Below are 115,343 nucleotides of genomic sequence, written 5' to 3' on the forward strand. Positions count from 1 at the left end.
CTCGTTTTTTCAACAACGACGTAATGTCTTTTTTGACCTCATCCGAGAGGCGTTCGAACTGCTCTGGTGCAACCAAATTTTCTTCACACATTAGCATGAGCTGAATAAATGCCTTATTGCGAGAATGACCATCAAAGATAAGCTTCATCTGCTTTTCTGACGTTTTGGAATACTGACACATAAAATGAAACCTTTCTCCTGCCAGTTCTGACTCGTCAGTAATAGTATCAATGACTTCGTTCAGTTGTCTCGTGCAATACAGCTGAATTGCTTCATTTTTGATTTCGCAAAAGACTTTCCAATCAGACTCTTTGATACTCATGCCAACCTCCATACAGTTCCATTTTTCAGCATAGAGCTGACGCCCGCTTAAGGGTGAGCAACGCTACCACTACACCAAATTATTACACCGTAAACACAAAAGCCAAAAAAAACCAAAATCGCCAAGCGTGCGAATCCGTCTTAAAGCGTTTGTTAGCTTTAAGCTGATAGCCCCACCAGAATTAACACATAACTATTATGAAAGGCGTGAGTTAAGAAAGCGACTTTTGCACCCTCAGATGTAGATACCTTTTGCCACACCTGAAAACCGAGACAAAAAACAACAAACGGGGCAAGCGTGAACAATCCCCACAATGGATGGCTTAAAGAGTGAAGAACTGAAATAGACAAGGCAACCAAACAAGCGACCAATAGTATATTTTGCATGAACTTCTGAGCTAACCATATGAGTAGGACTATTAGTATCGTTTCTACAAATGGAGCGAATAGAATCAAACCAAGCGCATCATAAAGGGAGAACGATAAGTTCTCATTAGGCGCTTCTTCAGGCAAGCCAACGAAAAAATGATACAAACACGCTAAAACAAAGGCAATACTGGCACTTAATACCGATGCTTTAAAGCTATATGACATTTTTGAATCATTAATTTTAAATAGGAACATACGTACCCTTTTTAAAGCTAACGCCCTGTTAGGTAGTGAGGCACGCTATGCAAATGCTTCTGCACTACTCCGTAGTCACAAAACTAACCGCAAACCCAAAAATGCCACGCGTGCCGAATCTGCTTGAACAGTTTGTTAGCAATTTAACTAAACGAAGCCCCAAAGCCATCAAATATACATTGAAACTCCCAACCTTTTGCCACCATAAAGTCTAACCATTGAACAAGGATGTCTTTGGTTACCGTTGTCGGGTGAGAATATCCTTCAACAAACCATGAGAGGTTAATAAACCCCTCACTTCTGATCAGTGACTCATAGTTTCCAAGAGCATCGTTTAGTTGAATGGCTGACGCTTTATTTGGACATAAGTAGCTAAATTCTAGAACTAACTCTGTTTCGTTGGTGACTCCATTACTTATTAATTAAGCCCAAGTCTCATCAAGCATGTTCAGCCGATTTTCTAAATTCAATTGATAACCACTCAACTTCAATTTCTCCTTGATTGCTAACGCCGCGTTAATAAGTAGTGAGCAACGCTACCACCTAACATAAAACATTGTGCCGTAAACACTAAAGCGGATTCAAACCAAAACTGCCAAGCGTTGCGAATCTGCCTTAAACGCTTTGTTATACGTTTGTTTCCACCATATCCACAGCTAGACATTTACCTTATATGTTAGGTCTTTAACGTCATCTCCGGTCATGCCACGAAAACCCCAGCAGTGTGGTGGTTGCTCCTTGATCGTGATTTCGATGTCTACAGGAGAAATACCCAAGCTAGATTCGATATTGGCAAAAAGTGTCTTTATAAGAGCTTTTTTAGTTTCAGCTTTACGCCCTTCCATCATATTGATTTCGATGACTGTATAAGCATCCGTACGACCTTCTGGATAATAGAAGTCAGACTGATCGAGTGGAACAATTCTGTGAGCGCGCTTGCTTTCGGGCAGACTCAACACTTGTGTCATAGTGGCTTGAATTACATCAGATAATTGAGCCTTGATCGGGTTCAAATACTCTTTGATTCCATATATTACTACCACCGTTCCTCCTTAGAACATATAGACATAATGACCCCCACGAGGTGCTAGCCTCCAATATCGCGGGTTAGCTGAAAGCCAGAGCCATAATTAGTGTGTCAAACAACTAAATTTGGAGGCTAGCATGAATAACGATAGCATAATTTTCATTGGCTTAGATACACACAAATCGTTTATCCAAGTCGCTGTTTTACAAGATCACCGGGGAGCCAATATACAGCACTTAGGGCGGATCAAGTCCAATAAGTCCGCCGTGATAAAACTGGCTCAACAGCTGCAATCTAAGTACCCGAAAGCAACGCTGCATTTTGCCTATGAAGCTGGACCATGTGGGTACTGGACGTACCGCTTACTAACCAGCCTTAGACATTGTTGCTATGTCATCGCCCCATCACTTATTCCCAAGAAAGCTGGCGACCGCGTCAAAAATGACAAGCGAGACGCCGCAAAACTTGCCAAGTTGTTAAAGGCTGAAGAGCTCACGCCAATATATGTTCCAGAAGCTGAAGATGAAGCCATTCGATATCTCTCTCGAGCCAGGGAAACCGCCATGAAAGATCTCAAAGATGCCGAGTTTCAACTCAAAGGTTTTCTTCTTCGCAACAATATTCAAGCCACGGTGAACGATAATTGGTCCAAAAAGCATCTACGATGGTTGACCGACCTCATTCTTCCTCACCATAGTCAGAAAATCGTTCTACAAGAGATGATCATCACCATCAGTGAACGAATCCAAAGGCTTCAAAGGCTCGATAATGAACTGCTCCATCAAGTAAAGAACTGGCGCTATTATCCTGTTGTCAAAGCCATCCAAGCCATGCGTGGTGTGAGACTACTTGTTGCACTAGGTACGATAGCCGAACTGGGCGATTTACGACGATTCGACCACCCGAGAAAACTCATGGCTTATCTTGGACTCGTCCCCACAGAAAACTCCAGCGGAGGCAAAACTCGGCGCGGAAGCTCAACCAAATGCGGCAATAGTCGAGCAAGACGATTGCTGGTTGAAGGTGCACACACCTACAAGCACAAAGCTAACCTCTCCGCAGAGCTGCAACTCAGGCAGGAAGGCCTGCCCAAAGAGATCGTTGACATCGCTTGGCAGGCTCAACAACGGTTATGTCGTCGTTATCAACGCTTGCTACAAAAAGGTAAACACAGAAGTATCGTGGTGGTCGCCATCGCCAGAGAGATGATCGCTTACATCTGGGCAATTGCTCGGGAGGTGGTGATCAGCAACGTTGATCCCAAAACACGAATTGCCAGATTACCAGCATGAATAAAGAACAAGTGTTATCGCATTGGATGAAACATCGGGAGCGGCACAACCACCGACGGCGTTAGGACGGCAATAGAGCGCAAGCTGTATTGAACCACGAGCATAGACTGAAGACAGGTGCCACGACGGAACAAGTAAGGTAGGCTCTGCTCACCAATAAGTGAGTAATCCACGTATATCAGCATGAGAACCGACGACATTACTTGCTTCATCTGTGCGATAACACTCTCTATTGAACAACAAAGGCTCTGGAAATACAGGAGCAGAAACTTCTACGTTTTAATTGACAGTGAGGGTCATATCAACGCCCAATTAAGGTGTGAGGCGCGCAATACGGTGCTTCCGCATACCACCTTAACCACTAAAACCAACGCATAGTAAAATGCCACGCGTGCCGAATCACTCTTAAATTGTTTGATACTCATTGAGCCTTCTCCTCCAACTTAGCCTCTCGACTAAGCTGGAAGGCGACGAAACCAAAACGGAGAAGACTCTATGAGATTCTATAACAAGCAGCATAACTATTACTGTTATGTGCGTGCTTCACCATTAACTGAACTAAGGTATTCTGCTAATGCTTTGGCTCTAGACTTTGCTATATACAATCCTATTGGCTGGCATAACACAATAGCCAAAATGAAAAAGCTCAGAGCTACATTTTCGTAGACAAAACCTATTACCACATTAATAGAAAGACCTATCATCACTACGATATATCGCCAGTATTCCATTTTTAGTTCGTAAGTATTTAGCTCAGCGTTGTGAGTTATTGATACTGGAAAAGAGAATAGAGAAAGATTAACAAAAATGTTCTTGTTACGTATTTTTGCTTTAAAACCACGTTTTAGTAACTCTTCTAATAACTTACTCATTCGAAATCCTTTTAGAACCTTTTAGCACATAACGCTTTCTATACCGCTTTTAGTCGTCTTTCAGCCAAACGTTGAATTAAACTAGTTTCACATACTACCACCTATGTATATGAAACTCATGTAGATATAGTGTGAACCTCTGTGCTCATACACGCATTTATATGGCTAAAAGCAGGTTAATTCCTGAGTGAGTGCTCATTTAAAAACACTGTACAAAAAAACAGATTCATTACACCTTATGAAATCCCAATTTCTACTTAGCTTGAAAGAACATAAGTTAATTCGTCATTACTCGAACAAACTATCGAAAGCTACCTATTTTGGATTAAGCGTTATATTGTTTTTCTTTACAGGGATTTTTCCAAACACCGCTGTCTCTTGATATGAAATTTCAAAGCCCACTATCAAGCCTTTAAAAAAACAAAAGCCACCGATTAGGTGGCTTAATAACATTTAAATAGTAGAACTAATGGCGTTCACCGAGTTTGACGTTACCCTTTGAATCAAACCATAGGGCTTGGGAACGGCGGCGACCGATTAAAATTGGTCCGTCATCGTAGAATAGAAAGTTTTTCCAATGCTTTTTGAATATTGCCCATTTAGTTTCGACAATGTTGTACTTCTCGTAACAGAAATAAACCGTCACATCATCTTGCCAATCGATGTGTGCTTCTACATCTTCTGGTAATTCAGGCTCATCGGATTCCCACTCGGCCATCCAACTGGCTTGAGATGTCCAGTTTGAGTCTTTCATCGGCCAATCTTGAGCACTTAGTCTGTCCATGTCTGGACTTTGAGCACTGATGTTCTCTTTCCAAAATTGAGCTGCTCGAGCCTGAGTCATTGGCTTAATCTGAGCTAAGTCTTCTTCCGGTACCGGCATCGACTGGTGGGTAAAAATCCATTTTCTTTGGTATTGGTCCAAAGGCAAATAAGACATTCAGTCTCCTTTATTACGACTTCAGCCATCCTTTGTCGGTGGCTTCTTCAATCATTTCTTTGGCTTTGTCCCAAAGTGAAACAGAGCCAAGTTCAATTCTTTTATTTACGGTAAGCACTTGCTCTTTTGTTACACCGTGCTCTTGCCAACTTTGGCCATTGTTATGAAAGTTCAAAAGCATGGGTATCAGACGGTCTAGCGCTTTGGCATATTTTGCATCGTCTGTTTCTGCGGCTTCAAATTCATACCACAGTGTCAGTAATTCTTCACTTTGATCGCTCGGCAGTATACCAAACAAACGCTGCGCTGCTTTGCTTTCTTTTTCCGCTTGCTTTTCTGCTGCAGCAACATCGTAGACAAACGTATCCCCAGCATCGATTTCAACAACATCATGGATTAAGAGCATTTTCATGACTCGTGAGATATCGACAGGCGCGTTTGCATGCTCTTGCATTAAAACCGCCATCAAAGCAACATGCCAACTATGCTCCGCGCTGTTTTCTAAACGTCCATCAGCACTTTTGATCCTTGTACGTCGCAGTACCGTTTTTAACTGGTCTAACTCTATGAGAAGCGTTAACTGCTTTTCTAATCTATCCATGTTTACGTGCCTCGGGCTGCCAATTTGGATTAATCAATGCAGTTAAGATATGGTCTTCCCAACGTTCGTTGATCAACAGGTAATCTTTTGCATACCCTTCTCTGTTAAATCCTACGTGCTCTAGCACCGCTTCACTACGTTTGTTACGTGGCATATAACCCGCTTGAATTCGATGCATTTTTTGAACATCAAACATGTAATCACACGCCATTTTCAAACCTCGACGCATGTAGCCATGCCCTTGCGCGGTTTGAGAAAGTGAATAACCAACATTGCATGAGTAAAACGGAAATCTCGTCAGGCCACTGAAGGAGATCGTACCCAGCATGCTTTGAGTCTCGTGATCAATGAGCAAGCAATAGTAACCGAGTCCCAAGCGATGTAGTTCGTTGAGTTTAATCAGCTTTTGCAACCAACCGTTGACAGTAAAGAACGCCTCCTCTCGCTTAGGCTCAAAGGGCTTTAAGTACGTTCGATTGGTGTTAAAGTACTCGGCGATCATATCAGCATCGCCAATTTCGGCAGTTCTGAGCAGTAAGTCGCCGTCCAACTTATGTACGGCGACGGATGAGCTTTTATCTTCCATTATAGATGTCGACTTCCATAGACTCATGAGCTTGTCTTAGTTCTTGCGAATCCCATAGTCACGCAACTTATTTGCAATAGAGGTGTGAGATACATTGAGGCGTTTTGCTAATTTACGACTTGATGGGAATGATTGGTACAAACGCTCGAGAATCTGCGATTCGTAATCTCGCATGATCTCATCCAGTGAGCCATCCAAATTGAGGGTCGCACTACTTCCCCCAACTGACTGAGGTTGCGGTAGGTTGAAATGCTCAGCTTTCAAAATCGGCCCGTCCATTTCTGTGAGCGCACGCAGCACCATGTTGTCTAACTGACGCATATTCCCCGGCCATTGATAATTAACCAACGCATCCACCAGCCCTTGATCAAACTCTGGCTTATCGAGCCCCAACTGTTGAGCATGCTTAGTGACAAACAATTCCAACAACGGTGCAACATCGTTAGACCGCTTACGTAATGGCGGAATCGTTAATGTGAGTACGTTAAGCCGATAATAAAGATCTTCTCTAAAACGCCCCGCTTCGGACAACTCGGCCAGATTGTGTTTGGTAGAAGCAATAATTCGGACGTCGACGTGCATTTCGTCTTCTGCTCCAACACGGCGGAAATTACCATCCTGAAGAAATCGCAGAAGCTTTATTTGCAGGTGTGAACTCATTTCACCGATTTCATCAAGGAAAACCGTACCGCCGTTTGCCTGCTCGAAAATACCTTTGTGCCCTTGCTCGTGGTTAAATGAGCCAGGAGCATGACCAAACAGCTCGGTTTCTGCAACATCATCGGGCATGGAAGCACAGCTCAGGACCAAAAAGGGTTTGCTAGCTCGGCCAGAACGACTATGACAAGCTTTCGCAAGCATCTCTTTGCCGGTGCCGGTTTCTCCTTCGATCAACAGAGGTTGGTCCAAAACAGATAGCTTCTTAGCTTGGGTCATTAAAGCTTTATGGCGATTAGATAAGCCAACAAAGTGCTCAAAACCTAACGGGTTGTGCAGTGGTAGAGTTTCATCCACTTTTGCCACCTGCTGACTAGAGCGTATTGTCATCAGAGTACTGGCTAATGTCGAGTTTTTCGCTTCATCTCGAATATACACCGGCATCAGTTCCAGCACGTAATCTAATCCGTCGAGGACAAGGTTTTCACGGGTACGTGTATTCACACCCTCTGACCAACGTGAAAAATGAACACTCGGTAGCAAAGCTCCGATTTGCGTTCCTATCACCTCTTGCTTGTCCAACCCGAGTAGTGATAACGCCGCCATATTCGCCATGTCAACAGCCCCTTTAAGATCAATGGCAAACACTGGATCGGGTAAATTATCGACCAACGAGAGCAACTCAGTATTGTGTCGCTCCATGGGCATAAATTGAATTTTACGTACGTCTTTTACCCCAGAAATACGGCGTATTTCTGCCATCAACTCACTAAAGGTATCAAAGTCGATATCTGGGCAGTTCAAGTAGATGATGCCACTGATATCAATTTCGATACCTCGTAAGTCGATACTTTTAGACGCTAAAATATCGAGCAGTTCTCGGGTAAGACCGAGTCTATCTTCACATAAGACTTCAAGACGCACTGAAAATATCCCAATTCACAACTGTCAGGAAAAGTTGACAGTAGTTTCTATCAACCAAAGTATGGCGTCAAGCAGTGCTATCGTTCAAAAGTGATATTGGTTAAGGTTTCATCGTGATTGATGCAACTTTCGCCACAATGGCTTTTCGAATCGTACCAAGCTTGACTTGACGATCAGGGTGCCATGGTAGTGGACGTAACAGCGCCATGGCTTTTAGACCTAAACGTGCGGTGAGAATACCAACGCCTAACCCCTGCCCTGCGCGCGCCGAAACTTTCCCTGCAAGATCCATCGACATGAGATCCATACCTGCATCTATTGCCAGTTCGCTGGCTCCCGCCGCCGCCATGTTCACGAATACTGCTTTGAACAATTTGATGCGCGACGCGTAGCCTAACTCGACACCATAGACTTTTGATAGGTTGTCGATCATTTTAAAGTTGCGCCACGCCACCAGCAACATGTCTGCCGCGGCAAGTGGACTGACCGCCACTAAGGCCGCAGATTCGGTAGCGTGCTGAGAAACGATTTTCGTCGCGAGTTTATCTTGTTGAGTCACGACCATTGAGTCATACATATCAAGAATTTCAGCGTCACTGTGTGCCGGATTAACACTGTTTGCCCATCGATCAAAGCCAGGATTTTCAGCCAGTACGCCACTTTCCTCAGCGACTTTTTCACAAAATGCTTTGCCTTTTCCCACGCTGTCGCTACGAAGAAGCGCTTCACTTTCCTCTTGGACACTAAAGTGATTTCTCAGTTTACGCAACTTCCACAGCTCTTTACCAATCGCGCCAACGCCAAGGCCCGCGAGCGCTGTGATTAATCCAGTCCAACCTAGTGCCAGCCAATCGGACGTTTGAACCGCGGTAATCACTGAGTCGACGGCCTGCCACCCGACCAAGCCAGAAAAGGTCGTCAGCACGCCAGTTGCTAACCACTTGCGACCGGGTTTAGGGCGAATCACATGTTCGAGTTGCAGTTCAGGATTACTTTCTGTTTGCTCTTCTTGAACCGCGACGGGCACAAACGTTTCACGATCGGTGAAGGCTTTTTGTGCGGTCAACTCCTCGAACTCATTACGGCGTTCATCTTTTAGTTCTTTTTCAGAGAAGACTTGCTTCTTTTTAAACTCATTCATTTCAGCTTGTCTCCAATCAGATACTCTAACGCTTTATCTAAACGTATATGCTTCATTGGTTCATCCATTGACGAAGGCATTGGACGAAAGGAGGTGAAGTCAAAGCCACTGTTTTGCCAATACGCAGCGTTCGGTAATTTTTTAGGTACTTCACCAGGGAACATTGTTATCGACTCACCATCAAGCGTAGTGCCTTGCAAAGCCGGAATATTTTTATCTCCAGAGTTGATAAAGCCAGGGGTCGTAGCCTGAATAGACGCTATACTCATGCAGCTCATCTCTATATTTTCGTAGGCGGCAGTCTGCCACGCTGGATGCACCATTTGCTGAAGTAAAGAGACTAAGTTTGGGTGCTGCTCTGGAGTTACGTGGTCAGCTTTGGTTGCAGCAAAAAGTACTTTGTCGATCTTGGGTGAAAACAACCGGCTCAAAAAGCTGCTGCGTCCATATCGAAAACTGTGCATGATTTGCTCTAGCGCTTGACGCATATCGTAAAACGCTTCATCTCCAGCATTTAACGGCTGCAAGCAGTCAACTAACACGATTTGACGATCGAAGGTCGCAAAGTGATGCTTATAAAACGCCTTCACAACTTTGTTTTGATACTCATGAAAGCGAGCTTCAAGCATGGCTAAATTACTGCCTTTGATAGGTTTTTTTTCCGCGTCAAATTTGCATGGAAAGAACTGAAGAACGGGGGCGCCTGATAATTCGCCAGGCAACACAAAGCGACCAGGCTGTACCCAATGCAGCCCAGCGCTTTTGCAGCAATGCAAATAGTCAGTGTAAGCGTGGGACACTTTTTCCAGCTGCTTTTCATTCACGGTGTCATTGAGATCCACGCGGTCTAGCTCAGCAAGCCATGTTTGGGCTAATTCACCTCGTTGGCCTTTAAGCGCATTAAATTGCGTCTCCGACCATGTTGCAAAGTCCATGTCCAACAGAGGCAAATCCAATAACCACTCCCCCGGGTAGTCGATGATATCAACGTTGAGTACGGCGGTCTTGCTCAAGAGTTTTTTGGTGGTTTTGTTCGGCTTATATTTGAGCGATAAACGAATTTCACTCACGTCGCGAGTTGGGACTGGCCATTGAGGTGGCATTGCATGAACTTGACTGATCGCATCATCATAAGCAAAGCGAGGTACCATCATATTGCTTTGAGGTTCGCGCTTTGCACCGATCAGACGTTTATCTCTCGCCGCAACAAGCAACGGTAAGTTATCGTGAGTCGCCGTATGAAGAAGTTGATTCACGAGAGAGGTAATGAATGCCGTTTTACCGGCACGGGATAACCCTGTAACGGCAATTCGAACATTAGAATCCATGCCACGGCTGATAAAGTCATTCACTTCTTTTGTTATTCTTTTCATGCTTTTTTATTTATCTCACTCGTTTTGTCATGTCATACCAGTATGAGTCTAATTTTACATACATTAATCACAGATGAACAAACTGCACACCACAAGTTGCAACAGCCTAAAACAAAAAAGCCCCTGATGAGTTTCAGAGGCTTTGGTGTTCTGACTTTTGGCTCATTATTCAAGCCTGAGCGGAATACCCTAATCGTCTTCAATCAGCTTAAAGATAACGAATAGCGCAATTTCCAAGATAATCGCCAGTACACAGGTAATCGTGACGTATTTTTCATCAAAGATACTGATTCCGTGAAGAATCAAGTCATAGCCAACAAAGCCACCCACCACAACAGCAAGAATTATTTGTAAGATTTGTATAAAACGAGGCATGCCGTCTCCTAATTATTGTCTGCATAACGCCACACCATTATGCATGAAAAGCTTTATTTAAAGTATATAGACAAAAAGTGCAGATTTCGCTGCACTTTTGTCAAGTGTTTGCTAAGTAAATCAGCACCTTGTCACATTCTCAAACTTGAGAACAACAAAAAGCTCACATGGCGTTGCCATCCCGACGTAAACGCTAACCTAATTATGCTTCCATTTCTTGGATTTTCACTTTCCAAGTATCTGGACCAATCTGGTGCGCATTGACGCCATTTGAATCTACCGCAACGGTGACTGGCATGTCTTCGACTTCAAATTCGTAGATGGCTTCCATACCCAGGTCTTCAAATGCGACCACACGTGCTTTCTTGATCGCTTTTGCCACAAGGTATGCTGCACCACCGACGGCCATTAAGTACACCGCTTTGTGATTCTTAATCGATTCAACGGTCGCAGGACCACGCTCCGCTTTACCAATCATCCCCATAATGCCAGTCTGATCAAGCATCATGTCAGTAAATTTGTCCATACGAGTTGATGTCGTTGGACCTGCGGGACCAACAACTTCATCGCCTACTGCATCAACTGGACCCACGTAGTAGATAAACTTACCGTTAAGATCGACGCCTTCTGGTAGGCCTTCACCACTTTCGAGCATGCCCTGAATGCGCTTATGCGCGGCATCACGACCGGTAAGAATTTTACCGGAAAGAAGTACCGTCTCACCCGTTTTCCATTGTTGGACGTCTTCTTTAGTGACAGTATCCAAGTTTACACGACGCGTATTTTCACCCGCTTCCCACGTGATGTCTGGCCAATCTTCCAGTTTAGGTGGCGTAAGCTCTGCTGGACCGTTGCCATCGAGAGTAAAGTGAACATGGCGTGTCGCGGCGCAGTTCGGGATCAGACACACTGGTTTAGAAGCGGCATGCGTTGGCGCTGTTTTGATTTTGACGTCGACAACTGTCGTCAATCCGCCAAGACCTTGTGCACCAATGCCAAGTTTGTTGACACGATTGAAGATATCCAAACGAAGTTCTTCTTCCGCATTTTGCGGACCACGGTCGATCAGTTCTTGAATATCGATGTGTTCCATCAGAGATTCTTTTGCCAGTACTGCAGCTTTTTCTGCCGTACCGCCAATACCAATACCAAGCATACCCGGTGGACACCAGCCTGCCCCCATCGTTGGTAATGTTTTTTCTACCCATTCGGCGATATCGTCAGATGGATTGAGCATCACCATCTTAGTTTTGTTTTCACTACCGCCGCCCTTAGCAGCGATCTGGATTTCAACTTTATCACCCGGCACCATATTAATGTGAACAACTGCGGGTGTGTTGTCTTTAGTATTAATACGTTTTCCTGCTGGGTCCATCAGAACCGATGCACGTAACGGGTTATCCGGATTCGTATAAGCTTGGCGAACACCTTCATCTACCATTTGTTGAACCGTCATATCGGTTGAGTCCCACTGAACCCCCATACCGATATTGACAAAACACGTTACGATCCCTGTGTCCTGACAGATTGGACGGTGGCCTTCTGCTGACATACGGGAGTTAATTAGAATCTGCGCAATCGCATCTTTCGCGGCTTGGCTTTCTTCGCATGGTAGGCTTTTTCAAGGGCTTGAACAAAGTCTAGGGGGTGGTAGTAAGAAATATACTGTAGCGCATCAGCGACACTGCTGATGACATCCTGCTTACGAATTACCGTCATTACATGCCTCGTTATCGTTTTGCTTCCATTATCGGCTGAGCTTCGTCGTGTTTGTTATTCTGGTTACTCTATGAGCTTCATTTTTATAAACATTCGTTTTTAATGACTGATTGTCGAATGAGTAAGAGCGAAACACGAGTGACTGAAGTTGCCTTCTTTATAGTAAAACCTTCTCTGAACCCTTTGTATAGAGGAGGTTTGGCTACACGGAGGAATATGATACTCTTGCTGCCCATGACATGCCATGCAGTGAACGATCTCTTTGTCACAAATTACAAAAATGAATAACTCGGACAATCAATTCATTGATTTTAAAGCGTTGGATTACGCACCAGATTTCTCTCTCGAACTGTTTTCTCGCATCCAACACCAGCCATGGGCGATGTTGCTTCGCTCCGCTTCCGAGACCCACATCGATAGCCGATTTGATATTCTCGTTGCGAACCCGATCGCTACATTAGAAACGGTTGGTGAGAGCACCCAAATCAAGACACCGTCAGAAGACCGTGTATCGAGTGACGATCCATTTACGCTACTCAACCAAATTCAGCAACAATGGTTACCTCATGTCACGCTTAGCCCTGAATGGGATATACCCTTTGCAGGCGGCGCTTTGGGTTACTTCAGCTATGATTTAGGGCGTCGTGTTGAGACCATGCCTGAGATTGCCAGCAAGGATCTTGACACACCAGACATGGCCGTTGGCTTGTATGAATGGGCACTCATCGTCGATCACAAACTGAGAACCGCGTGTTTAGTTGGACAAAACATCACACAAGCATGGGATTGGCTCAACAAGCAAACAGCCCAACCTCAAAGCGAGTTTAGTTTGGCTGGAACATGGCAATCCAACATGACTGAATCGTCGTACGCAACGCGTTTTGATCGTGTACAAGAGTATTTGTTGAGTGGAGATTGCTATCAAATTAACTTAGCGCAACGTTTTCATGCAGCGTATACGGGTAGCGAATGGCAAGCCTACCTCAAACTTGAGTCGGCCAACCAAGCCCCTTTTTCAGCGTTTATTCGCATGCCTGAATCTTCAATTCTAAGTATTTCACCCGAGCGTTTTCTGGAACTGAAAAATCAAGTCATCGAAACCAAACCGATCAAAGGCACTCGTCCTCGTAGCTTGATGAAGAACAAGATAAAGCAAACGCTCACGAGCTAAAAACGGCTGAAAAAGATCAAGCAGAAAACCTGATGATTGTGGATCTTCTTCGAAATGATATTGGCCGAGTGGCCTCGCCAGGCAGTGTTCATGTACCAAAGCTATTTGATATCGAGAGTTTCCCTGCGGTGCACCATTTGGTGAGCACCATTCGCGCCAATTTAGACATCCAATACTCGCCAGCGGATCTGCTTCGTGCGTGCTTCCCCGGAGGTTCTATCACCGGAGCACCGAAAGTACGTGCCATGCAGATCATCGAGGAACTGGAACCACACCGTCGCAGTGCGTATTGCGGCAGTATTGGCTATATTTCTCGACATGGCCGTATGGATACGAGTATCACTATCCGGACGTTGGTGGCAGAACATCACCATCTTTATGCTTGGGCTGGCGGTGGTGTTGTGGCAGATAGTGATTGTGCATCCGAGTATCAGGAAACGCTGGATAAACTGTCGAAGATTCTTCCCGCATTGCAGTCATGATAACGGCTCTACTGCGATTATTGCTTGATGACCAATAACACGCCTCCGTCTTGGGGGCGTTTTTGTACTCTAAATGTGGTTATCCCAATGTCTGATTTACTCCTGTGCGCCATCGTTATAATCTTGATAACAAGTTGAGAGCGGACATTGCTCCTCTATAATTATTAATGGATGGGAAACATAAGGACGCGGTGTGGTTATCAATAAAACAAAGTTACTACAAAACTTTCAGTTGCAGTTGCCGACTGGTTATCACAAAGAATCTCTCGCCCGCTTAAACTTTTTGAAAGGAAAACCGCTCCGTGACGCCGCAGTCTTGATCGGGTTCGTCGATCGTCCTGATGGTTTACAGGTTATTCTGACAAAACGTGCAGAACATTTGCGTCACCATCCTGGCCAAATTAGTTTTCCGGGAGGAAAGTTCGAGGCTCAGGATGTAAGCCTAGTGAATACCGCCCTACGGGAAACACAAGAAGAGATAGGGGTAGAAAATGAGCATATCCGCATTTTTGGCCAACTACCTAAGTTACCCACCATTAGCTATTTTAATGTGACACCATTTTTAGCTTTTGTCTCTCCAGACTATAAGCTGCGTATCGATCCGAACGAGGTTGAATACGTATTTGAAGTACCTGCGAATCACCTTTTAAACCCAAACAAACTCTACAGCTCAAAATTCAGGTTAAGAAACGGACAACATCGCGTTTTTGCAATCCCTTTCCATCAGCACTTTATCTGGGGAATGACGGCACAAATCATCGAATCTATGCAGAAACACATCATCACACAATAGTTTGGGGCTATAGACTTGTTTACCACTGTTCGTGTAGATAAAAACCAAAAACGGTCGCCAGATCAGCCTTCCCTAATATAACTCTCCTACACTTCCTATCGTGCTGACCACACAGCATAGACATTAGTTTTATTTATCAACAACGCCTTAAATAATCACAGCGCTCTAACTTTATACATGAAAACACTAAAATTAGATTTTCTAATAGATAGCATTAGCAATAATCACCAGTGGCACATCGTTTTCGTGATTAAAAACCCGTTTTTGATATATCATTCAATAAGCACGAACGTTATATGATTTAGATCTATTTTTTATAATGATAATTCATTCAGTATGCACCCGACTTATTTCCTGTTCCCAAAATGAGTAATTAAAAAATGAATGCACATACTTCCGCGGTTTCTACCGCACAATCATCTAGTAAGTTTACTTACAAAGATTTCACCTGGTGTCTATCCCTATTCGGTACTGCTGTAGGTGCGGGTGTTTTATTCCTCCCTATTAAAGCTGGTGCGGGCGGTTTTTGGCCATTAGTAATCTTAGCCCTAATTGCAGCACCAATGACTTGGTTCGCACACAAATCTCTCGCACGTTTCGTTCTTTCTTCTAAGAATCCTGAAGCCGACATTACCGACACAGTAGAAGAACACTTCGGCAAAACTGGCGCAAACCTTATTACTTTTGCTTACTTCTTCGCCATCTACCCGATTGTACTTATCTACGGTGTTGGTATCACCAATACTGTTGACTCTTTCCTTGTCAACCAAATTGGTATGGAATCTATCCCTCGTTGGCTACTGTCCGGCGCGCTTATTGCCGCGATGACTGCAGGTGTTGTATTTGGCAAAGAATTGATGCTAAAAGCAACGTCAGCAATGGTTTACCCGTTAGTCTTCATTTTGCTTGCGTTGTCGTTCTACCTTATCCCTGACTGGAATGGTTCAATGATGGAAACCTCACCAAACTGGGGTGACATGCCTTCTATCATCTGGTTAGCGATTCCAATCATCGTTTTTTCATTCAACCACAGTCCAATCATTTCTCAGTTTTCTAAAGAGCAACGCCGAGTGTATGGTGAAGACGCTGTACAGAAAACAGACGCTATCACTGGCGGTGCAGCAATGATGCTAATGGGCTTTGTTATGTTCTTCGTGTTCTCTGTCGTGCTTTCTCTATCGCCAGAGCAACTTGCGACTGCACAAGCACAAAACATCTCGGTACTTTCTTACCTTGCAAACGTTCACGAATCTCCACTGATCTCTTACTTAGGTCCACTGGTTGCATTTGCTGCAATCACTTCTAGCTACTTTGGACACTTCTTAGGAGCACACGAAGGCTTAGTTGGTCTAATCAAGTCTCGTTCAAGCAAGTCAGTAAATAAAATCGAGAAAACTTCACTTATCTTCATCGTCGTCACAACTTGGATTGTCGCGATTGTTAACCCAAGCATCTTGGGTATGATCGAAACCATGGGTGCACCGATGATTGCGGCAATCCTATTCTTGATGCCAGTTTTCGCAATGCAGAAAGTTCCAGCAATGGCAAAGTACAAAACTTCAGCACCTGTGCAAATTTTCACAGCTATCTGTGGTCTTGCAGCCATTACTTCTGTAATCTACGGCGCTCTTTAATCACAGCGATAAATCGCGGTGTGATTAATCCAAAAATATAACGATAAAAATTAAGCCTCCCTACTCCTTTTAGGGAGGCTTTCCTCTGAGGTAATCGATATGATTAGTGTTTTTGATATCTATAAAATCGGTGTTGGACCTTCAAGCTCACACACTGTAGGCCCGATGAAAGCGGGTAAAGAATTTATTGATGATCTCCGTGCTATGGGAAAATTGCGCGACATCACTAAAATCACCGTTGACGTTTATGGATCACTATCACTGACAGGGAAAGGTCACCACACTGATATTGCAATCATCATGGGTCTTGCTGGCAATACCCCTGAAAAAGTCGATATTGACTCCATTCCGGGTTTTATTGCTCGTGTAGAAGAAACAGAACGCCTTCCTGTTGGCATGCACTGTCATACCGTTTCATTCCCACGTGACGGAGGTATGAACTTCCATAAGAGTAACCTGTCACTGCACGAAAACGGCATGCAGATCCATGCATGGATCGATGACGACATCGCCTACTCAAAAACGTATTACTCGATTGGCGGTGGTTTTATCGTTGATGAGGAAAACTTCGGCAAAGAAGCAGAAAACCCAATTAAAGTACCGTTCCCTTTTACTACTGCAGAAGAGTTGGTCAAGCAATGTCGTGAAAGTGGGTACTCTATCAGCGCTCTAACCATGAAAAACGAGCACGCACTGCATTCCGACGAAGAAACACGCACTTACTTCGCTAATATCTGGCGCACCATGCGTGAGTGTATGGATCGTGGCATGAATGAAGAAGGTATCCTACCCGGGCCACTACGTGTACCTCGCCGCGCAGCAGCACTGCGTCAACAACTGCTGACGTCAGAGAAAACGACCAACGATCCTATGTCTGTGGTTGACTGGGTAAACATGTTTGCTTTCGCGGTCAACGAAGAAAACGCAGCAGGTGGTCGCGTCGTTACCGCCCCAACAAACGGAGCGTGTGGCATTATTCCTGCTGTATTGGCTTATTACGATAAGTTCATTCAAACCGTAACAGAGAAAGATTACATCCGTTACTTTGCGGCGTCCGGTGCCATTGGCGGCCTTTACAAACGCAATGCCTCTATCTCTGGTGCTGAAGTAGGTTGTCAGGGCGAAGTGGGAGTAGCATGTTCAATGGCCGCGGCTGGCCTCGCTGAACTGATGGGCGGAAGCCCAGAGCAAGTATGTATGGCAGCAGAGATTGCCATGGAACATAACCTTGGTTTGACGTGCGACCCGGTTGCAGGTCAAGTACAAGTCCCATGTATCGAGCGTAACGGCATTGCAGCAGTAAAATCAATCAACTCGACTCGCATGGCTCTACGTCGCTCTTCTGCTCCGACGGTATCGCTCGATAAAGTGATCGAAACCATGCTAGAGACAGGGAAAGACATGAACGCAAAATACCGCGAAACATCGCAAGGTGGACTCGCAGTAAAAGTGATCTGTTAATCCTTATGTAACCAATACAGGCTTAAGCAGTTTGAGCTCAAGCTGCTGAGTATATAAGCTGTATGGGTATATCAAAGCCTATTAAGCCTGAGTTATGCGCTCAGGCTTTTTCATATCTGTACCTGCCCGTGCTGAAATGTGTTGATTCATTGGCGATGGGTTGTGACAACGTCAGACAAAACAAAGGCAAGCTCAATGCTTGCTTGATGAAATAACACTTGTTGCTATTGTGATGATCGCACTCTACTCACCTTTATAGATGCAACCTGCAGTGCAAGTTTCTTTGATCTCTACTTTGCTTAGTAGCGGTAGGTTTGGTTTTAGTTGCTGCCAAATCCATTTCGCTAGCACTTCACTGGTTGGGTTCTCGAGACCTTCAATATCGTTCAAATAGTAATGGTCTAATCGATCATAAATGGGGTTAAACGCAGCTTTAATTTCAGCAAAATCCACAACCCAACCCGTATGTGGGTCAACCTCACCTTCTACATAAAGACGAACCAAAAAAGAGTGTCCGTGCAAACGACCACATTTGTGACCTTCAGGCACATGTGGTAAGTGGTGCGCTGCTTCGAACATAAACTCTTTGTATAATTCTGTTTTCATCTTGACTCTCAGGCTCTAAAAAAGACACGCAATACTAAGGAATTCATTACCAAGAGACAAGTTTAAACCTGTTTTCCACTGCCTAAGGCGAAGCTGAATAAGCGCACTCTGATTTACGAATAAGCCAGACTGAGCGCTATCTGTCTGCGTAGCAATGTCATTCTTTTGGTACACGATGGGTTGTTTTGGGTACGAATCATCTAATTCTTACCTGCAAATTGAATATAAAGGTTGAAGCTGGCGAATTGACAGGTAATATGTCTCGTTATATCTGTAAAATTCTACCCAACTCAGCACTTAGTTTGTTTTTTAAACAAAATATTAGAAAGCAAAGGTTTTTATCCGTGTTGAGTTGTATTTTTACCTCTATGGAGAATATTAAAAACATGACTTACGCGCCTGTATCAGACGTTTTGAAAGGTCAGCTTGCAGTAGACAGTGAAGTCACTGTTCGCGGCTGGATCCGTTCACGTCGTGATTCCAAAGCTGGAATCTCTTTCCTTGCCATTTACGACGGCTCTTGTTTCGACCCGATTCAGGCCGTGGTCCCTAATAATCTTAATAATTATGACGATGAAGTATTAAAGCTGACTACTGGCTGCTCTGTCGAAGTAACAGGTAAGGTTGTTGAATCTCCAGCAAAAGGTCAAGACTTCGAACTTGCAGCAACTGACGTAAAAGTTGTCGGCTGGGTTGAAGACGCTGAGACTTACCCAATGGCAAAGACTCGTCACTCAATTGAGTACTTGCGTGAAGTGGCGCATCTTCGTCCGCGCACTAACGTGATAGGGGCTGTCGCTCGTGTACGTAACTGCTTGTCTCAAGCCATTCACCGTTTCTACCATGAGCAAGGGTACTTCTGGGTATCTGCGCCGCTAATCACTGCATCTGACGCAGAAGGTGCAGGTGAAATGTTCCGCGTTTCTACGCTGGACATGGAAAACCTACCACGTACTGATGCTGGTAAAGTCGATTACAACGAAGACTTCTTCGGTAAAGAGACATTCCTGACGGTATCTGGCCAGTTAAACGCTGAAGCTTACGCTTGTGCGCTAAGCAAGGTTTACACGTTTGGTCCTACTTTCCGTGCTGAAAACTCAAACACAAGCCGCCACCTGGCGGAATTCTGGATGGTTGAGCCTGAAGTTGCGTTCGCAGAACTGGACGACGTAGCAAAATTAGCAGAAGACATGCTTAAGTTTGTGTTCAACGCTGTACTTGCAGAATGCCGTGATGACCTTGAGTTTTTTGCTCAACGTATCGACAAAGAAGCCATCACCCGTCTAGAACAGTTTGTCTCTTCTGACTTCGCACAAGTTGACTACACTGACGCAATCCAAATTCTGCAAGATTCTGGTCGTGAGTTCGAGTTCCCAGTTGAATGGGGCATCGACATGTCTTCTGAGCACGAGCGTTTCCTAGCAGAAGAGCACTTTAAAGCTCCTGTTATCGTGAAGAACTACCCGAAAGACATCAAAGCATTCTACATGCGTGCTAATGATGACGGTAAGACAGTTGCAGCGATGGACGTACTCGCGCCAGGCATCGGCGAAATCATCGGTGGTTCTCAGCGTGAGGAACGTCTAGAAGTCCTAGATGAACGCATGCGTGAAGTGGGCATCGACCCAGAGCACATGAGCTGGTACCGCGATCTACGTCGTTACGGCACAGTACCACACGCTGGCTTCGGTCTTGGTTTCGAGCGTCTGGTATCTTACGTAACTGGTATGGGCAACGTTCGTGACGTGATTCCATTCCCACGTACTCCTCGCTCTGCTAACTTCTAATCACTTTTGGTGTTACAGCATTAAAAAGACCTCCCAAGTGGAGGTCTTTTATTTTGTAAGCCAATCAGACTTTTGAGTCAGTCTTACTTTCTTCTTGATCCGCTTTTACAGCATACCTTATACCAACAAAACACAAGCCAAATATAACGAACGGAATCACCGCCGCGGTGTATTCTACCCATACATAATGAGAAAATGATTTCGCCAAAATAAGATGCGCAAACACGAGTAAAAATGCACTGAATATAGCCACAACGATCAGATTTACTTCATGTTTTTCTGACTGTTTTTTCATCACTACTCCTTGCTAAGAGACGGTTACTGCAACGATTGAACCACAATCTAGACAAGGTGTACTGATACAGTTTCAACAAAAATTAGCTAAACAGTCTTAAGCAAGTCGCCAATCTTCTTAATCGCAGCCTTTAACTGAATATCGACAGGCATAGAGGTATTGAGCCTCAAGTAATTGTCATGTTTATCTCCCCTTGAAAACAGTTTTCCATATGCCACAGTAATCTGTTGTTGTAACAGGAGCTGATAAGTCGTCTTACTATTCATTCCTTTGGGTAGCCTCAGCCATAAAAAGTAGCCGCCTTCGGGTATCGTATACGTGACGTTTTTAGGGAAGTAATCCTGAATGAGTTCAATGAACAAACGTTGGCGCTGTTGCATGGTTTTTCGTAGTTTTCTCAGGTGATTATCATAGCTATCATTTTGCAGGTAATGAGCAATGCCATGTTGTATTGGCGCACTTCCGGACAATGTAGAGGTGAGTTGAAGCTTTTGAATCGTTTCATTAAACCGTTTGTTTAACACCCATCCCAATCGATATCCAGGACAGAGGTTTTTTGAGAACGACGCACAGTGAAGGACCCGATCTTGCGTATCGAAGGTTTTGAGACACGTCGGTTTACTAGCCGAGAAATACAGCTCGGCGTAAACATCATCTTCAATTAAGAAGACATCGTATTGATCGGCCAACCTAACGATTTGATGTTTTTGCTCATCAGAAAGAGATAGCCCGGTGGGATTTTGAAAATTGACCATTAGCCAGCAAGCACGCACATCATGTTGCGTAAATGCCGCTTCAAGTTGCGCGAGGTCATGTCCTTTTACGGGGTCAACACTAACCTCAATCACCTTAAGTCCAAGGCGCTCAATAGCTTGTAAAGCACCATAAAAAGTCGGCGACTCAACCACAACCGTGTCTCCAGGTTTAGTGACGGCTTGTAGACTCAGATTCAATGCCTCAAGCGCTCCGGTCGTAATTACCACGTCCTCGTGCGTTGTAGAAACTCCCTGCTGAATGTAACGCTGAGCGATTAATCGACGTAACGAGTCGCTGCCTGGGGGTAAGTTATCAAGTAAGTTATCTGGGCCCATTTTACGCCCAGAGCTGGCTAGGTTGCGGTTAAGCGCTTCTATAGGAAACAGCGTCGGATCCGGGAATGCAGAACCCAGGCGAACCGCATTGGGCAAAACCTGCTGTTTAAGATAATCATACAATTCATCATTGATGCTGGTTCGATAGACATTTCCTGAAGTACCGCGCGCCTCAAAACGTTCTGATTCAACACAGACATAATAACCAGATTGGGGCTTCGCTTTTACCCAGCCTTGCGCTTCCAACAACTGATATGCTTGTAACACCGTACCAGCGCTGACGGAATGATTACGGCTCATCACACGCACTGATGGCAATTTCTCACCTGCTCTCCACGTATTCTGCTCGATCTGATTCTTAAACGACTCAGCTAATTGACGATATCTATTCATCGGTCCCTCACTCTAACATCGAGCGCACCTTAGCACAGTTCGTGCCGATATTCTGATAGTACGAGTCGCGCTCTTGCAAAGTAACAATTCAAAATTAACAATAAGAGTTCTCGTTCCTAAGTCGAGAGTTATGTTCCATACTTTTAATGGAATGACGTTTATAACGGAGGAAATGATGAAACTATTTACAATGGATGACCTCTCATACCGAGGTGCACACAAAGGGGTTCACAGTTGGAACCATCCAGGCTCAACGAATCCTTACTATTGGCACCCTGACTGGCTGCATATCGCAGAAGACGCATTAGGCAGCCGTAGAACCGCTGATCTCGAAGTACCGCCAGGCGAAAGTGCAACTGAGGAGCACGCAAAGGCCGCGATTGTTAAGCACTTAAATGAAGAAAATAAAGATAAAAAAGAACAGTAGCAACGTTTGATTGAGAACGTTTGGCGTTTGTAAAGCACTCGCGTTAACTTAAACGACGAAGGAGCGCACACAGCGCGTTAAATACAACCAAGCGAAAGCGGTGATAAACTTCAATATGAACAATAGGTTATCACCGCTTATCGCAGATACCTTTCTCTTCAAATTAAAATCCGACGCGCTGAGTAAAATAAAGCCAATTTTCTATAAAGCGCCTGCGGATACCCTATTCTCAACAAGGTTTACATATCAAAAGTCTTGTTTACATTCTAAATTCACGCCAAATCGAACCTTTTTTAAGTTTTCTTCTAAGTAGGTGTTGTAACCAATATTGCTGACAGGTATAAATACCAACACACCCTTCGATTAACATGGATGAAGATTATGTTTGAAAAAGTAGTTGCCGCTCCGGCCGATCCTATTCTTGGCCTTACTGAAGAATTTAAAAAAGATACTCGCTCTGAAAAAATCAACCTTGGCGTTGGTATCTACAAAAATGAACAAGGTGAAACCCCTGTTCTTGCTACTGTTAAAAAAGCCGAAGCTGCGCTGGTTGAAACGGAAAAAACCAAATCTTACCTAACGATTGAAGGGACAGCCGAATACGGTTTAGCAGTTCAAAAACTGCTTTTTGGTGACGATGCTGAGATTGTTTCAAGCAAACGTGCGAAAACAGCACAAGCGCCTGGTGGTACTGGTGCTCTGCGTGTGGCAGGCGAATTCATCAAGCGTCAGCTAGGTGATGTGAAGATCTGGATCAGTAACCCTACGTGGGCAAACCACAACGGTGTATTTACTGCTGCGGGTATTGAAACAGCCCAATACAGCTACTACAACGCTGAAACAAAAGACAAAGACTTTGACGCAATGGTCAGCGATCTGCAATCAGCGTCAGAAGGTGACATCGTTCTGCTACACGGCTGTTGTCACAACCCAACCGGTATTGACCCAACGGCGGAAGAGTGGGAAGCACTCGCGAAGTTAGTAGCAGAGAAGAAGCTTCTACCACTGTTTGACTTCGCTTACCAAGGCTTTGCGAAAGGCGTTGAGGACGATGCTGCTGGTCTACGTACTTTTGCTAAGTACAACAAAGAGATCCTTGTAGCGAGCTCTTTCTCGAAAAACTTCGGTCTTTACAATGAGCGTGTAGGTGCATTCACTCTTGTTGCTGAATCAGAAGAAGTCGCGACAACTGTGTTTTCTCAAGTGAAAGCCATCATTCGCTCAATCTACTCTAACCCTCCTGCACATGGTAGTGCAGTTGTGACTCACATCCTTAACGATGCTGCTCTGCGTGCGGAGTGGGAAGCGGAAGTCGCGGAAATGCGTGATCGCATTCAAGAGATGCGTGAGTTGTTTGTCGCAACGCTAAAAGCGGAAGGTGTTGACGCAGACTTCAGCTTTATTGAGCGTCAAAACGGTATGTTCTCTTTCTCTGGATTAACTAAAGAGCAAGTAACACGCTTGAAAGACGAGTTCGGTATTTACATTGTTGGCTCTGGCCGCATCAGTGTTGCAGGTATGACGAAGTCAAACATGGCACCGCTATGTAAAGGCATTGCCGCAGTACTTTAACTGGCCTTTTAAAGCTAAAATATTAAAGGAAATAGCCCCGTAACAGAACGGGGCTATTTTTTTGGCTTTGAGTTAGTAAACGGTCTAGCTAGTGGCGCAATTATTCGGTTACGCAGCAGAATCAAGCTGTGACTTTTTTGAGCTATTTGTTCTCACCTCTTTAAAGTCATGACTGAAGTGATCGACTTGAATCGCTTGGTAACGTAGTTTATCAGCCGCGAGAATTTTATCGATTTCTTGCTCAGTTAAGACACCTGCAGTCAGCGCCTGCTGTAAGCGGTCATGTAATAGGCCTTTGCGAGCCACCTTACCATCTTTGACACCTTTGATAAGCTTGCGCTCCAGAGGCTTTATGTCATACATCGCTAAGAACGCATTCTCCATAATACCAACGCAATCATCGTCTTCTTTGCCGATGTAACACAAGTGCGTTAAACGATCACGTTGAACTCCAGGTGTCATCATTGCTTCTGCGATACTGACACTTAACTCATCACTTGGCTTTTTAAAGTGGTTCTAACGGGAATAATAGACCTTTCAGCACACCACCCACGTATTTAATCGGGTAGTTCGCATAAGCTTCATTTAAGGATTTAGCGGCATTGTACAAACAGTACTGAACGGCATAATGGACAAAGTTCAAATCACCTTGCTGGCGCCCTTCATCTTCGTATTTTTTCAATACTGCCGAAGCCATATATAAGAAGCTCAAACCATCACCGAGACGCGCGGAAATCATCTCTTTACGCTTGAGATCGCCACCAAGAGTCAACATCGCGAAATCAGCGCTCACTGCTAACGCCCTACTTAGACGCGTGATGTCTTTATAGTATTTCTTGGTCGGCCCGCTCATATGCGCCTTAATAAATCGTGAACCTGTCAAAGCAGCACCGAACGCACCAAATGTGTTTCCGGTAGCGTGTTTAATGTGCTTGAACAGTAAGTCATCAAACTCTTTCGCACCTTGTTCTGAATCGGGATTTGCAGCGGCTTCCATTTCTTTCAGTACATAAGGGTGACAACGAGTCGCACCTTGTCCAAAGATCATAAGGTTGCGAGTCAGAATATTCGCCCCTTCCACTGTAATCGCAACAGGAATACCGAGGTAGTGTTTGGCAAGGTAGTTCATTGGACCGTCTTGAATGGCTCTACCTGCGTGAATATCAAATGAGTCATTGAGCAAGGTACGCGCCATTTCTGTCATGTGGTACTTGGCAATAGCAGTAACAATTCCCGGCTTTTCTTTCATATCCAATGACGTAGTCGTCAGAGTACGTGTCGCTTCCAGTAGATACGTTAATCCACCAATACGGCCCATTGCTTCGGCCACACCTTCGAACTTACCAATCGACATACCGAACTGTTTACGCACATAGGCATAGGCACCTGTCGTACGAGTCGTTAAGTGACCAATAGCAGTCCCCAGAGCAGGAAGGGATATTCCTCGACCAGCAGAGAGACACTCGACCAGCATACGCCATCCTTTACCCGCATAGTCTGCCCCACCGATCAGCCAATCCATCGGAATAAAGACATCTTCACCGCGTGTTGGTCCATTCATAAACGCGGAGCCCAACGGGTCATGACGTTCACCAATCTCAACACCATCATGGTCGGCAGGAATCAACGCACAAGTGATACCCACTTCTTTTTTATCACCAAGTAGTCCATCGGGATCTTGGAGTTTAAACGCCAAGCCGAGTACCGTTGCAACTGGTGCTAACGTGATGTAGCGTTTGTTCCAACTCACTCGTACACCCAGCACTTCCTTGCCTTCATGCATACCACGGCAAACCACCCCTTGGTCAGGAATACCACCAGCATCTGAGCCAGCTTCAGGGCCCGTTAATGCGAAACAAGGAATATCCGTACCATCCGCTAGGCGTGGTAACCAGTAATCTTTTTGCTCTTGGGTACCATAGTGAGAAAGTAACTCACCTGGACCAAGTGAGTTAGGAACCATCACTGACACGGCTGCACTGATACTGCGTGTTGCGATACGCGATACGATAGTGGAATTCGCTAAAGAAGAGAACTCACGACCGCCATACGATTTAGAAATAATCAGTGAGAAAAAACGCTCTTTACGTAAAAATTCCCATACCTCGGGAGGTAAATCTCGATCTTCTTTGACGATCTTTTGATCATTCAGCATCTCAAGTAGCGTTTCCAGCTCATTGTCCATAAACGCCTGCTCTTCTGCAGTTAATGTTGGCGCTGGGTAGTGGTGTAATGTTTGGAAGTTTGGCTTACCGGAAAACAGCTCTGCATCCCACCATACACTCCCTGCTTCCATCGCTTCTTTTTCTGTGCTGGACAACGGGGGCAGTACTTTTTTAAACATTTCAAACGCGGGGTCACTAATCCATTTTCTTCGTAGAGAGCTCATTGTTCAGATCCTTTTGTTCACGTCACCTTTTCGGCGTACTTTGTTATTTCACTCGCTAGCGACTTACTCCATTAGCGAATGCGTTGTCATTATTATTTTAGTTATAACTTTCGTTGTTGAGGGCCCTACTTCGCAGACATCCCTGCAGATAAGTAAGGGATAATTAAATCAACAACAGACTTAATATCGACTTGTTTTTCAAACTTACTTTCGGCTAACTCAGACAACGCTTGGCTGGACGCATCGTGAATACACAAGTTCCGAGAGTAAAATGCAGACGCCAAAATAGTTTTTCTTCTGTTAGCTCTGGGTTTGCTTTCATGATTGAGAAGGTAAACAGTTTCAATACTTCTTCATATCGGGTGGTGATGAACCAACGCAAATGACCTTGCACATCGGTGTACCCTCTTCCAATAAGAAGCATAAACAGCGCAGTACCATTGGGACGCACATCGTTTAACGTCCGCAATGGTAAGCGTAGCGATTCAAACACTTCTTCCATACTGTAATCATCTCGGGTATTTAGCTCGACAAGCGCCGTTTTGATACTGGGCATTAATGCTTCTAGGTATCGGTCCAGTACCGCGCGCACCAGCGTCTTCTTATCACCAAAATGATAGTTTACCGAAGCGAGATTCACATTTGCCTTACTCGTTATCGTTCTCAGTGATGTGTCATTGAACCCGTGTTCTGCAAACAATCCTTCTGCCACATCGAGTATTTTTTCTTTTGTTGTCGTTCTTGGGGCCATTACAATCACTCGTATTAAACACTTGTTTGAAATATACCCCGAAACCTTAGATTAACAAATGATTAACATCACATTTTAACTTTTTAAGCATCCTGTCAAAATGTCAAGCATCTCCCATGAGAAACAAATCACGACGAAAAAAGAAAAATAATTGAAAAAAAATGGAACTGTTTGGAATTAGCCCGGTCTGAATTACTGTAACAACGAGAACATTTTAAGTTTTGTAGGCCGTCAGACTTGTTTCCCATCTTATTGTTACGTTGCTGCTTTTTTCTTCATAACTCCTATGTTTGTATCCGCCCAGTCAACAATTCGACTGGGCTTTTTTTCGCCTTATGCTTACCTATGTGGCAATCACTTACCCCATTTACTTACTGCTCAACGTTGATAGAGATAACGAGTCAATAGATATAAAAAACCTCCCGAGTGGAGGTTTTTTGAATTGGCCAGTTTTTTGAACTGGCCAATAGCGTATGTTTATATTTATGCGCGCGCTTTATCTTTCGCTTGAGTAGCCTTAGGCAGAGATAAACTCAACAGGACATAACCAAGAATAGCGGCAGTGGTCGAGCCCATCAAAATACCCAACCTCGCGAAAGTATCAAACTGTGCATTTGCTTCGCCAAACGCCAAGGAAGAGATAAAGATCGACATGGTAAAACCGATACCACACAAAACAGATACCGCAAAGATATGCTTAAAGTTAATGCCTTCTGGCAACTTAGCGATACCTAATTTCACAGCTGCCCAGCTGAAACTGAAAATACCTAGCGGCTTACCAACCAACAATCCAAGAGCAACACCAAGCGGCAGCATTGATGTCAAACTAGACATTGACACACCTTCTAGAGAAATACCGGCGTTAGCGAACGCAAACAGAGGCAGAATACCAAACGCTACGTACGGGTGAAGAGCATGCTCCATATGTTGAAGTGGTGAATGTTCACCTTTCTTGCCTTTAAGAGGAATAGCGAAGCCAATAACCACACCAGCAAGCGTTGCATGGACACCAGATTTAAGCACTGCAAACCAAAGAATCGCGCCGACAATCATGTATGGCGTCAACTTAGTGACCTTTTTCGCGTTTAGCACAAACAACAGGCCAGTCATAGCGAAACCAACTAGCAGCGCCATCGAGGACAGATCACCGGTGTAGAAAAGAGCGATAATAACAACAACACCTAAGTCATCGATGATCGCTAGAGCAAGCAAAAACACTTTCAAACTGACTGGAACACGGTTACCCAGTAGAGCCATGATACCAAGCGCGAAGGCAATATCTGTCGCGGCAGGAATCGCCCAACCAGAAATCGCTTGCGCATCACCAGCGTTAAACGCGACGTACACTAATGCAGGAGCCAACATACCACCTACTGCTGCAATCGCTGGAAATATGGCTGTTTCTTTCGATTTTAACGCGCCGTCCAGTAGTTCACGTTTTACTTCTAAACCTATTAACAGGAAAAATACAGCCATCAGACCATCATTGATCCAGTGTGATACCGACATACCAAATACGTAGGTGTGTAAAACAGACTGATAGACTTCACCCAGAGGTGTATTAGCAATGGTCATCGCAATTACGGCAGCAATCACGAGGATAATACCACCTGCAGATTCCATTTTGAAAAAGTCACGAATGACATCGTTCATGATTTGGTCCTTTTACTTATTATCTTAAATCAACGAATAACAAAGAATGGAACGAGTCTATAGCTCACAATGGATTAGGTATAATCGCTTGTTCAGAGTAATAACTTCGCTTTTTCCGATAATAACTTCACTATACATCGTATTTACCAACAAATTAACCCTGTTTAAATCATGAGATTAATTCCAACGAACCATGTTTTTCTTATAGTTAACAATAGTGAGCATAGCAGCTTGAACGCCCTTATGATAACGCAAATATGACGATTTTATATACAAAAACGACACATAGACAAACTTATATAAGTTATTCTTATCAATAGGTTACATTCAATTAATAACCAATAAATTGCATAAAGCCCCACGCATTATGTGTACCTGACGCTGTAGCAGGCCCCTCCCAAAAAGGGATGGCAAAAGGTAACCACATTTCAGAGTTAACAGCCTGAGTTTTTAGTCGAATTCCATACTTAGGGATATCGACTATCCACGTCAGTGGTAACCGTTTTCCCTGAGACACTTTCGTCTTTTGCAATTGTGTGATGTTGATATCATTCTCTGTCAGGTTAAATACCTGACCTGAGCGAGTAGATAAAGTGCCAAAAATGTGAGGCAACTGGCCAGCATGACGATAACGGCTCACTGTTAATGCCCGTCCATCATCGAGATTGAAGATCAACCAATCCCATCCTTTTTGTCCCTCGCCAACAAGCCCACTTCCCCACTCTTTTTGTACCCATGCCGAACCCTTAACGGGAATGCGCTTACCGTCTAAGTTTAATGCCCCATTGACGCTCAAAAAAGGCACACTAAAACTGAACGATGCTACCGACTGTAAGGCATGTTTAACTTGGAACCCTTTATCCCCGTTGACAACAAATGGTCCATTTGATGTTGTGTTCAGGTCAACACCAAACGTTTCAGTCTGTACTTTCATATTGCCGGGGAAAGGTGTTTTCCCTAACGAGCGCCAATTCCAACTGTCGATCCACATACGAAATGGTCGATTATTGACCCCAGCTTGACCGATACCACCTCGCGCGATTTTCTGCTTCTTCCAGACATGGTCACCTTGGCTGATAACAATGTGCGACATATATAATTGAGGATTTTGCCAACCGCTAGTTTCACGTTCATCCGTCGCGACTCGAAAAAAACTCCATTGAACGTCATACGCCACGCCACTTTCATCTTTTAAATGCGCAAAGTAATTCCACCACTCGTGCTGATAATTAGGATGGAAGCGAAAATCAGAAGGTAAGGAGACATGTTGGTCAGGTAAAACCGGTTCAAAGACCGTATTACTTTCTGTAGTGAGAATGGAGGGTAAATGCTCCTTTTGATGGACTTCGTCTGTTTGATCAAGCAATGAATACGCCGCAACACCCGCAAAACTAAGCAATAAGGTAAGAAAAAGCAGCAAAGCGAAACGGCGAACTTTAGCGTTTATTTTCATCATTACAACGCATCCCTCAATGACTTCATCGGTGTACGTTTAATCATTCGAATCACAGGCAACGCCCCTGCAATCATTATCGCGAACATCGCCCAAGCGATCGTCTTAGCATACAGCCAAGGAATGGTTTGCAGTTGCAATGTCCAACCGAACGATTGTCGAATAATAATATCAACAATCAAATGCGCAAGTGCTAAGCCTAGTGGAACCGCAATTATGGCGGATAGAGCGCCAAAGGCAAACAACTGAAGTCCTCCAAGCGCAACCAATTCTTTGACGGAGACCCCCATACAACGAAGCAATGCGAAATGGCGTTGTCGCGAAAACTCCCCCGCCAGCGTGGCAAAAAATAGACCAAACACAGAGATAATCAACGTGATGTTACCTAAGGTCCCCGCAATAGCAAAAGTATGGTCAAATACCCGCATGGCTTGTTTGTAGATGCTGCTGTTATCAAAGACTCTATCTTGTGGCAAACGGAACACCTTTTCCAAACGACTCTTAAGACCTTGCCCGTTGATGTTTTCTTGTAGTTTGACACCAAGCCCTACATTTCCTGTTTCGGCAAATGCGAGTAACCAATTCCGGTGGGACATCATCACCTGACTGTAGGGGTTGCCATAATCGTAATACACACCAACAACACGCCAACCACCGCCCAGCTCGCCTTCTAAATCAATGTAGTCGCCCGGACGAATATCAAGCTTCAATGCCATTGACTCACTGACCATGATACTTTTCGTTTGATGCAAAGCGTACCAATAGTTTGGAACACCAAGCTTAACAGTCAACGAGTCGAGTTCACCTTCTGACATGCCAGTGCTAACAACCTGAAGCGTACCATGAGTGGTCGGAATTTCTTTTTCCCAACGCCACCATACCGATTCAACTTCTGGCTGTTCAACCAACCAGCCACTAATACGACCCGCTGAGTTATTATTCGGAAAGATATAAATGTCGGCAGCAAGACGTTGGCTAAGCCACTTATCGGTCGTGACCCTAAAGCTACCCACCATGGTTTCCACACCGATGTTAGCCGCAAGCGCAAGCATAAATGCCATGGTCGCCACACCGCGATAGCTCATACTGGCCGCGGCGTCAGCAAAGAACCATCGTACCCGTACCCAGCGCATGGTATAAGAAAAACTTTGAAAGACATGCCATATGATAAATGGCATAAACAGCGCAACACTGATCATCATTAATGCAATGATAAGAAAGCCTGTTTCTTGTGTTTTAGGCGCTTGATAAATACCCACAGCAGCAACACAAAATGCACAAGCAGCTATCGCCTGCCATGTAAACTCACGTCCAGTAAAACGCATTAAGGAAAGACGAGACGAAAGTCGGATCGGCTGTGATTTAAGAAGTCGCACTAACGGCCAAATACAAGAGATCAGAGCCCCCATCGCCGAGAGAAGCAAACTATACAGACTGGCATGCCATGACCAACCGATCTCTAGGCTTACATTCGCATCGTAAAGATCGCCCAAGCTGGTGGAAACCGTTGGAATTAGTTGATTGGCGAGCATCAAGCCAAAAAAGTTACCGCATGCCCATGCGAACAAGATTAACAGAGACAACTCAAGTAGCAATGCTTGAGCAAGTTGCGCACCGCTTACCCCAGTTTGACGCAATATGCCAACGAGGCGCTGACGCTGTATCAGCGACAAAGACATTGCTTGGTAGAAAATAAATAGCCCAACCAAAAACGACAACATTCCCATTGCGGTCAGGTTCATATGAAATGCTTTGGTAATAGACTCGAGTTCCGTGCGAGTGTTATGAACTAACGTCATTCCGCTTGGTAGCATATTTTTAAGTGCGGTTAATTTTTCATCGGACATTTCACCACAAGAAATCGCACTTAATCCCGAACTCCTTTGCAGCATGCGCAACAAAGAAATATCAGCCACCAACCTCGTACCAGAAAGGAGTTCGTGAGTATCTACCTGAATTGGACCTAAATGGCTGCCATCATTCATTGCAATGAAATCACCGTCATGCCAATTCATGTACGAAGCTAAGTTATCACTGACTAAAATCGGATACGGCGGTTTTATCAAGGACAAGATAGGCATTTCATTCAATGTTTTGCCTTCATCCAAAGCAATCATGGTGACTGGGTCAATGCCAATTAGCATAAGGTTTATATCGGTATTGGCATCCAAATGCAGGACGTCAAAAGGCGCACACTGTTCGAAACCAGAGCGGCGTAATTGGATATAAAAACCTTGAGGGATCTTATTGGCAGAGTGCTTAGTTCGAATTTGATACGGTAACGGGTTGGAAAATAGCTTTTCGCCGGTCGCGTAGCTTTCTTTTGCATGCTGGTTAATGGACGTAACGCCAACAAGTAGCGACACGCCAAGCGTTAGACCCAACCAAACCAGAATAATCTGTAGTGGGTATCGACGGTAATGACCAAGTAGTGCCTTAACTACGGGCCATAACATGCAACTGTCCTCCTTGGAGCCGAATTTTCCCTTCCATATGAGCGGCCACTTTTTCACTGTGTGTCACTAGCAATAAAGTACAATTGAGTTGTCGGGAAAGCGTGGTAAGCAAACGCATCACTGCTTCTGCGTTTCGTTCATCTAGGCTGCCAGTCGGTTCATCAGCAAGAAGTATCTTCGGTTCCATGTAGAGCGCGCGTGCAATCGCCGCTCGTTGCTGTTGACCACCAGAGACTTCTTCAGGATAGCGCCCAAGCAACGGCATTAGATCAAGCGCAGAGAGAATTTGTCGCCACAAGCCTTTATCTTCTGGTAACCCTTTGAGTTGGCGGCAAAAACGGATGTTATCAGCAACATTCAAGGTAGGCAGCAGATTAAACTGTTGAAAAATATTGCCGATATTGTTGCGACGATAACGAGTTCTTAAATACTCGGGAGCATCATGCATGAGAAAGTCAGGGTACTGGATCTCTCCAGAATCTGCTGTATCGAGGCCCGCAATCAAATTAAGCAGCGTACTTTTGCCAGAGCCACTCTCACCCATCAGCGCCACTTGATCGCCCCGCTGCAATGTTAACTCTGCCCCTTGCAATACAGGGTGAAACTCTTCCCCATCTAAATAGCCTTTGCATAGGTCTGACAGTCTTAACATGAATTGCATCGCTCAGAAGATATTAAAATTGGGTTCCGAATCTACACTAAAATCCTGTTTGTAGAAAGTAATTTGGACTACCGGTCACATTACTGCTCTCCAAATGTAACTCAATTCAATATATCGAATAAATTGTGTTGAAAATTAAGTCAATTTCAGATCGATTCACCAACAAAAAATGCAATCTGCGACAACGTAATTCATCATCCAATCAAGTTGTTCATCCATTTTCTACTGGCAACACGTGGTAACGAAATGACCCATTTCACCACTTCTTCGGTTAAAAAAAGTAAATAAATCCATTGCGGCTCCCACCCCAAATAAATGGAGGCAAAAGCCGCCAAAGGAATGCCAATCACCCATTGCGCGAGAATATCCTGATATAAGCAAAACTTAACGTCACCACCAGCCCTCAAAACACCAACAATCACCATCATAGGAACAGAACGAAGTACAACACCAAGCGCCAGAATCCACATAAACTGCTCAGCCAGATGCCGAGTTTCCGTGGTCAATGCGCTAAACGCATTCAGTATCCATTGATGTGATATGAGCAGTGCAACGGCAACCAAGAGGGCAATAATCACATTCAAAATCACCGTAGCCCACGCTTGGTAGTAAACAGAGTCAAAGTTTTTTGCCCCCAACTGATTACCAACCAAAACCGCAGCCGCGTTAGATAGCCCTATCATCATTGCAAGTGCTACCGATTCCACTGGCGTCATGACTGATAGTGCGGCCAAACCTTGTACACCTGCTTGCCCCATTATCGCGTGGTACACAAAGAGTCCGCCAGCCCATGCCAAGAAGTTAAATGTTGTTGGCAGAGAAAGACTTAAAAATCGAGTGACTTTATCCAATACCAAGCTAGCTTTAATATCTTGCCAACCAAACGCAATGATGTGTTTCTTACACCATAAATAACCAAACAAGCAGCCCACTTCAATCGCGCCACTGATTACCGTTGCTAACGCCGCACCGACAATACCAAGAGCAGGAAACCCAAAGTGCCCAAAAATCAGCACCCAGTTTAAAAAAACGTTAGAAACAATGCCTATGCCGCTAAAGAAGGTGCTCAGGCCAGGTTGGTGCATCGCTCGTAAACCAACAGCCATACTAGCCACACAAGCAACAGCAAACATACTGGCGGAAGAAATCACCAGATAACTCGCCCCCAATTCGATCACTTCTTGAGAGTCAGTGGTTAAACTCATCACCGGTTCAGGAAACAAGACAAACAGTACAACGGCCAGCCCGGCAAATACCATAGCGATCATCCAGGTTAGTGACGTACTCTGCCTGACGCCGACTTTATCCCCTGCTCCCCAATACTGAGCCGTCAACAAAGCGCCCCCAGTGGTCACGCCCACCAGCATGATCGTGGTGACAAAAGTTGCTCGTGCGGCGACACCAACAGCAGCGATCTCCGCTTCTCCAAGTTGCCCCAGCATCAGAACGTCCACCAAACTGCGACTCGAAAACATAATACTTTGCAAGGTTATGGGAAGCGCAATAGCAAATAAACGGCGCAAAAAGGCTTTGTCTGCGTGAATCGTTAGTTGAGAAAAAAAGGTCACATGAGCTCCGGCGACAACTTATTGATAGATTGGGAAAAGTGTTTCATGATTATACCTATCGGTGAATATTCCACCAACAATAAAAAGGGCAAAGAATGAAAAAGGTGTTGGTACTTGGAGCGTCTGGATATATTGGTTCACAGTTAATCCCATTACTACTCGACAAAGGTTACGCTGTCACTGCAGCTGCTCGACATGTTGACTACCTGAAGTCCAGAACACGACCGCATCCCAACTTAACTCTTGCCTATTTGGATTTAGCGGACGCAGAAGCCACTCTCTCAGTGGTCAATGACTTTGATTTGGTGTTTTTTCTTGTTCACGGAATGGCGCAAGGTCATGACTTTGTTGAATACGAATTGCAGTTAGCAGAGAACTTTAAAGCCGCCTTGGAAAACAGCCGTATTCAGCATGTTATTTATCTGAGTGCAATTCAGCCACAAACCGGCAATTCTCGCCACTTAGATGCACGCAAAGCCACCGGAAAAATCATTCGTCAGTCTGGTGTGCCGGTCACCGAGCTAAGAGCCGGCGTCATTATCGGCCCGGGTTCAGCTGCGTTCGAGATAATGCGCGACTTTGTCTACAATTTACCATTATTAATCGCCCCGAAGTGGTGGATTCTAAAGCGAACCCTATTGCTCTTCCTAACTTAAACCACTACTTGCTCTCGCTGGCCTCTGCTCCACCGCCAAAAGAGCACCAGACGTATGAAGTCGGAGGCCCGGATACATTAAGTTACCGTGAACAATTCCAAGTTATTTGTCACGCAACCAATAAACGCTATCGGCTATGGTCAACCCCACTTCTGACTCCTAAAATGGCGTCTTATTGGCTTGGGCTTGTGACATCTGTACCGGCTAACATTGGTAAAGCCTTACTCGCAGGTTTAGAGCACGATTACATTGCCGACGCGTCAGAGATCGAGAAACGCTTTCCGCAAACGCTGATCAGTTATGAACAATCCGTTAAGGATGCTATTCAAGCAGAAGGCGTTTTTGTACGCAGCAATGTTTGGGGATTTGAACCTGCCGCTTTACAACGTTGGCAACCAGGCTACGGTTACTATCCCAAACAAGCGGGAGCGAGTATCAAAACCAAAGCTTCAGTCGAAGCGCTATGGGCAGTCGCACAAAAAATTGGTAGCCAAGAAAAAGGCTACTATTTTGCCAATATTTTATGGCGAACCCGCGAGTGGTTGGATATTTTTTTTGGTGGCGGCAAGCCAATCCGAGTATCCCCTCCTGGTCCAGGATTAAAAGTCGGTGATTTTATTGATTCTTGGAAAGTGATTCGATGTGAAGAAAACCAGTTTTTATCGCTTTTTTTTGGAATGAAAGGTCCCGGGCTTGGGCGTTTAGAAATAACCATCAAAGACCACGGAGATGAAAGAGAACTCGACATTACCGCATGGTGGCATCCACAAGGGTTTTTAGGTCTTCTTTATTGGTTTGCGATGATGCCAGCCCACTTGTTCATATTTAAAGGTATGGTAAGAACAATGGCCAAAGAAGCAGAAGATTTCGAACGTAAAGAGAAGAGTATGAAATGAACCTGGTAGCTCAAACAACCCAGAGAGTTCAAAGAGCTTAGGTAGTTCAAAGCACAATGAGAGATTCGAATGAAATAAAAAAAGCACCGAAAGTACCGCGTACAATGATGCTTTTTGTCTGTCGATCTTTGGTCACAATCTCATTATTGTGGTCACTTAGCGAAGAGATTACGCATCAAAGTTAAGCGGTATCTCTGCCAGCTGGTTACCTTCGTTTGCAGGAAAAATCAGATACTCGCCGTGGTATTTCACCATCGACTTGTAGTCCGTGACCTTATGCACCATAAAGCCCGCTTGAGACGCTTTTTCTACAAACTCCGCATGGTTTCCGCGCACAAACCAACTCATGGGTTTAACGAGCATATCGCCATCAAAGCAGCTGTCGCATTGATCTGCACACAAAGCCAATGAGTTTTTACCTTCAGTAAAGATTTGTACTTTCCCACACCCAACCAATTGTTCAGATGTCGAGACTTCCCAGCCTGCTTGTTCCATTGCATCTAAGAATGCTTCAATATCAGAATCTTTAATCACTTTCGATTCTTCCCCGTTAGGGAAAAACTGCTCGTAATAGGCCGAGATTCGCTTAAAAATAAACAACAGCCCCGCATCATTACCCTTAGAGCGACCCGCTTTCTGCCAGCGCGTCAGATCATTAGCAACTGTTGATCCAAAACGCTGAGATTTGAGTGCTTTCGTCACCCAGCGTACCAAGTAATGATTGTTCGCCACTGGGGCGTTCGCCAATTTGCCACTACGGTGTTCCTGATCGATTTCTTCCAGAGCCGTGTTGACTAAGTGTTTAATTTCTTTGGTGTAGTTAGACATTATGCCTTTCGTCCTAAAGTCCAATAAAACAGTGCTGACAGTACAGAGCAGGCAAACATAACGATTATCATTGGCCATGCAACCCCGCCTGGGAGTGCAGCGACCAACATGCCAACCAATGAGCCCATACCGAATCTTAACGTACCCGCTAACGAAGAGGCGGTTCCTGCCATTAACGGGTAACCACTCAGTAGCAATGCCATTGCGTTACTACCAATCGTTGACAAGGTACCGATAAACAGGACAACAAAAGGTACCGTCCCCCACAAACCTAGCCCTATTAGCCAACAAACAAATAAACCAATACCTGCCGCTAACTGGATAAACAAGCCAAACCGAAGCATGGCGTGAGAACCCACTTTTTTCACTAATCGACCATTAAGACTGGTCATGATGATCATCGCAACGATATTCAAACCAAACAAGTAACCAAAGTAATCTGGTCGAACACCGTATAAGTCAATATAAACAAACGAACCCGCGGTGAGGAAAGCAAACATTCCCGAGAAGGAAAACGCTGCTGAAAGCATAAGTCCTAATGCTTCCGGACTTGAACATAGACGAGCATAGTTTCTTATCGTGGTGCGAAAATGCAGAGGTTGGCGGTTTTCAGGTTTGAGGGTTTCTGGAATTTTCCAAAGCACCAACAAAATAACGATGGTTGCAAAAATCGCCAATACCCAAAAGATTGAACGCCAACCAAACCAAATCGCCAGGTGACCACCAATCATTGGCGCAACGAGAGGCGCCATTGTGATGACCAACGTAACAAACGACATTGCACGCGCAAAATCTTCTCGGTCGAACATATCGCGCACAACCGCTTGAATAATCACGGCTGCCGCCGCACCAGCGAAGCCTTGTGCTGTACGTACTATAGTGAGCGCATCAATACCGTTTGTCGTCGCACTAACAACAGCCGCTAAGCCAAAGAATAACACGCCTAATATAAGCACTGGTCGACGGCCAAAACTGTCTGCGAGTGGCCCATGAATGAGCTGACCAACAGCAAAGCCGGCGGTGTAAGCGGTCAACGTGATTTGTACCGCACCAGCAGAAACCCCCAGATCTTTTGCGATCGTTGGCATTGCAGGTAAATACATATCGATAGCAAGCGGTGTTAGTGCTCCAATCGCCCCAAGGACGAGGAATAATAAAAAACCGATTTGAGACTGCGGAGCACTTTGTGCTTTTTCTGTCATTCTATTACCTCTAATTGTGGTCGTGCTATCGCCATTTTTCATTGGTATATTTGCATTTGTATAAGCGTGATAAATGACGAATGCACACCATGACAGCCTGACAAGTTCGATATTGGAAAGCAAAACATTGCCAACTAAAAATGATTATCACGAAACTAAAATGATGGAGAGCACTCCACCATTTTTAATCACGACATACGAACGTTTTTCGCGATCGCAGGCATTGCCACAACATAACCAATCAAGTTAGTTTGATGCAGCAACAGCATACGACATGATTCAGACATTAAAATATTTTGGCAGGAATGGTTATTTTGAGATATTTTTCACAAAAAAACCAGAGCCTGTTAACAAATTGCTTTTTGATGAGCAGTGAATGTCATCCAATCACTTTTTAAGACAATCTGCCTGTATGGCTTTGAGTCTGAAAAAAATTCAGGGACAAGAAACAGAATCAATTTCTTGTTGTGTCAAATAACGGTAATCACCCGGCTCTAATGTTGCATCGAGCTCTATGTTTCCAATGCGCTCTCGATGTAAATATTCCACTTTGTTACCCAACGCAGCAAACATACGTTTTACTTGGTGATACTTGCCTTCAACAATCGTCAACAACACTTCATTTTCAGCCTCATTAACCACTTCTAACTGCGCGGGTAAAGTCGCTTCTTGTTCATTACGTAGCATGATGCCTTGTGCAAACTTTTCTACGTAGTCAGGTTGAATGGCATCAGCCAACCAAACACGATAGGTTTTTTCACATTTGTGTTTTGGTGACGTAATACGGTGAGACCACTTACCATCATCGGTAATTAACACTAAACCAGTAGTGTCAACATCCAAACGACCCGCAAAGTGCAGATTTTCTATTTTTGGTTCATCAAGCAATACAAACGCCGTTTGATTATAACTATCTTCATGTGAACAAACGAAGTCAGCAGGCTTATACAACATGATGTAACGTGGACCAGGCGCACCAACAACACGGTCTTCCCACATGACTTCAGCACCTTCAGGCACCTTAAATGCGCCACTCTTTTGCATGCCACCGTCTACGGTTATTTCGCCACTTTTGATGATTTTTGTTGCTTGCTTGCGAGTCGCACCCAGAGCATCGCACAAGTATTTATCTAAACGCATGAATACCTCATTGAATTATACCTAAGCAACCTCTTCACGAGCTGAGATAAACTGGTAACAAGACCCGTTTATTTAAGTCAAAAGTCACTTGGGTATAAAAGTCAGGTATTATAGCGATCCTAAATCGAATAGTTGAGCAATTTCACATTTTTTCATGTATACACTTCGTCCATATCAAGCAGACTCAGTTAAAGCTGTCATCCATTACTTTCGCAAACACTCAACGCCCGCGGTGATTGTACTACCCACTGGTGCAGGTAAAAGCCTCGTGATTGCCGAGCTTGCTCGATTAGCCAAAGGGCGAGTATTGGTGTTAGCGCATGTCAAAGAACTGGTCGAGCAAAATCACGCAAAATATGAAGGGTATGATCTCAAAGGCTCAATTTTTTCTGCCGGTCTAGGGCGAAAAGAAACCGACCAACAAGTGGTGTTCGCCTCGGTTCAATCCGTTGTGCGAAATTTAGACTCGTTCAAGAACCAATTTTCACTGTTAGTTATCGATGAATGCCACCGTGTACCTGATGATAAAAACAGCAGCTACCAGAAAGTCATCTCTCATTTAACAGAGCTTAACCCGGGCATCAAAGTCCTTGGTTTAACAGCAACGCCCTATCGATTAGGTATGGGATGGATTTATCAATATCACACTAGAGGTCAAGTCAGAACGGAAGAGTCGCGCTTTTTCCGGGACTGTATATTTGAATTACCAATTCGATACTTGCTTGATGAAAACTTTTTGACTCCCGCTCGGATGATGGATGCACCTGTATTGTCTTACGACTTCTCCCAGTTGAAGCCTACCAATACAGGCCGATACAAAGAAGCTGAGATGGACATGGTGATAGACAAAGCCAAAAGAGCGACCCCACAAATTGTTGAACAAATTTTGCAATACGCAAAAGATCGTCAAGGCGTAATGATTTTCGCAGCCACGGTTCGACACGCACAAGAAATTCACGGACTGTTGCCCGTAGGCGAAACCGAAATCGTCATTGGTGATACACCAACCCCAGAGCGTGATGCAATTATTCAAGCGTTCAAAAATCGCGACATCAAGTACCTCGTCAATGTGTCAGTGTTAACCACCGGCTTTGATGCCCCTCATGTTGATTTGATTGCTATTTTACGCCCCACAGAATCCGTCAGCCTATACCAACAGATCGTGGGACGAGGATTGCGTTTATCAGAGGGAAAAACCGAGTGTTTGGTACTCGACTACGCTGGCAATAGCTACGACTTATACCAACCGGAAGTTGGTGACCCAAAACCGGACTCAGATAGCGAGATCATCACCATACCTTGCCCGGCTTGTGGGTTTAATAATAACTTTTGGGGCAAGCTAGACAGCAACGGTTTTCTTGTCGAGCATTTTGGGCGTCGCTGTCAAGGCTACTTTGAAGATGAGGAGACGGGGGAACGTGAGCATTGTGGTTATCGCTTTAGAGCCAAATATTGCGGTGAATGTGGAGCTGACAACGATATCGCGGCTCGCATTTGTCACGAATGCGATGCAACCCTAGTGGATCCGGACAAAAAGTTAAAAGACGCACTTAACCTCAAAGACGCATTGATCTTTGAATGTACAGAAATGGACCTAACCGTATTTAAATCAGATAACGGAAAGTCTCAATTGAAAGTCACGTATTCTGGTCAGTCCTACCAAGGAGAAGGTCAAGCTTTGGTGCATGAGTTCTGGTCACTGACGACTCAAAAACAGAAACAGGTGTTTAAAGATCAGTTTGTTCGCCCTCACCTTGCGGATAAACATCGACCTTTTGAGGAAGCTTCTCCAACGCGGGTTGTCGCCAATCAGCATCGTTTCCGTTTACCTCAGTTTGTGATCGCCCGAAAATCTGGACGCTTTTGGAAGTTACGTGACAAAATATTCGAAGATGAACTTACCTAATCGGTCATCGAATAGGTTCACGTTCTGTTCATATCTTTATGAGTATATTGGCGATAAGTTTTCCAAAAAGGTTTTACGATGAATAAATCATACCATTCCCGAAACTTTATGTTGGTTCTCGGATTAGTCCCACTGTTACATACGGCTCCAGGCCTAGCGAATACAAACGTCACAAGCACAAGCAACCATGTGCCTCAAAATGGCCATGCTATTGTGCAAGATATGGACATGCCCGGAGCACGAGTCGAATTCGACGAAGACCAAGATGACGTCTATCGCGCGGTACAGCAAGGACATATTCGCCCATTTTCTGAGCTTTATGTTCGAGTAGAACAAGACCTATTTGGACGCATCATAAAAGTAGAGTTGGATGAGGATAACAACGAGTGGGTTTATGAATTGAAAATTTTGTTCGACAATAGCGTCCTCAAAGTCGAATATGACGCGGCTACACTAGAAATGCTACAAGTCAAAGGTCGCAACTTCAACAAAGCCTTAAAGCCACAGCACCACTAAGGTCGATATACGTTGCTGTCGTCTTTATCGACCTCGGTCCAGAAACGCTTTCAACAAGTTCAACCAAATTTTAAATTAAAGACAGAATAATATGAAAATACTCGTTGTTGAAGATGACGCCCTTTTAGGTGAACAAATTTTAGAAACCTTAGAAGGCACCGGTTGGGTACCAGAACTGTCACAAGATGGCGTAGATGCGCTTTATCGAGCAACATCTGAAGAATGGGATGCGATTGTGCTTGACCTCGGTCTACCGAAGCTTGATGGACTGAGCGTCCTTAACAGCATTCGGGAAAATAACATTAACACACCTGTCGTCATACTCAGTGCCCGTGACACCCTTAGCGAACGCGTCGAAGGTTTAAATGCCGGAGCGGATGATTATCTTACGAAACCCTTTGAGATGCTTGAACTTATCGCGCGTATTCGAGCTCAACTCCGAAGAGCTTCTGGCAACGCATCACCTGTGATGCAAATCGGTGATCTAAGCTTAGACACTCGATCATCGAAAGTATTTTGGCAGGAAAACGAGATCAGTTTGACAGCACTAGAATACAAAGTCGTCGCTTACTTTATGCATAACTCTGAAAAGGTTATCTCCCGAACCGAGCTGGTTGAGCACATTTACAAACAGGACTTTGATCGAGATTCGAATACCATTGAAGTCTTTATCGGTCGCATTCGAAAAAAAATTGCGCCTAAAATCATCAAAACGGTTCGCGGTTTAGGGTATAAACTGAATGTCGACTAAGCATAAATTTCCGATCCATGCTTTAAAAAAACTGAGTATTCGAAGTCGTCTGGTTTTAGCTGCAGTCGTTTGGTTAAGCCTAATGATCCTCGCCGCTGGGGTCACCATACCTTCACTGGTCTATAACTACATGGTGGACGATACCCGTTCTCAGTTGAGCATTTACATGGACGAGTTTGCCGCTCAGTTGGAGGTCGATGACCAAGGTCACCTTTCATTGACATCTCAACTATCCGACCCACGCTTTAACCGCCCTTACAGTGGCTTGTATTGGAGTGCGTCAACCAAGTCCAGCCTCGAACGCTCTCGTTCGTTGTGGGACAAAACGATCCAATATAAACCCTTGGATAAAAATGCCTATGGTGCACGTAATGAGCGACTCATTACCATTGAAAAAGCGTTATACCTGCCCGATTACGATGGTCCCATCCACATTATTATTGGTATCGATGAAGAACCAATAAAAAGTACTTTGCAACCCTTAATTGGTCAACTTTGGTTAATTTTGGGGTTACTCTTTGCGGGCTTGCTAACCGTCATTTTACTTCAAATCGCCTGGTCGCTGAGCCCGCTGACAAAACTACAAAAAGAACTGTCAGAATTGAAGTCCGGTAAGAAAAAGAACCTCGAAGAAACCTACCCTAAAGAGATTTCCCCGCTGATATTCGACCTCAACGCATTGCTCTTTCACTACCAAGAACTGTTAGAACGAGCACGTAACCATGCGGGAAATTTGTCCCACGCATTAAAAACGCCTCTCTCGGTACTCAAAAATGAAGTTCAGGCATCGAAGCCTGAGACTCAGTCACGTTTTAATGAACCATTGAATCAAATCCAAGCACAAATCGATTACCATCTTGGTAGAGCGAGAATGGCTGGCTCGATGAATATTCTTTCGGTAAAAGCCAACCCAGCAGAACGTGTCGATGCCATTGCTTTAGCTTTTGATAAAGTATACGCACATCGAGATATTACCTTAGTTAATGAACTCGACTCCGAACTGAACGTCGCGGTAGAAAAAGCCGACCTCGACGAAATGGTGGGTAACTTACTTGAAAATGGCTATAAGTGGGCACGAAGCATGATTCGTGTTCATTCGGTTCAAGACAAAAATAATACCCAGATTATTATTGAAGATGACGGGCCAGGTATCCCCCCAGAGCTACTGAGCCAAGTGGTACAGCGTGGTTTTCGACTTGATGAGGCAACGCCCGGGTCGGGGCTTGGTCTGAACATTGTGAGGGAAATGGCTCACAGTTACCGAGGTCAATTAACTTTAGCAGCAAGTAACATGGGTGGACTAAAAGCCACACTGATATTACAAAGCACTCGACTCTGAGGAAATTTAGAAGTGGTAGGCCGCAGATGGAGAATATTCACGCAATCCAAGAACAAACCGAGATTTTTTGGTAGTTTGAGAGCAATTTTTATTGCTGAAAATAGTAGAGGGTGATAGTATCCGCGCTCGCTTGAGCAGTTCCTGTTTCAGGCTTTAGAACAAACGACAAGGTCGCATTGTTGTTTGTGAAATTTTGATTTTACTAAATTGAGAGTAAATACTATGAAATTCGAAGCAGTAGTACGTACTGAACTAGGTAAAGGTGCGAGCCGCCGCCTACGTCACGCTGGCAAATTCCCTGCAGTTGTATACGGCGGTGAAGAAGCAGCAGTAGCAATCGTTCTTAACCACGATGACGTCATCAACCAAATGGACAAGCCTGAGTTTTACGAAGGTCTAGTTCTAGTAATCGATGGCAAAGAAGTTAAAGTTAAGCCACAAGACGTTCAACGTCACGCGTTCAAGCCTAAAGTTGAACACATGGACTTCATCCGTATCTAATTCCCTACCAAGGAATTACTCGGATTAAATCCAACCTTTTGCATAATAAGATAATCGGATTTACCAACCGAAATATCTAAAAAATTTCAAAACCCCGGAGACTTACCACCTCCGGGGTTTTACTATTTTAAGCCTTTACTCCCATTTCCATCCCTCATCAGACCTAACTCACCAGAAATACTCAATCAGCAACAGTCCATTGGCTTAACTGCTCACTTATCTCCAGTACAGGGGCGATTGACGTACAATTACCCATTTTGTTCACAAATCAACCATAGCAATTCTGCATCACACCTTTTTGTAAGGCAATTCATACAACCTTTACCCATTCTATTAACTTAGTCACAAAAAGGCAGTAAAACAAAACGGCGCTCATCGCTAAAAACCTTTCATGTTTATTTGTCGACCCACCCTAAAACCTGAACGATTCGCCCATTTATCAGCAAGTTAAATCAGACTCAGATCACTAAAACTTCACATTATTTCCGTATATTTCACGCCGAAACAATAACAAAAACACAACGATAAGGATCTCCTCCTATGAAGTTTTACAAATCTCTCCTGGTACTTTCCGTTGGTGCAGCATTGGCCGGATGCGGGGCAGACAGCACGACAACGGTTACTTGTGAAACTGCTGATTCATGCACAAAATTCACTGTGCTTCACACCAATGACAATCATGGTCGATTCTGGCATAACAAGTATGGCGAATACGGTATGGCAGCCCGTCATACCTTAATCCAATCTATCCGCGCAGAGGTTGAAGCCAACGGTGGTCAATCTATTCTCCTCTCTGGCGGTGACATCAATACCGGAGTGCCAGAATCTGATATGCAAGATGCAGTACCAGACTTTGTAGGAATGAATATGATTGGCTATGACGCGATGGCGGTAGGCAATCACGAATTCGACAACGCTTTAGATATTCTTGACATGCAAGCAGAGTTAGCTGAATTCCCTATGCTAGCTGCAAACATCTACAAGAAAGATTCGGATGGCAATGTAACGGATGAACGCTACTTCGCACCGTACAAGGTCTTCAACATTAACGGGCTCAATATCGCGGTTGTTGGTCTCACCACAAAAGATACCGCGAAACTGGTTAACCCAGACAACGTTGAAAACATCTATTTTGAAGATCCTCAGGTCGAGATTAAGAAGGTATTGAAAGAAATTGAGGAAAACGAAGACGTTGACCTTGTATTTGCGACAACGCATATGGGGCACTATCATAACGGCAACTATGGCAGTGAAGCCCCTGGGGATGTCATGCTGGCACGTTCACTTGAAGCAGGTCAGCTCGATGCGATAATCGGCGGCCATTCGCAAAATCCAGTATGTATGGAGCCAGGCACAAACGAATATGCGGATTTCTCCCCTGGTGACGACTGTACGCCGGACCAGCAAAATGGCACTTACATCATGCAAGCTCATGAGTGGGGGAAATATGTTGGACGGGCAGATTTCGAATACTTCGATGGCAAACTCCACCTCGCAAATTATGCACTGATTCCAGTCAACCTACTCGACGATAACGATGAAGTCATCGGTGAGCATATCCAACCAGATCCTGAAGTACAGGAAACATTGCGTACTTATCAAGAACAGGGACAAGATCTGCTTGATATTATTATCTCAAATACAGATGGCAAGCTTGAAGGTGACCGTAATTTAGTACGTTCTCAGCAAACGAATCTAGGTCATTTACTTGGTGAAGCATACCGCACGTATAACTTGGTCAATGCCGACTTTGGGGTAATGAACTCGGGGGGTGTACGTGACTCCATTCAAGCGGGGGACATTGCGTATCGTGATGTACTGGTTGTGCAACCATTTGGTAACTTTGTGACCAAGGCAACTATGACAGGTCAGGAGGTCAAAGATTATCTCGATGTTGTGGCAACTAAGTCTGCAGGTTCAGGTGCCTATGCACAACTAGACAACATTACCCTCGACGTCGATTGTGATGCGAGATCTGTCTCAATCACTGATATTAACGGCAAAGGGTTCAACTTAGATGCCAATTACACTTTCGCGGTAATTAGCTTTAGTGCGGCTGGCGGTGACGATTACCCTGTTATTAATGTCGAGTCTACTCAAATGACTGATGCTTCAGTACTGCGTGAGTTTTTCGTCAATCATCCACAAATTTCTGCGACCAATTATGAAAAGAACTTAGGCAATATTCGCTACTTTAGTAACAGTGAATCGGTGACAGGGTGCCCTGCAACGGTTAACTAACTGGATTTTTTCATCATAGTTTAAACCAAAACCGGAGCGTTGATGCTCCGGTTTTTTTCTAACTGCCTGATAATTATTCGCCTTCAAAAAACGTTCAAAAAATGTTCACACTTTCGGTTGACGCTCCTGTCTCCGGGTTCTATGTTTGATAAGGTCTTTCCAATAAGTATATCGGCTCATTAAATCAGGTTCCGCACAATCAAAGCGGCGGTTGAGAGTGAGAGAGAAAGGCATGAATGGCGTTACTAACACTGCTCTCAAACAACTCGTTTTTGGACTTCAAACTATGGAGAATCGCCTCAACGCGGATCTCAATGAGCAGCAATATGGGCGTCAATAATCCAGATGCTGCCATCGAGTTCAGGAGGTGAAAAATGAAACGAGCCAGCAAAAGCTATAGACTTCAAATGATAAAAGAAGTTGTCACACGTAGAGAGCGCAATGCTTGTACGGATCCCATGGCAAAATATATCCATCAAATAATGGATGAGCACCCTAACAATAAATCAGATGCCGAATTTAACCATCGATTTGCCGGAAGCCACTTTGATGAACAAGCCGGAGGTTGGGTCAGTGACAATTGGTCAATGAAGATGAAATAAAACAGGGCATTCCCGACTCACCCCTTGCATGGGTCGGGAGCAAATCCGCTAGCAGTTATACGCCGTATAATTTCAGCAAACTAAAACAAATCTTGCTGGGGAGAGACGTCTTCTTTTGGCTGCTCAGTCGTGACTTTGCCTGCTAACACTTTTCTTCGATAGCGCTGACGACAAAGTTTTATGATATGCAGTTGTTCCGCTGCGGTATAGTTGAGCCAATTAAATCGCTCTTCTCTTTTGCGCATGCATCCCTTGCAATAGCCTTTTTCGTCAGCGGTGCAAATGCCGACGCAAGGGCTTGGGACCGTAAAGAATTCCAATTGCTCCATGTTAAAACCGTTCTCAATGATTAATCTCAAAAACGATAACTTGACGTTACTTAGTCAAACTATTTGCGTTACACTCACTTACTATAAAGACGGCACTCAAATAACCAAATACTGACAGAAAACAGTATGTTATTTGTTATCCTTACCACGTTTTTACAAACGGAGTCCATAACATGAAGCTTAGCCTAAAAACGTTAGTTACAGCAATTTCCCTACCTTTATTCATAACCGCATGTGCTGGTAAGGGTGATAATGTGGAAAAAATTACGGCTCAAGACTTACAACACCATAATTGGGAGTTGACCCAAATAGATGGTCAAGACATTACCCTAAAAGAAAATCAGAAAGCGCCTCGTTTAGAAATTGGTGAAAATCTCCAAGCAAACGGCACCGCAGGTTGTAACAACTTTTTTGGCCAAGCTGAGCTAAAAAATAGCCAATTGCGCATCGATAAAATGGGTATGACAATGAAGATGTGTGTTGGTGAACTTATGACTATCGAGCAAGCCATGTCCTCAACGCTCACCAACTGGAGTGATGTTATCCTAACAAAAGATGGCTTGGTGCTAAAAAACAAACAGCACGAATTGACGTTCAAACTCCGTGACTGGATGAACTAACATCTTTCTTGGAAAAAGCAGCCACACGCTGCTTTTTTTTTGTGTCCATTCAAATATTCACATTCCACTGAAATCTTTTTCAATACCGTCCGGTCATACAGTTCTAGACCCAAGTGAACCCAAAATCACTCAACAAAAATGAGTGGGTTTTAGCCATAGAAGCGATTGGAACGTAATCATCTGATTCAATGAGTAAAGTACTCCTCATTGGCATTGATAATCACCACAGATGGCTTACTATCCTTATAACGACTTCTTGGAAAACCTTTGGTGAACTTTTAGGTGAACCAATCAAAATTACATGGATGGCATATGAAAAAGCTACTAAGCACCACCTGCATTTTAGCCGCGACACTGACAAGCGGCGCCTTCGCACAGGACTGGAAAACAATCGAGCAACAAGCTGACGGGCAAACGGTTTACTTTCATGCTTGGGGTGGCAGCCAAGAAATCAATCGCTATATTCAATGGGCAGGTCAGGAACTGAAATCACGTTACAATGTGACGTTAAATCATGTCAAAGTGACCGACATCGCCGAAACTACAACGCGCTTAATTGCGGAAAAGGCGGCGGGGAAAAACAGCAACGGCAGTGTCGACATGGTCTGGATTAATGGGGAAAACTTCAAATCGATGAAAGATAACCAACTCCTATCTGGCCCTTTTGTCGAAGATTTACCAAACTGGCAGTTTGTCGACAAAACACTGCCTGTCGACACGGATTTCTCTGAGCCCACAGAAGGCCTAGAAGCACCTTGGGGTGTTGGTCAACTCGTGTTCATTCATGACGAAGAAACGTTAAACAATCCGCCCCATTCCTTTGCTGAAATGCTCAATTACGCCAAAGCATTTCCGAATCGTCTTACCTATCCTCGCCCACCGGAGTTTCATGGCACCAGCTTTGTTAAGTCACTGCTTATTGAACTCACTGATAATGATCCAGCGTTGCAGCAGCCCGTTACCGATGAGGCGTTTGATCGTTTGACCAAGCCTCTATGGACATACTTAGATGCGTTCCATCCTGTTGCGTGGCGGGGCGGGAAGCAATTTCCTGGTGGTACAGCGGAGATGATTCAATTGCTGGATGATGGCCAGATTGATCTTGCGGTTACCTTCAATCCCAATGCAGTATTTTCGGCGCAATCGAACGGCAGCTTAGCAAAAACAACAACAGCATACGCAATGGATGCCGGTGCGCTATCCAATATTCACTTCCTTGCCATTCCTTGGAACGCCAATGCCAATGCAGGGGCCCAAGTTGCAATAAACTTCCTGCTTAGCCCAGAGGCGCAATCACGTAAAGGTGACATTAATATTTGGGGTGACCCGTCAGTACTGAACCGCTCTTTTTTGACAGGAACCGCAAAGAACACACAACAATTTAAATCGATTGCCGAGCCACATCCAAGTTGGCAGGTAGCGTTAGAAAAAGAATGGTTAAAACGGTACGGAAATTAGAACAATCCCATGTTAAGAGCGTTGTATCTCGTTATTGTCGCCGTGTGTATTTTCCCCACGATTCCGGGGCTACTCGGAGTTGTGTTGTCCGCACTCGGTTATATCCCCCCTATCGGCTTGCACCAATTTTCATTAGACGGTTTATTTTCCGTGTTCGAATGGGAAGGCGTTTGGACATCCATCGGTTTAACGCTCTACTCTGCCATTGTTAGCAGCTATCTAGCTTGCTTGATGACGTTCGTGATCTTGCTGTCAACCTGGCGTACTCGATTTTGGCGAAAAGTGGAAGCAAGTTTATCTCCCCTTCTAGCAATGCCACACGTTGCGTTTGCGATTGGCTTTGCCTTTTTGTTTGCTCCAACAGGCATGGGAGTTCGTTTTCTCAATCAGTTGATTGGATACGACCCTAATGCCCAAACTGTCCACGACTTAGCGTTGCTGATCAAAGATCCCTACGCCCTAGGGTTAATCATCATGCTTGCGATTAAGGAAGTGCCTTTTTTACTCCTAATGAGTATTCCTATTTTGCAGCAATTACACGTCGGAAAAATTGAAAAAATCAGTCAATCCATGGGTTACAGTTCAACGCAAACATGGTGGAAGTGCGTTTTTCCTCAATGGCTGACCAAGCTTCGTTTTCCCATGTTTGCCGTTATCGCATACAGTTTATCAGTCGTTGATGTCGCCCTCATTATCGGCCCAACAAATCCACCTACTTTTGCCGTTCTCGTATGGCAATGGTTCAACGATCCTGACTTGGCGTTGCTACCTAGAGCTGCCACTGGAGCATTGATTTTATTTGCACTCGCCAGCCTACTCATTGGATTAACTCGTCTGATTGAATGGAGTATTATCAAAGGGTACAAACGCTGGCAGTTCTCAGGACGCACTGGCTTTCCGCTACCCGGGAAAACGCTATTTTGCACCATTGGACTGATCACACTTTCGATGGTGCCATTGATGATTATCTGGAGTTTCGCGCAGCGTTGGCGTTTTCCGGATATCCTGCCTAGTCGCTATAGTCTACGCTTTTGGCAATACGAATGGAGCACTATTCTCGGCACAATAGAACAGAGCATAGTACTCGCCTTGATTAGTGCTTCTATCGCCTTGCTCTTGGCCCTAGTCGCTCACGAATACAGATTGCGCCACCGCTGGCAGATACCCGGATACATTATTGCTATACCGATGCTGATTCCTCAATTATCGGTATTGTTTGGCATGCAGGTCGTGACTTTATACTTGAACAGCAGTGCCTATTTTTTCTGGGTGTCCTGGGCGCATATTTTCTTTGCCTTTCCATTTGTTTATCTAGCGCTGGACGGTCCGTGGCGAAGTTTTGACAATGGCTTGATACGCGTTGCTTTAAGTCTCGGTAAATCGCCAATGCGTGCATGGATAAAAGTCAAACTGCCCATTCTTTTACCTGCCATCGTATTTGCTTGGGCGGTCGGTATCAGCGTGAGCCTTGCTCAATACCTACCTACGCTTGTTCTCGGTGCTGGGCGCATATCCACATTAACCACTGAAGCGGTCGCTCTGTCCAGTGGCTTTGATCGGCGCGTCACTGCCATCTATGCTATCTGGCAAGCGCTTTTGCCGTTACTGTTTTTCTCGTTAGCGATGCTACTTAGCCGTTTTCACGGTCAGTATCGGGGATTATCTAAAAAAGGTTTACTCCAACATGAGTCTTTGTCTCGAAAACCTCGCCATCCGTAAAGCCAATGGCGATTCGCTTTTCTCATCCTTTAGTCTAAACGTCGAAAAAGGCGAAATTGTCACTCTGATGGGGCCTAGTGGCTGCGGTAAGTCCACTCTGTTAGATGCTATCGCGGGGCATCTATCCGCAGAGTTTGTGTACTCTGGGGACATCATGCTTAATGAGCAATCACTTGATTCTCTGCCCGCGCACAAGCGTCACGTCGGCATTCTTTTTCAAGATGATCTGCTCTTCCCTCACTTGACCGTATCGGAGAACCTTGCTTTTGCCTTACCAGATTCGATCAAAGGCGCTGAACGAACGAATCGTGCGATGGAGGCTTTGCAAAACATTTCACTGACCAAGGTCGCACACTCATTTCCAGAACAGATTTCTGGCGGTCAGCGAGCCCGCATCGCGCTCACTAGAATGTTGTTAGCTAAGCCCAAAGCTGCGCTTTTGGATGAACCATACAGTAAACTTGATAAAGATCTTCGCGTTCAATTTCGTAGTTGGGTGGTCGAACAGCTACAGCAGGCCAATATCCCAACCTTAATGGTGACCCACGATGAAGACGACATACCACCAGGTAGTCGGTGTATAAACTGGCCATGGGAGACCCAAGATGCTGGATAAAATGAGTATTAAACTGATCCGCTGGCCGCTGGCTCAAAGCGCAAAATACATCAACAAATGCGGTATTACCGCCAACCAAACAACACTGTTTGGTTTTGTGCTTGGCTGTTTGGCCTTGCCCGCGCTTGCGGCAGAACACTACTTACTGGCATTGGGCTTCATCGTGATCAATCGAATTTGCGATGGATTAGATGGTGCGCTTGCCAGAATCCAAGGTATTACTGATGCAGGCGGGTTTCTTGATATCAGTTTGGACTTTCTTTTTTATTCTCTGATTCCGTTCGGCTTTGTTTTGGCGAATCCGGAACAAAACGCCATCGCTGGTGCATTTTTAATTTTCTCTTTTGTCGGTACGGGCAGCAGCTTCCTAGCGTTTGCGATCATGGCAAGTAAGCGTGGTATCGAAAACCCAACCTATCAGAACAAGTCGCTCTATTACATGAGTGGTTTAACCGAAGGAACCGAGACCATTGCTTGTTTCGTACTTGTGTGTCTGTTTCCGTCGTCCTTTGACATCATCGCCTATGTATTCGGAGCGGCATGTTGGTTTACAACAATGACACGAATCTATTCTGGATTTTATACGCTAAAGTCGCAATGACACACGTATATACTGCACCGTGACATGATTTCATCACCGCAGAGTGAATTACAAAGCAGAGACATCACTGTGGTTCTATACTGTTCTAAGATCATAATGATTTGGAGGTTTTATGCCACAGTACATCAAGCTAAGCGCCTTACTCGTCGTCTCCATATTGACCTTGGGAGGCTGTAGCTCTCCAAACCCTTACGGTGATGCTTATGGCGCATCAGATACACGCAAGGTGCAACAAGTCTACTATGGTACCGTTGAGAAAGTCGAACCAGTCACAATTGATGCCTCCACCCAATCCAACGCTGTTGGCACCATCGCTGGGGCGGCCATTGGTGGTATATTAGGTTCCAAAGTTGGCGGCGGTTCTGGATCGGATATTGCTGCTATTGGTGGTGGTTTGTTAGGTGGTTATGCAGGCAGTAAAACGGCAGAAGCAACCGCGAAGCGAAACGGGGTTAACCTAACGATTCGCTTGGAAGATGGGAAAATCATTTCTATTGTTCAAGAAGCCAACCCCAATATGATTTTCCAACCAGGTCAGCAAGTGCAAATCAACATGTCTGGCGGTGATGCTCGCGTCGTACCTCGTTAATTTGTTTTCACCCTAAGATAAGTCAACGTTAAGAACCCTCTCTACGTTGGCTTATGTGATTCTTAAACTTGATCACTGTCAATAGAACATCAATCAACACCCAACAATGATGTTCAAATGACATCAAATTGATAGCATGGTGCAATCCAAAATAATTCTGGCCTGCTTATGTCACCCACTATTGACCACGTGTTGTTAAACATCGCACTGAACCTGAGCTCTAATCGTTCTCACGATCAACAATATCAAAGCCTAATAGATGGTGTATCACAAGTTTTCCCCTGTGATGCCAGCTGCTTGTTTATCTTCGATGAAGATGGCTTTCTCAAGCCAGTCGCAGTAAAGGGGCTAACGAATTCGGTACTCGGCCGTCGCTACTTTCCCAAAGCTCATCCAAGGCTGGATGCGATAATTCAAAGCCGAGACCCCGTACGTTTTGACGCTGACTGCGCACTACCCGATCCCTTTGACGGTGCCCTACTGACAGAAGATCAATGTATTGATGTCCATGATTGCATGGGGTTCAGTCTATACGTTGAAGGCCAACTCGTTGGTGCATTGACCATGGATGCACTTGCAGTCGGCGCATTTGATCATATCGATCCGGTTGTGATTGAAACTTTTGCGGCTTTGACGGCGGCGACACTGCGTAACATCGCTCAGTTAAAAGCACTCAAAGCACAGAATCAAAAGCAAAAAAGCGTTACACAGACACTCATCCAGCAAGCTCGCTCTCAACACAGCGAGATGGTGGGGTTAAGCCCTCAAATCAACCAACTGCGAAATAATATTGTGACCGTGGCCCAATCAGACTATGCGGTTCTAATTACAGGTGAAACAGGAACGGGTAAAGAACTCGTCGCCCATTCCGTGCACGCGCAATCTCACCGCAGTGATAAACCCATGATCTACGTTAACTGCGCTGCACTACCGGAAGGGTTAGCAGAAAGCGAACTGTTTGGCCATGTAAAAGGGGCATTTACCGGCGCTAACAGCCACCGCACGGGTAAATTTGAAATGGCAGATGGCGGTACGATATTTTTAGATGAAGTGGGCGAATTGCCTTTAGTTTTACAGGCTAAGTTGCTGCGCGTTATCCAGCAAGGTGAGCTCCAACGGGTGGGAAGCGATCAGCATCTCATGGTGAACGTTCGTATTATTGCCGCCACCAATCGACAACTAGAAAGTGAGGTCGAAACTGGAACCTTTCGCGCCGACCTATTCCACCGTTTAAATGTTTTCCCAATCCATGTGCCCCCCTTACGTGCTCGTGAAGGTGACATTCCTGTTTTGGCAGGTTATTTGTTAGAAAAAGTACGCCAACAATTTAATGCGCCAAACCTTCACGTACATCCCAAGGTACTGAATCAGTTAGAGAATACTCCTTGGTACGGTAATGTTCGAGAACTGGAACACAGCTTAACTCGTGCAGCATTACATGCCATTCAACAAGGCGTAAGCACCATTATGTCGAGCCATTTTGACACCTCGCTCGCCCTCACTGATGTAAAAAACACATCAAACTATCTGCCAAAAGAAAGCCAGCCGATGAGAGAGCTAGTCGAAAACTATCAACGAGATTTAATTGAGCACGCTTTAAACCAAAGCGACGGTATTTGGGCAAAAGCGGCGCAGTTTTTACAGATGGATCGCGGTAATCTATATCGAATGGGTAAAAAACTCGGAATCAATAAATAGACAGCATGAAGAAAATGATGTCATTCCGACATCAACATGGTTGTATTAATGACATCAAATCGCCTATTTAAAATCAATAAAATCATTTAAAATCAATAATTTAAAAACTGGCACGCATTCTGCTCTAGTGGTCCATATCAAGACTATTAAAACAATCACTGGAGAACCCAATATGTTCTGTATTCAATGTGAACAGACAATTCAAACCCCTGCTGTGAAAGGTTGCTCTTTTACACAAGGCATGTGTGGCAAAACTTCTGAAGTATCTGACTTACAAGACGTGTTGGTTTACACGCTGCAAGGGGTTTCTTTTTGGGCATCAAAAGCTCTGGAATTTAACATCGTTAATGATGAAATCAATCAGTGGGCACCCCGCGCCTTTTTCTCGACACTGACTAACGTTAACTTTGATCCAGAGCGTATCCTTGAATTAGCATCTCAAGCAGCAACCTACAAATCACAACTCAAAGAACAAGTGCTCTCTGCCGCAGTGTTGGCAAACACTGAAGTAGCTAACATTCCTACCGTGGCCAATTTTGATTTGCCAAACAATGCTGAAGCAATCCTAGCATTTGCCCCTGAAGTTGCGGTTAACCGTGGTAAAGACCAAGTACACGAAGACGTAATTGGTTTACGTCTACTTTGTCTATATGGTTTGAAAGGTGCTGCGGCCTACATGGAGCACGCTCGTGTCCTGGAGCAAACCAACAACGATATTTATGCCGAATACCACGAAATCATGGCGTGGCTGGGGACAGACCCAGAAGATTTGGGTGAGCTACTTGATTGCTCAATGCAAATCGGTCTGATGAATTACAAAGTCATGGAAATGCTGGACCAAGGTGAAACCACAACCTTCGGTCATCCAGAACCCACCACGGTTAACGTTAAGCCAGTCAAAGGTAAGTGTATTCTGGTTTCTGGTCACGATCTCCATGACTTAGAAAAAATCCTGCAGCAAACCGAAGGGAAAGGCATCAACGTTTATACCAACGGTGAAATGCTGCCTGCACACGGTTATCCAGAACTGAAGAAGTACCCTCATCTCGTCGGTAACTACGGCAGTGCTTGGCAAAATCAACAGAAAGAATTCGCCAATTTCCCAGGTGCTATCGTGATGACGTCAAACTGTCTGTTGAACCCAAATGTGGGTCAATACGCAGACCGTCTATTCACCCGTAGTATTGTGGGTTGGCCTGGTGTGGCTCACATCGAAGGCGATGACTTCAGCCAAGTGATTGAATGTGCTCTAGCGCAAGACGGTTTCCAACACGATGAAATCGAACACCACATTACGGTTGGTTTTGGTCGTAATGCGCTAATGAACGCTGCCCCTGCGGTTATTGATCAAGTGAAGCAAGGCAATATCAAACACTTCTTCTTAGTCGGAGGTTGTGATGGTGATAAAGCAGAGCGTAGCTACTACACCGACTTCACGGCTGAAGCGCCAGAAGATACACTCATTCTGACGTTGGCGTGTGGTAAGTTCCGCTTCAACAAGAATACGTTCGGCGATATAAACGGCATCCCTCGCCTACTGGACGTAGGCCAATGTAACGATGCTTACTCTGCAATCCAGCTTGCGCTTGCACTGGCGAAAGAGTTTGATTGCGACATCAATGACTTGCCACTCACGCTTGTGCTTTCTTGGTTCGAACAAAAAGCGATCGTTATCTTGCTAACGCTATTTGCATTGGGCGTGAAAGGCATTTACACAGGTCCTACTGCCCCGGCATTCCTAACACCTAACCTAATCGCGATCATTCAAGATAAGTTCGATATGCGCAGCATTGGCAATGTTCAGGATGATCTAAAAGCAATCCTCGCAGCTTAATCAACTTGCTTGTTACGCGCCTCCTTACCTGGGGGCGCTTTCTATTTCGGACTAAATAGCCACAACTAAAGAGATTGTTATGTTTTTTGAATGGCAAGGTAACCAACCCGTCACACTCCGTTGCATCGACAAGTACTTCGAAACACACGATACCGTCAGTATCAAGTTGGCCGAATTAACCGAGTCGCTTCTGTTTCAATTTAAACCTGGCCAGTTTATAAACTTGGGGGTTGATATTGATGGAAAACTGGAGTTTCGCGCCTATTCAATCAGCTCTATCAATGAAGACGATCACCTTCAACTCACTATCAAACGAGTAGAAGGCGGTAAAGTATCTAACTACATCGTTGACTCACTGCTACTTGGTGATACCGTTCAAGCATTGCCACCAGCGGGCGAATTTAACTGCATTGACCACCCACCTGTTTTACATGATGACAAAACAAAAGCCTTGCTCATCAGCGCAGGCTGCGGCGTCACGCCCGTATTTTCGATGGCAAAACACTGGCTGAGTAATCCAGATGAAAACGACAACGATGTGGACATCGCATTTCTTCATATCGCACGCAGCCCAGAAGAGACAATTTACTACGATCAGCTAGAAACGTTCGACGCAGTGTACCCCAACTTCCATTTAAAGCTGTTGCTGAAAAACCGTGAAGGAACGTCACACCCGCAAGGTCGTTTGAATGCAGACTGGCTTAAACATCTCGTGCCTGACTTCATGCATCGCACGGTTTACCTTTGCGGCCCAAGCCAGTTCATGCAAGATGTTCACGGCTATTTGAGTGATCTTAGTTTTGACATGACAAACTTCTACCAAGAGAGTTTTACGCCAGCAGAAAACCAGCCATCATCGGTGGTGTCCGATGAAACTGTCAGTGTCTACGTTCCTGAATTTGCCCAAACCATTGAGGCACAAAAAGGTCAGGTACTAGCCGATGTACTAGAAGACTCAGGTTTACCACTTATCGTCGCTTGTCGTAGTGGGATTTGTGGATCTTGTAAATGTAAAGTTCGTAAAGGCAGCGTTTCGTCTACCAGCCTAGAAACATTGACAGCAGAAGAGATTGAACAAGGTTACGTACTCGCATGCTCATCCAATATTGAGGCGGATCTTGAAGTGCAGATCGGTTAAGACTCCAAACAAAAAAAGCGTCGCGATACGTTTATTTCGAGAGTATCACGACGCTTTTTGTTTGATTTTTCTTCTGTCGCGACAGAAGGTCTTTTAGCTAAATAGCAGCACTTTCAACGCCGCTTCGCTGTCTACATCCATAAACTCTGGTGGGTTGTCCAGGCGCTCACGGAAATTCAGCTCTGGCGCTTCTTCTTTCATACTTTCGATCAAGAACTCGCTAGTCACGGATGGTGAGTTCACACAGGCCATGACTTGGCCACCTTCTGCTAATAAGTCCGGCAATCGACGCAAAATCTTTTTGTAATCTTTGGTCAGCGCAAAGCTGCCTTTTTGAAATGATGGCGGATCGATGATGATTAAATCGTACGGGCCAGACTTTTTTATCTTGCCCCAGCTTTTGAAAATATCATGCCCTAGGAAGCTGACTTGGTTGGTATTGTGTCCATTCAGTTTGTGGTTTTCACGCCCTTTTGATAGAGATGCTTTTGCCATATCAACGTTGACGACCTTATCTGCGCCACCCGCAATCGCGGCGATCGAAAAGCCACAAGTATAGGCAAACAAGTTGAGAACATTTTTATGTTTAGCATTTTCACGCACCCAATCACGGCCATAGCGCATATCTAAAAACAGACCGAAGTTTTGATTACGACCGATATCCAATTGATACTGCAAGCCACTCTCTTCAACGACTGGGCGAGCATCTAACTCACCAACTAGGACTTCTGAAGGGGCACCATCGGCATAACGATGCTGGAGCACTATGGTACGACCTGCTTTGTCAACCCACAGTGTCGATTGCGCCAACGCGTTGAGTCCACTCTTCAATTCGGCGAGAAACGTATCGTCGACCTGTTTAAACACATTGATGATCAACTGTCCTTGTAACCAATCACAAGTGATTTGCTCTAGACCTTCAAAACGACGGCCACGACCGTGAAACAACCGACGAATTTCATTCGGAGCTTGCGTAAGCTCGGTTTCTAAGTGCTGAAAAAACAGCGGAAGTTGTGATGCTTGCATCGAATTCTCTTATTGATGTTCTGTTATTTGATCGTAGGCCAATTTAGTTCCCAAGGGCTTAACCAAGACTCTATCCCCTGTGCGACTATGTCAGAATGCCATTTACTACCAAGCACTGCGAATTCTCGTGGATCGCAGACAAAACGGTATAACTCATCTTGATAGTGAAAGCTGAGTGAAAATGCATGCAAATAACCGCGATCAGCTTCACTGCCTGCGTTGTAAATGGGATCGCCAACAATACCGGACCCCACTGACTTTAATGCCACGCGGATTTGGTGCGTTTTACCCGTATGAGGTTTACATAAAAATAGACGCTCTCCCGGATCAGCGGCAAGGGAGAAAAACTGTGTGACCGCCGGATTGTGTTTACTGTTTATCAGCTTCCATGATGAACGGCGAGAACGCTCCATATCTCCTATCACCCAGCCTTGTTTCTTCTTTGGTTTTTTTGACCCAATCGCAAGATAGAATTTTTCCACTTGGCGCTCGGCAAAAGACTGCGATAACGCACTAGCGGCTTTGGCATTGCGTCCGAGGAGCAAAATACCCGATGTCATTTTGTCCAGTCGGTGTATCAGATAGAGTTGATCGTCACCACTTATCTGCGCCACTTGTTGCAGCAGCATGGTGTCACCATCATCTTTATGTACAGAGACATTAGGATGCTTGTTGATGATCAGAAAATCGGGATGGGTATGTAGGATATCGAACATAAAAATCTGGCTCCACGTTTGGAGCCAGAAGTATACATAAGTTGAGTGACAAAGCCATCTAGCCTTGTCTTAACTTCATCTATAGCTTTTTAGAGAAGATTCCCGCCAGACCGATAATCACAATACCAAGCACCATGATCTCGCCTTTTCCACTTTCAAAACCGGATTTAATACCCATGAAAGCAACAATCGCAATCGCAACAGGAATGACGAACTTAACCAAGTTGTACCATAAACCAAACAATGGAAAAGACACTTTGCCATCATTGGTCACTTCTTTTTCCAAATCTGCACGGCTTAAACGCCAACCTGCAAAGATACACAACAGCATACCACCTACAGCCATGAAGATTTTATCTGTTAGCAGGTCGAAGATATCAAATGCACCTGTACCAAATAGCGTTGGTCCCATGCCGCCCAATGACAGAGATGCGAACACACACAGTGTGACCATAACGGCACTAGCAGACAAAACCGCTGTTGAGCGCTTCATGCCCTTTTCATCAATCAAGTACGACACCACAACTTCAAGCAAAGAAACCGAAGACGTTAATGCCGCAGCTGTTAAACCAACGAAGAACATCAGAGCAAGCAAGAAACCAATCATACCGCCCATTTCAGCAAACAATTGTGGTACGACCACAAATACTAGACCCGGTCCAGCAGCAGGTTCCATACCAAAAGCAAACATTGCAGGGAACATAGCGATACCAGCCAGAATGGCGACACCCGTATCCATCGCCGTGATCATGCCTGTTGTTTGAATAATGTTTTCTTTCTTCTTCAGGTAAGATCCATAGGTGATCATACAGCCCATACCTAGACTCAATGAGAAGAAAGCCTGTCCGAGCGCAGCAAGGACAACACTGCTATCCACCTGAGAAAAATCAGGTGTGAAAAGGAACTCGAGACCTGCCATGGCTCCTGGCAACATCAAACCTTTAACAGAGACCACGATCAGAATGAGGAACAATAACGGCATAAGTATTTTGCCAGCTTTTTCGATACCGCCCGAAATCCCCTTCATGACAATGATCATATTCATCAATAAATAAAATCCCATCCAAATAAGAGGCTGGAATGGATCAGAGATAAAGTTACCAAAGCTATCTCCGATCGTCTCAGGCGTGCTCAGAAGACCGCCGCCAACTTTAAAGATATAAGCCAACGCCCAACCGCCTACGACAGGATAAAAGCCCATAATCAATAGACCACTCAATACGCCCATCACACCGGTAAAAGTCCAACGACGATCGGTAGATTTAAATGCACCAACGGCTGAAAGACCAGTTTTACGCCCAACGGCAAACTCTGTAAGCATGACGCTGAAGCCGATAAAAATGACGAATATTAGGTAGATAGCAACAAATGCGCCACCACCACTTTCCCCCGCAGTGTAAGGGAATTTCCATATGTTACCTAAACCAACAGCGGAACCCGCTGCTGCCATGACGAAGCCTAATTTAGACCCCCACGTATCACGTGATGCTGCTGTACTTGATGTCGCCACGCTCTTTTTCTCCAAAATGTAGTTTGTTGTGTATGCATTTAGTTTATTATTTTTACATAGAGATAAGCGTCGAAAAGGTTTGTGTACATTTAGTTGTACACTTATAGGATTTGTATTTGACGCACTATGTATAGGCAGTACACCAGTTCCACATTAAAATTGGAAGTCCCAAAAAGTATATTTGCCGTACAAAGCCAGCATTCCACACGTTAAATGCTGTTTTTTTGTTCACATAATGTAAATTGAACTTCATTTTTAGATCTATGTAACAGAATTGCCTGTTATGAAATTCATCCCTTATTTACCCTGTATTGTAATTTCTTTCGACCAAGCTATTTCCTCCAAGACCTTTTTATGCCTAATATCCTACTTGGGCAGATGAATCTGAGTGTATATGGACAAGTTTTACCAATTTCTTACCTTCGCCAGTATTGTGGTTTATTGGCTTTTAGTTGCAGGGGTGACCATCCGTGTTGTTCTAAAGCGTCGCGCTGTGAGTGTTTCGTTAGCTTGGCTGATGATCATTTATATTCTTCCAGTACTCGGTGTTGCCTGTTATTTCTTATTTGGAGAATTAAATCTTGGGAGGAAACGGGCCGAACGTGCAAAAGAGATGTTTTCTCCGTTTGAAAAGTGGTTTAGTCAACTTAATGACTGCCACGCGCATATGCCTGAAGTCATGGGCCGCCATATCTCCCGTATTGATGAACTGTGCAATAACCGATTGGGATTGCCTGCGCTGAGCGGTAATACGCTCGCTCTTCAAAATTCGCCCGACGAAATACTGCATTCAATTATTGAAGACATTCAAAATGCGCAGACCAGCATCAGGATGGTGTTCTACATTTGGCATCCAGGAGGCCTAGCAGACTCTGTGGCTTCGGCACTCATCCAAGCATCAAAACGTGGTGTCAACGTTAAACTTTTACTCGATTCGGCAGGTAGTCCGCGCTTTTTCCGAAGCCCATGGTATCAAATGATGCAAGATGCGGGCATTGAAGTCGTGCAAGCGTTGGAAGTGAATATGTGGCGTATCTTTTTACGGCGTTTGGACCTTCGCCAACACCGAAAGATCATCGTTATTGATGATGAAATCGCCTATACCGGATCCATGAACTTGGTCGATCCTGCGTACTTCAAACAAAACAGCGGGGTTGGACATTGGATAGATATCATGGTTCGTATTACTGGGCCAACCGTCAATGTTCTCAGTGCTATTCATTGTTGGGATTGGGAGGTAGAAACTGGTGAAAGGCAAATGCCAAGGCTCCCTGAAACCAAACTCGACCCGACGCAACCTCAACATCCAATACAAGTCGTTCCATCTGGCCCTGGCATGCCTGAGTATCTTATCTACCAGGTTTTGACTCTCGCTATTTATCAGGCCAATGAAAGTGTTAGGATTACAACCCCCTATTTTGTGCCTAATGCAGAACTATTAGAAACGTTAAAGATGACGGCCCAACGCGGTATTGATGTGGAACTGATCATTCCGCATAAAAATGACTCGCTCATGGTGCAGTGGGCATCTAGAGGCTTTTATGGTGAACTGCTTGCCGCAGGCGTCAAAATTTATGAATTTTATGGGGGTCTGTTGCATACTAAATCCGTCGTCATTGATGATCAATTCTGTTTAGTGGGCACCGTTAACATGGACATGCGAAGCTTGTGGCTCAATTTCGAAGTCACATTGGCTGTGGATGATGAAGAATTCACCAAACAAATGTCATGCTTGCAAGACAGCTATATTCAGCAGTCTCACCCAGTAAAACAAGAAGACTGGGAAAAACGTAGCCTCTACTCCCGTTTTCTCGAACGCGTGTTCTATCTCTTTAATCCACTGCTTTAACATGTGCCCCCAGCTGACTCTCGGGGGCAATAACTTGGTGTGGGTTTACAGACGCAGTACCGATTTGAAGTTAACTTTCCTTCCTCCCCAATCAACATCATTTGAGTTAAGTGGCTAACGTATATCAGTAATGGTATATGAGTAATAGCGCTAACAGATAACCAAATATTCTAGCTCTTTCAGCCCATACTGCTCTTTGCAGCATGGGCTGAGCACTTAGTCGCGATCGCCCAGTCTACAACGCTCAAACCGTTAGCAAAGACATCTGTCGAACTCTCAAGCATATCTGCTGAAACGCCGATATGCGTTTTAAGCTTAAGGATAAGCGGTGATATACGACTTTTCCCTTGCAAACCATGCATCGTCCATGTTTTATATAACGAAAATCGTTTTATTTCAGACAGGGAACATTTATGTCAGAGGGTAAGAAAACCAAGCTCATCACCGCAGGCCGTGATAAAAAGTGGACTAACGGAGTGGTAAACCCACCCGTTCAACGCGCATCTACCGTCGTATTCAATACTGTTGCAGAAAAAAATCAAGCAACGATAAATCGTACCAATAAAACACTGTTTTACGGACGACGTGGTACCAATACACACTTTGCTTTCCAAGATGCGATGGTTGAAATTGAAGGGGGTGCAGGATGTGCACTTTATCCATGTGGTACAGCAGCGATTTCTAACGCGATTCTGTCTTTTGTCGAGAGTGGTGATCATATTCTAATGGTCGACACTTGTTATGAACCGACACGTGACTTCTGTAATATCATCATGAAAAAAATGGGCGTAGAAACCACCTACTATGACCCAATGATTGGCGAAGGCATTCGCGATCTTATTCAACCGAATACCAAAGTACTGTTCCTTGAATCGCCGGGTTCAGTAACGATGGAAGTACAAGATGTACCGACACTGGCTCGTATTGCCCATGAGCACGATATCATCGTCATGTTGGATAACACGTGGGGAGCGGGTGTGAACTTTTCTCCGTTTGATCATGGCGTGGACATTTCCATTCAAGCCGCAACCAAATACATCGTGGGTCACTCCGACGTCATGCTGGGTACCGCGGTAGCTTCGGAGAAGTATTGGCCGCAATTGCGTGAGCAAAGCTATTTAATGGGTCAGTGCGTATCACCCGATGATGCTTACCTTGGGCTGCGCGGGATTCGGACTTTAGACGTGAGATTACGTCAGCATGCTGAAAGCAGCCTAAAAGTCGCCAATTGGCTAGCCGCTCGTCCAGAAGTTGCGGAAGTTCGTCACCCGGGTCTAGAGTCATGCCCTGGCCATGAGTTCTTTAAACGTGATTTTACCGGTGGTAATGGTTTATTTTCGTTTGTACTTAAAACTTCAAACCCGAAAGCGACAACCGCATTACTCGATGGCATGAAGCACTTCAGTATGGGTTACTCATGGGGCGGCTACGAGAGCTTAATTCTTGCTAATGAACCTAAGAGTTTTAATAGCTTACGTACCGTTGCACACCCTCATTTTGAAGGGACACTGGTACGCATTCATATCGGTTTAGAAGATGTCGAAGACTTAATTGCCGATCTAGAAGCTGGACTAGCACGCTATAACTCGGTCATATTCGAACAAGAAGTTTCCGCTTAATAGCTAAACAACAAGTTTGAAGCTGTAATCACACTTGTAGTGGTTACAGCTTTGTTTTTTTAGGGCACCCTACAATATGATCATCGACCATACCAACCGCTTGCATAAACGCATAGCAAATGGTTTCACCGACAAACTTAAAGCCTTTTTTCTTGAGAAACTTACTCATGGCTTTTGATTGTTCAGTAGAAGCTGGGACTTCACTCATATCCTGCCATTGATTAATGATCGGTTGATGGTCAACAAACTGCCATAGAGCGTCTGATAAACTCCCATATTCTTCGATCAACTGTTGCGCAGCTTTTGCGTTACCGAATACCGAGTTAATTTTCCCCCGATGTTTGACCACATCAAAGTTTTCAACGATGTACTCTGCGCGTTCTTCAGTTCGCTGCGCCAAAGCGTTTAAATCGTAGCGCTCGAATGCCTCTCGATAACCTTTGCGCTTTTTAAGTATGGTTATCCAACTTAACCCTGCCTGCGCGCCCTCTAACGTGATGAACTCAAACAAGGTGTTATCATCGTAAACGGGTTTGCCCCACTCTGCATCGTGATATTCACGCTCTAACGGGTGGTTCATCGCCCACGCACAACTCATATGTTCTGTCATAACTCATCCTTTAATAAGACGCCTCTCGCCGAAGCGAGAGGCGCAAAACTGTTTGAACCTACGTTATTCTACCGTATTACTGTTTATTACTTTATGCGGTGATTACTTTATCCGATCTATTTGGGCACGCTCACCTTATGAAAAAGACGATACAACACCGGAACCACTACCAAAGTTAGGATAGTAGCAAAACCCAAACCAAACATAATCGTCACTGCCATCGGTTTGAAGAAAATATCTGGTAGAAGTGGGACTAAGCCCAAAATGGTCGTAATCGCAGCCATACAAACAGGACGCACCCGGCTTACTGCTGCGTCAACCACAGCAAAATAGGGCTCTTTCCCTGACTTCATTTCGATCTCTATTTGATCAAGTAAAACAATACCATTTTTCAGAACCATCCCAGACAAACTTAAGAAGCCAAGTAACGCCATAAAGCCGAAAGGCGTATTCAGAGCCAACAGACCTGTCGTCACCCCAATCAGAGCCAGAGGAACAGTCAACCACACTATTAATGGCTCTTTCACTGAGTTAAACAGGAACACAGTGATGAGGAACATGAACAGGTAACCCATTGGCATCGTTGTAAACAGTGACGCTTGCGCATCCCCTGACGACTCGTACTCCCCACCCCATTCAATAGCGTAACCCGAGGGCATCTCTATTGCCTCGATTTGTGGTTGCAAGCGTTTTTGCAACGTTGATGCGGTTTCTTCTCCAAGAATGTCAGGGTCAGCCATCACCGTCAGAATACGTTTACGGTTTTTACGTACGATGATTGGGTCTTCCCAGCGCATGTCATAACCCATAGTAACTTGCTGAAGCGGGATGAATTCACTTTTCGCGGGACTCCAAATTTTCATCCCTTCGATATTCCGAATATCAATGCGCTCATCTTCAGGTAGACGTGCCACGATTGGCATCAAGGTTGTACCATCGCGATAAATACCAATCGTCCTGCCCGAGAAAGACATTGAGAGAAAATCATCCACATCCGATTTTGTAATACCATAGCGACGCGCTTGACTCTCGTTAAACTGTGGTTCGAGCACCTGAGTACGTTCGCGCCAATCATGACGAATGTTTGTTGCAGCAGGATCCGCGTACATAATATCCATGACTTGTGCGGCGAGACCACGCAGCACTGTAGGATCCGAGCCAATAAGGCGGGCTTCAATTTTCGCACCGCCGCCCGGTCCCAATTCAATCTGCTTGAGCTTATAGTTAATTTCTGGGTAATTCGCTTTTAGATGTTCACGAAACTTTTCCATCAACGGATCGAGTGCTTCGAAATTGTCCATGCGAGTAGTGATTTCCCCGTACGCTGCGTAACTCTTTTCCGGAGCGTAAGTCAGCATAAAGCGTTGTAAGCCTTTGCCTGCCGTCGTGGTAATGTGTTCTACATGCTCCTGTTCAGATAACCACTTTTCCAGGGCATTTAGTTTGTCATTGGTTGCACGAATGTCTGTACCTTCAGGTAGCCAAATATCCACTAAGAACATCGGAGTGGTCGAAGATGGAAAGAAAGACTGTTTAACGAAGGAGAACCCATAAACGCTTGCTGCGAGGCCAACAAGCAATACCACGACAGTGAACCACGCTCTACGCATACAGAATTCAAGAAATTTCTTATAAACCACAAAGACAATGCCATTATACGGGTCACTCTCCTCGCCTTCTTGCTGCTGAAGTTTTTGTCCTTTAAAGAAGATATCTGCAAAAAATGGCGTGAGCGATATTGCCGTAAACCAACTCAGCATCAGTGACACAAGCAATACGGTAAATAAAGTACCACAGTACTCACCGGTCGAGTCTTGTGATAACCCTATTGGCGCGAATGCGGTTACGGCGATAACGGTTGCTCCAAGTAACGGCCACTTCGTCTGCGTGACAATATCCGTTGCTGCTTGCAGCCGAGTTCGTCCTTTTTGGGTACCAATCAAAATCCCCTCAACGACAACAATGGCGTTATCCACCAGCATCCCTAACGCAATCACCAAAGCGCCTAGTGAGATTCGTTGTAAGTCGATCGCTAGATACTTCATAAAAATGAAGGTGCCTAAAACCGTGAGCAGAAGAATCAAGCCAATAAGTAAGCCTGAGCGCAATCCCATAAAGAACAGAAGAACGACGATAACGATACCTACTGCTTGTGCCAAACTGACGACAAACCCGCTAACTGACTTATCCACTTCTTTCGGCTGGCTGTAGATTTCTGATATTTCGACGCCCACCGGTTGTTGATACTTCAACTCCATCAAGCGACGGTCAAACGCTTTTCCTACTTCAACGACATTGACTCCTTGGGCGAACGATACCCCGACGTTTAATGCCAAACTGCCATTAAAGTTGACGATATTTGTCGGTACTTCGATATAACCACGCTTAATTTCTGCCACATCTTTAAGAAAAATAAGCCTTGTGCCCCAGATTCCGTAAGCAGTAAATCTCCCAGCTCTTTAACACTTTGGAACTGGCCCGTTGGTTGAATTCGGATATACTCCTCACCAATTCGGATTGCCCCGGCATCAGATACCGCATTTTGCGTAGATAAAAGACTAAACACCGTATTGGGCGAAAGACCGAGGCTACTTAACTTTTTCATCGAAATTTCAATAAAAACCTGTTCTTGTTGTTGGCCGGATACAGATACTTTGCTCACACCGTCCACCAGCTCGAGTTCTCGTCTTAGGTAATCCACATAGTCGAGTAATTCCTTGTAACTGTAACCATCCCCAGTCACCGCTAGCAAAATGCCGTACACATCGCCAAAATCGTCAATTACCTGAGGTTCGTTTACCCCAGGCGGCAACGAACCTTTTAAATCATTCACTTTACGACGTAGCTCATCCCAGATTTGTGGTAGATCATCCGGCCCATAATTGTTCTTCATCGTGACGGTAATTTGCGATAACCCACGGCTTGAAATTGAATTAACTTCGTCTACGTAAGTTAGTTGTTGAATTGCTTTTTCAAGTGGATAGGTGACCTCTTCTTCGACTTGTTGAGGAGTCGCGCCAGGGTATGAGGTAACGACCATGGCATCTTTGATTGTAAAGGCGGGATCTTCTAAACGACCAAGTCCAAAAAACGCAGAAACACCACCAATCAAAAAAATCAGCGACACCATCCAACTGATCACACGGTTTCGGATAAAATACGCAGCGATTCCGGTAACATCATCATCACTTTGAGGCGCTTTAATTTGCTGACTCATAACCCACTCTCCTGCTCGATAATGTCCACTTTCATTCCATCACGCAGTCTTGAAATCCCTGCGATAATTACTCTGTCATCGAGTGTCAAACCATCGAGGACTTGAATGGAGGTCTGGGATACCTTACCTGTGCGAATCTGCTTTCGTGAGACAGTACTATCTTCATTCAACACCCATACAAACTTGTTCTCACGATCTAACTCATCACCGTCTGCATTGAAAATCGCCTCTATTGGAAGGTTAATGCCAACGTTTAAATCCAATCCTACCTTTTCATCCTTGGACGTCACTTCTACCGCCATACCATCGAGGATGTATTCCTCTTTTGGCATTGGAAGTGAAAGTGTGACGGTAAAGGTACCAGTTCTAGGATCGGGCTCGGTGGTAAATTCTTTTATGGTTGCGGTGTATACATTGCCGCTTGGGACACGCACCAACGCTTGTATTGAAGTCAGCCTTTCTTCTGTTGGTGGCTGTTTTATATATAGGCGATCGGGTAATTGAATCAGAACTTCCACGCGTTCAAGGCTATGAATGTTCACAATGTGTTGACCAACTTGAACATTTTCAAATTGATCAATATTGACTCTTGAAATGATACCGTCAACAGGCGCGGTTAAAGTGGTAAAAGAGAGCCGCAGTTGCGCCAATTTAAGTTCAGCCAGTGCAATTTGACGTTGAGCAGCGATTTCATCAAATTTAGATTTAGCTAATAAGCCCTTATCAACCAAAGGGCGTGAACGGCGATATTGGCTGTCTATCACAGAATAGCGAGCGGTAGCGTTATCTATATCCAGTTGGTAATCCGTCGGATCTAACGTCGCAATCTTATCGCCTTTCTTCACTTTATCTCCCTCTTTCACTAAAACTCGACTGACCTCTCCGGCCACCCTAAAACTGAGGTGAGAACGGTCAGCAGCATTTGCGACCGCAGGGAAATACAGATTGTCATCAACCTTATTTCCTTTAAGCGACATCACTTTTACACGGGGGATATCTATGGTTTTATCTGCTGTCTTATTATCGCAGCCTACAAGCATCAATAATGAAGAAACGACGGCTATAAAGATGACATTTTTCATACTACAACCCCCTTTCCTTAATCCAGGCTCTAACTTTGGTACCTGGCTCCATGACATTCACGCCAGAGATAACAATTTGGTCACCATTATTAAGGCCCTGTAGAATTTGATTGTTTTTACTTACCTCGACAGCCGCCTTAACAACCTCGCCTTGATCATCGACCCTCCAAACGTAAGTTTGCCCATCTTGTTCAAAAAACGCAGAGTCCGGAATCGTTGTAGCATCCGAGTTACTAGACGTTGCAAGCACACTACCCGACATTCCGGGAAGAATGCCTAATCCTTCGGGTCTTTCCATTACCATGGTCACTTTATAGCTGCCCGTTTTAGGATCAGCTTCGGTATCGATTTCCTGAAACATTAAATCAAACATTTGCTCAGGCAAGGCATCGAATTGCATTTTGGCGGATACATTCCTACTGGGGAGATAACGATTAAGTAAGTGAGACGGAAGCTGAAAAATTACCTTCATCACTTGGTTAGTCTGAATGTTCATCACCCCTTCTTTTGCAGCAACGAATTCATGGTTTTCTGCAGGGATATAGGAAATAGTGCCATCATAGGGAGCAACAAGCTGGGTATACCTCAAGTTTGCTTTGGCTTGATCCCACTGCGCTTTCGCAGAGTTGTGATTGGCTTTTGCTTCATCAAAATCCTGTTCAGAAACAACTTGGTCTTTGCGAAGCTTTTTGTATCTTTGATATTGCACATCCGCGAGTCTAAAATTCGCTCTCGCTTGTTGCTCTAGAAGTGAGTATTCATCTGGGTTCAGTGTTGCCAGTACATCACCTTTATTGACAATTTGACCTTCACGAACCGCTATTGACTCAAGTAACCCGGGAACACGAAAGGCGAGTACCGCCTTATCTCCGGAGTCGGTGGTCGCAGGAAAGCTGCGTTCAAAATTCGCATTGCCAATAGAAACAGTGAATAGTTTGGCGGGACGAGATTCTGGTTCAGGGACGGGGGGCAGCTCTTTCCCACAACCAGACAAAATGATGACAACAACCACTGCCGCGCACAGCTTCCTCATTGAATTCACCTAATAATTATAAGGACTCTATTTAAAGTAGATGAACTATCAAGTAACTGCCATTAAGGGAGGGAATAGACTCTTTTATAATTAGTAAGTTGTAATAGAAAAAATGACGTCAAGATCGCAATAAAAAAGCAGGTTCAACACCTGCTTTGCAATAAACTACGATCATTAGGTTGAATGAATCATATCCCGCCTACAACTTACTAAACTCTCGGTTCACGCTAAACGTATCTGAGGTGACATACGCTTCGATATTACGAATTCGACCATCAATGCGATCGAAGTCACGTTCAAGCACACTCAAAAGTTGTTCGGGGCTTTGACCTTTCTGCCACGGCTTACTTTTTAACGTGTGTGCGTGCTGGGCTTCAATGTTTTCGGAATACGTCACTGGTGGTTTTTCCAACATAAAAGCCAACGCGACATAAGCGAGCAGGACCAAAAAAGTCCCTCCGAGTAATGCAGCCGAGATCACTATGATCCGAATTAACCACACTTCTACGCCGAAGTAGTTGGCAAAGCCAGCGCAGATGCCAGCAAGCTTACCGTTTATTGGGTCTCGAAACAGCTCTCTATTATTCATACTTGCGTCTCCATGTTGGTGACTCCGCATCTAAGATACGCTCTAACGTATCTACACGAGACTGCATCGCTTCGGCTTTTTCAGATAGCACCTGAAGTCGTTCTAAGTCTTGGCTCGACAGAGCACTATCCGTTTTGCGCTTGCTGCGATAGTGGAGAAAGAGCCATAGTGGAGCGACAAAGATTAGAAAGACAATCAATGGTCCTACGAAAAAAAATGTCGACATAAATGGCTCCTTTATTATTTATCTTGAGATGACATCTGTTCTTTCAGTTTTGCCAACTCTTTTTCAATGTCATCTTGCGCTTGAAGCTCTGCAAACTCCTGTTCTAATGACTTAGATTGGCCAGTGCTCGAATATAGATCAGCTTCCGCTTCCAATTCATCTACTTTGCGTGAGTACTGTTCGAACTTCGCCATCGCTTCGTTAGTGCGACTGGTATGAAGATGTTTTTGCACATCACGACGATTTGAGGCGGTTTGATTACGAATGGCTAGCGCTTGCTGTTTAGCACGAGTTTCTGCAATTTTGTTTTCCAGCTTACCGATTTCGCCAGTCAGTTTATTAATGGTTTCTTCAACTAACGTTTGTTCGGTGTGCAAACCTTTAATGACCTGCTCCAGCTTTTGCTTCTCGATTAACGCGGCGCGGGCTAGGTCTTCGCGCTCTTTCACCAATGCAAGGCTGGCTTTGTTACCCCATTCGTTAATCTGATCTTCTAACGCTTCTACTTTACGTGATAGCTCTTTTTTATCTGCAATCGCCTTCGCTGAGTTGGTACGTACTTCGACAAGCGTGTCTTCCATCTCTTGAATGATTAGACGGATCATTTTTTCAGGATCTTCCGCCTTGTCCAACAATGCGCTGATGTTTGAGTTAACGATATCTGCAAAACGAGAAAAAATACCCATGACGGAACTCCTCTTTTCTTCTATAAAATCCGACAAGGTAGTGATTTTCCTTGTCTCTCCCTACATGAGTAAACAAATAGTGTGCCAACTTTTAATATCCAATAAATTCAATAGTTTATGTATTTCATTGCTGTTATGCACCTTTATGCTATGATGTTTTTTACCAACTGTTGGTGAAATTTACCAATAGTGCTCAAAAATGATGGCAAAGCAGCTCAGGTAAGAAGGATCCTATGAAGCAAAACCTAATTGGTGAATCTCCCGCTTTTCTCGCAGTACTGGATAAAGTATCACAGCTCGCTCCGATTGAACGTCCTGTGCTGATCATTGGAGAGCGTGGTACTGGTAAAGAACTTATTGCACAACGATTACACTATTTATCAAAACGTTGGGATAAGCCACTTTTGTCCTTAAACTGTGCGACATTAAGTGAAGGATTGATCGACTCCGAGCTTTTTGGTCACGAGTCAGGCGCATTTACAGGCTCCAGAGGTCAACACAAAGGTCGATTCGAGCGAGCGGAAGGAGGAACCCTGTTTCTCGATGAACTGGCTACTGCGCCACTTCTCGTCCAAGAAAAACTTCTACGCGTTATTGAATATGGCGAGTACGAACGTGTTGGCGGACACACGGCGCTGAATGCGGATGTCCGTTTGGTTTGTGCAACCAATGCCGATTTGCCTCACCTCGCTGAACAAGGTGAGTTTAGAGCAGACTTACTGGATCGGCTTGCTTTTGATGTCATCATGCTCCCCCCGCTTCGTGAACGACAAGAAGACATCCTCTCTTTAGCTGAACATTACGCCATCAAAATGTGCCGAGAGCTGCAATTGGAATACTTCGTTGGTTTTTCCGCGGACGCTCAACAATCGCTATTAGAGTATGCTTGGCCCGGAAATGTACGCGAACTGAAAAACGTCATAGAACGAGCAATATACCAGCATGGCTCCAATGCCAATCCGATTGAGGCACTTGTTTTTAATCCTTTTGAAACGGGTTGGGCTAAGCCAAGTGACCACCTCCTAAAACAGGATGAGTCTGCTCAGGGTGCCAGCACTCAGATCTCACTTCCATTGGATTACAAACAGTGGCAAGAGGAACAAGACATCAACCTGCTCAATCAAGCATTAGAAGAAGCGAAGTTTAATCAACGCCAAGCAGCTGACTTACTGGGGCTGAGTTACCATCAATTACGAGGAATGGTGAGAAAGTATGGTTTGGTCGGACAAAGCTAACTGTCTCAATTCTAAGTACCCTATGTATCTAAGATTTTGTGTTTGGACCGAGTACACAAAAGTGTTAAATTAGCTGGATCACATTCGCTTGTAATCAGCATTTTAATTAATGACGGCGCAAGCTAAAACTCAATGAACATTTCATATTATGAATGCTTTTATAAGATTATCGCTGGGCCTTATTGGTATTAGCTTGCTAACCGCATGTGGCGACCCAATTGACCACACTGCTATTCGAAAAACAGGTTTTGTGTTTTGCGGACAAGGTAAGCCAACAACTTTTAACCCACAGCTGATTGACAGTGGTATTACTGCAGAAGCGCTCAGTCCTCAAATTTATGACACGCTGCTTACGCTCGATCCAGAAACACATAAACCTGTTGCCAGTATTGCGGAAGATTGGTCTGTCAATGACGCTGGTACTGCGTATACATTCCATCTGAAACGTGGTGTTGAGTTTCAAACCACAAAGTGGTTTACCCCAACAAGACCGCTAACGGCAGAGGACGTGGTATTCAGCTTTAAGCGGATTGTTGATCCTGAGCACCCTTTTCACCAAGTTGGCGGTGGTTTGTATCCCTGGTTTGCAGGGCTTGATTTTGAAAGCCTACTCAAAGATGTTGTTGCTGTAGACGACCATACTGTTGTGTTTACCCTGTCTAAACCAAATTTTGCCTTCCTGTCTAATATCGCAACCAGTCATGCGGTTTTGTTATCTGCAGAATACGCGCAACAACTCGCGGCAAAAGACCATAAAGAGCAGATTGACCAACTTCCCGTAGCACAGGCCCATTTCAACTAAAAGAATATCAAATCAATGATTTAATCCGTTTGGAACGTCACCCTGATTACTGGAAGACCCCAGCTAAAATGGAACAAGTGGTGTTTGATATATCACACCGGGGAACTGGCACGTTGGCAAAACTGCTTAGGAATGAATGTGATGTTCTGTCGTCACCTATTTCGAGCCAAGTTCCCGTCATTCAAGATCAGTCAAACCTTGAACTGACAGCAACGCCTGCAAATAACGTTTCATTCATTGCAATTAATACTGGTAACCCGGCACTGAGTGATCCACGTGTACGCCAAGCGCTTAACCTTGCTATTAATCGTCAAAATATCTTAGAGTCGGTGTACTACGGTACGGGGTCACAAGCTTATACCCTGCTTCCACCTACCTCTTGGGCACACCAAAAAGACAGCATTAAAATCCGTTACGATCGCAACTATGCACTCGCTTTGTTGCGCGAAGCAGGCTTTGGAGATGGTTTAAAATTATCGATGTGGGTACCTCTTGAACCTCGTGCGTTTAATCCAAGCCCTCGTAAAACCGCGGAGCTTATCCAAGCTAACTTCGCTGATATCGGTATAGACTTAACCATATTAACTGACGACCGATTCGAACGGGTGGATTTAGACAGCATTAACAACGTAGATCTCTTACTGACGGGCTGGATCGGAGATACAGGGGATCCTGATAACTTTTTCCGTCCACTGTTGTCGTGCGAATCCGACCGTGTCGGCTTAAATGTGGCGATGTGGTGTAACGATGACTTCGACTTTTTATTGGATCTCGCCTTAGAGACACAGGAAATTCGCTACCGTTTGAACCTTTATCGCCAAGTACAGAACATATTAAACGAGGAGTACCCCGTTATCCCTCTTGCTCACGGTGTGCAGTTCCGAGTTCATAATAAATCGTTGACTGGCTTCAAGTTGAGCCCATTTAATGCCCAGCCATTCGATAACGTTGAGAGGGTTAACTGATGTTTTGGTATACCATTCGTAGATTCAATCTGTTTATCATAACCTTGATGATTCTTACCATCGTCGGCTTTTCATTGCTGCGACTCGATCCTGATTCTCATTGGGCCAACGTCGGGTTCTGGTCTGGTTGGCAAAGTTACTTAGTTAACCTGTCACAACTCGATTTTGGTGTGAGTAAAAATGGCAACGCCATCTATAACGAACTAAAAATTGTGTTCCCAGCCACCTTAGAACTGTGTTTTTTCGCCTTTTTAGTTTCGCTGTTGATCGGGATTCCTCTTGGTACAATTGCGGGGATGAAACAAGGTAAATGGGTCGATACCGGTATCTCGTTTTTGTCGATGTCTGGTTATTCTGCGCCTATTTTTTGGGTCGCACTGCTTTTAATTATGGTATTTTCACTCGAATACCACCTATTCCCAGTAGCAGGAAGGTATGACTTATTGTATGAAATCGACCATATAACAGGTTTCGCTACCATTGATGCATTCATGGCGAAGGGGGAATATCGTGCTCATGCATTGCAGAGTGTCATTGAACATATGGTACTGCCATGTATGGTGTTGGCGTTGGCACCGACCACACAAGTTATTGGCTTAATGCGTTCTTCCGTTTCTGACGTGATGAGCCAAAACTATATCCGTGCGGCAAGAATCAAAGGCCTGTCCACACGAGAAATCGTCACGCAACACGTGTTGCGTAACGCGATACCACCAATCGTACCAAAAGTAGGCGTGCAGTTATCCACGATGATCACTTTGGCGATTATTACAGAATCGATCTTCAACTGGCCAGGTATTGGTCGTTGGTTGCTTGATGCACTCGCAAGCCAGGATTATGCATCTATTCAGGCAGGTGTAATGGTCATTGCGACGCTGGTTTTGACGGCTAATATCTTATCGGATCTGATCGGCGCTACGATTAACCCTCTGGTTAGAAAGGAATGGTATGCTAACAAATAACGTTTATCAGGAAGAGCACATTCCAACGCAATTTGAGCGTTTTTGGCGAAGCTACCGTGCCAATGGGTTGGCAATGTTTGGCTTATGGTGCCTTGTCTTTATTCTTTTGATCACCATCTTTGCCGCGTGGATCAGCCCTTTCGACCCACAAGCGCAATCGGGTGAATTGCTGGTTCCACCATCATGGTCTCCAGCAGGTACCGTGGATTATTTCTTAGGTACAGACGACCTCGGCCGCGATATTCTGTCTCGCTTGATTATAGGGTCACAACTGACTTTTGGCTCCGCCATCATAATTACGCTTATCGCGACATTTGTTGGTTGTCTCATTGGGATCCTAGCGGGGATGACCAAAGGTTTGCTATCCAGTACGTTGAATCACCTTCTGGATACGGTCATGTCTATTCCGTCGCTCTTGTTGGCGATCATTTTCGTGGCATTTCTTGGCTTTGGTGGGTTCAATATTATGCTTGCCATATGTTTGGCCCTGATACCACGCTTTATCCGCTCGGTCTATATCGCGGTACATGCCGAAGTTGAAAAAGACTATATTATTGCCGCCCGCTTAGATGGTGCGAAGAACTTCTACTTACTGTGGTATTCCATTCTGCCTAATATCCTGCCAGTTATCGCGGCGGAGATTACCCTCGCCCTCTCAACTGCCGTTTTAGATATTACCGCACTGGGTTTCCTTGGGCTTGGCGCACAAGCTCCGAGTACAGAATGGGGCGCAATCCTTGGGGACTCGGTCGAATTGATTTACATTGCCCCTTGGACAGTGACCTTACCAGGTTTAACTATCATGTTTACCGTTGTGACTCTAAACTTAGTAGGTGAAGGTGTGCGGCGAGCGCTAAATGCGGGGACTGAATAATGCCGTTACTTGATATTCGACATTTGACCATTGAAATAGAAACGCCTCAAGGCATGGTTAAAGCGGTTGATCGAATGAGCCTAACCTTAAACGAAGGCGAAATTCGTGGCTTGGTAGGCGAGTCTGGCTCTGGAAAAAGTTTGGTAGCTAAAGCCATTGTCGGGGTGAATAAAGACACCTGGCGAATTACAGCCGACAGGATGCGGTTGGGTAATATCGATTTGCTGCAATTAACGCCAAAAGAAAGGCGTCGTGTTATTGCGCGTGATATTGCGATGATTTTCCAAGAGCCGTCTACCTGCTTAGATCCTTCAGAGGAAGTGGGCAGACAACTTATTGAATCCATCCCATCACGCTCTTTTGATGGCAAGTGGTGGCAACGCTTTAAATGGCGTCGAAAACAAGCAATTGCCCTACTTCATAAAGTAGGCATTAAAGACCATAAACGTTTGATGGGAAGTTACCCTTACGAACTGACCGACGGTGAATGTCAAAAAGTCATGATCGCGATGGCCATTGCAACCAAGCCAAAACTGTTGATTGCAGATGAGCCTACAAATGATCTCGATCCTATCACTCAGTCGCAGATATTGCGCTTATTGAGCCGAATGAATCAAGTCAATAACACCACGATTTTGCTTATCGGTCATGATTTAACCACTATTACCCAGTGGGCTGGTCGTATAACGGTAATGTATTGCGGTCAATCTGTTGAGTCAGCTATGACGAAAAAGATCATTAATGCGCCGAAACATCCTTATACAGACGCTCTGCTTAAAGCCATGCCAGATTTTAATGATTGGGTGCCCCACAAACAGAAACTGCCATCTTTGCCAGGCTCCATCCCTCCATTGCAACACTTGCCTATCGGCTGTCGTTTAGGACCAAGATGTCCGTATGCGCAAAGACAATGTGTAGAAATACCGCCGACACGGCGAATTAAGAACCATAAGTTTAACTGCCACTTTCCACTTAATATGGAGAAGAAGTCATGAGTGCGTTACTTGAAGTTGATAACTTGTCAAAGCAGTTCGTCACGCGCTCAAAACTGTTTAGACGTCAAGTAAACCAAGCAGTCAAGCCCGTAAGCTTTACCTTGGAACCAGGGCAAACCATTGGTTTTATTGGTCAAAATGGGTCTGGCAAATCGACACTAGCTCGTATGCTTGCTGGTGTGGTTAAACCAAGTTCAGGCGAAATTCGTGTCAATGGCGAACCGCTAGAACACAAAGACTACGCAACACGCTGTAAGCTGATTCGTATGATTTTCCAAGATCCGAACACCTCTCTTAACCCACGCATTCAGATTGGCCGAATCTTGGACGGTCCTTTAAGACGAAATACCAATATGCCGCCTGAAGCTCGTATACAGCGCGTAAAAAACACCTTACTGCGCGTTGGTTTGTTGCCTGAGCATGCCTATTTTTATCCGCAAATGCTTGCGACTGGCCAGAAACAGCGGGTCTGCTTAGCGCGTGCTCTTATCCTACAGCCTTCTATCATTGTGGCAGATGAAGCACTAAGCGGACTGGATATGGCAATGCGTTCTCAGATCTTGAACCTTTTCTTGGAACTCCAGGAAGAGATGGGACTTTCGTTTGTTTATGTATCTCAGCACATTGGTGTCGTGAAGCACATTACTGATAAAGTCATGGTAATGCATGAGGGAGAAGTGGTTGAGTCCGGCGAAACTAACAAAGTATTGACCAATCCAGAGCATATCATTACTCAGCGTTTAGTTGAAAGTCACTTCTATAAAGCGCCAAACCACTGATACCAAAAAAGCCTGCAAGATTGCATTGCAGGCTTATTAATTTAAATCAAAAAGTTATCGAACATTTTAACCAGCTATAATGACCCGTTATTTACTACGACTGGTATTACCTACGCCCTGCACTTTTGCGCAGTTCAAAGTCAAACTCATCCGGAAATAGAACAACACCTTCCTCGTTCTGGTTTGGGAACACCACAACCGATAGCTCGTCATCTTCTAGCCCCGCAGTCCAGCGACTGTGCCACTTATTAAGAGAAATGGCTTCAGGCTCGCACTGCTCCCACTCACCTGTCGCCCATTGCTGTGCAAATTCTTGATTTGGCCACACCGGAACACAATCGTCTTCTTCAGTATTCAACATGACGCAACCATGTTCATCTTTTAGGATCCAAACTTTTCGATTCGTCACGATCTCTTTTATACAGTATTTTAATCGTTGTTCTTCATTGTAACGATTGATCGTATCCATCTGCTCTTGGGTTAGTGCCTCGGACATGTTTGCCTCCTGTCTAAGCATAGAAAAATGCCCGCAATTAAGCGGGCATTAAAAGTATATGGCAATAGTAAAATTACGCTAATTCAGCTTGAAGCCAAGGCCAACCTTGCTTCTTACGGCTTAGCGTGTTTTCCATCATGAGCATGCCGTCTTTCTCGTGCTTAACAAGCTTCTCTGCCCACTCACCTTTGTAAAGCAGACGAGTTTGTGCCGTCGTGATGTCTGTTAACATTACAGCCGCAAATGCTAATGAGTCGTTTGCACAACGCGCTTCTAGGTCCGCTTCTAGTGCTTCGATCATACCATCAACTTGCTCTAATGTTGCAAGCTCAACCTGACCTACTACTACGTCACGACCGTTGAATGGGTAACCTTTAAGGTCTTTTTCAACAAGCTCAGCCGCAGATAGACCTTCGATGTTTGTCTTAGCAATCAGAAGATCTTTAGTAAATGCGTCAACATCTTGTACGTCTGCGATGACCGCTAGCTCAGCTACGGCATCTTTGTCTTTTTGTGTACAAGTTGGAGAAGCAAAACCTACTGTGTCAGATAGAATTGCAGACATCATTAGCTTAGCGATTTGTGGAGTGATCGCATGACCTTCAATCTGGAACATGTTGAATAGAACCGTGTTCGTACAACCCACTGGCCAAATCCATGCTTCCATTGGGTTTACTGTCATCACATCACCTAAACGGTGGTGGTCAACAATACCCGCGACTTCTGCTTCAGCGATGTCATCAGGTGCTTGCGCTAGATCTGAGTAATCAACCAACCAAACGGTTTCACCTGCGACTGAGGTGCGTAATTCCGGCACTTCTGCACCCGCCACTTCTAAGATGTGCTGAGTTTCACGGTTAATTTCGCCCTGACGAATTGGCATCGCTTCAACGCCACGCGCTTTAAGAAGTTCAGTTGCAACGAGTGCACTACAAATACTGTCACTGTCTGGGTTCTTATGACCTACAACTAGAATCATGTCTCTTCCTATCCAAGTCAATTTTATACGCTGCCTAATACAGTTAATTAGGGCGTGTTTGCTCACAAAGGCCGATACTTTACCTGATTTGAGAGTGTTTGACACGCAGAAAAGTTTACAATGTTATTACGAGCAATTCTCATTCTTGTTTTTATAATCGAACGATTTGCTTCACGTTATGCCGTGACGATCGCTTTCGCATTTAACCCTTTATCCACGCTCACCATTAATAACTGACAAGGTTCTTGGTTTAGCTTTTCTCCTGTCCAGTAATCATACCAATCCATCGGTTGATCAGACGTCAGCGTAAATTCCATCGCCCCGTAGCTGGCATAGTTAAACAAGCAATGAAGGTCATTCTTCGTCGTTAGTTTTAAAAACGCATGATTTAAACTCAAAGCCGTGAACTTTGCTGACTCTTGGTTACGTTGTTGACGTAGCATGAGCTTAGCCAATGTCTTCTTTGCAAATGGCGTAATCTCAGGGAGCGGATCGCCAGACAGCAGCAAACCCCCACACGCCAATAACACCGTGCGATGAAATTCATACTCTTCTCTGGATGCGGCTTGATTAGCTAATGACGTGAATGTCGCGCAATCCGGATCAATTTGCCACAGTTTTCGATGCTGCCAACTACGATAAAAGGTTTCTTTGGCTATCTGCTCGAAACGACGACTATGGCGTTCTACGTCATCAGAAACACGCATTGCATCCACAAGCCCTAGAGATGGCCACATTGGCGCGTTGCAACCTAAAAGCCACGCATCACCAGCGCCTTTAGCAATCGCTTCCATTCCTAAGCGATACGCCTCAACGCCGGTAATACCAGACTGTTTACGCACACCTTTCAAAGTGCCCCAATAGTTCGCGTCTAGCTTGAACAATTCAACGCCCCACTCTTGTCTCATGACAGAGACTACATTCGTCAGATGGTCTTGTACTTCTGGGTTTGAGGTATCGAGTATGTACCAAGCGTGCAGCGCCAACCACCGTATGTGACATCTTCTGCTTTAAGTAAGCTTCCATCTTTGTGACGAACAAACCACTCTGGGTGTTGTTTGAAGATCTCCGACTCAGGTTGAGCAATAAAGGGCGCCATCCAAATCGCCGGCTTTTTGCCTTTTGCACGGATACTATGAATGAGCTCTTTCACACCACCAGAAAACTTATCCGATGGGATTAACCAATCGCCCATAAAGGCTTGATAGCCATCATCCAGAAGTACCCACTCTAGGTCTTCAAGCTTATCTTGCATGCAATCAACGTTCTGCATGATGTTTTGCTCTGTCACGTCTGCGTAGTAGGCATACCACGAACACCAACCGACAGGCGCATCTTGTGTCACACCTTGGCGAACAGGATGATGCTCTGCAATCATCTCTCCATAGATTTGATAAAGCTCAGACAGAGATTGGCCGCAGAGTACCGCCACGGATTCAAGTTGATTACTTTCCCAATCCGCCACTTGAGTAAACTCACCATCAATCGCGGCAGATAAAACCCAGTGTCCATCACGCAGTACAACATCAAAATAGCCAGCAAAGCGATGACATGATATGAAGCCAAATAATGTGTAGCCAGCCGAGCCTTCCACCACTAAATAGTTGTAGTAACGCTTAGGGGCATCTTTGGGATAGATTCGATAAGAAGGGTTGTTGTCTGGACAGCGACCAATCTCAACGGGATGGCTAACCGTTCCCGCTGTTTGCGCCAGCATTTGGAAGCCATCGCCAATCACGTTGGCCTCGTGCTCGTACAAATACGGCATCTCGAACAACACTTCACGGTCGGTAAACGTTTTATTGTGAAGCCCAGCAAAAGAAAAATGTAATTGATTACCCTCAACTTCAACTTGGAAGTCGTTGTTATTCACAGTGATCTCAATGTGATTTGCCAATTGAATGCTCTGAGCCATAAAGAGTCTACTCACTTAATTATTATTGTTTAGCTTGGTTCATTATCCCCTGCTTGTCCCACCCAATTCGTTATCGACGTCACGAATCCTACTGTCGTTTAGCGTCACAAATTTATTATTGAGATAACGCTCACTGAAATTTTGGTTAAAAAAATACCAGCCCGAAGGCTGGTATTTCGATTGATGTGAATTGCATTAATTAAGCAACTTCGATTGGACCACCGAATGAAGTCACTGGCGGTACTTTGCCGGTGAACTTCTCGAAGTCTACGATACATGTGTTCGCAGAAGTCGCCTGCGCAAGTTCAGAAGAGCCAATGTCTTGCGTTAGCGTGTTAGGGTCACCGTAAGTACAGATTGCGCCCTCTTTCTCGTTTAGAGGACCGTACCATGCACCTTCTTCGATACGAATAACGCCACGTGGGTAGCTGTCAGTAAGAACAGCACCAGCTAATAGCTGACCACGACCGTTGAATACGCGCACTAAGTCACCGTCTTTGATGCCTTTCGCTTTCGCATCCGCTGGGTTGATGTAAACAGGCTCACGACCTTGCACCGCGTAAGTTGCACGGAACTCTTCAGATTCACACATTTGAGAGTGCAGACGCTTGTCTGGGTGACAAGACTGCAACCAGAATGGGTATTTATCTGAACCAGGGCCACCGTGTGAACGCTCTGATTTTTCGAACCACATTGGGTGTTCTTGACAGTGTTCGTAGCCGTAACGGCCGATCTTACGAGACGTGATCTCGATGAAACCAGACGGCGTACCTAGTGGGTTAAGCTCAGGGTCTTTACGGAAGTCCGCATGACGAACCCAAGGTTTACCTTCACCGAAGTCTAGTACGCTCTTCTCCCAGAACTCATTGAATTCTGGCATTTCAAACTTACCTTCGTTCGCTTTCTTACAATCGTTGTAAAGGCTTTCGATCCATTCCATCTCGCTCATACCACGAGTGTATTCTTCGCGGCGACCAAAACGCTGAGTTAGTTCACTCATGATTTGGAAGTCAGGCTTAGATTGGAACAATGGATCGACGAGACGATGCATTGCAATCAGACCTTTGTTCGAGTATGAACCGTATACGTCGATGTCGTTACGTTCCCATTGCGTACACGCAGGTAGAACGATATCCGAGAAACGACATGTTGCAGTCCAAGCAAACTCGATCGTTACAACCGTTTGAAGTTTGCGGAACGCTTTCTTCATGCGGTTACGATCTTGATGGTGGTGCCATGGGTTACAACCCGAGATCACCATCATTTTGAAATCTGGCAGTTTCACTTTACCGCCGTTGTAGTTGATCTCTTTGCCTGGTTCTAGCAGACAGTCGATCCAACGTGCAACTGGGATAGTACGGCTGTAACCGTTAAAGTCGTTGTTGTCCCACTTCGGCTTCATACCTTGGTCAAGGTTACGAGGGAAACCACCAGGGCCCGCGAAACCAGTAGAAGGCACACCGATACTTGAGTAGTGGTGACCGTAAGAGATGCCACCGCCAGGTAGACCGATTTGACCAACCATTGCAGCAACCACAGCCGCCGCCCAGTATGGTTGCTCACCGTGCTCTTGACGCTGGATACACCAACCCATCAGGATCTGTGTACGGCCACTTACTAGCATACGCGCGAATTCGCGAATCTTGTCCGCTTTCACGCCACAGATAGCCGCAGCCCACTCTGGTGTTTTCTCTACTTTGTCTTTTGTCTTACCTTGAACGTATTGAATAAACTCTTCAAAGCCTAGACAGTAAGTATCAATGAACTTCTTATCGTACAAGTCTTCGTTGTACAGCACGTGCGCCACTGCAAGCATGAACGCTACGTCTGTCAGCGGGTTGATGTACAAGTGATCGTTCTCTAAGTAGCGCTGAGTCTTGTTCTTCACTGGGTCTACGGACAGAACGTTGATCTCACCTTTCGCTACTTTTTCTTTTAGTTGTGCTAGGTACTTGAACGACTCATGCGTTTCACAGTTCCAACCTACTTGAAGGTTTTTCACTGGGTCGTTAGCCCACAAAACAATATTGTCTGAGTTTTCTAAGATTTCGGACCAAGACGTACCCTGAGCATAAACCTCTGTCGACCCCAGAACGTAAGGCATGATAGTTTGACCAGCGCCCGTCGAGTAGTCTCCTACTTTAGTGATGAAGTTACCATGCATACCCACTGCACGTTGCATGTGCGCGGTACAGTTGTTGAATGAACCTGTTTGGTTCCAACCCGTTTGACCTGCGTGTAGCGCCCATGGACCGTAGTCTTTTTGAATACGTTCTAGTTCACGGTAGAACAAATCTAGCGCTTCATCCCAAGTCACGCGGATGAAACGGTTGTTACCGCGAGTATCCGCGCTATATTTGTGTTTCTTCAACCAATCTAGACGAACCATTGGGTAACGCACACGTGAAGGGCTGTAAATAATGCCCTTGATGCCGTTTAGCATTTCAGTTGGGTTTTTGTCTAGCTCTAGCGGTTTGATCTCTTGAACTTTACCCGCGTAGATGTGGGCGCGGAACGCGCCCCAGTGAGAACCTGTTACTTTCCAAGTACCTGTCGTCTCAACAGCATTGGCAGAGGCTGACGCCAATAAGCTAGGACCAATAACTGACGCTGCACTTGTGGTTGCTACACCTTTAAGAAAACTTCTTCGTGTAATAGCCATTTAAATTACTCCAATCCGACGCTTATTAGTGGTGACCTTCAGCATAATCTGAAGAGTGTTTCTGTAGATACTTCAAGATCAGGGCTTCACTGTCTGTATCTAGGTTAACGAACGCCAACATACCGTCGAACATACCTGGCCAGGTGTTCGCGTCGAAGTGCGCTTCCGCAGGTTGAGTGTGACATACAGAACAATTGGTCTTGTACGCTTCACGAGATTTTTCCCAAACAGGATTGATGTCGTTCAGCATAGACTCTTTCTTAATCCATACTTTCGCCGCGACTTTTTCCCAAGGAAGGCCTGTTAGCTCATCCACTTTTTTCTCACCAGTCGTCACAATGTTGCTATCTGTCGCTGCTTCTTTCATCAGAGACGCAGTCGCAATGTTCTTACCGAAGTCTTCTTGAATTACGCGACCAAAGCCTTTCGCTTTACGCCAGCCATCGATTTCGATTTCAACAAACTCGCCTTTGTCTTCAAGAACTTTAACGGTCGATGCTGGGTTAAGAAGACCGGCTTCTTTAGTGCCTTGTGCATCAAAGTAAATAGGTAGGTGACGAACACTCACTAGTTGCTGACCTACTGAGTAATCTGTATTTGAAGTCATACCTTCTAGGTCACCCACGATACCGCCGATGCTGTCCATACCTGCTGGCAGGTTATGCGCGATACCTTTATGACAGTCAACACAGCTTTGATCTTTCTCTGCTGCTTGCTTCATTTGGATACGAGCGGTTGGAGACATTTGCTCGAAATCCATCGATTCATAATTGTGACAGTTCTTACACTCTAAAGATTTGTTTGCCGAGAAACGATCCCATTCGTGTTTCGCAAGTTCGATACGACGCTCTTCGAACACACCCGGTTCGTCGTAGTTGCCAAATACTTGTGCAAATACCTCTTTAGACGCCTGCATTTTACGAGCAATTTTGTCTGTCCAGTTATGAGGAACGTGACAGTCAGGGCAAGTAGCACGAACACCTGAATGGTTTTTCCAGTGAACCGTTTCTTGCAGCTCAACGTACACGTTGTCACGCATTGTGTGACAACTAATACAGAATTCTTCTGTGTTGGTTGCTTCTAGAGCGGTGTTAAAGCCACCCCAAAAGATAACACCTGCAATGAAGCCGCCCATAGTCAGCACACCTAGGCTGATATGTACAGCTGGGCGCGTCATGGTACGCCACAGTTTAATGATTAATGATTTCATTATTTGCTCTCTTAAAATCTTTTCAAAAGTGTGGTTATGAGCTCACAGGCTTACATGCCGTGCGCGCCTGGAGGTCCAAAGAAAAATACTTGCAACATCCAAACGATGAATCCGTAACCGCCTACAAACCCGACACTTAAAATTGGAAAGAGAACAACCGTAATGAAAAAAAATGACTTCCACTCTAAAGAGCGTTTTTCATTCCCTTCTATTTTATTAACATCACTCATACATTTACCTATTTTGTATCCAGTGCTATTTCACAGCCTGTTTATTCAGGCTCCGTTTTTTACAATCTATAATGGAAAATGTTAAGCGACATTATGAGTTCAATACAATGAAATAAACCCTGCTAAACCCAGTAATTTCGAACTTTTTTGAGCTCATCCGGAGATGTGTTTAATTGCATTTTTTTATGAAAAAACATGAACAGATGTGAAAAAATAATCGAATTACAAACTTGTTAAATGACCAACAACAAATAAACAAAAATAACATTTTCTTGCTATTCGATATCAGAAATATTCCGCTTAACAACGGTTAGATTTCGAAAAATGTAACAAGAATGATAAAGGAACATTAGCAAATCAATGTGCGCAAGACGCTCTGAATCCTGCCTCACGACTTCGTTTGGGTATATAAATATAACGACCATTTTTCTAGCAAGTCATGTCAAAATGTACGTTAAGATACGCAAAAAAAGCAAAGTACAGGGTACCAACCCAGGAAAGATAAAAAGGAGTAATGATGGACAGTGTGGTTGATATAAGTTGGTTTAAGCTCGTGATGTTCAGCTCAGTTTTAGTCATACCTTTTGCAATGAACATTCGCTACAAGTTGGGCATTGCTAGAGATACCGCTGTCAGTGTAATTCGTATGGTCATCCAGTTGATACTCATTGGCGTATACTTAGAATACCTTTTTCAGCTCAATAGCTTACTGATCAACATACTTTGGTTAACGATTATGCTCGTCGTTGGTGCAAGCACCATCGCCAGTAAAGCTCATTTACCCCGTCAACCATTAATGCTACCTCTTTTAAGTGGTTTAATTTGTGGGCTGTTTCCACTTCTTATCGCAATGATAGTAGGGTTGGTCCGCCCGGCACCTCTTTACAACGCCCAATACATGATTCCACTTGCTGGTATGTTACTGGGAAACAGTTTGAGCAGTAATATTATCGCGTTGCAAAATCTATTTACCGCATTCGAAGAACGAAAATCTGAGTATGAAGCCGCTATTTCACTTGGTGCGGCACCGAAGTATGCCGCACTTCCTTTTGTCCAAGAAGCGCTGAGAAAGTCGCTAGCCCCTACTCTTGCCTCGATGACGACCACTGGCCTTGTGACACTTCCTGGCATGATGACAGGACAAATTCTGGGCGGAGCCAGTCCAATGGTAGCCATTAAATACCAATTGGTGATCATGTTGGCGATTTTCGTCATGCTCAGCATTTCTGTGGTTATCACGTTAGAAATGACATTGAAATGCGTTCAAACCAAGGAAGGCCGTATTAAAATAAAAATTGTCCGAAAAAACTCGAAAAAGTAACCACACAGTGTCTAGCTGTAACTGTATCATTTTATAAACTTTTTAGGCTGTTATAGATACCCACGGCCTTTGGTACAGGTTATCCACAGAAAATGTGGATAAGCAGCCAAAGTGGATACGCAACCATAAACCCAATCGCGATAATGAGTCACCTTAGCCTTGAAATGAGATGGTCATATTTTAATCAATAACCTGTCATATTCTAATTCTAAAGTAATCTGCGTAATGGAGTAATGGAGTGCTCGTCATGGATGTATTAATGATTACTGGTAGTAGCGATGAATTTCTATCTGAAAAACAAGTAGATTGGCTCGTACAAGAACCTCAAGAAATGACGTCACAGTGGATTCCAAAAGATTATGGAATCAATGAAGAGCTAATTTAGCGCTGTATGTAAATAGTGACACAGGGAAATAATAACGAGTTAACAAAAGACTGGGCTGATAAATAAGATATTAAAGTGCTCAAAAACCGGCATAAAATCGCTAGTCCAAAAACGGAACAGCACTCATATATTCAAGCAACCGATACTAAAAAGGCGAGCATTTGCTCGCCTTTATGATTATCGATGATCTTAATCGCCACTATCGATTATTTTAGATGCTTGTTTTCGTCGCGTAAGAATATCATCCAATACCACATACCAACGAAAACACCGCCACCAATAATATTACCTATCGTCACAGGAATAAGATTATTCATTATGAAATCAATAATGTTTAAGTCAGCATAATCCGCAATATTTGCACCTGTCATCTGCCAAAATGATTCTGGCGCAAAAATATTTAATACCAATTGCCATCGGCACTTGGAACATGTTTGCAACGCAGTGCTCAAAACCAGCAGAGACAAACATGGCAACAGGTAAAATCATCACCATAATCTTATCCGTCAATGTTCGCCCACTGAACGTCATCCAAACAGCGATACACACCAGAACGTTACACATTAGACCCAAAGCAACTGCCTGGAAAAAACCATGGTGCATTTTGTGCTGGGAAATGGCCATCGCATTTAAACCAACTTGACCACCATCAAACATATATTGCTTGGCTACCAGCATACAGCCTACCAGCATAATCGCCCCAGTCATGTTGCCGAAATACACGACGAGCCAGTTTTTAAACAGTGCCTTCCAACTGATTTTGCCGCTTGCTCGCGCAACCAGAGTCAATACCGAACTCGTGAAAAGCTCGCCCCCTGTGACTACGACCAAAATTAAGCCTAAGCTGAACGCAAGCCCGCCCATCAAATGAGTCAAGCCCCAAGGAAGATCCTGAGCGCCTGTCGTTACAGTGGTATAGAAAATAAAAGCAATACCAATATGCAAGCCGGCAGAAATAGCCAACAAGAAAGATTTTATTGGTGCTTTTGTTGCTTTACCCACACCGGCTTGAGCAGCACGCTCTGCAGCCTGAGGTGGCAATAATGAGTCAAACTGATTAAAGTCCATTGCTACGTTACATTTAGAAACAATTAGGGAGGCGGGATAATCGCTCCATTCTGATTGTTTTTCAAGGTGTATTTAACGTGTTCACTAAAAGTATTGAAAATGAGATCCCAAAGTATTGCAAATGAGATCCAAAATCAAGAACCTCTCTACTACCTAACCATTAAGCTGTCATTGATATTTAACAATAATACCGACATTCGGATAAAAATCCCGCTCTATATCAGCCTGATAGGAATATAGTTAACACTTCTCACGCTTACGTGTTGCCCAACGCTTGTTTTAAGTCTAGCTTGGATAAAAAAGCACAAAGGAATAATTTATGAAATTTTCAGCTGAACACCTCGCCGAGTTGAACCTTCTTCTGCAATTTGATTTAAGTAGCGCAGCCACGGGCATCAAAGTTCATAAAGATGCATCAGAAGAGGCTCAGTTAGCAGTGACACGTCTTTATGAGAAGCAACTTTGCACACTGCCCGATGGTGGTTACTTAACCGATGAAGGCATTGAAGTCGCAGAGCATGCAGAAAAAGTACTACGAGTTCTGACTCAATAAGATTCTTCGATTATTTTTCCCTCAACAATCAATGCCACCTTTATTGGTGGCTTTTTGATTTGTACTCCAGAAACTTATACTCTCGGTGATAAAAGGTAATACACATTTTTTCGTCAACGCTTACATGGTAATGACACCAATAAACCTAAAAGGGAAATCTCAAATGGCAAATACATTGATTGTTGGTGCAGGTTGGCTTGGAGCACCATTGGCTCAGTCGTTAGAAAATGACGGATGTTCAGTTGTCGTCACCCGACGCACGCAAGAGAGGCTAGATGAACTGCCCTCAGAGTTAACTCACGCAGCCCTACTCGACCTGAATCAGGCGAACGCCGCTCAGCAACTTAGCGACTTGATTCAGCAACACCAAATTGATTCTATTCTTGGTACGTTTCCACCGGGGTTTCGTAAGGGTGGAGGCCAAGAGTATGCACAGCAGTGGAAGACACTCGCGTCCGTAGCTAAGCAGAGTAACGTTAAAAAACTGCTTATGATCAGCTCAACAACCGTCTACCCGACTCTGCCATTACCAATGACTGAAAACATGGCTTCACTTAACTTAGCCCTCAATAGCAGCGATTTTTCTGATAATGCCCGGATCATGCTCGAAGCAGAACAACATGTCATCGATTCAGGTGTGAATTTTGTGATTCTGCGTTGTAGTGGTTTGATTGGCCCGAATCGCCACCCAGCTCGCTTCGCGACAAGATTGAAGCAAGTGAGCCAAAATGCCCCAGCCAATATGCTGCATCTAGACGATGCAATCGGTGCCGTTACATTTGCTTTGCAAAAACTGGATAATCAAATCGTCAATGTCACAGCGCCACACACCGTTAGCAAGGCGGAATTTTATCAAGCTGCGATCAATAAAAGTGGTGACGATATTCCGCTTCCTCCCATAAACGATATTGCTGACAAGCACATCTTGGCTGATAAGCTGACCTCGCTTGGGTATCAATTTCACTTTAATTCGACATTGGATGCACTTTGAGCTTTAAACCACTATGAAAATTTACCAACACATCGAGACGCTGTGGAAGTACATGCAGCTACAGCATCGACTTCAACCCGCCGACTGCTTGCTGGTAATGTGCAGCAACGACGAACGTGTCGCTGAACATTCCGCTAAACTGTACCTGCAAGGTTTAGCCCCTTTAGTCATCTTCACGGGTGGTGAAGGCCGATTCACCGAGGGTTTGTTTGATAACAGTGAAGCTGAAACATTTGCGGAAATCGCGCACGCTTGCGGCGTTCCCGTCGATGCAATACTAATGGAAACGCAATCGACAAACAGTGGCGAGAATGTACGTTTTACTGAGCAGCTACTGAAAGAGAAAAACATACACTGCGACTCGTTCATTTTAGTCCAAAAGCCGTTTATGGAACGTCGGGCGATCGCGACATTTGAAAAGCAATGGCAATCACCATACCGTCAGGTACAAGTCAGCTCAACGGCTCACCCGTTCTTTGAGTATTTCAATGAGGAAATGCCACTAATGATGGTGTTAGAAGCGTTAATGGAAGACTATGTACGCATCAAAACCTATCCAGATAGAGGATTTCAAACCTTTCAACCCATTCCAGAAGAGGTCGAGGCTGCTTATCAAACACTGCATCAACAATTTGGGTTTGGATCTTCGTAAGTAAACGTTTGATTAAACGCAACCAATTCAGCTTCAGGCAATAAAAAACCACCAAGACTGGTGGTTTTTTATAATGCGTAACGCACACGACAGATTATTTGCCCATAGCTTCTTTGTAGTGCTGACGACAAACAGAAACATATTTATCGTTACCGCCAATCGCCACTTGGTCGCCTTCGTTAATCGCAACGCCATTTTCATCGGTGCGGATAACCATGTTTGCTTTACGACCACAGTGACAAATTGTTTTTAATTCAACCAACTTATCTGCCCAAGACAATAAATATTTACTGCCCTCAAATAGCTCTCCAAGAAAATCAGTACGAAGTCCATAGCACAACACTGGAATATGCAATTTATCGACAACTTCAGTCAATTGGTATACTTGTTCTTTAGTTAAGAACTGGCATTCATCAACTAGAATACAGTGAAGTTTTTGAGCGTCATTTAATGCTGCTATTTCTTGCTGAAGATTGGTGTCTTCACGAAACAAATGGGCGTCCGACTGCAAGCCAATACGTGAGCTAACTTTACCTACCCCAAAGCGGTCATCAAGCGCGGCAGTAAATATGACGGGAGTCATACCACGTTCTTGATAGTTGAAAGAAGACTGAAGAAGAGTCGTTGATTTACCCGCATTCATAGCCGAGTAATAGAAATACATCTGAGCCACAGTGCATTACCTGAAGTTAAAGTGTTTAATTTATGGGAATGGAAAATAAAAGGGCTGAAGTATCAGCCCTTTAAAAAGAAAACTCAATTATTTACGACGCCACGTCGTGCCATCAGGACCGTCTTCAAGCACAATGCCCATTTCAGTCAATTTGTCACGCGCCATGTCGCATTTGCCCAATCTTTTGATGCACGAGAGTCGTTACGCAACTTGATCAGCGCTTCAATTTCCGCCACTTCGTCATCATTACCAGCATCGCCTTTTAAGAACGTTTCTGGGTTTTGATGCAAAATGCCGATCACGTCAGCAAGTTCACGCATTAGCGCACCCAGCTCACTCGCCTTTTCTATGTTTTCAGTTTTAAGGCGGTTGACTTCACGAGCCATGTCAAACAGGACTGAGTAAGCTTCAGGGGTATTAAAATCATCGTTCATGGCATTGGTGAAACGAGAAACATATTCCTCACCACCAGCAGGAGCCGCTTTGAGATCCAGACCACGAAGCGATGTGTATAAACGTTCAAGCGAAGCACGCGCTTGGTTCAAGTTATCTTCACTGTAGTTGAGCTGGCTACGATAATGGCCAGACATTAGGAAGTAACGAACTGTCTCTGCGTCGTAATGACCAAGGACATCACGAATGGTAAAAAAGTTACCCAGCGATTTAGACATTTTTTCTCTGTCCACCATCACCATACCACTGTGCATCCAAGTGTTCACATACTGAGTATCATGTGCACAGCATGACTGAGCAATCTCGTTTTCGTGGTGTGGGAACTGAAGATCAGAGCCACCACCGTGGATATCAAAATGATCACCGAGAATAGACGAATTCATTGCCGAACATTCAATATGCCACCCCGGACGACCAGGGCCCCACGGTGACTCCCATGTTGGTTCACCTGGTTTAGACATTTTCCAAAGCACAAAGTCTAGCGGGCTGCGTTTCGCAGTTTCGATATCTACGCGCGCACCGGCTTGTAGCTGGTCTAAATCCTGTTTAGACAACTTGCCATATTCGCTAAATTTACCGACTTCAAACATCACGTCGCCATTATCCGCAACGTAAGCGAAACCACGTTGAATTAGCTTTTGAACGAGCTCGATAATTTCAGGAATAAATTGGGTTGCACGGGGTTCTATATCTGGACGCTTCATATTAAGTGCATCAAAGTCGGCGTGCATTTCACCAATCAGTCGCTCAGTTAGAGAATCACAAGACTCACCATTCTCAGCTGCTCGTTTGATGATTTTATCATCAATATCTGTGATATTACGTACAAATGTAAGATCGTAACCTAAGTAACGTAGGTAACGTGAGACAACATCAAAAGAAACAAACGTGCGTCCGTGACCGATATGACAGAGATCGTAGATGGTAACTCCACAGACATACATGCCCACTTTACCGGCTGTAATGGGTTTGAATTCCTCTTTCTGTCTTGTGAGTGTGTTATATATCTTTAACATGATCTCTATCTACGATTGTGAATGAATACAAGAACGTTGAGTATACCAATTCCAACCTTGCTAGGTATATAGAAAATCACCGATAAAACGATAATCGACTAAACTTCAAGCATATACCCAAGTCAGTTCGAGATGATCGGGGATAAAAGTCTAATTTTATTCCTGATGCGTTTTGCACGTACTGCAACTTGAGCTAGAATCTCTGGCTCAACACAACACAGTAAAGGAAAGTAGCATGATCACCCTTCACACTAATTTTGGTGACATCAAGATTCAACTAAACGAAGAAAAAGCGCCAGAAACAAGCGCAAACTTCCTACAGTACTGCCGCGATGGCTTTTATGACAACACGCTTTTCCACCGTGTTATTGACGGTTTCATGGTGCAAGGTGGCGGTATGGAATCTGGTTTACGTGAAAAAGCAACACGTGCCCCTATCAAGAACGAAGCAAACAACGGCTTAAGCAACAAAGTCGGCACACTTGCTATGGCTCGTACAATGGAACCGCATTCAGCGAGCTCTCAGTTTTTCATCAACGTAAATAACAATACTTTCCTAGATTTCCGTAGCGAAAGTCTAGATGGCTGGGGTTACTGTGTATTTGCTGAAGTTGTTGACGGCATGGACGTGGTTAACCAAATTAAAGGCGTTAGCACTGGTTCATACGGCATGCACCAAGATGTACCGCTAGAAGACGTAGTCATCACAGGCACAACAATCGAAGAGTAATTCATCCTAATTATTCCCAACAAATAAGTTGATGGGGAGGCTCCGCCTCCCCTTATTTATATGACGACACTATTTATTTCAGATCTCCACCTTACACCGTCACGTCCGGACATTACGCAATGTTTCGTGACCTTTATGCGCACCGAAGCTATCACTGCTGATGCACTCTATGTTCTAGGTGACCTGTTTGAGTTTTGGGTTGGGGATAACGATAAAACGCCCTTTGCCGACCTTGTTCGAGCAGAGTTCAAACGACTCACGCAACTTGATGTACCGGTGTATTTTATTCAGGGAAATCGAGACTTTCTATTAGGTAAACGTTTTTGCCAACAAACTGGCGTAACGCTCCTAGATGATGTGTGTACGGTTGATCTCTATGGCACTAAAGCCGTCATCCTACATGGTGATACACTCTGCATTGATGATGTGAATTACCAAAAATTTCGTAAAACCGTTCATCTGCCGTGGCTACAATGGCTGTTTAATCATATTCCGTGGTTTATAAAGAAAAGAATTGTTGCTAAAGTCCAATCCGATATTCGAGCAGATAAAAGTACTAAAACCATGGATATTATGGACGTGAACCCAACTGAGGTATCACGCGTTATGCTACAACATGGGGTCGATGTGATGATTCATGGTCATACCCATCGTCCCAATACACACTTTTTTGAAGTCAACGGCAGTAAAAAGACACGCATTGTATTAGGTGACTGGTATGAACAAGGCTCAGTATTAAAAGTGACTAGAGACGGGTTTGAGCTACAAAATCGACCTTTTACATCATAATTTTCGTAAAAGATGTCGGTAGAGTAGAAGATTCTGATTGATGACATAGAAATTTTATAGAAATTCGTTATCATCAAATCACCAATTTAAATGGAACGATGTACCAATTGAAGTATTCTTACGTAGCGCGCCAACCAATATTGGATAGAGAAAAGCGAACCGTCGGTTATGAATTGCTTTTTAGAGACGGACCTAAAAATACCTTCCCCGAAGTAGAACCTGAACTGGCGACCAGTAGACTGCTTTCTGAGCATTTTTTGTCGACCCATTATGATACGTTAGGAAACAAACTCGGATTCGTTAACTTCCCTTATCAAAGTTTAGTGAATCTTGTCCCAACGCTTTTTCCTAAAGAATTACTGGTTATCGAAGTGCTCGAAGATTGTCAGCCAACAGAAGAGCTGCTTGATGCCATTAAGCACCTACACGCTTGTGGCTACCGCATCGCGCTCGATGATTTCGTACCAGCACCTGAGTGGAAAAAGTTTCTCCCTTACGTTTCCATCATCAAATTTGACATTCGTTCACTGCAAATTGGCAAAGCCGCGATTTACATTCAAAGCTTGAGTAAGTTAAATATTGAATTTCTTGCTGAAAAAGTAGAAACATACGATGAATTCAAGCAAGCACACGAAGCAGGGTTTCATTACTTTCAAGGCTACTTCTTCAGTAAGCCTGAGATGATCCAGAAAAAGAGTTTAAAGCCTTCGTTTCTTACCGTTATTCAGCTATGTAAAGCCATTGCAGATACAACCATCGATTTTGATGAAGTTGAGCGATTGTTTTCCATCGATGTAACTTTGTCATATAAGTTGCTGACTTACGTCAACTCCGGCTATTCACTGTCAACTAAGATAAAGTCGTTCAAACAAGCACTCGTTTATCTGGGTGAGGACCGCTTGCGCCGATTCATTTCATTGGTCGCAATCGCGTCCGTCCAAGAAGACAAGCCTGACTCTCTCTATGCGCTAGCTATACAACGAGCACGGATATGTGAGCTACTGCTTACTCAAATGAAAACAAGTTACGATCCCGGGCAGGCATTTCTGACCGGTATGTTTTCGCTACTGGGTTCATTACTCGACCAACCGCTCTCCGACGTGGTGAAAGACATTCCAGTAGATGAAGACATTAAGCGCGCATTAATCGACAGAAAGGGCGTGCTTGGGCATGTGCTATCTATGACGATTGCTTATGAACACGCAGATTGGGAGTTAACCGAAAAGTATTGCACTGCACTCAAGTTAAAAGAAGAACAATTGGTTGATGCAGTCAATCAGTCCACTGCTTGGACACAAGAGCTCCTCTCTCAACCTCCTGAATAACCACAAGCCTCACGATGGATAATCAAGTGAGGCCTCAACCACATGAGATCCCTATGATGGCCTCTTCTTGTCCTTGCGGTTCAAACCGTAGTTATCAGCAATGTTGTGAAATTGCACACAAAAACCACGCAGATGTGACGACGCCAGAGCAGCTAATGCGTTCGCGCTACAGTGCTCATGTTTTGGGTCTGACCGATTATGTTGTCGCGACTTATCATCCTAGTTGCCATGCAGAAGAGCAACGCGAAGGGATAGCGCAATCGATTGATAGCGATTGGTGTCAACTAGACGTTATTGACGTTCAGCTCGGTAGCGATGAGAACGAAGGATTTGTAGAATTCAGTGCCTACTTTAACGAAGATGGTCACCGCTATTGCCTCAGTGAGCGTTCACGATTCATTAAAGAAAACGGGCTTTGGTACTACATTGACGGCATCTTCCCGCCAGAACAAGAACCAGAGCAAGATCCTCGCCTGAGTCAACCTGTAAGTTCGCTAAAAGTGGGTCGTAATGATCCATGTATTTGCGGGAGTGGTAAAAAGTTTAAGAAATGTTGTGGGTGAGAAAGAAAGGTTCTAGGTCCTAGGTCCTAGGTCCTAGAGGGAGTTTGCGGTAACTCCCGCGCTCAATGAAGCATTAACACGCGCCGCTAGGAATACGGAATACGGAATACGGAATACGGAATACGGAATACGGAATACGGAATATTTTCAAACAGTTAAGCTCAATGTCAACCCTTCCGCACTCAGGAAGCGTAGCGCTCCGTAATCCAAAACAGCAAGCGAAAAGCTCGCCATTAAACACGGCTGTACCAACTAGCTCCCCTAGGACCTAGGACCCTAAACACCTAGGACCCTAAACACCTAGGACCTTCCCGTATTCTGTAATCCAGAGCCGCAAGTGGGGAGTTTGCCGTTAAACACAGAAGTTTCAGCGAACTCCCCTAGGACCTTGTTTTCTACTTGTGACGCTCTTTCAGCTTGTTAACAACATCGTTCATCGACAAGCCTTGATCTTGTAGTAAAACCAACAAGTGGTAAATCAAATCTGCAGATTCACACACTAGTTCCGCCTTATCACCCGACGTCGCCGCAAGCGCGACTTCAACGCCTTCTTCGCCCACTTTTTGCGAAATACGTTTGGTGCCACGGGCATATAGGCTGGCAGTGTAGGAAGAGTCTGGGTCGGCACTCTTGCGGGCAGCCAGCAACTGCTCAAGTTGATGAAGCCACACCATTTGAGACTCTTCTTGTGCATCACCGTCCCAACACGTTGTCGTTCCAGTGTGACACGTTGGGCCAATTGGGTTTACTTTAACTAGCAAGGTATCATTGTCACAATCCAACGCCATATTGACCAACTGCAGAACATTCCCCGACGTCTCCCCCTTGGTCCAAAGACGCTCTTTGGTTCGAGAGAAAAACGTCACTTGACCAGTTTCACCGGTTTTTTCTAGCGCGTCTTGGTTCATGTAGCCCATCATCAGCACTTGACTAGATTGGAAATCTTGCACAATAGCAGGTACTAAACCACCCACCTTATCCCAGTTGATTCGCTGCTGTAACGAACTTACTTCGGTGGCTGAAAAACTCATACTCGCACCTCTACACCTTGTTGTTTTAAATATTTTTTCAACTCGCCAATATTAATGACTTGTTTATGGAATACCGACGCCGCCAGTGCACCATCGACATTCGCTTTTTGGTAAGCGTCTGCAAAGTGTTGCATTGCGCCCGCACCGCCTGATGCGATCAACGGTACCTTGCACACTTCACGTACCATGTTTAACTGTTCGAGATCGTAGCCATTGCGAACGCCATCTTGGTTCATCATGTTTAACACAATTTCGCCAGCGCCACGTTTTTGTACTTCCTGAACCCAGTCTCGAGTTTCCCACTGCGTCGCTTTTGTGCGTTCTTCGTCACCCGTAAACTGATAAACCTGATATTTGCCAGTGTCTTTGTCGTAGTATGAATCAATACCCACAACGATGCACTGCACGCCAAATTTATCCGCCAAATCAGTAATAAGCTGTGGGTTTGCCAGTGCTGGCGAGTTTATCGACACCTTATCTGCGCCGAACTCTAAAATTCGAGCGGCGTCTTCCGCTGACTTAATGCCACCAGCAACACAGAAAGGAATATCAATCACTTCTGCAACGCGCTTAACCCAACTTTTATCGACAACGCGACCATCACTGGATGCGGTAATGTCATAAAATACGAGTTCGTCTGCGCCTTCTTCTGCATAGCGCTGAGCAAGAGGAACGATGTCGCCGATGATCTCGTGGTTACGGAACTGAACGCCCTTCACTACTTGACCATCGCGTACGTCAAGACATGGGATTATTCGCTTTGCCAACATGCAAATGCCTCCTCTGCTGTGAACTTACCGTCTAGGAGTGCACGACCAACAATGACGCCCGAAACTCCGCTGCCTTTTAACGCTTCGATGTCAGCCAATGAGCCTATGCCACCGGAAGACTGGAATTGAACTTGTGGGTATTGCTTACAAAGATCCACGTACAGCTCAACATTTGAACCTTCTAGCGTACCGTCACGTGAAATATCAGTACAAAGAACATGCTTCAGACCCACCGTCAGATAGTCGTTGATCAATGCTTCAATGGTGACACCTGAATCTTCTTGCCAGCCAGATATCGCAACTTTACGCACACCATCGGCGTCGATGTTGATATCCAAAGCAAGTACGATTTTCTCCGCGCCGTACTTTTCCATCCAACCTTTCACTAACTCCGGCTGTTTGACCGCCGTTGAGCCAACAACCACACGTTGTGCACCTGCTTCAAGCAAGTCAATCACATCTTGCTCACTTCGTACCCCACCGCCGATTTGGATGTTGGCTGGCGTACTTGCTAACAGCTTGGCAATTAGGTCAAGCTGACGTGCAGAAGTGTCTTTCGCACCCGTTAAATCCACTAGGTGTAGCCAATCCGCCCCCGCTTGATGATACAAATTGAATTGTTCTGCTGGGTCTACTTTGTACTCGGTAACTTGGCCGTAATCACCTTGATAAAGGCGTACCACCTGTCCTTCAATTAAATCTAGAGCTGGAATAATCACACTCAATTCCTTTTTATAATTCTAAGAAGTTTTGAATAAGCTTCGCGCCCGCTTTTGAAGAACGCTCTGGATGGAATTGCACACCATAATAGTTACCACTCTGAACTGCCGCTGTGAACGGGTTACCATAGTCACATTCTGCAATAGTGTAGTCGCCAACAGGCATGGCAAAACTGTGCACGAAGTAGAAGTACTCACCTTCTTCAATGCCTTTGAAAAGCGGGTGCCCAGGTGTGGCTGAAACCGTATTCCATCCCATGTGAGGCAGTGGTAATTCGCCCGTTTGGAGGAGTTTAACTTCACCATCACACAAGCCCAAACAATCGACTAGTTCATCCGCTTTCTGTCCTTTTTCTTGCGACACTTTACCTAGCAACTGCATACCAAGACAAATGCCGAGCAATGGCTTTTCAACCTGCTTAACCAAAGTGATAAGGTCACGTTCTTCAAGGTTCTTCATCGCTTCACTTGCTGTTCCTACACCCGGTAAGAAAAGCTTGTCTGCTGATAGCACCACTTGTGGATCCTTTGAAACGGCAACATCGTAGCCAAGACGTTCAATCGCAAATCTCACCGAAGAAACGTTGGCACAACCTGTATCGATAATGACAACTTTTTGATCTGTCACTGTATTCATCTCCTGTCAAAACCTTTAGTGCGGATTAAAGAACGCCTTTACTGCTTGGCAGCTCGTTGCCTTCAACTTTGATTGCTTGGCGTAAAGTACGACCGAACGCTTTAAACAGACTTTCAATGATGTGATGGTCGTTATCACCAGCCGAAGAAAGGTGCAGCGTACAAGCAAGCGTGTCAGTTAAAGAACGGAAGAAATGAACGACCATTTCCGTAGACAGGTCACCAACTTGTTCTCGACCGAAATCTGCCTCGAATTTAAGGTAAGGACGGCCTGATAAGTCTAATGCGCACTGAGCAAGACATTCATCCATTGGTAAGCTAAAACCAAATCGGCCGATGCCTCGTTTGTCGCCCAGCGCTTCTTTTAGTGCTTGACCCAAGGCCAGTGCGGTATCTTCAACGGTGTGGTGATCATCGATGTGAAGATCCCCTTTCACCTTACATACCATTTGAAAACCACCGTGCGTTGCAATCTGATCGAGCATGTGGTCAAAAAAGCCCATTCCTGTCGAGATATCGTTTCCACCTTGCTCGTCAAGATTAACCGTAACCTTGATATCGGTTTCTTTAGTCGTACGAACCACTTCTGCGACGCGGGCTTTGACCGTGAGGTCTTTCAAGATTTTTTTCCAGCCCATTGTCTCTGGATTGTACTGAATACCACGAATGGCCATATTTTCAGCAAGCTGAAGATCCGTTGCTCTATCGCCAATCACTACAGAGTTTTGGAAGTCGACTTTTCCCCCCTGAAGATAGTCTTTTACCATGCCAAGTTTTGGCTTGCGGCAAGAACAATTATCTTCTTCAAAGTGAGGACAAATCAGAACATCATCAAACTTGACGCCTTGAGATTCGAAAATCTCCATCATCATGTTGTGTGGTGCATCGAAGTCTTCCTGCGGATAACTGTCCGTACCAAGACCGTCTTGGTTCGTGACCATAACGAGTCGGTATCCGGCATCCTGTAACGCGAGCAGGCTTGGAATCACATACGGCTCTAGTTTTAGTTTATCTAAACGGTCAACTTGAAAATCGATCGGCGGCTCAACAATCAGTGTGCCATCACGGTCAATGAAAAGGATTTTTTGTTGTTTGCTCACTAGAACATCCTTATTGCTAATCTTGTAAAACCCTCACTTCAACGTGAGGCAACGTATACTTTACGAACTTATACTTTACGAGTAGTAGTTCCGAATAAAACCAAGTGTTTTCTCACACTCATCACGACTACCGATGCTGATACGCACACAATTTTCAATTGGTGAGTTACGAAGAATAATTCCCGTATCCCATGCGGCTTTAAACAGTGCATCGCCATCTGGGAATTTCACAAGCAAGTAATTGCCCCAACCTTCAAATACTTGAAGCCCTTGAATCATTGATAGCCCGACTTGTAAGTAAGCTCGATTCGCGTTGAGGTCGAGGACCTGAAACTTAGCTCGTGCCAGCCCTGCCTCTGAAAGGGCTTGAACAGCAATATCAGCCACAGGAATTGGCACTGGATAAGGGGCGATCACTTTAAGCAGAACGTTAATCAGCTCTTCATTTCCTAGAGTAAATCCACAGCGCAGACCCGCGAGCGCAAACGCTTTAGATAGCGTACGTAAAATAGCGAGATTTGGGTATTGTTCAAGCAAGTCGACGGTAGAAGCTTCAGGACAAAAATCGATGTAGGCCTCATCCATCACGACAATGGCGCGATCTTTTGTCATTTCAAGCAATGAAACGATATCTTCTCGCTTAACCAAATTACCGGTCGGGTTATTTGGCGAACAAACAAATACGAGTTTGACGTTGTCGAGGTTAGCTTCAATGCCAGCGAGATCCAACTGCCACTCTGAAGTCAGCGGAACGGTTTTACGCTCTACACCAATCGTCTCAGCACTAATGGCATACATACCGTAGGTAGGCGGGCAGTAGAGAATCGCATCTTCTCCAGGCTCACAGAATGCACGAATTAACAGTTCAATCCCTTCATCCGCACCGCGTGAGGTTAGCGTTTGTTCTGGCTTTACACCAGCGTACGCCGCATAAGCTGCGATCAGCTCTTGAGGTTGACACTCACTGTAACGATTGAGACGAGCAAAATCCGTTTTATAATCATTGTCAAATGGCGACTCGTTTGCGTTGAGCCACACATCACCACTACCACCAATTCGGCGAGCCGACAAATAAGGTGTCAGTTGTTGAACTTGTTTTCGTGCTAGCTTTTCCATTTTATTCGCCTTCTTGTTACTTATTCGCCAGCTTCTCGACGCGGATGGTTACCGCACGTTTGTGCGCATCCAAGCCTTCTGCTTCTGCCATAGTGACAACCGTTGGAGCTAAATTTTTAAGCCCTTCTTCTGAGAGTTCTTGCACCGTCATTCTTTTCGAGAAATCAGCTAAACCTAGACTCGAATAAGTACGCGTATAACCGTATGTAGGCAGAACGTGGTTGGTTCCCGATGCATAATCACCTGCAGACTCCGGAGACCAGTTCCCTAAGAAGATAGAACCAGCGTTGTCCAATAATGGCAGCAATTCACGAGGATTTTTGGTTTGTACGATTAAGTGCTCAGGACCGTAGTAGTTAGAGATTGAAACCGCTTGAGTCAATGACTCAGAGATAATGATCAGACTTGAAGCCAGTGCTTTCTCTGCGATGTCCGCACGAGATAATTGTTTTAACTGGCGTTGTACAGCGTCCGTGACTTGATCGGCAATAATGGCAGATGGTGTAACAAGGACAACTTGTGAGTCAGGTCCGTGTTCCGCTTGGCTAAGAAGGTCTGCAGCAATGAAATCAGCGTCTGCGGTGTCATCAGCAAGCACCAATACTTCCGATGGGCCTGCTGGCATATCAATAGCGGCACCTCGGAAATCGTTACTCACTTGGCGTTTTGCTTCCGTGACATACGCATTACCAGGACCGAATATTTTATCGACTTTAGAAACCGTTTCAGTGCCGTAAGCCATGGCAGCGACAGCTTGACCACCACCTACATTATACACTTCATCAATACCACAAAGTTTCGCTACATATAGGATTTCATCAGCGATCGGCGGCGGAGAACAAAGAACCACCTTTTGGCATCCTGCGATCTTAGATGGCACCCCAAGCATCAGCACGGTTGATGGCAACGGCGCACTACCACCTGGAATATACAAACCCACCTTCTGAATAGGTCGAGTTATCTGCTCACACACCACACCTGGCTGAGTTTCGACTCTAAGCGCTTGCGGGATTTGAGCTTTATGGAACTTGGCGATGTTTGCGTAAGCCTGCTCCAACGCTTCTTTCATTTGCTCGGATAGACGTTCGGACGCATCATTAATTTCTTGGGACGACACTCGAATAGAATCGGGTTTCACGCCGTCAAACTTCTCTGTTAGCTCAGTGAGAGCTGCGTCTCCTTCACTACGAACTTTTTTTATTACCTCAGCAACCGCTGCGGTAATGTTCGCACCTTCTGTAATGGCCGGACGCTCTAAAATAGCATCTTGCTGTGCTTCACTCAGTGATTGCCAAACAACCGTTCTCATCTCGATTACTCCATCATTTTTTCAATTGGTAACACTAAGATAGAGCTTGCGCCCAATTCTTTTAGCTGCTCCATTGTTTCCCAGAACAAATTCTCAGAGCTCACCAAGTGAACCGCCATTTTTTGCTTGTCTGACGATAATGGTAATACGGTAGGGTCTTCTGCGCCTGGCAATAGTGCTTTAATTTGCTCAAGCTTCTCTGCTGGAGCATGTAACATGATGTATTTCGATTCTTTCGCCTGTTGAACACCGTGCATACGAGTAAGTAGCTTTTCGATTAGCGCTGTTTTATCTGCATCGAATTCGCCCATACGTTGGATAAGTGTTGCCTTTGATTTAAAAATCACTTCTGCTTCTTTTAAACCATTCGCTTCTAGCGTCGCCCCTGTTGATACTAAATCAGCAATCGCATCTGCAAGGCCTGCACGTGGCGCAACTTCTACAGAACCTGTAAGCATACAAGTAGAGAATGGTACACCCGCTTCATCCATGTACGCTTTAAGCAGGTGTGGGTAGGTTGTTGCAATACGTTTCCCCGCTAAATCTTGTGGGCCGTTGTATTCTTCATCTTTGTTAATAGCGATAGACAAACGACAACCACCAAAGTCAAGGCGACGAAGTTGGACAAACTCACATGCCTCGCCCTGTGCTTTGCGATCTAAACGCACTTCTTCTAGCTCGTTTTCGCCAATGAAGCCTAGGTCAACGACACCGTCCATTACCAAACCAGGAATGTCGTCGTCACGTACGAGCAACAAATCAATTGGCATATTTTCTGAATGAACCACAAGGCGCTCACCCACCAGATTAAATTTAACACCACATTGTTTAAGTAAAGCTTGGCTTTCTTTGCTCAAGCGACCTTTTTTCTGGATTGCAATTCTTAAGCGTTGTTTTTGCATTAGTTTGTCCTTGTGTAACAAATTGATAATTAAGTATTTTTTAAACCAAAAAACGAAAAAACCCTCGGAAGATGTTAGTCTCCCGAGGGTTTAAATCTAAAATTCTTTGGATTTTTAACCTCCGGGAGTTTCCTGCCTCCCGGGTATGCGTACATCTCCCGAAAGACTACCTTGGGTGATGATGGTGATGAATGTTCATGACGAATTTACGCATACTTATTTAAGCTCAGTTGTTTTGCTTTGATAGTAGTCACACTAACCAAGGATTCTGTTTTTTTCAAGACCGAATTTCATCTTTTCTTGCCATTTTTAACTAAAAATACGTATGTATCTAATTTTAAAGCATTTATTTTTTACTTAAACGGAAATAGTTCAACGCGTTGGACTTATCAATACCCGCCATGTGGTACATTGATAAATCCATTTAAATCTTTTTAAAACAATAATTTATTTCACGCCCTTATTTAGTTAACCACTTTATCAATTAAAAGACACCCTCTCATTAATGAGATGCATCATTCAAAAAAAAGCTCCGCTAGTTACTAGCGGAGCTTCCTCTTTAAAACAACTCGTTGTTAACCTGAATGGTTCAGGCTATCTAAGTGGCGGATTTAGATTATACGTTCTGGTATGACGCCATCTTTGATCTCGACATCCATGAGAGTACTGTACATACCACAACAAACGAGATTGAAGCTGCTGCAAACGAGATAGCAATTGATGCGGTCATACCCAAAGCAATAAAGCCAATACAGGAAACCAAAGCCACAGACAGCGCATACGGCAACTGGGTGGAAACGTGATCGATGTGATTACAGCGAGCACCGGTGGATGACAAAATCGTCGTATCTGAAATAGGTGAACAGTGGTCGCCAAATACAGAACCTGCCAATACTGCGCTCAACATCGGCAACATAAGAGCAACGTCTGTAGCACCGGCCATGTCACCTGCGATAGGTAGCATGATACCGAAAGTTCCCCAAGAGGTACCGGTTGAGAATGCCATTAATCCAGACAGCAAGAAAAGAATCACGGGTAACCAATGCGGATTGATATTACCTTGAGCCAAGGTTGATAGATATGAGCCCGTTTTCATGTCACCAATTACAGAACCTATCGTCCAAGCAAACACGAGGATCAAAATAGCGCCAAACATTGATTTTGCACCAATCCATAGTGTGCGCCCAATTTCGCTCATCGGTATACCCTGTTTAACAACAGTAAATAAACCCACAGCTAGACCGAATAAACTACCGTAAATAAGAGAAGTACCGACATCGGTATTCTCAAATGCGCCAAGCAATGCGAACGATTGACCATCAGCGGCCAAAGCTTGGCCACCGGTGTAAAGCATAGAAGCCACTGTGGCAACAATGAGCGTGACGATTGGAAGTACAAGATCAGAAACTTTGCCCTTTTCACTTTCACGAATATCCAGCTCTTCATTAAGATCATGCGCTTCTTGTGCATCGTTTTCTTTGTCATGATCAAAGCCCCGACCTTGCGAGGCTGAGATTTCATGCTCACGCATCTTACCAATATCTAAACCAAACCACGCGACCGCAAACACCATCAGCAAAGCGAACACGGCGTAAAAGTTCATCGGAATTAAACGAACGTAAGCGCCGAGCGCTGAATACTCAGTGATACCGTGAGAAACCAAAATACCGCCAATGATAGTAATAATGTATGCGCCCCAGCTAGACGCAGGCATGATCACACACATTGGAGCTGCGGTTGAGTCCAAAATGTAGGCGAGCTTGGCACGAGAGACATAGAAACGGTCAGTCACCGGACGAGAGATAGCGCCAACAGCAAGGCTATTAAAGTAATCATCGACAAAAATGAACACACCTAAACAGGCCGCAAGAAGTTTAGAGCCGCGTTTACTTTTCACTCGAGACTGTGCCCATTCCGCAAACGCACGAGTACCACCGGATAACGTTAGCAAAGCGGTTGTCATTCCCAATAGAATAAGGAATCCAACAATACTCATATTCCAAGTGTTTAAGCCACCATCTTCAATAAAAACAGAAGTAACTTTCGAGCCAACATAACCAGCACTATCACCAATAGACCAGCTGTTAAGCAATATCGCGCCTAGCACAATACCAACGCCTAAAGAAATGAGTACACGTCGAGTTAGAATCGCTAATGTCAGTGCAACTATCGGTGGCAATAACGAAACAGGAGATGTAGAAAAATCGATTAAATTCATGATCTTCAAAAACCAAAGTTTGGCTAGAGATCTACTGCAGACAAGCCACACTGCTTAAAGCCGTATACTTAAAGACAGCGTGCTCTGTTGAACATAGCGACAGGGAAGTGAACACTCCACCCAACCCTACAGTAGCGCTCCATAGTTTAAAAATATATATCCAAAAAATGTAACAGTAATCGGCTTGAGGCAGGTTAACTTGGTTTGCAGGCGCGGCAACAACGATGCTCTGAGTTCGAGCCTCAAGTCGTTGAAAGTATGCAAGCCAAGATAACCCAATCAAAACTCTGTATTCTGACTTTTTGGGCATAGCACTATGGCAGTGTTGTTCCTTTCGGAGACAACCCCAGCAAATTGCGTTGATGGGCAATGTGCTTCGGCAACCTTCGCCTTTCACTATTATTCTTTGGCATCACCCCAATAATAGCTACTCTTCGAGATTGCGCCTCTACGGCAATAACAAACAATGAACCGTTAATTACACAAATTAACAACAAATTATCTGCTATGTTGCTTCAGGTGGGCGTCATTGTACTTATCGTGAGTCCCAATGCAACATATCAAACCTATTTAGGCGAACAAATGACCACACGACCGCCACCTCCTACTCTCTGTGATATATATACTCATCTACAGAACAGTTCAATCCTTAGACATCGACTGATAATTTATTTGTATAGGGGGATTAGTAAGTTATTTTCTATGCACTAAAAGATAGTTACAATTTTCGCTACTAGTCCTCTAACGTTACTCTGTTAGATTATGCAACTCCGCTATCCAGACTGCACGTCAGATAAATCTTACAATAACGGCAAAAAGTGTTGTTAATACATTCATTACTATCAACGTTCAAAAAAAATCATAAATAAAGCGTCTGTTTTCATTTTTGGAAGTATTATACCCAAGTAACCTTTAGATGTTCTCACCAAGAACGAGTTTTATTCGGTCCTATGCTGCGTTACTGATTCACTACGTAGAATGACTATGTCTTCAAATCAGTGCCTTGCCTAAGAGGGAATAAGTTCTCGCTGAGCCAGCACTTTGAGATTACTTGGCATAGATAACACAACTTTTTATGTCTACTTTGGTTGCTTTATAGTTAATTAATATTAATAGCGTCAAAAAATGGCCAAATTTAAACAAAAACATGATTTAGTATTTGCACATAAGCAAAAGATAAAGTTAAATATAAGGACTTTATCTATTTTAATTGGCTTTATCTTGTCGTAACAAAATATGTCACGATATAACGCCAAAAAAACACTCACCTATTAATAGGAATCGTTATGTCTGAGCTGACAAAAACACTTCTAAATATCCGTAGCCTTCGTGCATTTTCTCGTGAGCTAACTCTAGAACAGTTAGAAGAAGCTCTAGATAAACTTACTACTGTAGTAGAAGAACGCAGAGAATCTGAAGAAGCTGAGCGTGCAGCACAAGCAGAGCAAGAAGCGAAGTTGGCCGAAATTGCAGAGAAAATTGCACAAGACGGTATCGACGTTGAAGCGCTTATTAATGCACTGTCTGGCGAAACTAAGACTAAAACAAAATCTAAGCGCGCCCCTCGCCCTGCAAAATACAAGTACACAGATTCAAATGGTCAAGAAAAAACGTGGACAGGCCAAGGCCGCACACCATCTGCAATTCAAGAGCAACTTGATGCAGGTAAATCACTTGACGATTTCCTAATCTAATTAGTGAATTGGTCAGTTATATAAAAAAGGCTCCTTCTGGAGCCTTTTTTATTTGTTTATTGTAACCTCATACCGCCTGAGGTGAATTAACGTTCCCAATACGCTTCTTCTAAACTGTCCTCTCGCTCAGGAAGTCCGCGTGAAAGACGTGGTGAATGTTGAACAAGAACTTCATAGCTTGCTCGGTTAGCGTATTTACACACTTGAGAAAACGATGAGTAAGTTAAATATTCATTATTATGCTTACTTGAGTTTGGCACATTTTCTTTATGGTATTTATTCGCCGCCATGTCGTGAAGAATCGCCGATAACGCAGCATCACCAGCGCCATTGGTATTCTTTATTTTTTCTGGCCCACCCATATACGGTGAAATATGCGAATACACTTTTATTGGTGTTTTACATGCTTCTTTTTTCGCTGGGCGGCTAAACTCATAACGATTGAACTCAGCAATAGAGCCAGGCAATAATGGCAGCGTGGTTTCGCGTTTAGCACTGTCTTCAGTGTAACCCGCCATAAACAACCCAACTGGACCTGCTGTACACAACACCAAGTCAGCCCATTCAAGTGTTTTATCTGATGCTGCCAACGGGTCGGATTCGCCTGTTAACGCCTCAGCTTCGTCTTCGTTCATTGCAACGACAGTCACGTTGTCACGAATAAAATCTTGCCAGTATTGAGGATCGTCCTGAATAACGAACTTGGTACCCAAAGTAAGCACGACGGGCACTTCATACTTTTTCGCATACTCAATCGCTTTCATGGTTGCTTCTGGCATTGGGTCACCACTTTTACAACGCACAAGGTACGATGTCAGTAACAAGGCTGAAGCGTTTTTGAAAATTTTCTCAGGAATGCTATCTGGGTGAAGTTGGTTCATTTGCCCTTCGCTAATCGCAAACGTTCTTTCACCGTCCTCAGTAATCAACGCAAAACAACGGCCAATGGCACCATCGACGCCTTGAAGATAGTTCAAATCCATACGGCTTGATGTGTTACACAAATAACGGTAACCGTAACTACCAATTTTTATGTCCTGACTCATGACACCAAGCAATGTAGAACGATCATCCGCGAGGACTGAGTAGTTGTGAAGTGTATTGCCGATCGTACCGCCGGCGTATTCATTGGTAATTAGGTTCTCTTGCTTTAATTGCTGATACAGTTCTTCTGCTTTCTGATCATCAATAACTAGCGAGTGGCCTTTACTCAAACCGTACTTCTCTATCAAATCCGACGTCACTTTTGCTTCGATATCCACTAAAGTTTGGTCAATACCGATGATGTGGGTGCGCGTCATCTTTTTGCTTTCTTGTGCTTGGCTCACCAAAGGGTCACGAGCATGAACAGGAAAGTAGTGCTTCGATTTGCGTTGTCCAGGAAATTTCATATTGTCAGTCTGAGTAAGGGAAAAATTTGGAAAACGGATTCTATACCGCGAATAAAAACCCGGCAATAAGCGCTATTATAGCAAACGTTTGCAGAGCATTTTTTTCTTCAATCCCCTTTATTCACCTTCCATAAAGCTCAATTCTGGAAGTTGATCCAGATGTTCGCTATAACGTTTTAGATTGAACTCTCCTTCGTTTTTCATAATATCGAATATTTCAATCGACATAGCGCAAGCCATCATGCTACCGCGTCTTCACGGGGCGTACCCATCATCATTAAACGCATAAGGGTTTCTTTTACTTTTAATGGGGTTCCATCTTCTAATTGATTTTCAATGATTTCAATCAGTTCGGCTTCTTGCATAAATTGGTTTGCGTCTGACACTTTGTATTTCCTCTTGGATTTTGGGCAACTATGCCATATATATCCTTTATACCCAACCAGACTGAAGTCGTTTGAGTATACATTTACAAAATCGTTACCTCGTGATTTTGTTGCGAAAAAAGCAACGTAAACGAATTGTGATTTACGTCTCGGATCTGTCACCGGTCTGTGGTTTCTGTTAGAATCTGCGTCCCGTTTATTTTAGTGGTGTTTAGTAATGTCTGATAACAGCCAAAAGAAAGTCATCGTCGGGATGTCCGGCGGCGTTGATTCATCGGTTTCTGCGTATCTTCTCAAACAACAAGGCTACCAAGTAGAAGGCCTGTTCATGAAGAACTGGGAAGAAGATGACAACGAAGAATATTGCACAGCAGCCGAAGATTTAGCCGATGCTCAAGCAGTATGTGACAAACTTGGCATCCATCTACACACCATTAACTTTGCTGCAGAATACTGGGATAACGTATTTGAGTATTTCCTTGCTGAGTACAAAGCAGGCCGTACCCCTAACCCAGACATTCTTTGTAACAAAGAAATTAAGTTTAAAGCATTCCTTGAATTTGCTGACGAAGTACTGGATGCAGATTACATTGCGATGGGTCACTACGTGCGCCGCTCTTTCCCAGAGAACTCTTTACCTGGTGAAAAACAGGAGAAGCCACAAATGCTACGTGGCCTAGACGGCAACAAAGATCAAAGCTACTTCCTATATACATTAAGCCACGAGCAAGTTGCGCGCAGCCTGTTCCCGGTTGGTGATTTGGAAAAACCAGAAGTACGCCGAATCGCGGAAGAGCAAGATTTAATCACCGCGAAAAAGAAAGACTCAACGGGCATCTGTTTTATTGGTGAACGTAAATTCACCGACTTCTTGAGCCGTTACCTACCAGCACAACCAGGTAACATTGAAACCCCTGACGGTGAAGTTATCGGTCAACATCAAGGTCTGATGTACCACACATTGGGTCAACGCAAGGGCTTACACATCGGTGGTCGCAAAGGCGGTGGTGGTAATGAAGAACCGTGGTTTGTCGGTGAAAAAGATCTGAAACGTAATGTTTTAATTGCTGTACAAGGCAAAGATCACCCACTTCTCAAGTCAGAAGGCCTATTTGCTTCACAACTGCACTGGGTGGATCGTGAGCCAATTCGCGATGTTATGAAGTGCACAGTAAAAACTCGTTACCGCCAACAAGATATTCCTTGTACAATCATCCCTGTAGATGATGAGAACATTAAAGTGATCTTTGATGAACCACAAATAGCAGTGACACCTGGTCAATCTGCAGTGTTTTACAAAGACGACGTGTGCCTAGGTGGCGGCATCATCGAACAACGCATTAAATATTCTCAATCTTAGGAGTGATTACGTGGCGAATACACTTTATGACCGTACTATCGCGTTTGCTGGCATCTGCCAAGCAGTTGCTTTGGTGCAACAAGTTGCGCGAAACGGACATTGTGATCAAGATGCCTTTGAAACATCCATTAACGCGATTTTGAGCACAGACCCTGCCAACACAGTTGGCGTATTCGGGCGAGAATCGGATCTAAAACTGGGACTAGAATGCCTAGTAAAAGGCATTGATAGTACGCCATCAGGTAGCGAACTCACTCGTTATATCATTAGCCTGATGGCATTAGAGCGCAAATTGAAGGCACGTAATGACGCCATGTCACAACTTGGTGATCGTATTCAAATGGCACAGCGCCAAACTGAGCACTTTGATTTGCTTGACGACCAAATGATCAGCAATCTAGCCAGTATCTATTTAGATGTGGTTAGCCCTATCGGACCACGTATTCAAGTAACGGGTACACCAGCCGTATTGCAGCAAACATCAACCCAGCACAAAGTGCGAGCGCTACTTTTGTCTGGTATTCGCTGTGCAGTACTTTGGCGTCAGGTTGGAGGCAAGCGCCGCCACCTCATTTTCGGACGCAAAAAAATGGTCGAACAGGCTCAAATTCTGTTAGCCCGTATGTAAAAGAAATTATTAGAAGCTCGCGTTTATCGCGAGCTCATTTTTTGATAAAAATAAATCACGCGCAAACGTTTGCGCAATGTTCGTGACAATTGCCACAGTTATTGGTATAACGCTCACGAAATTTAGAAACCCAATTCAGGAGAACATCATGGAACTGTCAGCATTGACTGCTGTTTCACCAGTAGACGGCCGTTACGGAAGTAAGACGATTGCGTTACGCGAAATTTTCAGTGAATACGGTCTACTAAAATACCGTACTATCGTTGAAGTTCGCTGGTTACAAAAGCTAGCCGCTACCGCTGAAATTGTAGAAGTGCCAGCATTCAGCGCAGAAGCTAACCAATTCCTAGACGACCTTGCTGCCAACTTTTCTGAAGAAGATGCGCGCCGAATCAAAGAGATCGAGCGTACAACTAACCACGACGTTAAAGCGGTTGAGTACTTCCTAAAAGAAAAAGTTGCGGACGTTCCTGAACTACACGCGGTAAATGAGTTCTTCCACTTTGCTTGTACTTCTGAAGACATTAACAACACTTCACACGCACTCATGCTTAAAGAAGCGCGTGAAACGGTCATTCTTCCAGAAATTCGCAACCTAATCGACGCGATTAAAGCCCTTGCGGTTGAATACCGTGACATTCCCCTTCTGTCTCGTACACACGGCCAACCAGCTTCTCCATCTACTATGGGTAAAGAGATGGCTAACGTGGCGTACCGTATGGAGCGTCAATACAAGCAGATCGAAAACGTTGAGCTCTTAGCAAAAATCAACGGTGCAGTTGGCAACTACAACGCACACCTATCAGCTTACCCTGAAGTAGATTGGCATCAGTTCTCTGAAGAGTTTATTACTGAATCTCTAGGTGTGACTTGGAACCCATACACAACTCAAATCGAACCACACGATTACATTGCTGAATTGTTCGACGCGGTTGCACGTTTCAACACAATCCTAATCGACTTCGACCGTGACGTTTGGGGTTACATTGCACTAGGCCACTTCAAGCAAAAAACCATTGCTGGTGAGATCGGCTCTTCTACAATGCCGCACAAAGTTAACCCAATCGACTTTGAAAACTCTGAAGGTAACCTGGGTCTTGCAAACGCAGTATTCGGTCACCTAGCGCAAAAACTGCCAATCTCTCGCTGGCAACGTGACCTCACTGACTCAACGGTTCTTCGTAACCTAGGTGTTGGTGTTGGCTACGCAGTGATTGCCTACACTTCTACGCTTAAAGGCATTAGCAAACTCGAAGTAAACCGCGAAGCACTTCTTGCTGAACTCGACAAAAACTGGGAAGTTCTGGCAGAGCCAGTACAAACGGTCATGCGTCGTTACGGCATCGAGAAGCCATACGAGAAGCTAAAAGAGCTAACTCGTGGTAAGCGTGTTGATGGTGAAGCAATGCGTGTATTTATCGATGGTCTTGAGCTTCCTGAGCACGAGAAAGCGCGTCTGAAAGAAATGACACCTGCAAACTACATCGGTCAAGCAATCGAGCTAACTGATAAGCTTTAAGAAGCTAGCTTCTTAGTCATAAAACAATAAAGGTTGATGTGGAAGCATCAACCTTTTTTCTTGGTTTGTATAGTTGGATTTAAAACATTAAGTCTGCTTCTGGAAGAACAGAGTAATTGTGCCCACTTCTACACCGAACTTCTTAATTTTGGTCAAATTAAACAGATGTTTATCATCTTGTCGATATAGCCAATCGTCGAAAGAGACGATGTAGTTAGAGCCATCCACATTTAATTCAAAGTCATATTGCCATTGCAAAGCATTACCGATCTCTTTGCCTGTTGCCAATCCGATAATATCGTCCGCTTCGCCTCGATAACTGCCATCTTCTCGTTTTGTGATAATCCAAGTGCGTTGGTCTAGCTCTCCATCATCAAAGACAAAATCTTCGACCAGAGTCAGTTGGTTTCCATCAATTGTACCTGATATATCAACTTCAAAGCGCCGCATTTGCTTGCCGGTGTAATCCTGAATCATTCCCCACGCTTTCACGTTTCCATCGAAATAGCCAAATAAATCGAATTTAGGTGTCGCAGTCTGATAATCTTGAATATCACTGGAGCATCCCCCCAACACAAACGTGATACAAACAACAACCGATACAACGAATTTGCGCAACTCTCTCATTATCTCACCTGCCCTATTAATTGCTTTCTAAGCAAAGGATATTCTGTTCTGGGTGATAGCCAAATTGATAAAAATGCGTCATTCATCGACTCATCTGACACAACCCCTCGCTTGTAATATGTTGCATCGTTGGCTTGACGATAGATAAGCTGCCCCGTTTTACCATCGGTTAAATAGGTCAGTTCATCCCCTTTGCGAACGTCAACAAACATCTTGTTAAGTTCAGATATCCAGTTGCTTCGGCTAACTTGATCAAAACCCAGCTTTTGCCACTGCTCTTCCGTTACCTCAAGCAACTGCTGTTTGCTGATGTCTCTTTGATAGCGAATCTCTAAGGCGAATGGGTGTGGAGAGACATCATCACTCACCATGTATTGACCGTTGGGTGACTTCAATCGAGACGAGTAAACATCAAATATGAACCAGGTTAACTGAGCTTCTCCGACAGTTTTCCAATCACGCCACCTCTGACTGTCATTGTGCATGGCAGCATCTTTAGCCTCGTTGTTAGAGACATTTTGCGCGTAAACTGGAAGGCAACTCATCGCGATGACCGCTAGCGACCAATTAATCAGAATGTGTCGTAACGCTTTTATCCGGAATTCCATTTTCATATACCTTTCGCACCAAGATGATCACCATCACCCACTCGATAAATAAAAAACCGAGTGACTCAAGGTGACCATACCCAAGCTCAACAGCGCCGAGTTTATATCCTGCAAAATAGCTACCAGCACCAGCTAAGCCTCCTATTACTGATACGTAACGTAAAGGGTAACGAATCAAAATCGACTTAAGTTGATAGGCATACCATGCAAACACAAACCATAAGTACGCAAGCCATATAGGTAGCCATTCAGAATGAAAAACGAGCAG

The 115,343-nt window shown here is 44.6% G+C and carries 95 protein-coding genes, 12 pseudogenes, 1 riboswitch and 1 other annotated feature (1 of these 109 running past the window's edge); of the genes and pseudogenes, 47 read left to right on the forward strand and 60 right to left on the reverse strand.

What is annotated here, in order from left to right:
• The 3 genes from SU60_RS16680 to SU60_RS16690 all read right to left on the reverse strand — a co-directional run.
• Window positions 1-322 (reverse strand): hypothetical protein (locus tag SU60_RS16680; protein WP_041156623.1); only part of this gene is annotated, 322 nt, incomplete at its 3' end.
• Between the two features lie 158 nt (window positions 323-480).
• Complete coding sequence (locus SU60_RS16685) at window positions 481-945, reverse strand: hypothetical protein (protein WP_041156521.1); 465 nt, start codon at window positions 943-945, stop codon at window positions 481-483.
• A gap of 656 nt (window positions 946-1,601) precedes the next feature.
• Window positions 1,602-1,988 carry a tautomerase family protein gene (locus SU60_RS16690; RefSeq protein ID WP_041156522.1) on the reverse strand — a complete coding sequence of 129 codons (387 nt, stop codon included), beginning with the start codon at window positions 1,986-1,988 and terminating at the stop codon, window positions 1,602-1,604.
• A gap of 121 nt (window positions 1,989-2,109) precedes the next feature.
• Between SU60_RS16690 and SU60_RS16695 the strand changes: the two genes are divergently transcribed.
• On the forward strand, window positions 2,110-3,264 hold the full coding sequence (locus SU60_RS16695) for an IS110 family RNA-guided transposase (protein WP_041156523.1): 1,155 nt from the start codon (window positions 2,110-2,112) through the stop codon (window positions 3,262-3,264).
• A gap of 14 nt (window positions 3,265-3,278) precedes the next feature.
• On the opposite strand, the gene SU60_RS21775 is transcribed toward SU60_RS16695, so the two are convergent.
• The gene (locus tag SU60_RS21775) at window positions 3,279-3,476 is read right to left on the reverse strand and encodes a hypothetical protein (protein ID WP_128814706.1); all 198 of its coding nucleotides are present in this window, start codon (window positions 3,474-3,476) and stop codon (window positions 3,279-3,281) included.
• 318 nt (window positions 3,477-3,794) lie between these two features.
• Window positions 3,795-4,136, reverse strand: coding sequence for a hypothetical protein (locus tag SU60_RS16700; RefSeq protein ID WP_041156524.1), 342 nt, complete (start codon window positions 4,134-4,136; stop codon window positions 3,795-3,797).
• A 238-nt stretch (window positions 4,137-4,374) separates the two neighbouring features.
• On the opposite strand from SU60_RS16700, the pseudogene SU60_RS22795 reads away from it, so the two are divergent.
• Window positions 4,375-4,543 (forward strand): annotated as a pseudogene (locus SU60_RS22795) (phage integrase N-terminal SAM-like domain-containing protein); the annotation flags it as partial.
• A 59-nt stretch (window positions 4,544-4,602) separates the two neighbouring features.
• Here SU60_RS22795 and SU60_RS16705 read toward each other — a convergent pair.
• From SU60_RS16705 to SU60_RS16740, 8 genes and pseudogenes are all read right to left on the reverse strand, one after another.
• On the reverse strand, window positions 4,603-5,076 hold the full coding sequence (locus tag SU60_RS16705; RefSeq protein WP_041156525.1) for a DUF2947 domain-containing protein: 474 nt from the start codon (window positions 5,074-5,076) through the stop codon (window positions 4,603-4,605).
• A gap of 13 nt (window positions 5,077-5,089) precedes the next feature.
• Complete coding sequence (locus SU60_RS16710) at window positions 5,090-5,677, reverse strand: HD domain-containing protein (RefSeq protein ID WP_041156526.1); 588 nt, start codon at window positions 5,675-5,677, stop codon at window positions 5,090-5,092.
• Window positions 5,670-6,263 (reverse strand): ribosomal protein S5-alanine N-acetyltransferase, encoded by a 594-nt coding sequence (gene rimJ, locus SU60_RS16715; protein WP_041156527.1) that lies wholly within the window; start codon window positions 6,261-6,263, stop codon window positions 5,670-5,672. Before rimJ ends, SU60_RS16710 begins: the two co-directional genes overlap by 8 nt.
• Before the next feature lie 36 nt (window positions 6,264-6,299).
• A complete protein-coding gene (gene tyrR / locus SU60_RS16720) occupies window positions 6,300-7,844 on the reverse strand; it encodes a transcriptional regulator TyrR (RefSeq protein WP_041156528.1) in 1,545 nt (514 codons plus the stop codon).
• 100 nt (window positions 7,845-7,944) lie between these two features.
• Complete coding sequence (locus SU60_RS16725; protein ID WP_041156529.1) at window positions 7,945-8,985, reverse strand: YcjF family protein; 1,041 nt, start codon at window positions 8,983-8,985, stop codon at window positions 7,945-7,947.
• Complete coding sequence (locus SU60_RS16730) at window positions 8,982-10,358, reverse strand: YcjX family GTP-binding protein (protein ID WP_041156530.1); 1,377 nt, start codon at window positions 10,356-10,358, stop codon at window positions 8,982-8,984. The genes SU60_RS16725 and SU60_RS16730 overlap by 4 nt, the downstream gene beginning before the upstream one ends.
• 189 nt (window positions 10,359-10,547) lie before the next feature.
• The gene (locus SU60_RS16735; RefSeq protein ID WP_041156531.1) at window positions 10,548-10,733 is read right to left on the reverse strand and encodes a hypothetical protein; all 186 of its coding nucleotides are present in this window, start codon (window positions 10,731-10,733) and stop codon (window positions 10,548-10,550) included.
• Between the two features lie 202 nt (window positions 10,734-10,935).
• Window positions 10,936-12,452: pseudogene (locus SU60_RS16740) on the reverse strand (fumarate hydratase).
• 280 nt (window positions 12,453-12,732) lie between these two features.
• On the opposite strand from SU60_RS16740, the pseudogene pabB reads away from it, so the two are divergent.
• The 4 genes and pseudogenes from pabB (at window position 12,733) to SU60_RS16760 (ending at window position 17,993) form a co-directional block, all read left to right on the forward strand.
• A pseudogene (pabB, locus tag SU60_RS16745) lies at window positions 12,733-14,105 on the forward strand (aminodeoxychorismate synthase component I).
• 193 nt (window positions 14,106-14,298) lie between these two features.
• Window positions 14,299-14,898 carry a CoA pyrophosphatase gene (locus tag SU60_RS16750; RefSeq protein ID WP_041156532.1) on the forward strand — a complete coding sequence of 200 codons (600 nt, stop codon included), beginning with the start codon at window positions 14,299-14,301 and terminating at the stop codon, window positions 14,896-14,898.
• A gap of 380 nt (window positions 14,899-15,278) precedes the next feature.
• Entirely contained in the window at window positions 15,279-16,532 is a 1,254-nt protein-coding gene (locus SU60_RS16755; protein WP_041156533.1) for an aromatic amino acid transport family protein, read from the forward strand.
• Between the two features lie 99 nt (window positions 16,533-16,631).
• The gene (locus SU60_RS16760) at window positions 16,632-17,993 is read left to right on the forward strand and encodes an L-serine ammonia-lyase (protein ID WP_041156534.1); all 1,362 of its coding nucleotides are present in this window, start codon (window positions 16,632-16,634) and stop codon (window positions 17,991-17,993) included.
• 243 nt (window positions 17,994-18,236) lie between these two features.
• Here the strand turns inward: SU60_RS16760 and queD are convergent, their stop codons facing one another.
• Entirely contained in the window at window positions 18,237-18,599 is a 363-nt protein-coding gene (queD, locus tag SU60_RS16765; protein WP_041156535.1) for a 6-carboxytetrahydropterin synthase QueD, read from the reverse strand.
• 386 nt (window positions 18,600-18,985) lie between these two features.
• Between queD and asnS the strand changes: the two genes are divergently transcribed.
• Window positions 18,986-20,386: an asparagine--tRNA ligase gene (gene asnS, locus SU60_RS16770; protein ID WP_041156536.1), complete on the forward strand. Its 1,401-nt coding sequence runs from the start codon at window positions 18,986-18,988 to the stop codon at window positions 20,384-20,386.
• Window positions 20,387-20,450: 64 nt separating this feature from the next.
• On the opposite strand, the gene SU60_RS16775 is transcribed toward asnS, so the two are convergent.
• The gene (locus SU60_RS16775) at window positions 20,451-20,681 is read right to left on the reverse strand and encodes a hypothetical protein (RefSeq protein WP_041156537.1); all 231 of its coding nucleotides are present in this window, start codon (window positions 20,679-20,681) and stop codon (window positions 20,451-20,453) included.
• Window positions 20,682-20,767: 86 nt separating this feature from the next.
• On the reverse strand, window positions 20,768-22,165 hold the full coding sequence (locus SU60_RS16780) for an aminotransferase-like domain-containing protein (RefSeq protein ID WP_041156538.1): 1,398 nt from the start codon (window positions 22,163-22,165) through the stop codon (window positions 20,768-20,770).
• Between the two features lie 175 nt (window positions 22,166-22,340).
• On the opposite strand from SU60_RS16780, the gene SU60_RS16785 reads away from it, so the two are divergent.
• Entirely contained in the window at window positions 22,341-22,592 is a 252-nt protein-coding gene (locus SU60_RS16785; protein ID WP_041156539.1) for a hypothetical protein, read from the forward strand.
• Between the two features lie 381 nt (window positions 22,593-22,973).
• A complete protein-coding gene (locus SU60_RS16790) occupies window positions 22,974-24,164 on the forward strand; it encodes an amino acid aminotransferase (RefSeq protein WP_041156540.1) in 1,191 nt (396 codons plus the stop codon).
• Window positions 24,165-24,272: 108 nt separating this feature from the next.
• Here SU60_RS16790 and SU60_RS16795 read toward each other — a convergent pair.
• From SU60_RS16795 to SU60_RS16825, 7 genes and pseudogenes are all read right to left on the reverse strand, one after another.
• Window positions 24,273-26,553, reverse strand: a pseudogene (locus SU60_RS16795) (acyl-CoA dehydrogenase).
• Window positions 26,554-26,678: 125 nt separating this feature from the next.
• Window positions 26,679-27,304, reverse strand: a pseudogene (gene psrA / locus SU60_RS16800) (TetR family transcriptional repressor PsrA).
• Window positions 27,305-27,787: 483 nt separating this feature from the next.
• Entirely contained in the window at window positions 27,788-28,957 is a 1,170-nt protein-coding gene (gene nhaA, locus SU60_RS16805; protein ID WP_041156541.1) for a Na+/H+ antiporter NhaA, read from the reverse strand.
• Between the two features lie 331 nt (window positions 28,958-29,288).
• Window positions 29,289-30,413, reverse strand: a complete 1,125-nt coding sequence (locus SU60_RS16810) for a lipocalin-like domain-containing protein (RefSeq protein ID WP_128814708.1) — start codon at window positions 30,411-30,413, stop codon at window positions 29,289-29,291.
• Entirely contained in the window at window positions 30,413-32,866 is a 2,454-nt protein-coding gene (locus SU60_RS16815; RefSeq protein ID WP_041156542.1) for an ABC transporter permease, read from the reverse strand. The genes SU60_RS16810 and SU60_RS16815 overlap by 1 nt, the downstream gene beginning before the upstream one ends.
• Window positions 32,847-33,518, reverse strand: a complete 672-nt coding sequence (locus SU60_RS16820) for an ABC transporter ATP-binding protein (RefSeq protein WP_041156625.1) — start codon at window positions 33,516-33,518, stop codon at window positions 32,847-32,849. Before SU60_RS16820 ends, SU60_RS16815 begins: the two co-directional genes overlap by 20 nt.
• 203 nt (window positions 33,519-33,721) lie before the next feature.
• Window positions 33,722-35,095, reverse strand: coding sequence for an MATE family efflux transporter (locus tag SU60_RS16825; protein WP_041156543.1), 1,374 nt, complete (start codon window positions 35,093-35,095; stop codon window positions 33,722-33,724).
• Window positions 35,096-35,190: 95 nt separating this feature from the next.
• Here SU60_RS16825 and SU60_RS16830 point away from each other — a divergent pair.
• A pseudogene (locus tag SU60_RS16830) lies at window positions 35,191-36,647 on the forward strand (DUF2867 domain-containing protein).
• A 168-nt stretch (window positions 36,648-36,815) separates the two neighbouring features.
• On the opposite strand, the gene SU60_RS16835 reads toward SU60_RS16830, so the two are convergent.
• The 3 genes from SU60_RS16835 to rsuA all read right to left on the reverse strand — a co-directional run bounded on the left by SU60_RS16835 (window position 36,816) and on the right by rsuA (window position 39,817).
• A complete protein-coding gene (locus SU60_RS16835) occupies window positions 36,816-37,475 on the reverse strand; it encodes a DUF2913 family protein (protein WP_041156544.1) in 660 nt (219 codons plus the stop codon).
• Window positions 37,475-38,677, reverse strand: coding sequence for a Bcr/CflA family multidrug efflux MFS transporter (locus SU60_RS16840; protein WP_041156545.1), 1,203 nt, complete (start codon window positions 38,675-38,677; stop codon window positions 37,475-37,477). The genes SU60_RS16835 and SU60_RS16840 overlap by 1 nt, the downstream gene beginning before the upstream one ends.
• Before the next feature lie 435 nt (window positions 38,678-39,112).
• On the reverse strand, window positions 39,113-39,817 hold the full coding sequence (gene rsuA / locus SU60_RS16845; RefSeq protein WP_041156546.1) for a 16S rRNA pseudouridine(516) synthase RsuA: 705 nt from the start codon (window positions 39,815-39,817) through the stop codon (window positions 39,113-39,115).
• 154 nt (window positions 39,818-39,971) lie between these two features.
• On the opposite strand from rsuA, the gene radD reads away from it, so the two are divergent.
• The 7 genes from radD (at window position 39,972) to SU60_RS16880 (ending at window position 47,673) form a co-directional block, all read left to right on the forward strand.
• Window positions 39,972-41,723 (forward strand): DNA repair helicase RadD, encoded by a 1,752-nt coding sequence (radD, locus tag SU60_RS16850; RefSeq protein WP_041156547.1) that lies wholly within the window; start codon window positions 39,972-39,974, stop codon window positions 41,721-41,723.
• A 78-nt stretch (window positions 41,724-41,801) separates the two neighbouring features.
• Window positions 41,802-42,239: a PepSY domain-containing protein gene (locus SU60_RS16855; protein ID WP_041156548.1), complete on the forward strand. Its 438-nt coding sequence runs from the start codon at window positions 41,802-41,804 to the stop codon at window positions 42,237-42,239.
• Window positions 42,240-42,330: 91 nt separating this feature from the next.
• Window positions 42,331-42,990, forward strand: a complete 660-nt coding sequence (locus SU60_RS16860; protein ID WP_041156549.1) for a response regulator transcription factor — start codon at window positions 42,331-42,333, stop codon at window positions 42,988-42,990.
• Window positions 42,980-44,329: an ATP-binding protein gene (locus SU60_RS16865; RefSeq protein WP_041156550.1), complete on the forward strand. Its 1,350-nt coding sequence runs from the start codon at window positions 42,980-42,982 to the stop codon at window positions 44,327-44,329. The genes SU60_RS16860 and SU60_RS16865 overlap by 11 nt, the downstream gene beginning before the upstream one ends.
• Window positions 44,330-44,551: 222 nt before the next feature.
• Window positions 44,552-44,830, forward strand: coding sequence for a 50S ribosomal protein L25 (gene rplY / locus SU60_RS16870; protein WP_041156551.1), 279 nt, complete (start codon window positions 44,552-44,554; stop codon window positions 44,828-44,830).
• Window positions 44,831-45,370: 540 nt separating this feature from the next.
• Window positions 45,371-47,071, forward strand: a complete 1,701-nt coding sequence (ushA, locus tag SU60_RS16875) for a bifunctional UDP-sugar hydrolase/5'-nucleotidase UshA (RefSeq protein WP_041156552.1) — start codon at window positions 45,371-45,373, stop codon at window positions 47,069-47,071.
• Between the two features lie 374 nt (window positions 47,072-47,445).
• Window positions 47,446-47,673 (forward strand): hypothetical protein, encoded by a 228-nt coding sequence (locus SU60_RS16880; protein WP_041156553.1) that lies wholly within the window; start codon window positions 47,446-47,448, stop codon window positions 47,671-47,673.
• Between the two features lie 80 nt (window positions 47,674-47,753).
• Here SU60_RS16880 and SU60_RS16885 read toward each other — a convergent pair whose 3' ends face one another.
• Entirely contained in the window at window positions 47,754-48,002 is a 249-nt protein-coding gene (locus SU60_RS16885; RefSeq protein ID WP_041156554.1) for a DUF1289 domain-containing protein, read from the reverse strand.
• A gap of 173 nt (window positions 48,003-48,175) precedes the next feature.
• Between SU60_RS16885 and SU60_RS16890 the strand changes: the two genes are divergently transcribed.
• From SU60_RS16890 to SU60_RS16930, 9 genes are all read left to right on the forward strand, one after another.
• Entirely contained in the window at window positions 48,176-48,622 is a 447-nt protein-coding gene (locus SU60_RS16890) for an META domain-containing protein (RefSeq protein WP_041156555.1), read from the forward strand.
• 312 nt (window positions 48,623-48,934) lie between these two features.
• Complete coding sequence (locus tag SU60_RS16895) at window positions 48,935-50,080, forward strand: ABC transporter substrate-binding protein (protein WP_041156556.1); 1,146 nt, start codon at window positions 48,935-48,937, stop codon at window positions 50,078-50,080.
• A 9-nt stretch (window positions 50,081-50,089) separates the two neighbouring features.
• Window positions 50,090-51,799 carry an ABC transporter permease gene (locus SU60_RS16900; protein ID WP_041156557.1) on the forward strand — a complete coding sequence of 570 codons (1,710 nt, stop codon included), beginning with the start codon at window positions 50,090-50,092 and terminating at the stop codon, window positions 51,797-51,799.
• Window positions 51,765-52,415, forward strand: a complete 651-nt coding sequence (locus tag SU60_RS16905; protein WP_041156558.1) for an ATP-binding cassette domain-containing protein — start codon at window positions 51,765-51,767, stop codon at window positions 52,413-52,415. Before SU60_RS16900 ends, SU60_RS16905 begins: the two co-directional genes overlap by 35 nt.
• Entirely contained in the window at window positions 52,405-53,016 is a 612-nt protein-coding gene (locus SU60_RS16910) for a CDP-alcohol phosphatidyltransferase family protein (protein WP_041156559.1), read from the forward strand. Before SU60_RS16905 ends, SU60_RS16910 begins: the two co-directional genes overlap by 11 nt.
• Window positions 53,017-53,128: 112 nt before the next feature.
• Complete coding sequence (locus SU60_RS16915) at window positions 53,129-53,605, forward strand: outer membrane lipoprotein (RefSeq protein WP_041156560.1); 477 nt, start codon at window positions 53,129-53,131, stop codon at window positions 53,603-53,605.
• Window positions 53,606-53,773: 168 nt separating this feature from the next.
• Window positions 53,774-55,303, forward strand: coding sequence for a nitric oxide reductase transcriptional regulator NorR (norR, locus tag SU60_RS16920; protein WP_041156561.1), 1,530 nt, complete (start codon window positions 53,774-53,776; stop codon window positions 55,301-55,303).
• A 172-nt stretch (window positions 55,304-55,475) separates the two neighbouring features.
• Complete coding sequence (gene hcp, locus SU60_RS16925) at window positions 55,476-57,137, forward strand: hydroxylamine reductase (RefSeq protein ID WP_041156562.1); 1,662 nt, start codon at window positions 55,476-55,478, stop codon at window positions 57,135-57,137.
• Window positions 57,138-57,216: 79 nt separating this feature from the next.
• Window positions 57,217-58,275, forward strand: coding sequence for an FAD-binding oxidoreductase (locus SU60_RS16930; protein ID WP_041156563.1), 1,059 nt, complete (start codon window positions 57,217-57,219; stop codon window positions 58,273-58,275).
• Between the two features lie 93 nt (window positions 58,276-58,368).
• On the opposite strand, the gene SU60_RS16935 is transcribed toward SU60_RS16930, so the two are convergent.
• The 3 genes from SU60_RS16935 to SU60_RS16945 all read right to left on the reverse strand — a co-directional run bounded on the left by SU60_RS16935 (window position 58,369) and on the right by SU60_RS16945 (window position 61,527).
• Entirely contained in the window at window positions 58,369-59,301 is a 933-nt protein-coding gene (locus tag SU60_RS16935; protein ID WP_041156564.1) for a class I SAM-dependent methyltransferase, read from the reverse strand.
• Between the two features lie 23 nt (window positions 59,302-59,324).
• A complete protein-coding gene (locus SU60_RS16940) occupies window positions 59,325-60,017 on the reverse strand; it encodes a TIGR01621 family pseudouridine synthase (protein WP_041156565.1) in 693 nt (230 codons plus the stop codon).
• 79 nt (window positions 60,018-60,096) lie between these two features.
• Window positions 60,097-61,527, reverse strand: a complete 1,431-nt coding sequence (locus SU60_RS16945) for a sodium-dependent transporter (protein WP_041156566.1) — start codon at window positions 61,525-61,527, stop codon at window positions 60,097-60,099.
• 394 nt (window positions 61,528-61,921) lie between these two features.
• Between SU60_RS16945 and cls the strand changes: the two genes are divergently transcribed.
• Together cls and SU60_RS16960 are read left to right on the forward strand one after the other, a co-directional pair.
• Window positions 61,922-63,376 carry a cardiolipin synthase gene (cls, locus tag SU60_RS16950; RefSeq protein ID WP_041156567.1) on the forward strand — a complete coding sequence of 485 codons (1,455 nt, stop codon included), beginning with the start codon at window positions 61,922-61,924 and terminating at the stop codon, window positions 63,374-63,376.
• 413 nt (window positions 63,377-63,789) lie between these two features.
• Window positions 63,790-64,995, forward strand: coding sequence for a cystathionine beta-lyase (locus SU60_RS16960; RefSeq protein WP_041156569.1), 1,206 nt, complete (start codon window positions 63,790-63,792; stop codon window positions 64,993-64,995).
• Between the two features lie 43 nt (window positions 64,996-65,038).
• Here the strand turns inward: SU60_RS16960 and SU60_RS16965 are convergent, their stop codons facing one another.
• From SU60_RS16965 to pspA, 7 genes and pseudogenes are all read right to left on the reverse strand, one after another.
• The gene (locus tag SU60_RS16965; protein WP_041156570.1) at window positions 65,039-65,605 is read right to left on the reverse strand and encodes a DNA-3-methyladenine glycosylase I; all 567 of its coding nucleotides are present in this window, start codon (window positions 65,603-65,605) and stop codon (window positions 65,039-65,041) included.
• A gap of 116 nt (window positions 65,606-65,721) precedes the next feature.
• A pseudogene (gene vmeI / locus SU60_RS16970) lies at window positions 65,722-68,822 on the reverse strand (efflux RND transporter permease subunit VmeI).
• Window positions 68,819-69,904, reverse strand: coding sequence for an efflux RND transporter periplasmic adaptor subunit (locus SU60_RS16975; RefSeq protein ID WP_041156571.1), 1,086 nt, complete (start codon window positions 69,902-69,904; stop codon window positions 68,819-68,821). Before SU60_RS16975 ends, vmeI begins: the two are co-directional and overlap by 4 nt.
• Before the next feature lies 1 nt (window position 69,905).
• On the reverse strand, window positions 69,906-70,937 hold the full coding sequence (locus tag SU60_RS16980; RefSeq protein ID WP_041156572.1) for an efflux RND transporter periplasmic adaptor subunit: 1,032 nt from the start codon (window positions 70,935-70,937) through the stop codon (window positions 69,906-69,908).
• Window positions 70,938-71,136: 199 nt separating this feature from the next.
• The gene (gene pspC / locus SU60_RS16985; protein ID WP_041156573.1) at window positions 71,137-71,526 is read right to left on the reverse strand and encodes an envelope stress response membrane protein PspC; all 390 of its coding nucleotides are present in this window, start codon (window positions 71,524-71,526) and stop codon (window positions 71,137-71,139) included.
• On the reverse strand, window positions 71,519-71,752 hold the full coding sequence (pspB, locus tag SU60_RS16990) for an envelope stress response membrane protein PspB (protein ID WP_041156574.1): 234 nt from the start codon (window positions 71,750-71,752) through the stop codon (window positions 71,519-71,521). Before pspB ends, pspC begins: the two co-directional genes overlap by 8 nt.
• A gap of 14 nt (window positions 71,753-71,766) precedes the next feature.
• A complete protein-coding gene (gene pspA / locus SU60_RS16995; protein ID WP_041156575.1) occupies window positions 71,767-72,438 on the reverse strand; it encodes a phage shock protein PspA in 672 nt (223 codons plus the stop codon).
• 233 nt (window positions 72,439-72,671) lie between these two features.
• On the opposite strand from pspA, the gene pspF reads away from it, so the two are divergent.
• From pspF to SU60_RS17025, 6 genes and pseudogenes are all read left to right on the forward strand, one after another.
• On the forward strand, window positions 72,672-73,673 hold the full coding sequence (pspF, locus tag SU60_RS17000; protein WP_041156576.1) for a phage shock protein operon transcriptional activator: 1,002 nt from the start codon (window positions 72,672-72,674) through the stop codon (window positions 73,671-73,673).
• Between the two features lie 148 nt (window positions 73,674-73,821).
• A pseudogene (gene sapA / locus SU60_RS17005) lies at window positions 73,822-75,440 on the forward strand (ABC transporter substrate-binding protein SapA).
• A complete protein-coding gene (locus SU60_RS17010; RefSeq protein WP_041156577.1) occupies window positions 75,440-76,402 on the forward strand; it encodes an ABC transporter permease in 963 nt (320 codons plus the stop codon). Before sapA ends, SU60_RS17010 begins: the two are co-directional and overlap by 1 nt.
• Window positions 76,389-77,276: a putrescine export ABC transporter permease SapC gene (sapC, locus tag SU60_RS17015; protein ID WP_041156578.1), complete on the forward strand. Its 888-nt coding sequence runs from the start codon at window positions 76,389-76,391 to the stop codon at window positions 77,274-77,276. The genes SU60_RS17010 and sapC overlap by 14 nt, the downstream gene beginning before the upstream one ends.
• Window positions 77,276-78,271 carry a peptide ABC transporter ATP-binding protein gene (locus SU60_RS17020; RefSeq protein WP_041156579.1) on the forward strand — a complete coding sequence of 332 codons (996 nt, stop codon included), beginning with the start codon at window positions 77,276-77,278 and terminating at the stop codon, window positions 78,269-78,271. Before sapC ends, SU60_RS17020 begins: the two co-directional genes overlap by 1 nt.
• On the forward strand, window positions 78,268-79,050 hold the full coding sequence (locus SU60_RS17025; RefSeq protein WP_041156580.1) for a peptide ABC transporter ATP-binding protein: 783 nt from the start codon (window positions 78,268-78,270) through the stop codon (window positions 79,048-79,050). The genes SU60_RS17020 and SU60_RS17025 overlap by 4 nt, the downstream gene beginning before the upstream one ends.
• A 106-nt stretch (window positions 79,051-79,156) precedes the next feature.
• Here the strand turns inward: SU60_RS17025 and SU60_RS17030 are convergent, their stop codons facing one another.
• The 6 genes and pseudogenes from SU60_RS17030 to torE form a co-directional block, all read right to left on the reverse strand.
• Window positions 79,157-79,546 carry a DUF2750 domain-containing protein gene (locus SU60_RS17030; protein WP_041156581.1) on the reverse strand — a complete coding sequence of 130 codons (390 nt, stop codon included), beginning with the start codon at window positions 79,544-79,546 and terminating at the stop codon, window positions 79,157-79,159.
• 73 nt (window positions 79,547-79,619) lie between these two features.
• Entirely contained in the window at window positions 79,620-80,525 is a 906-nt protein-coding gene (locus SU60_RS17035) for a manganese-dependent inorganic pyrophosphatase (protein ID WP_041156582.1), read from the reverse strand.
• Window positions 80,526-80,701: 176 nt separating this feature from the next.
• Window positions 80,702-82,440: pseudogene (locus SU60_RS17040) on the reverse strand (glycoside hydrolase family 36 protein).
• A gap of 199 nt (window positions 82,441-82,639) precedes the next feature.
• Window positions 82,640-85,102, reverse strand: a complete 2,463-nt coding sequence (gene torA, locus SU60_RS17045; protein ID WP_041156583.1) for a trimethylamine-N-oxide reductase TorA — start codon at window positions 85,100-85,102, stop codon at window positions 82,640-82,642.
• Between the two features lie 25 nt (window positions 85,103-85,127).
• A complete protein-coding gene (gene torC, locus SU60_RS17050) occupies window positions 85,128-86,312 on the reverse strand; it encodes a pentaheme c-type cytochrome TorC (RefSeq protein ID WP_006742852.1) in 1,185 nt (394 codons plus the stop codon).
• A 50-nt stretch (window positions 86,313-86,362) separates the two neighbouring features.
• A complete protein-coding gene (gene torE / locus SU60_RS17055; protein ID WP_041156584.1) occupies window positions 86,363-86,542 on the reverse strand; it encodes a trimethylamine N-oxide reductase system protein TorE in 180 nt (59 codons plus the stop codon).
• A gap of 517 nt (window positions 86,543-87,059) precedes the next feature.
• On the opposite strand from torE, the gene SU60_RS17060 reads away from it, so the two are divergent.
• Both SU60_RS17060 and SU60_RS22030 read left to right on the forward strand, forming a co-directional pair.
• Complete coding sequence (locus SU60_RS17060) at window positions 87,060-87,863, forward strand: ABC transporter permease (RefSeq protein ID WP_041156585.1); 804 nt, start codon at window positions 87,060-87,062, stop codon at window positions 87,861-87,863.
• A gap of 247 nt (window positions 87,864-88,110) precedes the next feature.
• Window positions 88,111-88,248 (forward strand): hypothetical protein, encoded by a 138-nt coding sequence (locus tag SU60_RS22030; RefSeq protein ID WP_164833053.1) that lies wholly within the window; start codon window positions 88,111-88,113, stop codon window positions 88,246-88,248.
• A gap of 206 nt (window positions 88,249-88,454) precedes the next feature.
• Here the strand turns inward: SU60_RS22030 and focA are convergent.
• A pseudogene (focA, locus tag SU60_RS17065) lies at window positions 88,455-89,316 on the reverse strand (formate transporter FocA).
• 319 nt (window positions 89,317-89,635) lie between these two features.
• On the opposite strand from focA, the gene SU60_RS17070 reads away from it, so the two are divergent.
• The 3 genes from SU60_RS17070 (at window position 89,636) to SU60_RS17080 (ending at window position 91,512) form a co-directional block, all read left to right on the forward strand.
• Entirely contained in the window at window positions 89,636-89,869 is a 234-nt protein-coding gene (locus SU60_RS17070; protein WP_041156586.1) for a TIGR02647 family protein, read from the forward strand.
• Between the two features lie 163 nt (window positions 89,870-90,032).
• Window positions 90,033-90,860, forward strand: a complete 828-nt coding sequence (locus tag SU60_RS17075) for an NAD-dependent epimerase/dehydratase family protein (protein WP_041156587.1) — start codon at window positions 90,033-90,035, stop codon at window positions 90,858-90,860.
• A 13-nt stretch (window positions 90,861-90,873) separates the two neighbouring features.
• Complete coding sequence (locus SU60_RS17080; protein WP_041156588.1) at window positions 90,874-91,512, forward strand: YdcF family protein; 639 nt, start codon at window positions 90,874-90,876, stop codon at window positions 91,510-91,512.
• A 94-nt stretch (window positions 91,513-91,606) separates the two neighbouring features.
• On the opposite strand, the gene SU60_RS17085 is transcribed toward SU60_RS17080, so the two are convergent.
• Complete coding sequence (locus tag SU60_RS17085) at window positions 91,607-92,185, reverse strand: thymidine kinase (RefSeq protein ID WP_041156589.1); 579 nt, start codon at window positions 92,183-92,185, stop codon at window positions 91,607-91,609.
• 87 nt (window positions 92,186-92,272) lie between these two features.
• A pseudogene (gene cysS / locus SU60_RS17090) lies at window positions 92,273-93,654 on the reverse strand (cysteine--tRNA ligase).
• Between the two features lie 235 nt (window positions 93,655-93,889).
• Here cysS and SU60_RS17095 point away from each other — a divergent pair.
• The 4 genes from SU60_RS17095 (at window position 93,890) to SU60_RS17110 (ending at window position 97,061) form a co-directional block, all read left to right on the forward strand.
• A complete protein-coding gene (locus tag SU60_RS17095; protein ID WP_041156590.1) occupies window positions 93,890-94,384 on the forward strand; it encodes a peptidylprolyl isomerase in 495 nt (164 codons plus the stop codon).
• 60 nt (window positions 94,385-94,444) lie between these two features.
• A complete protein-coding gene (gene lpxH, locus SU60_RS17100; protein ID WP_041156591.1) occupies window positions 94,445-95,173 on the forward strand; it encodes a UDP-2,3-diacylglucosamine diphosphatase in 729 nt (242 codons plus the stop codon).
• Window positions 95,174-95,280: 107 nt separating this feature from the next.
• Complete coding sequence (locus SU60_RS17105; protein ID WP_041156626.1) at window positions 95,281-96,498, forward strand: EAL and HDOD domain-containing protein; 1,218 nt, start codon at window positions 95,281-95,283, stop codon at window positions 96,496-96,498.
• 56 nt (window positions 96,499-96,554) lie between these two features.
• Complete coding sequence (locus SU60_RS17110) at window positions 96,555-97,061, forward strand: YchJ family protein (protein ID WP_041156627.1); 507 nt, start codon at window positions 96,555-96,557, stop codon at window positions 97,059-97,061.
• 395 nt (window positions 97,062-97,456) lie between these two features.
• On the opposite strand, the gene hisIE is transcribed toward SU60_RS17110, so the two are convergent.
• The 9 genes from hisIE to tet(35) form a co-directional block, all read right to left on the reverse strand.
• The gene (gene hisIE, locus SU60_RS17115; protein WP_041156592.1) at window positions 97,457-98,092 is read right to left on the reverse strand and encodes a bifunctional phosphoribosyl-AMP cyclohydrolase/phosphoribosyl-ATP diphosphatase HisIE; all 636 of its coding nucleotides are present in this window, start codon (window positions 98,090-98,092) and stop codon (window positions 97,457-97,459) included.
• On the reverse strand, window positions 98,089-98,862 hold the full coding sequence (hisF, locus tag SU60_RS17120) for an imidazole glycerol phosphate synthase subunit HisF (RefSeq protein WP_041156593.1): 774 nt from the start codon (window positions 98,860-98,862) through the stop codon (window positions 98,089-98,091). The genes hisIE and hisF overlap by 4 nt, the downstream gene beginning before the upstream one ends.
• Complete coding sequence (gene hisA / locus SU60_RS17125) at window positions 98,844-99,581, reverse strand: 1-(5-phosphoribosyl)-5-[(5-phosphoribosylamino)methylideneamino]imidazole-4-carboxamide isomerase (protein ID WP_041156594.1); 738 nt, start codon at window positions 99,579-99,581, stop codon at window positions 98,844-98,846. The genes hisF and hisA overlap by 19 nt, the downstream gene beginning before the upstream one ends.
• Window positions 99,582-99,594: 13 nt before the next feature.
• Window positions 99,595-100,209, reverse strand: a complete 615-nt coding sequence (hisH, locus tag SU60_RS17130; RefSeq protein ID WP_041156628.1) for an imidazole glycerol phosphate synthase subunit HisH — start codon at window positions 100,207-100,209, stop codon at window positions 99,595-99,597.
• 34 nt (window positions 100,210-100,243) lie between these two features.
• Window positions 100,244-101,317 (reverse strand): bifunctional histidinol-phosphatase/imidazoleglycerol-phosphate dehydratase HisB, encoded by a 1,074-nt coding sequence (gene hisB, locus SU60_RS17135; protein WP_041156595.1) that lies wholly within the window; start codon window positions 101,315-101,317, stop codon window positions 100,244-100,246.
• Window positions 101,318-101,392: 75 nt separating this feature from the next.
• Window positions 101,393-102,433, reverse strand: coding sequence for a histidinol-phosphate transaminase (gene hisC / locus SU60_RS17140; RefSeq protein WP_041156596.1), 1,041 nt, complete (start codon window positions 102,431-102,433; stop codon window positions 101,393-101,395).
• Between the two features lie 16 nt (window positions 102,434-102,449).
• Window positions 102,450-103,742, reverse strand: coding sequence for a histidinol dehydrogenase (gene hisD / locus SU60_RS17145; protein WP_041156597.1), 1,293 nt, complete (start codon window positions 103,740-103,742; stop codon window positions 102,450-102,452).
• 5 nt (window positions 103,743-103,747) lie between these two features.
• Complete coding sequence (gene hisG / locus SU60_RS17150) at window positions 103,748-104,644, reverse strand: ATP phosphoribosyltransferase (RefSeq protein ID WP_041156598.1); 897 nt, start codon at window positions 104,642-104,644, stop codon at window positions 103,748-103,750.
• A 52-nt stretch (window positions 104,645-104,696) separates the two neighbouring features.
• Window positions 104,697-104,835 (reverse strand) — a sequence feature (His leader region).
• Window positions 104,836-105,260: 425 nt separating this feature from the next.
• Window positions 105,261-106,862: a tetracycline efflux Na+/H+ antiporter family transporter Tet(35) gene (gene tet(35), locus SU60_RS17155; RefSeq protein ID WP_041156599.1), complete on the reverse strand. Its 1,602-nt coding sequence runs from the start codon at window positions 106,860-106,862 to the stop codon at window positions 105,261-105,263.
• A gap of 301 nt (window positions 106,863-107,163) precedes the next feature.
• A riboswitch (Lysine riboswitch) is annotated at window positions 107,164-107,321 on the reverse strand.
• Between the two features lie 827 nt (window positions 107,322-108,148).
• Between tet(35) and SU60_RS17165 the strand changes: the two genes are divergently transcribed.
• Window positions 108,149-108,556, forward strand: a complete 408-nt coding sequence (locus SU60_RS17165; protein ID WP_041156601.1) for a DNA-binding protein H-NS — start codon at window positions 108,149-108,151, stop codon at window positions 108,554-108,556.
• Between the two features lie 86 nt (window positions 108,557-108,642).
• Here SU60_RS17165 and SU60_RS17170 read toward each other — a convergent pair whose 3' ends face one another.
• Together SU60_RS17170 and SU60_RS17175 are read right to left on the reverse strand one after the other, a co-directional pair.
• Window positions 108,643-109,947 carry an inosine/guanosine kinase gene (locus tag SU60_RS17170; protein WP_041156602.1) on the reverse strand — a complete coding sequence of 435 codons (1,305 nt, stop codon included), beginning with the start codon at window positions 109,945-109,947 and terminating at the stop codon, window positions 108,643-108,645.
• A gap of 117 nt (window positions 109,948-110,064) precedes the next feature.
• Window positions 110,065-110,333 (reverse strand): annotated as a pseudogene (locus tag SU60_RS17175) (hypothetical protein).
• A gap of 217 nt (window positions 110,334-110,550) precedes the next feature.
• Between SU60_RS17175 and mnmA the strand changes: the two are divergent.
• The 3 genes from mnmA to purB all read left to right on the forward strand — a co-directional run bounded on the left by mnmA (window position 110,551) and on the right by purB (window position 113,840).
• Window positions 110,551-111,693: a tRNA 2-thiouridine(34) synthase MnmA gene (gene mnmA / locus SU60_RS17180; RefSeq protein WP_041156603.1), complete on the forward strand. Its 1,143-nt coding sequence runs from the start codon at window positions 110,551-110,553 to the stop codon at window positions 111,691-111,693.
• A gap of 10 nt (window positions 111,694-111,703) precedes the next feature.
• Window positions 111,704-112,321, forward strand: a complete 618-nt coding sequence (gene hflD, locus SU60_RS17185) for a high frequency lysogenization protein HflD (RefSeq protein ID WP_041156604.1) — start codon at window positions 111,704-111,706, stop codon at window positions 112,319-112,321.
• Between the two features lie 148 nt (window positions 112,322-112,469).
• A complete protein-coding gene (purB, locus tag SU60_RS17190) occupies window positions 112,470-113,840 on the forward strand; it encodes an adenylosuccinate lyase (RefSeq protein ID WP_041156605.1) in 1,371 nt (456 codons plus the stop codon).
• A gap of 87 nt (window positions 113,841-113,927) precedes the next feature.
• Here purB and SU60_RS17195 read toward each other — a convergent pair whose 3' ends face one another.
• The 3 genes in view from SU60_RS17195 to SU60_RS17205 are tightly spaced (each overlapping or abutting the next) and all read right to left on the reverse strand, a layout consistent with a single transcriptional unit that may run on beyond the window.
• Complete coding sequence (locus SU60_RS17195) at window positions 113,928-114,467, reverse strand: DUF3833 domain-containing protein (protein ID WP_041156606.1); 540 nt, start codon at window positions 114,465-114,467, stop codon at window positions 113,928-113,930.
• Window positions 114,467-115,075, reverse strand: coding sequence for a chalcone isomerase family protein (locus SU60_RS17200; protein WP_052481556.1), 609 nt, complete (start codon window positions 115,073-115,075; stop codon window positions 114,467-114,469). The genes SU60_RS17195 and SU60_RS17200 overlap by 1 nt, the downstream gene beginning before the upstream one ends.
• Window positions 115,035-115,343, reverse strand: the 3' portion of a protein-coding gene (locus tag SU60_RS17205; protein ID WP_041156607.1) for a DUF2878 domain-containing protein. It continues 207 nt past the right edge of the window; the window shows 309 of its 516 coding nt (coding positions 208-516); its start codon lies beyond the right edge, outside the window; it ends in the stop codon at window positions 115,035-115,037. The genes SU60_RS17200 and SU60_RS17205 overlap by 41 nt, the downstream gene beginning before the upstream one ends.

Source organism: Vibrio mytili (assembly GCF_000830505.1).
In the GTDB taxonomy this organism is placed as follows: Bacteria; Pseudomonadota; Gammaproteobacteria; order Enterobacterales; family Vibrionaceae; genus Vibrio; species Vibrio mytili.

Coding starts and splice junctions, on each gene's coding strand:
- SU60_RS16685 (WP_041156521.1), bottom strand. CDS start 945: ATGTTCCTATTTAAAATTAATGATTCAAAAATGTCATATAGCTTTAAA.
- SU60_RS16695 (WP_041156523.1), top strand. CDS start 2,110: ATGAATAACGATAGCATAATTTTCATTGGCTTAGATACACACAAATCG.
- SU60_RS21775 (WP_128814706.1), bottom strand. CDS start 3,476: ATGAAGCAAGTAATGTCGTCGGTTCTCATGCTGATATACGTGGATTAC.
- SU60_RS16700 (WP_041156524.1), bottom strand. CDS start 4,136: ATGAGTAAGTTATTAGAAGAGTTACTAAAACGTGGTTTTAAAGCAAAA.
- SU60_RS16705 (WP_041156525.1), bottom strand. CDS start 5,076: ATGTCTTATTTGCCTTTGGACCAATACCAAAGAAAATGGATTTTTACC.
- SU60_RS16710 (WP_041156526.1), bottom strand. CDS start 5,677: ATGGATAGATTAGAAAAGCAGTTAACGCTTCTCATAGAGTTAGACCAG.
- rimJ (WP_041156527.1), bottom strand. CDS start 6,263: ATGGAAGATAAAAGCTCATCCGTCGCCGTACATAAGTTGGACGGCGAC.
- SU60_RS16725 (WP_041156529.1), bottom strand. CDS start 8,985: ATGAATGAGTTTAAAAAGAAGCAAGTCTTCTCTGAAAAAGAACTAAAA.
- SU60_RS16730 (WP_041156530.1), bottom strand. CDS start 10,358: ATGAAAAGAATAACAAAAGAAGTGAATGACTTTATCAGCCGTGGCATG.
- SU60_RS16735 (WP_041156531.1), bottom strand. CDS start 10,733: ATGCCTCGTTTTATACAAATCTTACAAATAATTCTTGCTGTTGTGGTG.
- SU60_RS16755 (WP_041156533.1), top strand. CDS start 15,279: ATGAATGCACATACTTCCGCGGTTTCTACCGCACAATCATCTAGTAAG.
- SU60_RS16760 (WP_041156534.1), top strand. CDS start 16,632: ATGATTAGTGTTTTTGATATCTATAAAATCGGTGTTGGACCTTCAAGC.
- queD (WP_041156535.1), bottom strand. CDS start 18,599: ATGAAAACAGAATTATACAAAGAGTTTATGTTCGAAGCAGCGCACCAC.
- asnS (WP_041156536.1), top strand. CDS start 18,986: ATGACTTACGCGCCTGTATCAGACGTTTTGAAAGGTCAGCTTGCAGTA.
- SU60_RS16775 (WP_041156537.1), bottom strand. CDS start 20,681: ATGAAAAAACAGTCAGAAAAACATGAAGTAAATCTGATCGTTGTGGCT.
- SU60_RS16780 (WP_041156538.1), bottom strand. CDS start 22,165: ATGAATAGATATCGTCAATTAGCTGAGTCGTTTAAGAATCAGATCGAG.
- SU60_RS16785 (WP_041156539.1), top strand. CDS start 22,341: ATGAAACTATTTACAATGGATGACCTCTCATACCGAGGTGCACACAAA.
- SU60_RS16790 (WP_041156540.1), top strand. CDS start 22,974: ATGTTTGAAAAAGTAGTTGCCGCTCCGGCCGATCCTATTCTTGGCCTT.
- nhaA (WP_041156541.1), bottom strand. CDS start 28,957: ATGAACGATGTCATTCGTGACTTTTTCAAAATGGAATCTGCAGGTGGT.
- SU60_RS16810 (WP_128814708.1), bottom strand. CDS start 30,413: ATGATGAAAATAAACGCTAAAGTTCGCCGTTTCGCTTTGCTGCTTTTT.
- SU60_RS16815 (WP_041156542.1), bottom strand. CDS start 32,866: ATGTTATGGCCCGTAGTTAAGGCACTACTTGGTCATTACCGTCGATAC.
- SU60_RS16820 (WP_041156625.1), bottom strand. CDS start 33,518: ATGTTAAGACTGTCAGACCTATGCAAAGGCTATTTAGATGGGGAAGAG.
- SU60_RS16835 (WP_041156544.1), bottom strand. CDS start 37,475: ATGTCTAACTACACCAAAGAAATTAAACACTTAGTCAACACGGCTCTG.
- SU60_RS16840 (WP_041156545.1), bottom strand. CDS start 38,677: ATGACAGAAAAAGCACAAAGTGCTCCGCAGTCTCAAATCGGTTTTTTA.
- rsuA (WP_041156546.1), bottom strand. CDS start 39,817: ATGCGTTTAGATAAATACTTGTGCGATGCTCTGGGTGCGACTCGCAAG.
- radD (WP_041156547.1), top strand. CDS start 39,972: ATGTATACACTTCGTCCATATCAAGCAGACTCAGTTAAAGCTGTCATC.
- SU60_RS16855 (WP_041156548.1), top strand. CDS start 41,802: ATGAATAAATCATACCATTCCCGAAACTTTATGTTGGTTCTCGGATTA.
- SU60_RS16860 (WP_041156549.1), top strand. CDS start 42,331: ATGAAAATACTCGTTGTTGAAGATGACGCCCTTTTAGGTGAACAAATT.
- SU60_RS16865 (WP_041156550.1), top strand. CDS start 42,980: ATGTCGACTAAGCATAAATTTCCGATCCATGCTTTAAAAAAACTGAGT.
- rplY (WP_041156551.1), top strand. CDS start 44,552: ATGAAATTCGAAGCAGTAGTACGTACTGAACTAGGTAAAGGTGCGAGC.
- ushA (WP_041156552.1), top strand. CDS start 45,371: ATGAAGTTTTACAAATCTCTCCTGGTACTTTCCGTTGGTGCAGCATTG.
- SU60_RS16880 (WP_041156553.1), top strand. CDS start 47,446: ATGAAACGAGCCAGCAAAAGCTATAGACTTCAAATGATAAAAGAAGTT.
- SU60_RS16885 (WP_041156554.1), bottom strand. CDS start 48,002: ATGGAGCAATTGGAATTCTTTACGGTCCCAAGCCCTTGCGTCGGCATT.
- SU60_RS16890 (WP_041156555.1), top strand. CDS start 48,176: ATGAAGCTTAGCCTAAAAACGTTAGTTACAGCAATTTCCCTACCTTTA.
- SU60_RS16895 (WP_041156556.1), top strand. CDS start 48,935: ATGAAAAAGCTACTAAGCACCACCTGCATTTTAGCCGCGACACTGACA.
- SU60_RS16900 (WP_041156557.1), top strand. CDS start 50,090: ATGTTAAGAGCGTTGTATCTCGTTATTGTCGCCGTGTGTATTTTCCCC.
- SU60_RS16905 (WP_041156558.1), top strand. CDS start 51,765: ATGAGTCTTTGTCTCGAAAACCTCGCCATCCGTAAAGCCAATGGCGAT.
- SU60_RS16910 (WP_041156559.1), top strand. CDS start 52,405: ATGCTGGATAAAATGAGTATTAAACTGATCCGCTGGCCGCTGGCTCAA.
- SU60_RS16915 (WP_041156560.1), top strand. CDS start 53,129: ATGCCACAGTACATCAAGCTAAGCGCCTTACTCGTCGTCTCCATATTG.
- norR (WP_041156561.1), top strand. CDS start 53,774: ATGTCACCCACTATTGACCACGTGTTGTTAAACATCGCACTGAACCTG.
- hcp (WP_041156562.1), top strand. CDS start 55,476: ATGTTCTGTATTCAATGTGAACAGACAATTCAAACCCCTGCTGTGAAA.
- SU60_RS16930 (WP_041156563.1), top strand. CDS start 57,217: ATGTTTTTTGAATGGCAAGGTAACCAACCCGTCACACTCCGTTGCATC.
- SU60_RS16935 (WP_041156564.1), bottom strand. CDS start 59,301: ATGCAAGCATCACAACTTCCGCTGTTTTTTCAGCACTTAGAAACCGAG.
- SU60_RS16940 (WP_041156565.1), bottom strand. CDS start 60,017: ATGTTCGATATCCTACATACCCATCCCGATTTTCTGATCATCAACAAG.
- cls (WP_041156567.1), top strand. CDS start 61,922: ATGGACAAGTTTTACCAATTTCTTACCTTCGCCAGTATTGTGGTTTAT.
- SU60_RS16960 (WP_041156569.1), top strand. CDS start 63,790: ATGTCAGAGGGTAAGAAAACCAAGCTCATCACCGCAGGCCGTGATAAA.
- SU60_RS16965 (WP_041156570.1), bottom strand. CDS start 65,605: ATGACAGAACATATGAGTTGTGCGTGGGCGATGAACCACCCGTTAGAG.
- SU60_RS16975 (WP_041156571.1), bottom strand. CDS start 69,904: ATGAAAAATGTCATCTTTATAGCCGTCGTTTCTTCATTATTGATGCTT.
- SU60_RS16980 (WP_041156572.1), bottom strand. CDS start 70,937: ATGAGGAAGCTGTGCGCGGCAGTGGTTGTTGTCATCATTTTGTCTGGT.
- pspC (WP_041156573.1), bottom strand. CDS start 71,526: ATGAATAATAGAGAGCTGTTTCGAGACCCAATAAACGGTAAGCTTGCT.
- pspB (WP_041156574.1), bottom strand. CDS start 71,752: ATGTCGACATTTTTTTTCGTAGGACCATTGATTGTCTTTCTAATCTTT.
- pspA (WP_041156575.1), bottom strand. CDS start 72,438: ATGGGTATTTTTTCTCGTTTTGCAGATATCGTTAACTCAAACATCAGC.
- pspF (WP_041156576.1), top strand. CDS start 72,672: ATGAAGCAAAACCTAATTGGTGAATCTCCCGCTTTTCTCGCAGTACTG.
- SU60_RS17010 (WP_041156577.1), top strand. CDS start 75,440: ATGTTTTGGTATACCATTCGTAGATTCAATCTGTTTATCATAACCTTG.
- sapC (WP_041156578.1), top strand. CDS start 76,389: ATGCTAACAAATAACGTTTATCAGGAAGAGCACATTCCAACGCAATTT.
- SU60_RS17020 (WP_041156579.1), top strand. CDS start 77,276: ATGCCGTTACTTGATATTCGACATTTGACCATTGAAATAGAAACGCCT.
- SU60_RS17025 (WP_041156580.1), top strand. CDS start 78,268: ATGAGTGCGTTACTTGAAGTTGATAACTTGTCAAAGCAGTTCGTCACG.
- SU60_RS17030 (WP_041156581.1), bottom strand. CDS start 79,546: ATGTCCGAGGCACTAACCCAAGAGCAGATGGATACGATCAATCGTTAC.
- SU60_RS17035 (WP_041156582.1), bottom strand. CDS start 80,525: ATGATTCTAGTTGTAGGTCATAAGAACCCAGACAGTGACAGTATTTGT.
- torA (WP_041156583.1), bottom strand. CDS start 85,102: ATGGCTATTACACGAAGAAGTTTTCTTAAAGGTGTAGCAACCACAAGT.
- torC (WP_006742852.1), bottom strand. CDS start 86,312: ATGAAATCATTAATCATTAAACTGTGGCGTACCATGACGCGCCCAGCT.
- torE (WP_041156584.1), bottom strand. CDS start 86,542: ATGAGTGATGTTAATAAAATAGAAGGGAATGAAAAACGCTCTTTAGAG.
- SU60_RS17060 (WP_041156585.1), top strand. CDS start 87,060: ATGGACAGTGTGGTTGATATAAGTTGGTTTAAGCTCGTGATGTTCAGC.
- SU60_RS22030 (WP_164833053.1), top strand. CDS start 88,111: ATGGATGTATTAATGATTACTGGTAGTAGCGATGAATTTCTATCTGAA.
- SU60_RS17070 (WP_041156586.1), top strand. CDS start 89,636: ATGAAATTTTCAGCTGAACACCTCGCCGAGTTGAACCTTCTTCTGCAA.
- SU60_RS17075 (WP_041156587.1), top strand. CDS start 90,033: ATGGCAAATACATTGATTGTTGGTGCAGGTTGGCTTGGAGCACCATTG.
- SU60_RS17080 (WP_041156588.1), top strand. CDS start 90,874: ATGAAAATTTACCAACACATCGAGACGCTGTGGAAGTACATGCAGCTA.
- SU60_RS17095 (WP_041156590.1), top strand. CDS start 93,890: ATGATCACCCTTCACACTAATTTTGGTGACATCAAGATTCAACTAAAC.
- lpxH (WP_041156591.1), top strand. CDS start 94,445: ATGACGACACTATTTATTTCAGATCTCCACCTTACACCGTCACGTCCG.
- SU60_RS17110 (WP_041156627.1), top strand. CDS start 96,555: ATGGCCTCTTCTTGTCCTTGCGGTTCAAACCGTAGTTATCAGCAATGT.
- hisIE (WP_041156592.1), bottom strand. CDS start 98,092: ATGAGTTTTTCAGCCACCGAAGTAAGTTCGTTACAGCAGCGAATCAAC.
- hisF (WP_041156593.1), bottom strand. CDS start 98,862: ATGTTGGCAAAGCGAATAATCCCATGTCTTGACGTACGCGATGGTCAA.
- hisC (WP_041156596.1), bottom strand. CDS start 102,433: ATGGAAAAGCTAGCACGAAAACAAGTTCAACAACTGACACCTTATTTG.
- hisD (WP_041156597.1), bottom strand. CDS start 103,742: ATGAGAACGGTTGTTTGGCAATCACTGAGTGAAGCACAGCAAGATGCT.
- hisG (WP_041156598.1), bottom strand. CDS start 104,644: ATGCAAAAACAACGCTTAAGAATTGCAATCCAGAAAAAAGGTCGCTTG.
- SU60_RS17165 (WP_041156601.1), top strand. CDS start 108,149: ATGTCTGAGCTGACAAAAACACTTCTAAATATCCGTAGCCTTCGTGCA.
- SU60_RS17170 (WP_041156602.1), bottom strand. CDS start 109,947: ATGAAATTTCCTGGACAACGCAAATCGAAGCACTACTTTCCTGTTCAT.
- mnmA (WP_041156603.1), top strand. CDS start 110,551: ATGTCTGATAACAGCCAAAAGAAAGTCATCGTCGGGATGTCCGGCGGC.
- purB (WP_041156605.1), top strand. CDS start 112,470: ATGGAACTGTCAGCATTGACTGCTGTTTCACCAGTAGACGGCCGTTAC.
- SU60_RS17195 (WP_041156606.1), bottom strand. CDS start 114,467: ATGAGAGAGTTGCGCAAATTCGTTGTATCGGTTGTTGTTTGTATCACG.
- SU60_RS17200 (WP_052481556.1), bottom strand. CDS start 115,075: ATGGAATTCCGGATAAAAGCGTTACGACACATTCTGATTAATTGGTCG.